Genomic DNA, 113,157 nt, shown 5'->3' on the forward strand with positions numbered 1-113,157 from the left:
TTCCTGCTCGGACTGGAAGAGCCGAAGGCCATCGTCGCCGCCTGAAGGCGCCGGCATTTTTCATCAATTGTTGATGGCCAGCCCTCAAGAGGGCTGGAAATTCCGTTCGTAATCATTTAATCGATTGAAAGCTGGGATTGGGAGGCTTTCTGATGATTGTTTGTTGCGGCGAAGCACTGATTGACATGTTGCCGCGTGTGACGACGCTGGGGGAAAATGCCTACGCTCCCTATGCTGGCGGTGCCATTTTCAACACGGCGATTGCACTTGGTCGGCTCGGTGTGTCGACCGGTTTTTTCACCGGCCTTTCCGATGACATGCTCGGCGACGTGCTGCGTGAGACGCTGAAGGCATCGAACGTCGATGATAGTCTTTGCGCCATTTCGTCGCGCCCGACCACAGTTGCCTTCGTCAAATTGGTCAATGGTTCCGCGACCTATGCCTTCTATGACGTGGGGACGGCTGGCCGAATGATCACGGAAGCCGATCTGCCGGTGCTGTCGGACGATTGCGAAGCGCTGCATTTCGGCGCGATCAGCCTTATTCCCGAGCCCTGCGGCTCGACCTATGAAAGCCTGCTCCATCGCGAGCACGCTTCCCGGGTCATTTCGCTCGATCCCAATATCCGGCCTGGCTTCATCAAGGATCGGCAGGCCCACCACGATCGGATCCTGCGCATGGCGCGGCATTCCGACATTCTCAAATTCTCCGACGAGGATCTTGAATGGTTCGGCATGGAGGGTGATCAGGACGCACTGGCTGCCAAATGGCTGGCGATGGGGCCGAAGCTGGTGGTGATCACCCGCGGTGCGGAAGGGGCCGTTGGATACACGGCGCAGGCGAAGGTCGTCGTGCCGAGCCGTCGCGTCGAAGTCGTCGATACGATTGGTGCCGGCGATACTTTCGATGCCGGTGTGCTCGCCTCCCTCAAGCGCGACGACAAGCTTACCAAGGCGAAGGTTGCCAATCTCGATGAGGCGGCGGTGAGAGCCGCACTTGAGCTGGGAGCCGCCGCTGCGGCGATCACCGTCTCTCGCGCTGGCGCCAATCCGCCCTGGGCGAATGAGATCGATCTCTGACATATGCTCTTTGGCGGTTTGGAATCGCCCGGAATTGACCCATGTCATGGTTTCGACATGGCAAAAGCCTAAAAATTGTCCCGTTGGAACGTGCAACCGGAACTCTTTCCGGATTGCCTTCGATGGGAGATTGTCATGACCAGGGAATTTGAAGGTAAGGTTGTCATCGTCACGGGCGCCGGCTCAGGCATCGGCGAGGCCTGTGCAAAGCAGCTTGCGGAGGCGGGCGCCAAGGTTGTCGCCGCCGATATGAATCTCGACGGAGCGGAGCGTGTCGTCGCGGACATCCAGGCCAAGGGTGGCGAAGCGCTGCCCTACAAGATCGACGTTTCCGATCCGGCCGCTGTCGGCGCCATGGTCGCCTATGCTGTCACCACTTATGGAAAGCTTGACGGCGCCGTCAACAATGCCGGTATCGGCGGCCCGCTGAAGCCGATCGCCGATTACGAGATCGATGAGTGGAAACATGTCATCGATGTCGACCTGCATTCGGTCTTCTACTGCATGAAATATGAAATCCAGGCGATGCTGAAGAATGGCGGTGGATCCATCGTCAACATGTCGTCGATCCTTGGCACCAACGGCTTCGCCGGTGCCCCCGCCTATGTCGCTTCGAAACATGCGCTTGTGGGCATGACGAAGAATGCGGGGATCGAATATTCCGCTCACGGCGTTCGCGTGAATGCCGTTGGCCCGGCCTTCATCAAGACGCCGCTGATCGACAATGCGCTGGATGATGCGACGCAGGAATTCCTTGTCACCAAACATCCGATCGGCCGCCTCGGCAGGCCGGAGGAAGTGGCCAACCTTGTCCTGTTCCTGCTGTCCGACAAGGCCAGCTTCATCACCGGCAGCTATCATCTCGTCGACGGTGCCTACGCGGCGCAGTAAACGACGCATTCAGAAAACGACGCGCCCGGACCGTTGTTCGGGCACGTTGCCTGTTGGACCGGCACTCAGCTCTCCGGCACATATTCGAGGATGTCGCCGGGCTGGCAAGCAAGAGCCTCGCAGATCAGCTCGAGCGTATCGAAGCGCACGCCCTTGACCTTGCCGGACTTCAGCAGCGAAATGTTCTGCTCTGTGATGCCAACCCGCTCGGCCAGTTCCTTTGAGCGCATCTTGCGCCTCGCCAGCATCACATCGAGATTGACGATAATCGGCATCACACAAAGGCCCTGTTTTCGGCTTCGATTGCGGTTGCCAGCACCATGACATGGCCGAGCACCAGCATCATCAGGGCCGCAAGCACAAGAAACGCCTCGCTTGTTCCGATGCCGAGCACCAGCATGCGTCCACCTTCGGCATTGGTGGTTGCGAGTACGACCGACAAGGTCCGCGACACGATCGAGCTCACGGCCCCGACCAGCAGAACAGCGCCAAGCCGCCGAAGCCAGCGACCGCTTTGGCTCAAGAACTGATCCCGGCTTATGCAGAGATTGCCGATATTCCAGACGGCTCGAAGCCCGCAAGCCATGATGACGAGATTGGCAAGCCCCAATAGACCGAGCGCGACCATTGCAAAGGGTGCATATGTGAGCCTCGTCTGGCCGCTCACGAGATAGGAGCTCATTATCTGTTCGAACATCTCCTTGTCGGTGAGGCCGATGAAGGCGGCATAGACATAGGCGCCTGTCGTGATGGTCGCGATTGCGATCGCGACATATTGCATGAGTTTTCCATAGAGCGCGATCCTGTCCATCTCAAGGGCCTCCAAAATATTGTTACTGCCTCTATTGCATAAATTATCGTATAACAGTAATTAATCGACGTCAAACATTGTTTCGGAGCCCCCCATGCGCCTTGTTCGATTTGCGTCTGCCCTGCTATTATCGGTTGCCGGGCTCAATGCCTGTACATCGGTTCCGCCATCGAGCTATGCGCAGCTGGCGGCAATGTCGCCACTCGATGCCAATCCCGCCGACATTCGCATGGCCGTGATCGCGCCGGAACCGCTCGAGATCAAGCCGAGCGGGGCGATCCTGTCGATCGTCTGGCAACCAAAGTCCGGGGAAGCCGTCAAACGGGATTTTACGCTGGAGGTCCTGGCTGGAAATGCGACCGCCCCGAAACTCGCGTCACGTCTTGGGCCGGGGCGCCGGATTTTCGTGCTGAAACTGACAGCCGTGGATGCCGAATCCTTGCTGGATCTTCAGCGGCAGGTCCGGGCCGCCAAGGCTGCGGGCAACGATGGGCGTGGGCAGATCTCCGCCGGGCTGCGTGAAGCCTGCTGGAACGGTCCGTTCCCAACCGGCAATGAGAAGATGCCGCTTGAGGCCCATCTCAGGACCGAGGCCGGCGGCGAATGGATGGCTCTGATCCAGGGGATCGATCTCAAGGATGTGCTCAAATCAGCCAACATCCCGAGCCTGCCCAGCTGCTGATACTCCCTGGCGGGATCAGAACTCGACTTCGAGTTCGATGATTTCATCGGCCTCGCTGCTTGCATCTGCCGCCCATTCCTGGAACAGCGGCCAGGACAGGACAAGATCGCGATAGGCAGCGAGCTTGGGGTCGAGATCAACCGCATAGGTCTGGAAGCGCGAGCAGACCGGCGCATACATTGCATCGGCCAGCGTCGGATGGGCGCCAAAAAGCCAGGGCCCGCCATAGGTGCCGAGGCATTCGCTCCAGATCTCGCGGATCCGCTCGATATCCGGACGCGCGCCGGTAAAGACCTTAAACTTTTCATGCCGTGCCTTGATGTTCATCGGCAGGGCGGAACGGAGATTGTAAAAACCGGAATGCATTTCGCCGCTGACCGCGCGGCAGTGCGCACGCGTGGCCTGATCGGCGGGAAGCAGGCCGGCCTCGGGCGCGATTTCAGCGCAATATTCGGCAATCGCGAGCGTATCCCACACTGTGACACCGTTATGGACGAGACGCGGCACCAGCACCGAAGGCGACAGAAGCAGCAATTCGCGCCGCACGTTCGGATCGTCCAGATTGACCGGAACCTCTTCAAATTCGATGCCCGCCATGCGGCAGAGAAGCCATCCGCGAAGCGACCAGGAAGAATAGTTTTTCGAGGATATCGTCAGGGTCGCGCGCGTCATGGATCGTCTATCCTCCTTGCAAAACCGGCATTTTCAATATTCTCTGGTGTCGAGGGCGAAAATGCACTAGTTTTTCGCGCTGCACAATGGAAATTCAGCGAGAGGCGCAGATGCTCTATCAGGCCTACCAGTTCCAGGACGATCTCATCGCCCCCTTCCGATTTCTGGCCAAGGGGTGGCTGGACCTGTTCAGCGCCACCGGTTGCGATGTCCGCAAGCTCGCAGGCGGAGAATATCTCGCGGCGCTCGAGATGATCACACGCTTCGAATTGTCGCATGAGCGCCCGGATTTCGGTATCCGCACCGTTCGCACCGGCAATATGATTGCCGATGTCGAACAGGAAGTGACGCTGGATCTGCCCTTCGGCAAACTCCTGCATTTCCGCAAGAATGTCGATGTCGTACAGCCGCGCGTTCTCGTGGTGGCGCCGCTGTCGGGCCATTTCGCAACGCTGCTGCGCGGCACCGTGGAAACCCTGCTTCAGGATCACGACGTCTATATCACCGACTGGACCAATGCCCGCGATGTTCCGGTCTCGGCCGGAAAGTTCGGCGTCGAAGACTATGTCGCCTACGTGATCCGCTTTCTGGAAACGATCGGACCGGGCGGACATGTGCTGGCTGTCTGCCAGCCCTGCGTCCAGACGCTGGCGGCCGTAGCCGTCATGTCGCAGGACAACAATCCCGCCACCCCACTCTCGATGACCTTGATGGCGGGCCCGATCGATCCGCGCGAAAGCCCGACCCAGGTCAATGAATTTGCCGTATCCAAGTCACTGGCCTGGTTCGAGCATTCGCTGATCACGTCCGTTCCGCTGCGCTACAAGGGCGGTGGACGCCGCGTCTATCCCGGCTTCCTGCAACTCGTCGCCTTCATGGCGATGAACATGGATCGCCATCGTTCGGCGCACAAGAAGCTCTATGATCATCTGGCCAAGGGCGAAATCGAGCAGGCCGAGAAGATCAAGACCTTCTATGACGAATACTTCGCCGTTCTCGATCTCACCGAAGAATTCTACATCGAAACGATCGACCGGATTTTCCACAAGGCCGAGCTGGCAACCGGCGAATTTACCTATCGGGGCCGCAAGGTCGATTGCAACGCAATCCGCCGCACAGCTCTTCTGACGGTCGAGGGTGGCCGTGACGACATCTGTTCGCTGGGACAGACGGCCGCCGCGCATGAGCTCTGCTCGTCGCTGCGCCCGCACCTCAAGCGCCATCATCTGCAGGCCAATGTCGGCCACTACGGTGTCTTTGCCGGCAAACGCTGGGACAACGAGATCTATCCCGTTGTCCGCAACATGATCCTTGCGGTGGAATAGCCGGCGCCGGCTGACCGGCGCCAATCACCCTTAGCTAATGCGCAGTGCGTCGATCAGCCCGGCTGTCGAGGAATCGAGATCGTCGGTTCCCTTCTTGCCCTGAACCACCGGCAGCAAGCCGGTTGCCAGTTCCTTGCCGAGTTCCACACCCCACTGGTCGAAGGAGTTGATGCCGTAAAGCACGCCTTCGACGAAGACGCGATGTTCGTAAAGCGCTATCAACCGTCCGAGGGCATAGGGCGTCAGCTTGTCATAGACGAAGGTGATCGAAGGCCGGTTGCCGGTGAAGACCCGGTGCGGCGCGATTGCTGCGGCTTTTTCGGCTGCCATGCCCTGGCCGCGAAGCTGGGCGAGCGCCTCCTCCAGCGTCCGGCCCTTGAGCAGCGCCTGCGACTGGGCAAGGCAGTTGGAGATCAGCAATTCATGCTGATGCCGCAGATCGGCCTCGAACCCATGCTTGGCGATCATGAATTCCACCGGAACGATATCGGTTCCCTGATGCAGCAGCTGGAAGAAGGCATGCTGGCCATTGGTGCCGGGCTCACCCCAGACAACTGGACCGGAGGCGCCATCAACGGCTGATCCATCAAGCTTCACGCCCTTGCCGTTCGATTCCATATCGAGCTGCTGCAGATAGGCGGCAAAACGCGACAGCCGCTGATCATACGGAATGACGGCTCGCGATCCGTAGCCAAGGATGGACCGCTGGTAGAAGCCGATCAGGCCAAGCAGCATCGGAATGTTGCCGGAAAGCGGCGCCGAGCGGAAATGATTGTCCATCGCATGGGCGCCGGACAGGAAATCGTGGAAATTGTCGCGGCCGATCGCGATCATCAGCGGCAGGCCGATGGCCGACCAGATCGAATAACGACCGCCGACCCAATCCCAGAAGCCGAAGACGCGCGAGGAATCGATGCCGAACTGCGCCACCTTGTCGAGCGCCGTCGACACCGCAGCGAAATGATGCTTGACGGCCGTCTCGCCAAGTGCCTTGGCAATGAAGCTGCGCGCCGTCATTGCATTGGTCATCGTCTCGATGGTCGTGAAAGTCTTGGAGGCGATGATGAAAAGCGTCGTTTCCGGATTCACGATCTTGAGCGTGTCCGCAATATGGGCGCCGTCGATGTTGGAGACGTAATGCAGCCGCGGTCCGTCATGGAAGGGCGCGAGCGCCAATGTCGTCATGGCTGGGCCGAGATCGGAGCCGCCGATACCGATATTGACCACATCGGTGATAGGCTTGCCTGTCGACCCGGCGATCGCGCCAGTGCGGATGCCCTCCGAGAACCCTCCCATGGCGCGCAGCACCATGTTCACATCCGCCATCACATCCTTGCCATCGACCAGAACCGGCCGGTTGGACCGGTTGCGAAGCGCAGTATGGAGAACAGCGCGGCCTTCCGTGGTGTTTATGATGCCGCCTTCGAACATCGCTTCCCGGCGTGAGGCAACTCCGGCCTTTTCGGCAAGCTCCTCGAGAAGCGCCATGATGGTCGCGTTCACCGGCGTCTTGGAATAATCGAACAGCAGGTCTTCGAACCAGGCATGGTGACTGAGGAAGCGATCGCGATCGGCCAGGAAATGAGCCCGAATATCGGTTGCGGCCGTGTCGTGGGCGGCCTGCTTCAGTCTGGCGACGATGGAATCCATGCAACTTTCCTCGCGGTCATTTTGCGCGAAAATAGCCATTTAAACCGATGTAAATCAAGTGGCGACGGCGCATTTCACTGCATCGTCGCCCTGTCGTGCCTGCAATTGGCTTTTATCAGCTTCTGAGATCCTTGCGCAGAATCTTGCCCACATTCGTCTTGGGCAGGCTGTCGCGGAATTCGACATGCTTGGGGCGTTTGTAATTGGTCAGCTGCTTGGCGCAATGGGCTTTCACATCCTCGGCAGTGAGGGCGGGATCCTTGCGCACGATGAACAGCTTGACCGCTTCGCCGGAATGCTCGTCCGGAACGCCGATCGCTGCGGCTTCAAGTACGCCCGGATGGGAGGCGGCCACTTCCTCGATTTCGTTCGGATAGACGTTGAAGCCTGAGACCAGGATCATATCTTTCTTGCGGTCGACAATCTTGACGTAACCGTTCTCGTCCATGAAGGCCATGTCGCCGGAGCGGAAGAAACCATCGGCGCTCATCACCTTGGCGGTTTCATCGGGACGGTTCCAGTAGCCTGCCATGACCTGCGGACCACGGATGCAGATTTCGCCGATTTCGCCGATCGGCAGCGTATTGCCGTCATCGTCGCGGATTTCCACTTCGGTCGAGGGAATCGGCAGACCGATCGTACCGGAAAACTCCGTCGCATTCGGCGGATTGACCGTCACGATCGGCGATGTTTCGGAAAGGCCGTAGCCTTCGAGAATGACGCTGCCGGTCACGGATTTCCAAAGATCGGCCACCGGTCTCTGGCAGGCCATGCCACCCGCAACCGTCAGGATCAGGCTCGAGAAATCGAGCTTCTTGAATTCCGGATTGTTGGCGAGCGCGTTGAACAGCGTGTTGAGGCCGGGGAAGAAGTTGACCCTGTATTGCGACAGTTCCTTGACGAAGGCGGGAATGTCGCGCGGGTTGGCGATCAGGAGATTGGCAGCCCCATCGGCCATGCCCATCACCATATTCACGGTGAGCGCAAAGATGTGGTAGAGCGGCAGGGCGCAGCAATAGAGAATGTCATCGGGATGACCGCCACGCAGCCTGTAGGCGGTGTTCAGCCAGACGCCGCTCTGTTCGGCATTGGCAACGACATTGCGGTTCGTGAGCGTCGCGCCCTTGGAGACGCCGGTCGTGCCACCGGTATACTGCAGGAAGGCAACATCATCGAGGGTCAGCGTTACCGGTTTGAAGGCGCCGCTGCCTCCCATGATGGACTTGAACGGTGTATGGCCGGCAATCGACCAGGCCGGAACGAGCTTCTTCACCTTGCGAACGACGAGATTGACGATCAGTCCCTTGAAGCCGAGCAGATCGCCCATCGCGGCCACGACCACATGCTTGACGTCGGTCTTGCCAATTGCCTGTGCAACGGTGTTGGCGAAGTTCTCGAGCACGAAAATGGCCTTGGCGCCCGAATCCTTGAGCTGGTGCTCGAGTTCGCGCGGCGTATAGAGCGGATTGACATTCACCACCGTCATGCCGGCGCGCAGGATACCCATGACCGTCACGGGATATTGCAGCACATTCGGGAACATCACGGCGACGCGGTCACCCTTGACCAGCCCCTTGGCTTGCAGCCAGGCGGCGACTTTCGCTGAGGCGGCGTCGATATCGGCATAAGTCATCGTCTTGCCCATGCTGATAAAAGCGGGCTTGGACGCGAATTTCTTGCAGGAATTTTCGAACAGTTCGGCGACCGAATTGACCGTGAGGGCGCCGATCTCGGAGGGCACGCCTTCGGGATAGGATTTCAGCCAGATCCTGTTGCTCGCCTTGCCGTCCAGAGACAGATTATGGACCGTCATTTTTTCCTCCCGCTATGGGTGCCAACCCTCACCCGATATATGTAGCATGTGCAAAGATCCCAACCCCTGCAAGCGAATTCGACAATTAAATGTCTTTTACGTAAGCGTCAAACGGAATCCGATCAGGTGTCGCGTTCGCAATGCGGCACTTGCATGGCATAATCCGAGGACCGGAAGATGAAACTGGCCGTCATCGAAAGCGCCAAAAACAGCAAGTCCTTCCAGATTGCCCAGTATCGGATCGAGAGCGATGGTTCCTTGGCGAAGATGGCGACATTGCCTACTGTTGCCGCAGCATCCTTCGTAGTGTTTGGCGAAAGGAATGCGCGGCTATACATCGCCAGCGAAACGTCCGGTCGTCCCGGCACAGTCACGACCATAGATCCAGAAGCAGGACGTATCGTGGAGCCAGTGTTGGAAACCGCAGGCGAAGCCTCGGTGCATCTGGCACTCGACAGGAGCCAGTCCTTTCTTGCCGTTGCGAACTATCTCGGTGATGGATCCCGTGATCAAAGCGCACTTGCGCTGCTGTCCCTTGGTGCGCAGGGCGCGCTCCAGCGGCGTGAACAGGGACTGGAACATCGTGGTTCAGGGCCGGATCGCAAACGTCAGAGGGGCCCGCATTGCCATGGCGTTGCCTTCAGCCCGGACAATCGCCTGCTTGCGGCAGCCGATCTCGGTATCGATCGCGTCTTGCTCTATCGCTTTGATCGCATGAACGCTCGGCTCGAGGCTGCATCCGAGATCGAAATGCCGCCGGGCTCCGGTCCGCGCCATATCGCCTTCCATCCGACCGGGAACCGCCTCTATGTCACTTGCGAACTGTCGGCCGAACTGGCTGTGATCGACTATGATCCTACGACTGGCGCAGGGCGCCAGGTCGGCCGCATCGAGGCCGAACCGCAGGCGTATGATGGTCGCAATTATCCATCCGGTCTTGTGGTGTCGCCGGATGGTCGCTTCCTCTATGTCGCCAACCGTGGCCCGGACCAGATAGCGCAATTCGCCCTTTCGCCGACCGATGGCTGGCCCCACCCGGTCGGATCGGTTCCGTCCGGTGGTGGCTATCCGCGATCGATCAAGCTCGATCCGTCAGGCCGTCTGCTGGCGGTCGCTCATCAGCGATCCGGCGGCCTACGGCTTTTCAGCCGTGATTTTGCGACCGGTCATCTGACACTGATCGAAAATGCCCGCTTCGAGGGTGCCAAAGCGATGGATATGGCGTTCCTTTGAGCCCTCGGCCTCAATAGCCGGCGCCGCGCTCGACGAGATGTTGTAACGGCTGGCCGCTTTCATAGCGTTCGATCTGGCGTTCGACATGGGCAAAGAGCGCGCTGACATCGGAATCGGCAGCCGTATGCGGCGTCATCATCACCGTGTCCATTTCCCAGAGAGGAGAAGTCGCCGGAAGCGGTTCGGTTTCGAACACATCCAGAGACGCGCCTTTCAGACGGCCGGAATTCAGCGCCGCGATGATATCTGTTTCCACCTGGCTGCCGCCGCGCCCGGCATTGATGAAGACCGGACCGCCAAGCGGGCCTGAGCGCCGGAGCCTCGAGAAGAGGTCGCCATTGAAGATGCCGCGCGTTTCCGGCGTCAAGGGCAGCAGGCCGACCAGCATGTCGGTCTTGGCGAGAAAGGCATCAAGGCTTTCGGCCCCATGCATTTCGACGCCATCGACCGGCTTGCCGCTCTTCGACCAGCCGATGACATTGAAGCCGATCGCCTTCAGCTTGCGGGCCGAATCCGATCCCAGCACGCCCATGCCCATGATGCCGACGGTGATTTCGGAGGCTTCGGGCTGGACCAGCGGGTTCCAGATCTTCTTGCGCCGATTGCGATCGTAGGCCACCTGCTGGCGAAGATGCATCAGGCACTGCATCACCACCCATTCGCTCATGCGGGTGGTAAGCGTCGGATCGACGAAACGCACCAGCGGCAGGTCGGGAAGCCCGGGCAGGGTAAGGACGTGATCGACACCGGCGCCACCTGAAAACAGAACCTTCAACCCGGTCGCGCGCTGAAAGAGATCCGCTTTCGGCTTCCACAACAGCGCATAGGCGGCCTTCGAGAGATCGGCACCATCATTGGCCGGATCGAGCCGGTTGATCACGCCCCGGCCGGAAAAGGCATGCCGCAAGCCCTCGCGGACCTGTTCCGGATGAAAGTTGAGATCGACGATGATGGCGGGTTTTTCGGTCATGATGGTCCTATTGGTGAACGGCGGCCGTCGCGACGGCCTCGATATTGAAAGCGGCGGCGAGCAGCGCCTTCGTGTAATCTTCCTTCGGCGCGGCAAACAGGGCATGGGCCGGGCCTGCTTCCACGACCTTGCCCTGCCGCATGACGATGATGTCATTAGCAAGGGCCCGAACAACCTTGAGATCGTGGCTGATGAACAGATAGGCGAGATCATGCTTGACCTGGAGATCGCGCAGGAGTTCGACGACCTGAGCCTGAACGCTCATGTCGAGCGCCGAGGTCGGCTCGTCCAGCATGACGAATTTCGGCTTCAGCACCATGGCACGGGCAATGGCAATGCGCTGGCGTTGTCCGCCGGAAAACTCATGCGGATAGCGGTGCCGGGTTTCAGGATCGAGTCCGGTCTCGGCAAGCGCATTGGCAACCCGTTCATCCCGTTCGTCGTCGGTCAGAGCCGGCTCGTGGATCAGAAGACCTTCTCCGACGATATCGCCAACCGACATGCGTGGTGAGAGCGACCCATAGGGATCCTGGAAAACGATCTGCATCTGGTGTCGCAGCGGCCGCATCTCGGCAAAGTTGAGGCCCTGGATGTCGCGCCCGATAAAGGCAATCCGCCCGTTCGATGAGATAAGGCGGGTCAAGGCCAACCCAAGCGTCGTCTTGCCGGAGCCGGATTCGCCGACAATGCCCAGCGTGTGGCCAGCCTTGAGCGTGAGATCGACACCATCGACGGCCTTCACATGATCCGTCACCCGCCGGAGGAAGCCGGTCTTGATCGGGAACCAGACCTTGAGATCGCGGGTCTCCATGATGATGGGTTTGGAGGCATCGGCTGCTGGCGGTTCGCCCTTCGGCTCGGCGGCAAGCAGATGGCGCGTATAGTCATGCTGCGGATTGGCAAAAATCTCCGCGGTCGGGCCGCTTTCGACGATCTTGCCCTTGGTCATCACGCAGACCCGATCGGCGAACTTGCGCACGATGCCGAGATCATGGGTGATGAAGAGCATCGACATGCCGTGTTCGGTCTTGAGCTTGGCGAGAAGCTCGAGAATCTGCGCCTGCACAGTCACGTCGAGCGCGGTCGTCGGTTCATCTGCGATCAGCAATTTCGGCCGGTTGGCGAGCGCCATGGCGATCATCACGCGTTGACGCTGGCCACCCGACAGTTCGTGCGGGAAGGCACCGAGCCGTTTTTCAGGATCGCGAATGCCGACCTGGGTCAGCAGTTCGATCACGCGCTTGCGCGCCGCTTCCGCGGTCATGATCTGGTGCAGATGCAGGATTTCTGCGATCTGGCGCTCGATCGAATGGAGCGGATTGAGCGAGGTCATCGGCTCCTGGAAGATCATGGTGATGTCGTTGCCGCGCACCGCGCGCAAGGTGGCAGCATCGGCTGACATCAGGTCCCTGCCGTCAAACAGGATCTGGCCTGACGGGTGGCTGGCAGCCGGATAGGGCAGGAGCTTCAGCACCGAATTGGCGGTCACGGATTTGCCGGAACCGGATTCACCCACCAGGGCCACCACTTCGCCCTTCAGAATGTCGAAACTGACATTGTCAACGGCGAGCGAGGACTTGCCGCCCTGATGGAAGGCAACCGAAAGATCGCGAATGGACAGAAGCGGTTCGGTCATTGGAATGTCTTCCTCGGATCGAAAGCGTCACGCACGGCCTCGCCAACGAAGATCAGCAGCGACAGCATGAAGGAGAGGGTGAAGAAGGCCGTGAAACCCAGCCATGGCGCCTGCAAGTTCTCCTTGGCCTGTCCGACCAGCTCGCCAAGCGAGGGTGAGCCGGGCGGCAGCCCGAAGCCGAGGAAATCGAGCGACGTCAGCGTCGAGATCGAGCCGGACAGGATGAAGGGCAGGAAGGTCAGTGTGGCGACCATGGCGTTGGGCAGCACATGCCGCCACATGATGGTGCCGTTGCCCACCCCGAGCGCGCGTGCGGCCCGCACATATTCGAAATTGCGGGCCCGAAGAAACTCCGCCCGCACGATGCCGACAAAGCCCGTCCAGGAGAAGAGCAAAAGAATGCCGAGAAGCACGAAGAAACCCGAGGGCAGGATCGCCGCCATGATCATCAGGATATAGAGCACCGGCATCGAGGACCAGATTTCGATGAACCGCTGCATCAGAAGATCGATCGTGCCGCCGAAATAGCCTTGCACTGCGCCCGCCGCGACACCGACGACAGCGGAAAGCAGCGTCAGCGACAGGCCGAACAGCACCGAAATCCGGAAGCCGTAGATCACGCGAGCCAGCACATCGCGGGCCTGGTCGTCGGTCCCCAGCCAATTGAGGTTACCGAGCCGGCAAGCCGGGTCGGCCAAGCCTTGGGCATAACCGGCACAGACTTCATCCTCTGCCATCAGCCACCAGGGCGCCGTCGGCGCCGACTTGGGAATGTTCGAGTTCGGTGTCTGGTAGGAATAGCGGATCGGCGGCCAGATCATCCAGCCATTGGCATCGATCTCGCTGACGATTTCTTCCGACCGGTAGTCGGTAACGGCAAGGAAGCCGAGTTCGCCGAGGAATTTCTCTTCCGGATAATCGACGAGCACTGGAACCAGGATCTCGCCCTTGTAGGAAACGATGATCGGCTTGTCGTTGGCGATGAATTCTGCAAACAGGCTGAGGCCGAACAGGATCATGAAAATCCAGAAGGAGAGATAGCCTCTCCGGTTGGCCTTGAAATTCTGCAGGCGGCGCGCGTTGATCGGGGTAAGCGTGGGATGAAGAAATGACATCTCAAACCTCCCTTCTGTCGAAATCGATGCGCGGATCGACCCAGGTGTAGATCAGGTCGGAGACCAGCGACACGACAAGGCCCATCAGCGAAAAGATGTAGAGCGTGCCGAAGACGATCGGGTAGTCGCGCTTGAGGATCGCTTCATAGCCCATGCGTCCCAGCCCATCGAGCGAGAATATCGTCTCGATCAGCAGCGATCCGGAGAAGAAGGCGCTGATGAAGGCGCCGGGGAAACCCGCAATCACGATCAGCATCGCATTGCGGAACACATGGCCATAGAGAACGCTGTTTTCGGTCAGGCCCTTGGCGCGCGCGGTCACCACATATTGCTTGCGGATTTCATCGATGAAGGAGTTCTTGGTCAGAAGCGTGGTCGTGGCAAAGGCCGAAACCAGCATTGCCGTGATCGGCAAGACCATGTGCCAGGCATAATCGAGGATCTTCTCCCACCAGGACAGGCTGCTGAAATTGTCCGAAACGATCCCCCGAAGCGGAAACCAGTCGAAGAACGATCCGCCGGCGAAGAGCACGATGAGCAGGATGCCGAACAGGAAGCCCGGAACCGCATAGCCGATGATGATCAGGCCCGAAGTCCAGATATCGAATGTGGACCCGTCCGAAACCGCCTTCTTGATTCCGAGTGGTATGGAGACGGCATAGGAAATCAGCAGGATCCAGAGACCGAGCGAGATCGAGACCGGCATCTTTTCCTTGATCAGATTGATGACGCTTTCGTTACGGAAGAAGCTCTCGCCGAAATCGAAGCGCGAGTAGTTCCACATCATCTCGCCGAACCGCTGCCAGGCCGGCTTGTCGAAGCCGAACTGCTGCTCGAGCTTCTTGATCAGGGCAGGATCGAGACCCTGCGCGCCCTTGTATTTGCTCGACATGTCGCCCGCATCCATGCCGCCGACGCCGAGTTCGTTTCCTCCGCCGGTCAACCGGTCACCGCCACTGTCCTGACCGGTGATTTCGGCGATGATCTGTTCGACAGGACCGCCTGGGGCGAACTGGATGATGATGAAGGAAAGCAGCATGATGCCGACCAGCGTCGGGATCATCAGCAACAGTCGTCGAAGAATATAGGCGCCCAATCAGGCCTCCCGGTCAAATTCAGTCATGAGGAAGCTAGCCGCGAACACGGCTCTTCCCGGAATTGTTCCTGCGGTCTGGCTGATTCGCCTTTCCGGAACATGGTGTAGTGACACCAAATTCATGCCGGTCATGGGGCTTTCGACCACCAGATCGACGGGAAACCGGTCGAATAGGTCGGATAATCTGCCGGATGCTCGAACTTGTCCCAGTAGGCGAGGCGGCTGTTGCGGAGCGTGTAGCTCGGCACAACGAAGTGGTGGTGGAGTAGCACCCGGTCAAGAGCCTTGACTGCGGCATGCTGGGTCTCGATCGTATCGGCAAAGATGACCTTCTGGATCAGTTGATCGATCGCCGGGTCGGAAATGCCGGCATAGTTCTGCGTCCTAGGCGTGGCTGCCGATTTCGAGCCCCAATATTCGGCCTGTTCGTTGCCGGGATTGAGCGACTGGCCCCAACCGGAATAGAGCACATCGAAATCGCGGTTGAGGGCGCGTTCCTGGAATTGCGACGAATCGACCGAGCGGACGGTGGCGCTGACGCCGATCCGCTTGAGGTTGGCGGCAAAGGGAAGCGCCACCCGCTCGATGATCGGCGTATTGAGCATGATCTCGAAGGCAAACGGCTCGCCGGTCTTGGTGTTGACCATCTTGCCGCCGCGGATCTCGTATCCGGCCTGTTTGAAGAGGTTGACGGCCTGGCGAAGGTTTTCGCGGAACTTCTTCGGATCGCCGCCAACCGGGTTCTTGTATTCCTCGGTGAAGACGGTTTGTGGAACCTTGTCCTTCACTTCGTTGAGGATTTCGAGCTCCTTGCCTTGCGGCAGACCCGACGATGCAAGCTCGGTGCCGTAGAAATAGGAGTTCACGCGCTTATACTGCTGGAAGAAGATCGTACGGTTCAGTTCTTCGAAATCGAAAGCATAGTTGAGCGCCTCGCGAACGCGATCGTCCTTGAACTTCTCCTTCCTCAGGTTGAGAATGAAGCCGACCATGACGCCGGAGTTGCGATAATCGTTGTCGGGCGTCTCCCGCTTGATCCGTCCATCGGTGACGGCAGGGAAATCATACTGGGTTGCCCAGCGCTTTGCTTCGTTTTCATCCCAGAAATCCACAGAACCGCCCCGGAAGGCTTCAAACTCGACATTGCGGTCGGAGAAGTAGGTATAGGTCAGCGTCCGGAAGTTGTTATAGCCGATATTGACGTTGAGATCGCGCCCCCAATAGTCATCGCGCAATTCGTAGCGGAGGGTTGCACCTGCATTAACGGCTGTGATCTTGTAGGGCCCCGACCCCATGACCGGCTCGAGTGTCGTTGCTGCGATGTCGCGCTTCTTGCCTTGCGCATCGGTGCCTTCCCACCAGTGCTTCGGCAGGATCAGCAAGTCACCCATGATGTTGGGCAGTTCGCGATTGCCCTTGAGGTCGAACTTGAAGGTAATCTCACGCTCGCCAGTTTTTTCTGCGCCGGTCACATGCTGATAATAGAAGTACTTGCTCTGGTCATGTTCCTTGGCGGCGTTGAAGGAGAAGATCACATCCTCCGGCGTCACCGGCTTGCCGTCTGCCCAGGTCGCCTTGGGATTGAGACGGAAGGAAACGGAGGAAAAATCCTCCGGATGCGAGACCGCTTCCGCCAGAAGCCCATAGTTGGAGAAAGGCTCGTCGAGCGAGCGTTTCATCAAAGGTTCGAACACAAGGCCGAGGCCAGTCGCGAGGTTGCCCTTGTTGAGCAGCGGATTGAAAGTGTCGAACGTTCCAAGCTCGGAAAGATTGACGCTTCCGCCCTTGGGCGCTTTCGGGTTCACATAGTCGAAATGGACGAAGCCCGGCTTGTATTTGAGTTCGCCGATCGTGGCGATACCGATATCCCAGTCCGCCGCTCTGGCCATGTTTGCCGTGGGTAACAGAACCGAGAGGGCCGCCAATGCGAACATCAGTTGTCTCGGTTTTCTGACCATCTGTGGCTGTCCTTCCATCATTGTGTTCGAATATTCCTCAGACCAAAACAGATTCATGGCAAAATTGCCACAACGCTCCGTCGAATCCGCAAAGATCATGGATTCACCAAATTCGCGAATAAGGGTAAAACTGATTTGCGATGAATGTGCAGCAAGACTGTGGCGTGCCGTCTTGCGCGCACGATGAAGGGATAGACAGCTTGATACGTTCGATTTTCCGGTTTGCCATTATCCTGGCAAGCCTCGTGTCAATCACGGCACAGGATGCCGTCGCAGCAGACCCGACGCCGGCCAAGAAGCTTTTCGGTTCGGTGACCTTGCCCTCGAAGGGAAATGCGCAATCGCTTGGCTTCTATGCCAAGGGCTGCCTCGCCGGCGGCATTGCCATTCCTGTCGATGGTCCAGCCTGGCAGGTGCTGCATCTGTCGCGCAACCGTCGCTGGGGTAATCCCGAGATGATCGCGCTGCTCGAAAGGCTGTCACGCGAAGCCAGCGCCAAGGATGGCTGGCCGGGTCTTCTGGTCGGCGATATTTCCCAGCCTCGCGGTGGGCCGATGCTTTCGGGTCATGCCTCGCACCAGATCGGTCTCGATGCCGATATCTGGCTGACGCCGATGCCGGATCGCAAGCTGAGCTACGATGAACGCGAGTTCTTTCCGGAAAACTCCGTGCTTCGCAAGGGAACGCTCTATGTCGATCCCAACAAGTGGACCAAGGCGCATGCGCGGCTGATCATGCGGGCTGCAAGCTATCCGAATGTCGAGCGCGTCTTCGTTCATCCCGGCATCAAGAAGAAGCTCTGCGATACCTGGCAGGGCGATCGCTCGCTTCTGTCGAAGGTACGGCCCATCTACGGCCACCATTACCATTTCCATATCCGCATGAAATGCCCGGCCGGATCGGTCGGCTGCGAGGATCAGGTGGATCCGCCCAATGATTCCGGCTGCGGCAAGCCCTTGGCCGAATGGTTCGACAAGCTGCGCCCGCGTCCGGTTGCCAAGCCGAAGAAGCCGGTCAAGCCCACAAAGCCCACCTATCTGACGCTCAACAATCTGCCGAAGGCCTGTGCGGTGGTGCTCGATGCCAAATCGGTGCCCTCGGCGCAAATGGCAGAATTTGGTCGCTCCGGGGACGTGGCTGTGAATGCCGCTGCCTTTGCTGGAGATGTGCCAGCAACCAAGTCGGTGGATGCAATCATAGCCGCGACGGAGACGGAGGACATGTCGCTTGTCCCGCAGGGTCGCATTCCGATCCCGCTGCCGCGACCTCTGCAACCCTGACCACGCGAGAATCGATGCCCCGCAGACAGCTGATGCGGGGCATTTTGTTTTTCCCGCGATTTCATCGAAATTTCATCGAAGCACCTGTTCCCTTCGCCAACTGAACATGGTACCAGCCCTCGTCATCTTCCGATCGCTATTTGCCGCGCAGCACCCAGCTGTTGTTGGCCCACATCAAGGAACATGGCATGGCCCGCATCATCGAAACCTTCACCGGTCACGAAGCTCTCACCTTCGATGACGTGCTTCTGCAGCCCGGTCACTCCGAGATCATGCCGGGGCAGACCAACATCACCACCCGCATCGCCCAGGATTTCGAGCTTAATCTGCCGATCCTGTCCGCAGCGATGGATACGGTCACCGAAGCGCGTCTCGCCATCGCCATGGCTCAGGCCGGCGGCATTGGCGTCATTCACCGCAACCTGACACCGGAAGAGCAGGCCGAACAGGTTCGCCAGGTCAAGAAGTTCGAAAGCGGCATGGTCGTCAATCCGGTCACCATCAACCCGGATGCGACGCTCGCCGAAGCGCTGGCGCTGATGAAGGCGCATGGCATTTCTGGCATTCCGGTGGTCGAAAGCCACGGCGGCGGTCGCACCGGCCGCCTCGTCGGCATTCTCACCAACCGCGATGTCCGTTTCGCCTCCAACCCGAACCAGAAGGTGTTCGAGCTGATGACGCGCGAAAACCTCATCACGGTGAAGGAAAATGTCGAGCAGGGCGAAGCCAAGAAACTGCTGCACCATCACCGGATCGAAAAGCTGCTGGTTGTCGATGATGCCGGCCACTGCATCGGCCTCATTACCGTCAAGGATATCGAAAAGAGCCAGCTCAATCCGAATGCGTCCAAGGATGCCCAGGGACGCCTGCGCGCCGCTGCCGCAACCTCGGTGGGTGACGACGGTTTCGAACGCGCCGAACGGCTGATCGATGCCGGCGTCGATCTGCTCGTGATCGATACTGCGCATGGCCATTCCCAGCGCGTTCTCGATGCGGTCACCCGCGCCAAGAAGCTCTCGAACTCCGTTCGCATCATGGCCGGCAATGTCGCCACCCCGGCCGGAACACAGGCGCTGATCGATGCCGGTGCCGATGTGATCAAGGTCGGGATCGGTCCGGGCTCGATCTGCACCACCCGCATCGTTGCCGGCGTCGGCGTGCCGCAGCTTGCAGCCGTTATGGGTGCCGTCGATCAGGCCAACAAGTCCGGCATTCCTGTGATCGCGGATGGCGGCATCAAATTCTCGGGCGACCTTGCCAAGGCAATTGCCGCCGGCGCCTCGGCCGTCATGGTCGGTTCGCTTTTGGCCGGTACGGATGAAAGCCCGGGCGAGACCTATCTCTATCAGGGCCGCTCCTTCAAGGCTTACCGCGGCATGGGTTCCGTCGGCGCCATGGCGCGCGGCTCGGCCGATCGTTATTTCCAGGCCGAAGTGCGCGATACGCTGAAGCTGGTGCCGGAAGGGATCGAAGGTCAGGTTCCCTACAAGGGTCCGGTCTCTGCCGTGCTTCACCAACTCGCCGGCGGTTTGCGTGCCGCCATGGGTTATGTCGGCGGCAAGGATATCGCCGATTTCCAGGAAAAGGCCACCTTCGTCCGCATTTCCGGCGCCGGTTTACGCGAAAGCCACACCCATGGCGTGACGATCACCCGCGAAAGCCCCAACTATCCGGGCGGTGCATGATCGAGAACAGCGTCTGGTTCCGCTCGACACTCTATCTCGTCACCGCATTGATGGTGGCGGTCTGGCTGATCATGCTGGGCGTAACCATGCCGCATCTCGAAGCTTTGACCGGTGGTCTTAAGGTCTTCGACATGCGGCCAACCGGCTATTCCTTTGAGGAGGCGAAAGCCATTCTGGAAGGATTGGGTGAGGCTGGACGTCTCTACTATGCCGATGTCCAGCAAGGGCTCGACCGGGTCTTTCCCGCGCTGATTTTTCTGATGGTGTCCGGTTGGCAGCTGCTCCTCGCGCGGAAATTCGCCATGCGGGGGCTTCGGTTGCCGATCTGGCTGGTCGTGTTGCTACTGGCGATCAATCTTGCCGGCGCCAATTCCGATTATTCCGAAAACAGCGCGGTACGCGCCATGCTGCTTGCCGTTCCGGAGAGTATAACGGAAGGGCAGGTGACGGGAGCCAGCGCGGCGACCATCGCAAAGTCGCTCCTCAATTCCCTGTCCTACCTGTTGCTGCTGGCAATGGCTGGGTTTTACCTTTTTCGTCGCCGCTCGCCCAGGGGCGGCTGAACAGGAGAAGCATGTCGCTTGTAGCCGAGTTGGTAGGCTCCGCAGCCGCCGCAATCGGAACCATCTGCTGGTTGCCGCAAACTGTGAAAACGCTGAGATCGCGCGAAACCACCGGGATCTCGCTCACCACAAATCTTCTGATCGTGGCAACCGTGACGCTCTGGACGATCTATGGTCTGATGATCATGTCCTGGCCGATCATTGCTGCAAATTTCGTCACACTCTGCCTCGTCGGGGCCATCGTCTATGTGAAAGTCAGCGTCGACGGTTGGCGCTTTTAAGTTGAAGGAGAATGCCGATGACTGGATCGACTGCCATCTTCTGGCCCATGATCGCCCATGTCTTTCTGGTTTATTGCATCTATTATCTGTTGAGCAAGAACCGGAGGAAGGCCGTCGAGCAGGGTTCGGCCAGCGAAGAGCAATTTCGCTCCAACCAGGTCGAGCCGGAGCAAAGCCAGTTTGCCCGTAACAATCTTGAAAACCAGTTCGAACTGCCGGTGCTGTTCCATGCCGGCTGCCTTGCGCTTTATGTGACCGGTGCGGCGACAATCGGTCCGGTAATCCTGGCCTGGATCTTCGTCGCAGCACGCTATGCGCATTCCTTCATCCATATCCGGACCAACCATATTCCGCATCGTCGCCCGCTTTTCATCATCAGTTTCGTTGCAAACGGTATTCTTTGGGCCTGGCTCGCGGTTCATCTTGCCGTGAATTAACCTGACGTTACGCGAATTTAATTTGTGCACCGCACAAATCGCTCCCATATAGTCTCCATCAGCCTCGGCGGGATCATTTTCCCGCCGCCTCCGGGAAACCAGGGAGTGTACGATGGAACTGGGCAAAGACAGGAAAATGCTGGTCCTTCAGGGTGGCGGCGCGCTCGGAGCCTATCAGGCCGGCGCCTATGAGGCCCTGCACCAGGCGGGCATTCGCCCCGAATGGGTCGCGGGCATTTCGATCGGCGGCATCAACGCAGCCATCATTGCCGGTAGCCCGCCCGAACGGCGGATCGAAAACCTCCGCCGGTTCTGGGATATGGCCGCATCTGGCCCCTCGCGGCTACCGTTCGATCTCGCGTCGCAAGCGCGCAAATGGATGAACGAACAATCCGCAGCGATGAGTGCATTGACCGGCGTTGCAGGCTTTTACTATCCGCGCGCCTTCATGCCCTGGCAGTTCGTGACCGATCCGATTGCCCGCATCAGCCTTTACGACACGTCGCCGCTGATCGAGACATTGGAAACCCTCGTCGATTTCGATCTCGTCAATCGCCGGGATGTGCGTTTGAGCCTGGGTGCGGTCAATGTCGCAACCGGCAACTTCGCCTATTTCGACAATCACGACAACAAGCCTATCACGGCACATCATGTTGTGGCATCCGGCGCTCTGCCGCCTGGCTTTCCACCAGTCGAAATCGACGGGGAGCTTTACTGGGATGGCGGTCTGGTCTCCAATACGCCGCTGCAGTGGATCCTGGATAAGCGCGACATAGCCGACGATATCTGCGTGTTCCAGATCGATCTGTTTTCGGCGCGCGGAGATCTGCCGCGGGACATGTCCGACGTCCTCGCCCGCGAAAAGGAGATCCGCTATTCGAGCCGGACGCGCCATAACACCGACGAGGCTGCGCGCAAGGCCCGCTACGAAAAAGCGCTGAAACGTCTTCTGGCGCGCCTTCCGAAGGAACTTCACGACGATCCAGACGTTCATTTCCTGCGCAATCACGACCAGCAGGGCGCTGTGACGGTGGTCCACCTTATCTATCGCCGCAAACCCTATGAAACCCACATGATGGACAACGAGTTTTCCCGCCTCACCATGGAAGAACACTGGAAAGCGGGCTTCGACGATGTGCGGGAGACCCTCAATTGCCCGTCCTGGACCAAACGCCGCATCCCTGACGACGGTTTCGTCACCATCGATCACTGGCGGCATCAGTATGGGACGGCCCAGCCCGTTCCCGAACAAGGAGCATGATCATGACACTCAAAGGCAAGATTGCAATCGTTACGGGTGCAGCCGGCGGGATCGGCTACGGGATCGCCAGGAAATATGTTGCTGAGGGCGCCCGCGTCGCCATCGCCGATCTCAAGGCGGATGCGGCAGAAGCCGCGGCAAAGGAACTGACAACGATGGGGCCCGGCGAAGCCATCGGCATTGCCATGGATGTGACGAACGAAGATCAGGTCAATGCTGGTGTCGCGGCCGTCGTTGCCAAATGGGGCGGTGTCGATGTTCTGGTCTCCAACGCCGGTATCCAGATCGTCCACAAGATCGAGGAATTTCCTTTTGCAGACTGGAAGAAGATGCTGGCCATCCATCTGGATGGCGCCTTCCTGACCACCAAGGCCTGCATTCCGCACATGAAGGCCAAGGGCGGCGGCGCGATCATTTACATGGGGTCGGTTCATTCCAAGGAGGCCTCGCCGCTCAAGGCCGCCTATGTAACCGCCAAGCATGGTCTTCTCGGGCTGGCACGCGCGGTTGCCAAGGAGGGCGGCGCTTATGGTGTACGGTCGAATGTCATCTGCCCCGGTTTCGTCCGCACGCCGCTGGTCGAGAAGCAGATTCCCGAACAGGCAAAAACGCTCGGCATTTCCGAAGACGAGGTCGTCAAGCGCGTCATGCTCGGCCAGACGGTGGATGGTGAATTCACCACCATCGAGGATGTCGCCGAAGTCGCAGCCTTCTTTGCCGGTTTCGAGACCAATGCGCTGACGGGCCAGTCGGTCATCGTCAGCCATGGCTGGCACATCGAGTGACCTCCCTTGGTGGGTGGCGGGCTCTGACGGTCCGTCACCCAAGCGCGAACACAATTTGTTGATCGCGCTGTTTCCCATTTGATGATTCTCAAACATCGAAGCGCCACCTTCCGGCGTAAGATCGTTTGGCAACCAAAGGGAGAACAGCCATGGACAAGCCCACAATCACACAGGCGATGATTGATGCCTATGACGAGTACACTCACCTGACACTGGATCGACGCGGTTTCATGGAGAAACTGAAGATGTTGGCAGGTTCCGCAGCCGCTGCCACCGCGATCGCGCCCCTTCTTTCAGCCAATGCGGCCGTTGCCGAGATCATCCCCGAAGGAGACGACCGGCTCGATGCGGCCACGATCACGTTCCCGGGCGCACCAGCCGCCATCACCGCTTATGTCGCAATGCCCAAGGGTGCTGCCAAGCTGCCTGCGGTCATCGTCATTCACGAGAACCGTGGCCTGAACGCCCATATTCGCGATGTCACGCGCCGGTTGGCGCTTGAAGGGTTCCTGGCCATGGCGCCGGATCTTCTGTCGCCGGCAGGCGGTACTCCCTCGGATGAGGACAAGGCCCGCGCGATGATCTCCGAATTGAATGGCGATATTACCGGCGCCAATCTGCGCGCCGCACTGGTTTTCCTCAAGGAACACGCCCATTCGACCGGCAAGGTCGGCGCGATCGGCTTCTGCTGGGGTGGAGGCTGGGTCAACAGACTTGCGACCATCGCGCCGGATCTTGGTGCCGGCGTTGCCTATTATGGTGCCCAGGTGCCGGCTGATCAGGTGCCCGCCATCAAGGCACCGCTGATGCTGCATTATGCCGGGCTCGATGACCGCATCAACAAGGGAATTCCCGATTATGAAGCGGCGCTCAAGGCCAACGGCAAGGACTATCAGCTCTTTCTCTATGACGGCGTCAATCATGCTTTCAACAACGATACGTCTGCTGCGCGCTACGACAAGGCTGCAGCCGATCTCGCCTGGGGACGCACAGTCGAATTCCTGAAAGCGAAGCTCGGCTGACTTGATTTTCTGCCCTCGAAACAGGAGCTTTTGAATCGCGGGGAGGCTTTTGCTCTGCCTCCCCTTCAGGAGATCTGCATGTCCGCACCCGTCATTGTCGAAGTTCCCGTCTTTTCGAGCCTCTGCAACGAAGCCTTCCGCTTGCGCCGCGATATCTTTGTTCGGGAGCAGAAGATCCCGGAGGACGAAGAGTTCGAGGCTGCCGACCTGACGGCCCGCCATTTCGTGGCGATCTTGGGCGGCGAGGTTTGCGGCACGATGCGCATAATCGTAACCGACGAACATGTGCGGATCGGCAGAGTCGCTGTTGGCCAGCCCTGGAGGGGCAGGGGTGTCGCCGCCGCCATAATCGAACATGCGCTATCGGTGTTTGCCGATGTCGCTTCAGGCCGGTTTTACCTGACGGCACAGGCGGACAAGCTTCGGTTCTATGAGAAGTTCGGCTTTACCGCCTATGGCGAGAGCTTCCTCGATGGCGGAATTCCGCATCTGAAAATGAAGACCTACTAAAATCAGCCGCTGATAAAGGCCAATTGGGTGCCCCAGGGATCGCGCGCCTCGATCCGGTCGCCCTTGTCGGTAACATCGCTGCCGGCTTTCGACAGGCGTCCGCGCAAGCCTTCCATGAGATCCGGCGCCATGGTGAATGCCAGTTGCTCGAGGCCTGACATCGTTTCGCTGCGCTGACCCGCGCCCTGGCTTTGCCAGATGTTGGACCCGATATGATGATGATAACGGCCATTGGCAAAGAAGGCTGCGCCGCGTTCAGGCATCAGCCGTGTCACGTCGAGGCCAGCCACGCCACGATAATAGGCTTCGGCGGTCGCGATATCGCCGACCCGAAGATGAACATGGCCGATCCTGAAACCCGATGGCGCCTTGTAGGACAAGAGCAGATCGCGCGACAGACCTGCGACGAGATTGTCGATATCGAGCTCTTCGGTCCCCATGACCACCTGGTTACCTTCCCAGGACCAGCCGACCGGCGACCGGTCGGCATAAACCTCGATGCCGTTGCCTTCCGGGTCGTCGAGATAGAGCGCCTCCGATACAAGATGGTCGGCGAAGCCGGTGAAGGCGACGCCACTCTGGACGGCATAGATCAGCCAGCGGCCGAGATCCTGTCGCGATGGCATCAGGAACGCCGTATGGTAGAGACCGGCCGAGACGCGATCGTCCGGTTCGTCAGCGGGTTTGGCCTGAAGTTCGAGCAGAACGGTACCATCCTTGCCAAGGCTCGTCCGGTCAGTCTCGCGCACAAGAATATCGAGCCCGATCATCCGGTTGTAGAAGTCGGTCATCCGCGCGAGATCGCGGACCCGCAGCGACACGGAGTGAATATGCATGGGCGTTGTGACGGCAAAGGATTGCGGAACCGCTGCCTTGAGTTGCGGCGCATAGCCAACGCCTGCGGCAAAGAGGCCGCTGGCCAGAAAATGATGAAAGGCGCGGCGCGTCATCGCATGCTCAAGCATATGGCTGGATCCCCATGAAACTGGCCAACCTCTATCAGCGCATTTCCACACGCTGAAGCCACGACTGTTCACGATCTGGTGATGATATCCGGTTCAACCCTTGCGGATCAGGAAACGATGTCCGGTTTCTGTCCGTTCCAGCATTTCGAGCCGGTGTCCATCCTCGTGGCAGAAGTGCGGGATATCGATTCCGGCAAGCGGATCGCTGGTCAGAACCTCAACCAGACTGCCGGAGGCAAGGTCCGCCATGCGCCGACGCGACTTGAGCACGGGCAGGGGGCATTTCAGCCCCCGGAGATCCAGTGTCACGGCGCCGGACCCGGTCCCGGAAGTCATTACCAGATCTTCCAGAACGGCTTCTTGGCTGCTGGTTCTTCGGCAGGAGCGATTGGCTGCACGGCTGCGGCCTGATCATTGGTGTCGGCCGGCTTGGCAGCCTGTTCGGGTTCTGTCGTCAGGCCACGGTTCGTCTTCTTGCTGGCCTTGGCTTCATCAGATTTGTGAACCGTCTGGCCGGCGGTCACGGCTGCCGTTTCGGCAGCGACAGGCGGCGAGGCCTGCTTGTTGTCATCGACCTTGCGACCGGCAAACAGCGACCAGATCGGGTTTGCAGGGCTTTCTTCCTTGACCTCGGCAGTGACAGCCGGCTTCAGCGGATTGGCTTCCGGAACCGGAACCCTGGTCTTTGCCAGCTGCTTGGCGAGCTTTTCATCTTCCTTGCGCTTGGCCTCTTCGGCCTTCTTGCGGGCCTCGATTTCCGCAACGGAAATATACTCGACCTGCGGCGGGATACCGGCCTTGCGGGCCTGGATCTTGGCATAGGCAGCGGAGTAGGACGTCACCGTATCCGAAGTCGGCGTGATCTTGGCCTTGGGATCGACGATCACGTAATCGGCATCGTTGGGAATGTTCTTCGTCTTGCCCTTGCGCCGCGCCAGCCGGTCAGCGGCCTTGCGATCGAATTCGGGAATGTCCTTCCAGTCATTCGCGCCCCATTTAGCGGAGGCGGACTGGAAGGCAGTCTCATAGGACTTGGAATAGGTGGCGTAGGCGGAAGCGAGAGCCGGCGGCGTGCTCATCGGCGGGCATTTGCCGGATGCCGACAGCTTGCCGCTGGTGACCTGGTTGAAGACATACTTCTTTTCACAGACATCCACCTCGGGCGGACGTTTGGTGATTTCGAAATGGTCGTAGCCGGTCTTGATGTTCTGCCAGAAATCATAGTGCGGCGAGAACCGGTGCTTTGCCATGTTCTCGGCCGTCATCCGGAACGGATAGGCCTGGATCTGGAAGCTCTTCTGGCCGCCCTTGAAGGCTTCGCGGGCGAAGGCGTAGATCTGCAGCACGGCGGCATCCGACATCGAATAGCAACCGGCTGACGAGCAGGCGCCATGCACCATGAGGTTCGATCCGGTGCGACCATAGGCACGATCGAACTTGTTCGGATAGCCGATGTCGAAGGAAAGATAATAGCTCGAGTTCGGGTTCATTTGCCCGGGCGTGATATTGTAGAAGCCTTCGGGCGCCTGGCGGTCGCCTTCCTTCTTCTTCGGCCCCAGCTGGCCGGACCAGGCGCAGATCGGATAGGTGGCGACGAGCTTGTAGCGGTTGGCGCTGTCGGCCTTCCACACCTCGAGCACTTCCTCTTCCTTGAAGATGCGCATCATGATCGGTGAGGCCATCGACAGGCCGAGCTTGCGCAGCTTTTCCTGCATCTTCGGCGGCAGTGGATGGGCGACACGGTCCTGCACGGACACGATTTCAAGCGTATCCTGAGTGCAGCTTCCCAGAAGCAATGCGGAGGCGACGAGAGCCAGAGCTGGAAGAACGCGCATGCCAGTCAATTCCGAATTTCCCCGTAGATCCGGACCAGCCGGATGACACGAATCTGAGGCGCTTATAGCGCCAAAGATGTTACCGGACTATTCACATCCGGTTAACGATAATGTCACTGGTCCTGCTCGGCTATCAATCTGGTGATTATGGCCGAGTTGGGGCGGTCTCAGAGCGACCGGCCCATGGCCAGGAACTTCTGGCGACGATCGGCCTTGAGGTCGCTCGATTGCGAGAGATCGCTGAGCGCCTTTGCAATCACCTTGCCGGTTTCGGAAATGACTGCCTGCGGATCGCGGTGGGCACCGCCGACCGGTTCGGCAATGATGCCGTCGATGATGCCGAGCGACTTCAAGTCTTCTGCCGTGATCTTCATGTTGGAGGCGGCTTCCTTCGCACGCGTGGAATCGCGCCAGAGGATCGAAGCAGCACCTTCCGGCGAGATCACCGAATAGATCGCATGTTCGAGCATGTAGACCCGGTTGCCCGTCGCAATCGCGATTGCGCCGCCAGATCCACCTTCGCCGATGATCACCGACACAACCGGGACCTTGAGGTTGAGGCACATCTCGGTCGAGCGTGCGATCGCTTCTGCCTGGCCGCGCTCTTCGGCGCCGACGCCGGGATAGGCGCCGGCCGTATCCACAAGCGTCACGACCGGCATGTTGAAGCGATCCGCCAGTTCCATGATGCGGATGGCCTTGCGATAGCCTTCCGGACGGGCCGAGCCAAAGTTGTGCCGAATGCGGCTCTTGGTGTCGTTGCCCTTTTCCTGGCCGATCAGCGCCACCGGCATGCCGTTGAAGCGGGCAAAGCCAGCCTGGATCGCATCGTCGTTGGAGAATTTGCGGTCGCCGGCAAGCGGCGTGAATTCGCTGAACAGCGCCTGCTGGTAATCGATGAAATGCGGGCGCTGCGGATGGCGTGCCACCTGCGTCTTCTGCCACGGCGTCAGCTTGGCATAGATTTCCACCATCGCATCGCGTGCGCGCGCTTCCAGTCGGGAAATCTCTTCCGACGTGTCGATGCTCTGGTCTTCGGATGCAATCGTCTTGAGCTCAAGGATCTTGCCTTCGAGGTCGGAAATCGGTTTTTCGAAGTCGAGATAGTTGTACATGATCACCCATTTCGGCTGCCGGCAAATGAAGGCCAGCGTGAAAGTGGCCTCCTAATCCCCGTTTTTGACGCGTTTTGCAAGGGGGTGGTGCGTTTCCACCAGATCCCGCAGCTTTTCATCCAATATATGGGTATAGATTTGTGTCGTCGATATGTCCGAGTGACCGAGCAGTTCCTGCACCACGCGCAGGTCGGCGCCGCCGGCCAGGAGATGGCTCGCGAAAGCATGCCGAAGCACATGCGGTGACAGCGAGGCAGATGGTATTCCGGCGCGCGCGCCAAGGGATTTGAGATCACGGGCGAAGACCTGCCGCGCCAGATGTCCGGCCTCACCATCGGCCGGAAACAGGTAATCCTCCTCGCGCTCCCCATGTTCGTTCCGAAGCGCATCGGCATAGGCCCTGAGAGCCGCAATAGCGGTTCGGGTAAGCGGCACCAGCCGCTCCTTGTTACCCTTGCCGCGAATGATGAGATAGCGGCCATCCGCACCGAGCACGCTTGCCGGCAGGCTCACGAGCTCGCTCACGCGCATGCCCGTCGAATAACAAAGCTCGATGAGTGCCAGAAGCCGCAGCCGTTCAAGCTGTCGGGGACCAGGTTGTCGAGCCTCTTCCTCGGCAAGGGCAATCAGCCGGCCCGCCTGCTCTTCGGAAAGCGTTTTCGGCAGCGCTCGTCCCTTCTTGGGGGAGTCGAGAATGCCGGTCGGATCATCCTCGCGGATGTTTTCGGCATAGAGGAACTTGTAGAATTGCCGGATCGCCGAGAGCCTGCGGGCCTGCGATGAGGCCTTGTAGCCCTCGGCTGTCATCCAGGACAGAAAGGCTGCGATATCCTGGGATGTGGCTCTTGCAAGGCTGGTGTTGCGTGTCTTGAGAAAGGCCGAAAGCTCGTCGAGGTCTTTCTCGTAGGATGAAAGCGTGTTGGCCGCAGCCCCCCGCTCGGCACTCATCATCTCAAGAAACGCTTCCGCATGCGCTGCTGAGAGATCGCGCATGGCTCAGTTTCCCGTCTCGGGAGGGTTTGTCCGCTGCGAAGGAATTTCGATCGTTGCCTCCCGCTCACGCGGATCCACCAGATAGGCGAGCGAAAAAAGCACAGCATAGACAAGGCCGGCGATGATCGCGCACCAGTAGAGGAAACGAAAGAGTGTCGGCATGGTTCCGGATGGCCCTCAAGGCACGATTCGATTGCAGGATGCGTGATCCTTTATGGGCGGGTGGATCGCACAGCGCAAGCACGGCCTGCGACTTGACGCCATGCGTTCTTTTTCCCATAGGAACGGGAGGGGACAAAAACCTGCGGAATATGCCGGGAAAGGCCAAGATGGAGCATGAGAACATCGATACGCACACGATGGCGGATCGTGCCCGGATGGCTCTCGGCAAGCGGAACCTGGTCCTCGTTGGCCTGATGGGCGCAGGAAAGTCCGCGATCGGCAAGATCGTCGCGGCCGATCTCGGCATCCCCTTCGTCGATTCCGACCACGAGATCGAGCGCGTGTCGCGCATGACCATTCCGGAGCTCTTCCAGGCCTATGGCGAACCGGAGTTCCGCCAGCTCGAAAAGCGGGTGATCGGTCGTCTGCTGGAAAGCGGACCGCGTGTGCTTTCGACCGGTGGCGGGGCCTTCGTCAACGCCGAAACACGGGACGCGATCAAGGCCAACAGCCTGTCGCTCTGGCTGGATGCCGATCTCGACACGCTATGGGAACGGGTGATCAAGCGCGACAATCGTCCGCTGCTGAAAACCGAAAACCCCAAGAAGACACTCGAAGACCTGATGATTGCGCGCTATCCGCTCTATGCAGAGGCAGATTTGCGGGTGAAATCGCGCGATGTGAAAAAGGATGTCATTGCCAGCGAGGTGATTGCGGCTGTGGCGGGAACACTGGTGACAAAAACCGATGAACACTGAAATCGAAAAGAACGTCCGGGTCGAACTGGGCGATCGCGCCTATGATATTCTGATTGGCCCCGGATTGATTGCCCGTGCCGGTCGCGAGATTGCCGCGCGCCTCAAGGGCAAGCGCATGGCGGTCATTACCGATGAGCATGTCGCTCCGTTCTACCTCGCACCGCTGACGGAGAGCCTGGCCGCTGAAGGGATCCAGACCTTTCCGCTCGTGCTTCCCGCCGGCGAGAAGACCAAGAGCTTCGAGCATTTCATGACCGTTTGCGATCATGTGCTCGCAGCCAAAATCGAACGCAATGATGCGGTCATCGCGCTGGGTGGCGGTGTCATCGGCGATCTGACAGGTTTTGCAGCAGGCGTGGTTCGTCGCGGTACCCGCTTCATCCAGATTCCGACATCGCTTCTGGCGCAGGTCGATTCATCGGTCGGCGGCAAAACGGGCATCAACTCGCGCCATGGCAAGAACCTGATTGGCGTGTTCCATCAGCCCGATCTCGTTCTCGCTGACAGCGATGTCCTCGATACCCTGAGCAAGCGCGAATTCCGCGCCGGTTATGCCGAAGTGGCCAAATATGGCCTGATCGACAAGCCGGATTTCTTCGAATGGCTGGAAGGTAACTGGCAGTCCGTGTTTGCCGGTGGCGAAGCCCGCATCAACGCCATTGCCGTTTCCTGTCAGGCCAAGGCCGATGTTGTTGCCAAGGACGAACGCGAAAACGGTCTGCGCGCGCTGCTCAATCTTGGCCACACATTCGGCCATGCCCTCGAAGCTGCCACCCAATATGACAGCGCTCGCCTCGTCCATGGCGAAGGCGTCTCGATCGGCATGGTCCTGGCGCACCAGTTTTCGGCCCGCATGAACCTCGCGAGCCCGGATCTCGCAAGGCGCGTCGAAGCCCATCTGAAAGCGGTCGGGCTGCCGGTGTCCATGGATCAGATCCCGGGGGAGCTGCCGCCGGCCGAGCAATTGCTTGAGGCGATCACCCAGGACAAGAAGGTCAAGGGCGGCAAGCTCACCTTCATCCTGACCCGCGGCCTCGGCGAAAGCTTCGTTGCCGACGATGTTCCGGCATCGGAAGTCCTGTCCTTCCTGAAGGAAAAGCTCGGGAGCTGAGCCGATGAGCCTCGTGGCATTCCTTCGCCGGATCTTCGGCTTTTTGCTTTCCGGTGGGGATGGTGAGGCTGCCCCGGCAGCCCGCGAGGGTAACGGCGAGGGCAATGGGCGCTCGCCGCGCGATCGGGTCAACCCGTTTGAGGATTTCGACGAGCGCGAAATCTCTGATATCATGATCCATCGCACCGCCATGCAGGCCATCAATGCCGATGATCCGCCGGAGGCCAATGTGCGGGCCATCCTCGACAGTCCCTTCACGCGGCTGCCGGTCTGGCGAGGCTCGAACGACAATATCGTCGGCGTCGTCCATGCCAAAGATCTATTGCGGGCCCTGATCGAAACCGATGCCACGCCGTCGACGATCGATATCCTCAAGGTCGCCGACAAGCCCTGGTTCGTGCCCGATACGACCAGCCTCAAGGATCAGCTGGCGGCCTTCCTCAAGCGAAAAACCCATTTCGCCGTGGTGGTCGATGAATATGGCGAGGTCGAAGGCATCGTCACCATGCAGGACATTCTGGAAGAAGTGCTCGGCGACATCGCCGACGAGCACGACCCGCAGCTGGCCGGTGTGCGGCGTGAAGCCGATGGGTCGATCGTCGTCGATGGTTCGGTCAGCATCCGCGACCTCAACCGCGCTTTGGGCTGGTCGCTGCCGGATGAGGACGCGACGACCATTGCAGGGCTTGTCATCTACGAATCCCGCACCATTCCCGAACAGCGGCAGGCCTTTACCTTTCACGGCAAACGTTTTGTGGTGATGAAGCGGGTCAAGAACCGCATCACGCGTCTGCGCATCCGTCCCGCCATCGAAGCGGACAAAGGCTAACTGATCACCCTTTCGGTTGCCGGGCCTCCAGTTCGAGATAGAGGGCGGCATGATCGAGATCCGCCCCCTTCATCCCGTGGACCAGATGGTCGTATCGCGTCTGCTGCAGCGCCGAGATCGGCAGTTCGAGGCCAAGAGAGGTGGCTTCTTCGAGGAGATTGTTGAGATCCTTGAGTTGTAGCGACGAGCGTCCGCCCGGCGCATAATCACCCGCAGCCATGCGGCGTCCATGCTGCTGCAGGATGATCGAATCGGCAAAGCCGCCCTTGAGCGCTTCGCGAAACCGGTCGACATCGGCGCCGCCCTTCGCCATCAGCAACATGGCCTCGGCGACAATGCCGATGGTTGCTGCGACAATGGCCTGATTGGCAAGCTTCGCCCGTTGTCCGGAGCCCGAAGGACCGACTAGAACCGGACGACCGAGCAGGCGCAGGACCGGCTCGGCACGGGCAAAGACCTCCGCCTTCCCGCCGGCCATGATCGCGAGCGTCGCCTCCGTCGCGCCGCGCGTGCCGCCGGAGACCGGTGCATCGAGATGGTCGATGCCATGGCTTTCGAGGAGTGCCGCATGCGCCTCCGCTTCGGACGGTTTGATCGAGCTCATATCCACCACGATCGCCCCTTTGGGTGCCGCGCCTGCAACGCCATGATCTTCGAGCAGCGCACCGACCGCTGCACCATCCGTCACCATGGTGAAGATGAGATCGGCTTTCGAGACGGCGGCAGCTGGCGTCTCGGCAATCCGGGCGCCATGTTCGGCCAGCGGAAGCGCCTTTTCGATGCTGCGGTTCCACACCGTTACGGAATAGCCGGCAGCAAGAAGGTTGCGCACCATCGGCGCTCCCATAAGCCCGGTTCCGAGAAAGGCAATGGTCTGCATGGTCACCCCCGTCGACAAGAGGGACGATCCCTATCATCGGGAGCTGGTCTGCGGCAACCGTTCAGCCGGTTGGCAGGGGTTGCCAATGGTCGATGATTATCCCGCCCGAATAGACTGCAATGGCACCGAACTGTTGCAGAACGGCTTCGCTCTGGGTTGGGCGGAAGAAAACGAAATCGCCAACGTTCACGGGGCTTGAAGAGGGCAGGCCCATGAATTGCTGGTTGGAACTGTGGCCGAAAAGGCTGTTATCGGCGAGACCGTCCGGATGGACGGGCTCGGCCATCCATTTGCCGCCATAGATGAAACAACCCTTATTCGGAAAAAGCCCCAGCTTTTTCAGAACAGTCGTCATCCATTCCGGACCCGGCAATTGGGCGGTCCCCATCTTGAGGATCGGTGTGGCGATGAAGAGTGCCGGCGAAAGTGCGGGTAGGCCTGCATCGAAATCGGTCGGCTTCAAAAGGCCGGATCCGATCGACAGGTCGTTGATATCGGCATGCGAAAGATACCGGGTGATCGTCTGGCTGCCGCCGGTATTGATGATGCTGCGCATGGTGGCTGGCAGCGCGTCAATGAAGCCCTTCAGACGCGCGTCGACGTTTCGCGCCTCGCGGGCCGGTCCGCCGAAAAGGGCGGGAATTGAACCGATATGCGGCTCATAACCCATCAACCCTTCGGCGCCAAGTTCCGGGCAAACGTTAAGCTCTGACACTGCCTCGGCGAGATCGGCTGGCGTCGCGAAACCACCGCGATGCAGGCCGACATCGACTTCGAAAGCGATGCGCAACCGGATACCATAGCGTCGCGCCACCGCCGCATAGGCCTGGAGCCGCTCCTTCGTATCCACAAGTTGGACAACCTGGTCTGAAAACCGGGCGCGTTCGGCAGGTGCCATGGCTTCGAGAAAGCGATCGAGCCCTTCTGTGGGCATCGGTTTGCCAAACAGAAGCTCGGCATCGGGGAAAGCCTCAAGCACTGCGCGCGCGACCGGCAGATGAAAGGTCATGATATGGCGGCTCTGCAACCGGTCCCTGACATGGGTCAGCAGCGGCATGCAGGCGAGCGACTTGTCCACCAGCCTCAGATGTTTCTCCGGCGGCAACCGATCCTTGAGCCAGTCGATATTGCTGTCCAGTCGATCGCGATCGATGACGAGGGTGGGCTGAAAGTGGCCGGCCTCCCTGAGTGCAGCAGTCAGGCCGGCGAAATAGACATCGGTCATCCATCCAGTCCGATCAGGCGGGCAATATAGGGCGAGACGAAACGATTGTCCGGGTCGAGCTCCCGTCGCACATCCATGGCATCCTTCCAGCGCGGATAAAGCCGGGCAAGATCGGCGCCTGTCAGCGTGTGCATCTTGCCCCAGTGCGGGCGTCCACCATGCCGCTTGAAGATCGGCTCGATGGCGGCAAAGTAGGGGTAGGGATCTTCAAGCGCATCATGGTGCACGGCGATCGAGCAGGTCGGGCGCTTGTAGAACGGGCTCAGCCACATCTCATCAGCAGCAACGGTGCGCACTTCGAGCGGGAAATAGACCTCGGGGAAATGTTTCTCGCCGAGCGCGATGATCTCGGCAATCGCTTTCGGACCTTCCTCGATCGGAACGTGATATTCCATCTCGTTGAAGCGCGTCCGGCGGTCGCTGGTATAGACCTTCAGCCATTCCTCGACATAGTCTTCCCGCGGCATTTTCCGCAAGGCGCCGGCGATCAGCTTGCGTCTCGCCCACGGAATGTAACGCAGATAGGTTCTCAGCATTTTCAGCGTCTTCAGGCCATCTTCATCTTCTTCGGGCGGCCGGGATGTTGCCGGTTCATCGGTCAGATCGCTCGAGACGAAAATCGCGGACGATGAAAAGGGCACATAGAAGAATTCGGCAGACCGATGTCCCTGCATCATCGGGAAGAAGTTGGCGAGCATATCGCTGATGGGCAGCACATAACGGCGCTTGTGCAAGCGGTAGGATTGCATGTTTTTCAGCGTCACCTGCGTGAGAATGCCAAAGCAGCCAAGCGCAACCCCGATTGCCTGCAGCATTTCCGCATTGTCGGCCTTCGAGTAGCGACGGATTGCACCCTTGCCATCCACGAATTCCACGTCTTCCACCAGCGTATGGTACGCGCCGAGGGTTGAGCCGGTGCCATGGGTAGCCGTCCCGAGGGCTCCCGCCAAGGTCTGCTGGTCGATATCGCCCATGTTGGCCAGCGCCTGGTCGATGCTATGAAGGATCTGGGTCAGTTCGCCCAGTCGCGTTCCGGCGCCGACGGTTGCGGTGCATGCGCTGCTGTCGTGCCCCTTCAGACCGGAAAGCGCGTTGACCGAAACGATGGTGCCATCGCTCGGAACGAGCTGGGTGAAGGAATGGCCCGATCCCGTCACCCGCACCGGCCCCGGCGCTGTTTGGACCACATCCTGCAGCTGTTCGATCGTTTGGGGTCTGGCCATGAGCTTCGGCTGTGCCGCATGCATGCCCGACCAGTTTTTCCAGTCCGCCATTGATGTTCCCTCTAGTTTTTTCTTTGTATCGCGATCGCCAGAACGAAAAAGAGGAGGCTGCCGATTGCGGCTCCCAGACCGAACCAGGCCGTTCCGCGAAAATCGGTGGCAGTTATGAAGGCCGCTGCGCCGGCGGGGCCAAGAGCGGCGCCGAAGAGTTGCGCAGCGGGAACCAAAAGCGCCGTTTTGCGGCTCTCATCCACCTCGATAGTCATCCCGATCTGCCATGGCACGACGAACAGCCACAGGAAGCCGGTTGCCAGAACCAGAACCCAGAACAGCCAGAGCGGCGGACCGGAGGTAAAGAGGCCCGTAATCACGATCGCGACAATGGCTGCCCCTGCGATGACCAGCCGGAAATCGATCCTGTTCACCAAGAGCGTGGCGATGCCGGCGCCGATCACCTGCGCCGCAAGGCTGGCAGAGACCATGACGCCGACCGTGGTCGCGTCGATGCCGAACTGCGCGCCGAGTGGTTCGAGAAAGGCCCAGATGGCGCCAATGAAAAGATAGAGCGAAAAAATCGACAGCAACGCAGCCCAGGAGGCGAAGTTCGTTTTCCTCTTGGTCTCTTCGGCAGTCGAAGTGCTGTCGGAAAGAGGCTGATAGGCAGCGGGCAGCAATGGTACCAGAACGGCGGTCAGGAGGGTTGCTCCTACCAGAACCGCGAACCCGCCTCCGGACCCATTGGCCGGAATGACCCAGAGAGCCAGAACCAGGGCCAGCGCACTCTGCAGAAGGGTCTGTATCAGCACGAACCAGCCGCCGCTGCGCGACGGCGAGGCCGCGCGGGCAATCATTTCCACGGCGATCGCGACCAATCCCCCTTCTGCGAGGCCCGAAAGGCTGCGGGCCGCAATCAATGTGGCAGTGGAGGGTGCCATGGCCGTTGCCGCATGGCCGGCGGCAACAAGACAAAGAAGAAGCAGTGCCTTGAGGCGAATGTGCGTGCCGGACAGAAAGATCGGAAAGACCACGGAGCCGAGGCCGATGGCGATGATTTCAAGCGTTGCCATGATGGCAAGCGCATCAAAACTGATTCGCCCTTCCGTCAACAGGCTTCCAAGCAGCAAGGGCTGCAACCCGAGGATCAAAAGGCCTACGGACCCCATGAACAGTGCGGATGCGACCGCCCGAAACGGATAATCGCTGCTAAAACTCTCGCCAGTCGGCGTTCCAGCGTCAAATTGCGTCATATCCGTCGCGCACTTACTTGCATTTGCACGTTAGCCCGATCTAAAAGAAAGAGATGGCGAAAATCTGACACTTGATCAGATCTTAGTCAATAGCACCGATAACAGAAGACTGGTTGCATGGCCGAAGCTGCTGATCACCAACTGAGACGCCCTCCGAAACAGGAGCGCAGCAGGGAAAGGGTTGACGAGATCCTTGCCGCAACCAAGAAGCTTATTGGCGAGAAAGGAATCGATGCTGTCAAGATGCGGGAGATTGCCGCATTGGCTGGCGGCCCGATTTCTTCGGTCTATCAGTATTTTCCCAACAAGTCCGCGATCATTGCCCTGCTCTTCAGCCGGTGGGCGAATGAACTGACCGAAATGCTGGGCAAGCGGCTGGAAGACGTTCATTCGGCGGATGACCTGAACCGGGTCGCCAACGATCTGCTCGACTATTATCACATCCGCATCCGGTCCGACCGGTCCATCCTTGATCTTCTTGTCGCCGTACAGGCCGACAAGGCATTGAAAAACGTCGATATTGCCGAAACCCGCATTCAGGCGCGCATGTTCTGCGAGCGCGGCAAGGGTTTTGTTCGTCCCGACATGATGGACGAATTCGAGCGCGTGACATTCCTGATGCTGCAGTTGGCCTTCGGTGCCATCCGGTTGGCGCTGATCGTTCCGGAAGACGAAGCGGACGGCATCCTCAATGCTTACAGGACCATGATTGCGGCGCAACTGGTTGCCTTCAGCACGCCCGAATCCCGTTCGACCTGATCGCCGAAATAAAAAAGCCCGGCCGCTTTGCTGGGAGGCAAGGGACCGGGCAAGAAGGCAGGGTATGCTTGGCGGACACCCTGCGGGGAAAAGGAACGAAGGTCAGAGCCTCTTGAGGCCCCGAAGCGGATCGCGACGCGACCGCACAAGGTGAAGCGTCGGATCGGCACTGAGCGGGGCCGAAAGCGCATGGTTCAGATCGCTGCGGACCAGGCCGATATCGGCAAGCTGCGCATCATCAAAATCGCGCATATCCATCACCAGCGTCCGACCGACCAGCGCACGATAGCGCTTCGCAATCCATCGCAGGACCTTTCCGGGGTGCATCCCGGAAAACAGCAATATGAAGGCGTTCCCGGTTCTCTCCGGGGCATGATCGAATGTGGACATTGGTTTCCTCCGCAGGAAGGCGGGATTGCGTCTGTTGCGGTGGTTGTATGATTGAAAATAAATATTGATCAGTCCAACGAATGTTTCTAATGATTATCATCAAACAACTTTATGGTTACGGGCCATGACCTCGCCTCTTGACAACGACCAGCTTCAGACATTCGTGGCAATTGCCGATGCCGGCAGCTTCACCAAAGCGGCGGACCGGGTGTTCAAGACCCAGTCAGCCGTGTCCATGCAGATGCGCCGGCTTGAAGAGCGCATCGGCAAGCCATTGTTCGTCAAGGATGGACGCGGCAACCGTCTGACACCCGAAGGTGAAAAGCTGCTCAACTATGCGCGGCGCATGCTTCGCCTCAACAATGAGGCGCTGGCCGCTTTCGACGACAATCGGCTTGAGGGCACTCTCCGGATTGGTACGCCCGACGACTATGCGGACCGGTATATGCCCGAAATCATCCAGCGGTTCGCGCGCTCGCATCCCAATGTCGAGCTCTATATCGTTTGCGAACCATCGGTCGATCTGGCGGAGAAGATCGCCCGCGGCGAACTCGATATTGCGCTCGTGACGCACAATCCACTCGAACGCGAATCCGAGGTCGTGCGAACCGAACCGCTCTGCTGGGTCACATCGGCCAACCATCCTCTGCCGGAAAATGCGCCGGTTCCGCTTGCCGTGGGCCGGCGCGATTGCCAGTGGCGGCGGCTTGCCTGTGCCTCGCTCGATGCGGTGGGTCGCGAATATCAGATCCTGTTCACCAGCTGGTCCTCGACGGTCGTCGCCTCGGCAGTGCTGGCAGGAATGGCGGTTTCGGTCCTGCCGGAATCGGCGCTTCGCACGGGGATGAAGGTTCTCGGTCAGCCCGATGGCTTCCCGCCGCTGGCACCGGTCCAGATCGGCATCATGAAGCGGCCGGGCCTCTCGACCTCGCTCACCAATGCCATCACCAGCCATATCAGCGCCTGCCTCGACAATATCACGCCCGCCAATGTCGACGACGATCTCGATCGCGACGTCAAGGTCTGGCCGAAGATGCCGCGCCTCAAGCCGGGTCATATGCTGCCCGGCTGGTGAGCTTCCATCCTGCGCGAAACTGCTCGGGTTGACATTTCCCATATTTGAGATAATTTCTCACATATGGGAAATGACGCTACTGAATTTGATCTCCGGATTGCTGTGCGCCTGAAGAAACTGCGCAACGATGCTGGCCTGTCTCTCGATGAGCTCGCCGAACGTTCCGGCATCAGCCGTGCCACCTTGTCGCGGCTCGAGAATGGTGAAGTGTCGCCGACAGCCCATGTGCTTGGCCGTCTCTGCCCGGTCTATTCGCTTCCAATGTCGCGACTGATCAGCATGGTCGAACAGGATTTCGTCCCGCTTGTCCGGCCCGCCGACCAATGGCTCTGGAGCGATCCGGCCACAGGTTTCCGCCGCCGGTCCATCTCACCACCGTCGAACAGCCTCGCGGGTGAAGTGATCGCATGCGAACTCGATCCCGGCGTGGTGATCGACTATCCGGCACCGGCGCGGCGTGGGCTTGAACATCATCTCCTGATGCAGGCGGGCCGGCTCGAGATGACGGTCGATGGGCAAATCCATGCGCTCGAAGCCGGTGATTGCCTGCGCTACCAGCTCAACGGACCGACCCGGTTCGAGGCAGGCAGGGAATCCGGTGCCTGCTATCTTCTTTTTATCGTTTAGGCGGAGGCCAATCCATGGAGATCAAACGACTGACGGCGGAAGAGCTCGACGCCCGGATCGCCGATTTCGCCGCCCTGCTGCATGCCTGCGTCAGCGAAGGCGCAAGCGTCAATTTCATTGCACCATTTACCATGGCCGATGCGGAATCCTTCTGGCGCCGCAAGGTTCTGCCACGTCTCGGGGAGGGTGGTCTCGTGCTTCTCGCGGTTGTTATGGAGGGCAGGATCGCCGGATCGATCCAGCTCGATTGCGATACGCCGCCGAACCAGCCACATCGCGCCGATGTCAAGAAGGTGCTGGTCCATCCGGATTTCCAGCGCCGGGGAATTGGCCGGGCCATGATGTCGGCCATCGAAGAGGAGGCGCGGCAGCGCGGTCGCTGGCTGCTGACGCTCGATACCCGCAGCGGCGACAAGGGCGAACCGCTCTATATCGGTTCGGGCTATCAGGTCGCGGGGATCGTCCCCTACTATTCGCGCGATGTCCACCGACCGGCCTTCGACGCGGCCACGTTCCTCTATAAACTCATGCCATGGGCGCCGATGGACACTGCCGCAAGCGGTCCAGCCGGTGCCGGAAACAGCATTGCGGGCTGATTGGTAGGCAGATATATCAGAAGGCGCAGTGCCGGGTCGTCCGAACTGCCGCCCTGATCCTGCCGTTACTGGAGACCTCCATGTCCGACCGCGCTTTCACCGTCATCGAAAACCAGTGGATCACGCTGAAGGACGGAACCCGCCTTGCTGCGCGCATCTGGATGCCGGACAACGCCGAAAATGATCCCGTCCCGGCCGTGTTCGAATTCCTGCCCTATCGAAAGCGCGACGGAACGAGCCCGCGCGATGAATCGACCTATCCGGTGTTTGCGGCCGCAGGCATTGCCGGCGTGCGTGTCGATATCCGCGGATCGGGCGAATCCGATGGCGTCATCGATGGCGAATATACGAAACTTGAGCTCGCCAATGCCTGCGAGTTGATCGGCTGGATTGCCGAACAGCCCTGGTCGAACGGCTCTGTCGGCATGATGGGCATCTCCTGGGGTGGCTTCAACTCGCTGCAGGTGGCGGCCCTGCGGCCGCCGGCGCTCAAGGCCGTCATTTCGATCGCTTCGACCGTCGATCGTTTTAATGACGACATTCATTACAAGAACGGCACCCATCTCTCCGCACAGCTGTCCTGGGCTGCGACCATGCTCGCCTATCAGTCTCGCTCGCCGGATCCCGAACTCACGGGTAATCGCTGGAAGGACATGTGGCTGGAGCGGTTGGAGAAAGAACCCTTCTTCATGGAGGAATGGCTCGAGCACCAGCGCCGTGACGATTTCTGGAAACATGGCTCGGTGTCGGAGAATTTTGCCGATATCGAGATCCCGGTTCTGGTGATCGCCGGATGGGCGGACGGTTATCGCAACACGCCGATCAAGGCGATCGAGGGACTGGGGCCCAAGGCCAAGGCGATCATCGGTCCATGGGTGCATAAATATCCGCATTTCGCCTGGCCGAAGCCGCGCGCCGATTTCCATGGCGAAGCCATCCGTTTCTGGAACCGCTGGCTGCGCGGCGAACAGAATGGCGCCGAAACCCTGCCGCAAGTCCGTGCCTATCTGCTGGAAGCCATCCGGCCGGCGCCGCGCCGCGAATTCGACCCCGGTCGCTGGATTGCTAAGGACCTCTGGTCGAAGCCGGAAGGCGCTTATCTGCATGTCGGTGCCACTGGCGCGCTCGGCTTCGGCAAGCCGACAGCCGCCGCCACGCGTGATGTTTTCCTGCGGTCGCCGCTCGACACCGGAACCGCTGCCGGTGAATATTTCACTCTCAAGCCGGATGTCGAAATGGCGATCGACCAGCGCAGCGACGATGCAGGCTCGCTCTGCTTCGAAACCGCGCCGCTCGCCAGCGATCTTGATTGCCTCGGCATGCCGGTTCTGACCCTCAAGGTGAAGTCCGAGGGGGAATTGGCCAATCTCTGCGCCCGCATCGTCGATGTCCATCCGGATGGAACCGCTTACCGCGTGGCCTTCGGAGTGCTCAATCTCGCGCATCGCAAGTCCAACGAGTTTCCCGAAAAGCTGGTGCCGGGCGAAGAGACGGAAATCCGCATGGAACTCGATGCTTGCGGCTACCGCTTCAAGCCCGGTCATCGCATTCGCCTGTCGCTTTCGACCGCCTATTGGCCGATGATCCTGCCGCCGCCTTCAGATCCGGGCCTGACCATCGATACGGCGTCGATCGAACTTTCCCTTCCCAAACTTGGCGAAGCGCAGGATGTGGTGGTCAAGGAACCGGACAATCCATCGCCGCTGCCAGATTACATCGAGCATGAGCCGGGCGCGACGCGGCGTTCCGTGACGCGGGATCTCTCGGGCAACCGCACCGAATACCGTATCTTCGAGGATACGGGCCTGCACGAACATCCGACCACGGGCCTTTCGACGCGCCAGATCCGCGACGAGCGCTGGACGATTTCACCCGAGGATCCGCTTTCGATGACGGGCCAGTCGGTCTGGACTTGCGACATGCAGCGGCCGGGCTGGTTCGTGCGCACAATTTCGACGGCGCGCATGATCTGCGATGCCGACAACTGGATCATCGCAGGTGAGGTGCTGGCCTTCGATGGCGAAGATCAGGTCTTCGCCAAGACCTTTGAAAAGGTCGTGCCGCGCGATTTGATGTAAGATGTTCAGCGGCTGCGGCGCGCGAGATTTTCGAGAATCTCCCGCGCCCGTTCGCCATCCTTGGCACCGACGAAGACATGGTCGTGGTAATAGGCCGCGACCACATTGGCGCTGATACCGTGCACGGTCAGAGCGCTGGCGATGGCCGCCGTCAGTCCCACCGCTTCCAGCGACGAATGGACATTGAGGGTGATCGCCCGCATCGGTTTGCTGGCGGCAAGCTTGGCCTGATTGGCGACCTCCTTTTCGACGATCAGCGTCAAGCCTTCCTTCTCGCGGAATGTGCCGAGCGGTTCGATGCCGGCGGGGATCGGCGTTCCTGGCGGCAGCGTTACAAACACGTAGGATTCGTCATGCAGTTCCGGCTGCATGTTGGCGAGGATATCTCCAAGATCGGTCTTGCTCGACATACGCTATCTTTCTTTCAGGCCAGCAACAGCAAAATGCCGACCACAATGAGGGAGCAGCCGGCAATTTCAAGGCGGTTGATACGCTCTCGAAAGATAAAGACGCTGGAAGCGAAGGTGAAGAGCATTTCCACCTGTGCCAGCGCCTTGACGATCGATGCCTGTTGCAGGGTCATGGCCATGAACCAGCCGAAGGATGCCGTTGCGCCGACAAAGCCGGTCGCAAGCGAGGGCTTCCAGGCTTCAATGATCTTCGCGAACTGTTCCCGCTCGCGCCAGCCCATGTAAAGCGCCATCGCGACGGTCTGGAGCAGGATCACGACGGCGAGTGTGACACCTGCCTGCATCACATAATCAGGGGCGGGCAGGGACGGCGCCAGCGACAGCGAGGCCGAGCGATAGGAGACGGCGGACAGACCGAAGAAGGTGCCGGATAGCAGTCCGATCCCGGCTGTCGGCGTGAGGACCGACGTGATGAGGCTGGCTGGTGTCAGCGTGCTGCGGGCCACCGAAATCAGCATTACTCCGGTCACGGAAATCGCAATCGCGAGGATGACGGGCAGGGAAATGCCTTCGCCGAAGAAGACGAGCGCAAAGAGTGCGGCCTGTGCCGGTTCCGTCCGTGAATAGGCCGTCCCGACCGCAAAATTGCGAAACGAGAACAGGTGGACGAGCAGAAAGGTGCCGCCGATCTGTGTTCCGCCGCCGATGATGGCCCAGGCCAGAAAATCCCAACCGGGTACGGGAAGAGGATGTCCCGATCCCAGGATCCAGATCAGGAGATAGAGAAAGGCGAACGGCAAGCCGAAGCCGAACCGCACGAAAGTGGCGCCGGTGGTGCTCAATCGACCCTTCAGATGCTTTTGCAGCACCGAACGCATGTTCTGAAGAAAGGCGGAGACAAAGGTGAGAAGGATCCAGGTAGGCATGCTGCCTGCCTAGCACCGGGACATGACGCGTGAAAGTCGTTTCGGGCGCAATCCGTTCTCTCTTTGGCAAAATTCCGCGCCACCGGCTTGCCAAAAATGAGGGCCGTGTCATAACGCGGGCATGACAGACAAAACGCTCCCGCCATCCCGCGACGACTTTGCCCATGTGACCGAATGGGTGTTCGATCTTGACAATACGCTTTATCCGCATCGGGTCGATCTGTTCGCGCAGATTGATCGCAACATGACGACCTACGTCGCCGATCTTCTGAACCTGGCGCCGGAAGAGGCCCGCAAGCTGCAGAAGCAGTATTATTTCGATCACGGCACCACGCTTGCCGGATTGATGATGAACCACGGCGTTGATCCGCACCATTTTCTCGATGCCGCTCACCAGATCGATTACTCGCCAATCCATGCCGATGCCAATCTGAGCGAAGCGATCAAGGCCTTGCCGGGACGCAAGTTCATCTTCACCAACGGAACCGTCCGCCATGCGGAAGCCGCCGCCCGCGCGCTCGGCATTCTCGAGCATTTCGAGGATATCTTCGACATCGTTGCGGCAGACTTCGTGCCCAAGCCGGCGGGGGCCACCTACGACAAGTTTGCCAGCCTGAACCGGGTCGAGACGAAGAAGGCCGCCATGTTCGAGGATCTGCCGCGCAACCTCGTCGTTCCCAAGGCTCTCGGAATGAAAACGGTGCTGATCGTACCGGAAAACGATGGTGCCACGCTCGAACGCTGGGAAGTGATGACGGAGGACGATGATCACGTCGACTATGTCACCGACTCCTTGTCGAATTTCCTGCGCGCCTTGCTTTGATCGGGCGTGGAATCCCGCACATTTCGTGAGATGAACCGACCATTCAGCCGCCATTCAGCCGGTCTCGCTATAAAGGGATCAACTTTGGCGGACCGAGAAACGGCCTGAGGCTTAGCCGGACCGCCCAGAGGACAAAGAGCAGCGCCCTTGGGCGCGCTCTCGTCATTCCCCAGGTCAGAAGGTCATCCCATGAACACCAGGATTGTTCTGCTTTCTTCGCTCGCTGCAGTCTTTGCAGTCACTTCGCTTGCGCCGGCTTTCGCGGCCGGTCCCGAAAAAAACGAAATGCGCATTCAGCGTAAAATCAAGCGCATGGATCTTGATGGCGACAAGCGTGTCTCCCGGCAGGAGATGGCCACCGCCATGCAACTCTCCTTCGAGACGGTCGACACCAACAAAGATGGCGGCCTGAGCCTCGCCGAACTCTCGGCCCAGAAGGCAGCCCTCAAGGCACAGCGCGAAAAACTGCGGGCCATCAAGGTCTCAACGGAAGTCAAGCCTGCTGTCCAGTTGCCGAAGGCGCTCACGAAGCGTTTTGCCAAGCTCGATGCCAATCATGATGGCGTCCTGACGAAGTCGGAATTCGCCAAAGTATCCGATCGCTTTTTCACCCGCCGCGACAAGAACAAGGACGGCTATATCTCGATGGACGATTACAAGTCCTGATCCGATTCTGACATGGATGCAGAAGGCCCGGGAAACGAACCGGGCCTTTTGTGCTACCTGTCAGGGGGCAGGCTTGGCATCGCCCGCGCCATTGCCGTTGGCATAGAAGGCCGCAAGGATCGAAAGCGCATCCTCTGCGGTTTCGACAAACTGGATCAGCTCCAGATCTTCGGGCGCGATTGTCCCGAAATCTGCCAGATGCTGGAAATTGATGATCGTTTTCCAGAAATCTTCCGCAAACAGAATGAGCGGTATCTTTGCCATTCGGCCGGTCTGCATCAGCGTGATCGCTTCGAACAGTTCATCGAGCGTACCGAAGCCGCCCGGAAACACCACAATCGCCCGCGCGCGCATGAGAAAATGCATCTTGCGGATGGCGAAATAGTGGAAATTGAAGCTGAGATCCGGCGTCACATAGGGGTTGGGCGCCTGTTCGTGCGGCAGGACGATGTTGAGGCCGATCGTCGGGGCACCGATTTCAGCGGCTCCGCGGTTGCCTGCCTCCATCACACCGGGGCCGCCGCCGGTCGTCACCACATATTCCTCGAAATTGTAACGTGCCGACCATTCCGCCACGCCGCGCGCGAATTTCCGCGCCTCTTCGTAATATCTCGAAGCCGCCTCGAGGTTGGCCTTCTGGACCGGTGTGCGTGCGGCTGTCGCTTCCGCCCCGGGAGCGGGAATGCGTGCACCACCGAACATGACGATCGTGGAGCGGATGTTGCGCTCCGCCAGGATCATCTCCGGTTTCAGAAGTTCCAGTTGCAGCCGCACCGGCCTGAGCTCGTCGCGCAGCAGGAAATCGGTATCCGCGTAAGCCAGCTTGTAAGTGGGAGAGAGCGATTGCGGCGTGCCTGGAATTCGCTGCGCCCGCAGCCGGTCGGATTTGCTCGAACGCAACACGTCGAAGACGCCGTCCTTGCGCCGCAAGCTGTCGGTTTTCCCCTTTGCCATCGTCATTCCCATCCGCTATAGACCCCCGGACCAGTCCGGGCACTTTCCCGGATAGACTAGCCCGCGAAGTTTAAGGAATTCCCATGAACGCTCACGATGCCGCCTCGCTTGAAAAGATCATTGAAGCCGCCTGGGAGAACCGCGATGCCGTTTCCACCGGCACGCGCGGAGAGATCCGCGATGCGGTGGAGCATTCTCTGAACCTTCTCGACAGCGGCAAGGCCCGCGTCGCCTCGCGTGGCGATGATGGCGTCTGGACCGTGCACCAGTGGCTCAAGAAAGCGGTTCTGCTCTCCTTCCGTCTCAACCCGATGGAAGTGATCAAGGGTGGTCCGGGCGATGCCGTCTGGTGGGACAAGGTTGCCTCCAAGTTCGATGGCTGGAGCGCCAACGAGTTCGAAAAGGCCGGCTTCCGTGCCGTGCCGAATGCCGTCGTCCGCCGTTCGGCCTTCATCGCCCGCAACGTCGTGCTGATGCCGTCCTTCGTCAATCTGGGTGCCTTCGTCGATGAAGGCACGATGGTCGATACCTGGGCAACGGTCGGCTCCTGCGCCCAGATCGGCAAGAACGTTCACCTGTCGGGTGGCGTCGGCATCGGCGGCGTGCTCGAACCGATGCAGGCTGGTCCCACCATCATCGAAGACAATTGCTTCATCGGCGCCCGCTCGGAAGTCGTCGAAGGCTGCATCATCCGCGAAGGTTCCGTTCTCGGCATGGGCGTCTATATCGGCAAGTCGACCAAGATCGTCGATCGTGCGACCGGCGAAGTGACCTATGGCGAAGTGCCGCCCTATTCGGTCGTGGTCGCCGGCTCCATGCCGTCCGACAAGACCATGCCGAACGGCCTTCCAGCACCAGGCCTCTACTGCGCCGTCATCGTCAAGCGCGTTGATGAAAAGACCCGGTCCAAGACCGGCATCAACGAGTTGCTGCGCGATTGATCGCTGACAGTTGCCGGGCCCCGGTTCTTTCGGATTGGGGGCTCGGATTGCACTTGCGGACGGGCCATCCGGCGCTATAGTTCACCCCGGTTACACAGCCTGGGTCGAAAATCATGAAAAGAATCATCAAGTTCGTCTATGCCGTCGGTCTATCACTGGCCGCATTCGGCCAGGCGCATGCTGATTCGGTAACGGTGGGTTTCCGCAATCCGGTGACGCCGGATGCCGAGTTGCAGACATTTCTCGCGGACCTGCGATCGGTTCTTTCGAAGCCGGGCGAAGATAGCTATGCCCAGCTTCAGGCGATGCTCGCACCGGAAGTCCGCACGTTTCAGCGCTCGCTCGATCCGTTGCAGGCCTGGAAGGAAAGCGATCCGATCGAGGATGGCGGCGAGGCAGCCTTGTCCGGCATGATCGATGTCCTGGTGGAGCAGGGAGAATTGCCCGAAGGTGTCGCCCAGCCGGACTATCGCCCGGATCTCCTGCGCCAGCTCGAGAGCATGGTGGTACCCGGCACTGTTATGGGCACCATCAAGGGTCTCCCGAAGACCATCTGTTCGCCGGCTGCCTACAGCTTCGATTACAAGCAGGTGATAGAATTCGCCAAGGCAATGGATGACAGTCCGGGCTCGCTGCGCTTCTTTACCCATGATGTCGATCTTCGTCAGGGCCCCGCACCGAAAGCCCAGATAGCCGGTCGCGTGCCGGCCAATACGCTGATGAGCTTCATCTACGATGCGAATGCGCCCGAGGGCTGGTCGCTGAACCAGGCATCGAATGGCGTCAAGGGCTACCTCGAGGATGGCGACGACATGCAGTCGCTCTCGCAAAATCATGTCTGTTTCGGCAAGGTCGGCGGCGAGTACCGGATCGTGGCGATCTTCGGTTACGGTCTCTGACAATGCAGCAACGGTTGCGCAACCCCGACATGATCTGGCTGTTGTTCAGCCCGTCCGGTCGGCTGTCGCGCCGCACCTATGGACTGGCGCTCTGCCTCTGGTTCGCCTTGCAGGGTATCGTTATCAGCCAGATGTTCGCCAACGAGGGTGAACAGACAGCCCTGGCTCTCTGGACGCTGGCGCTGGTCGGGATCATTCTCGGCTGGATCCTGTCGAGCCTGATGCTGACGGTCAAGCGCATGCATGATCTCGGGCTTCCGGGCTACTGGGCGTTGCTCCTCGCCCTGCCGGTGATCGGCCTTGTTACCATGATCGCGCTGATCTTCATGCCGTCCGATGGCCCCAACCACTATGGACTTTTCCCCGATGCACCCGGCCGCGATTGGTAAGTCAATGAACCGCTGCCGAACTTCAACTCCGCAACAGGCCATGTCATGAGCAAAGACCCGATCGAAAACCTCCGCCAACTCATTCGCTGCCCGTCGGTCACGCCGGCAGAAGGTGGAGCGCTGACGGCCTTGTCGGCACAGCTTTCGCCCTTGGGCTTCCATGTCGAACGGATGGTGGCTGAGGACGAGGATACGCCCGATATCGAAAACCTCTACGCGCGCCTTGGCAGCGAGGGGCCGCATCTGATGTTTGCGGGTCACACCGATGTCGTGCCGGTGGGGGACGAAGAGGCTTGGAGCCACCCGCCTTTCGCTGCAGATATTGCCGGCGGCGAGATGTATGGCCGCGGCGCTGTGGATATGAAGGGTGGTGTTGCCTGTTTCACAGCCGCCGTTGCGCGCTACATTGAAAAGCATGGTGCTCCAAAGGGGTCGATCTCGTTCCTGATCACCGGCGATGAAGAAGGCCCTGCGGTCAATGGAACCATCAAACTTCTGCAATGGGCGCATGAGAAGGGCGAGCGCTGGGATGCCTGCCTGGTCGGCGAACCGACCAATCCCGATGAGTTGGGAGACATGATCAAGATCGGTCGCCGCGGCTCGGTTTCCGGTACGGTTACCGTTTTCGGGGTGCAAGGCCACGTTGCCTATCCGCATCTCGCAGATAATCCCGTTCGTACGGCGCTTGCCATGGCTGGCGCGCTGATGGACCCGCCCTTCGATCACGGCACGGATGATTTCCAGCCATCGAACCTCGAAGTCACGAGCCTCGATACGGGCAACCGTGCGACCAATGTCATCCCGGCCAAAGTCAGCTTCGCCTTCAATATCCGTTTCAACGATGCCTGGACAGCAGAGAGTGTCATGGCCGAGATCGTGCGCCGCCTCGATGCCCAGACGATCGGCAGTCATCGCGGTGGCCGTGGTCCGGCCCGCTATGAGATCGTCTGGGCGGAGCGTCCGAGCCATGTATTCCTCACCCGTGACGATCGGCTGCTTGCCTCGCTGGCGTCCGCCATTCGTGACAAGACCGGCAAGGAGCCGAAGCTTTCCACCACGGGTGGCACGTCTGATGCGCGCTTCATCAAGGATTACTGCCCGGTGGTCGAGTTCGGTCTCGTCGGTCAGACCATGCATATGGTCGATGAGAGGGTTCCGATTGCCGATCTCGAGGCGCTGACCCGCATCTATCTCGCCTTCATCGAGCGTTGGTTCGCTGATGCCGCGGCTTGAGGAGGTCGAACATTACCTGCGCGGAATCGTTATGCTTCTGCGCGGTAATCCCGAAGGCATGCTTTGGCTGGATATTTCCATGCGTGGGTTCTGGCGATCCTGGTGGGCGGTGCTGTTTGTGCTGCCCCCGGTTTTGCTTAACTGGGTCGCTTTCCGCATTGTCTATCTCGATCAGCTGCCGGCTGGTGCCCGGCTGCCGGACTATTTCTATCTCAAGCTGCTTCTCGTTGAGGCCAGCGCCTGGATCGTACCGGTCGTCGCCATTGTGCTGCTTGCCAAGGCATTGCGCCTGCAGGAATGGACGATCATCGCCCTGCTGGTCGCAAGCAACTGGCTGTCAGTGCCGATCCAGTGGCTCTATTCGATCGAAAATCTGGTGCAGTTCCTGTTCCCGACCGCCTATGATGCGGCAGGAATCTTCTTCCTGGCCTTTCTGACCCTGTCCCTGATCGCGCATTATCGGGTTTTTGCCGTCATCAGCGCACCGGACCGGTTATCGCCCTTCGCCATCGTGCTGGTGCTGTTCTTCGTTTCTTTCTACACCCAGTACCACGTCATGTTGCTGACGGGCCTGTGGTCGCCGTCATGACGGGTCGTCTTCGAACCGAAGCAGTTCGGAAAGATCACCATAATCGACCCTGAGAAAGAACAGGCCCCAGGGTGGCGCCACCGGACCGCAGCGCGTGCGGTCCTTCGCTTCGAGCGCATCGCGAACGTCTTCCGGCGTCCAGCGCCCTTCGCCGACCATCTTCAACGTGCCGGCAAAGGAGCGGATCTGGTTGTGCAGGAAGCTCTGTGCCGAGGCGCGGATTTCCACCACCTCTCCGACCCGGCTCACATCGATCCGTTCCATCGTGCGGTTCGGGTTCTTCGCCTGGCAGTGGGAGGAGCGGAAGGTCGTGAAGTCGTGATGCCCGACCAGCATCTGGGCTGCGGCATGCATCGCCTCATGATCGAGCGGCTTTTTCACATGCCAGGCACGTTCGGCTTCCAGAGCCGTCGGCGCCAACCGGTTGACGATGCGATAGAGGTAGTGACGCTTGGTGGCGGAAAAGCGGGCATCGAACGTCTCGTCGACCTTCTCGGCCTCGAGAATGGCAACGCGCTCATTCTCCATCGCGAGATGGGCGTTGACCCCATTCGCCAGCGTCTGCGCTTTCCAGTCGCGCGAGAGATCGGCATGACAGACCTGCCCGCAGGCATGGACACCCGTATCGGTGCGGCCGGCTGCCTTGAGAGAGACCCGGTCGCCGGTCATGGCAAAGATTGCCTTTTCGATCGCACCCTGAACCGAATGACCGTTATCCTGCCGCTGCCAGCCGACATAGGGCGTGCCGTCATATTCGACCAGCATGCGGAAACGAAACATCAGCCGACCCTCGAACCAACCGGCAGCGTCGTCCCGCGGCAGAATTCCGCCGTCTCGAGTGCCTTGCCGCCAGCGCGTTGCAGGCGCATCAGCCGGATTGCACCCTCGCTGCAGGCAATCGCAAGCCCTTCATCGAGAACGGTGCCGGGCACAGCTTCGCCCGTGGCCAACTGGCTGCGCAGAACCTTGATCCGCTCCGCCTTGCCGCCGATCTCGGCCTCGAACCAGGCGCCGGGAAACGGCGACAATCCGCGAATACGGTTATGCAATTCGATTGCAGGCTGGTTGAAATCCAGTCGAGCCTCTTCCTTGCTGATCTTGGCGGCGTAGAGCACGCCTTCATCCACTTGTTCGGAAAGCGGCAGGTCATTCTGCTCCAGACGATGCATGGCCTCGACCATCAGCATGGCGCCAACCTCGGACAGGAGATCATGCAATTCGCCAGCCGTCATATCGATCGGGATCTCGACCTCCTCGGACAGCGCGACCGGGCCAGTGTCGAGCCCCTTGTCCATCTTCATGATCATCATGCCGGTCCTGGCATCACCGGCCATGATGGCGCGCTGGATGGGGGCCGCGCCGCGCCAGCGCGGCAGAAGCGAGGCATGGCCATTGTAACAGCCGAGCCGGGTTCCATTGAGAACGGCTTCCGGCAACAGAAGCCCGTAGGCGACGACCACTGCAACATCCGCATCAAAGGCCTTGAACCGCTCGACATCGTCCGGATTGCGGAAGTTGAGCGGATTGAGGACCGGAATACAGAGTTCTTCGGCGAAGCGATGGACGGGGGAGGGCGTGAGTTCGAGACCGCGCCGGCCCGCCGGCCGCGGCGGTTGCGAATAGACGGCCGCGATCTCGTGTCCTGCATGGCTGAGCGCCCGCAAGGTCGGCACCGAAAAATCCGGCGTTCCCATGAAAATGATGCGTAGGCTCATATACCGGGCTCCCTCGAATGCATCCAGCATACGTACCAGCCGACCTCTGGCCGTACGAGCCGCAGTCAGGCAGGTCTGATCAGATCTTGGCCTTTGCAGCCTTAGTGAAGCGCTTGATCACCATCTCGCGCTTCAGCCGCGAAATATGGTCAATGAACAGAACGCCGTTCAGGTGGTCGATCTCATGCTGAAGGCAGGTTGCAAGCAATCCGTCAGCTTCGACAAGATGCTCCTTGCCATCCAGCCCAACATGCTTGACGGTGATCCGGGCCGGCCGCTCGACTTCTGCATAATAGGCGGGGATCGAAAGACAGCCTTCCTCATAGGTCGAGCGATCATCCGAAAAGGCGAGGATCTCGGGGTTGATGAAAACCTGCGGCGCCTTGTCTTCACCCTCACGGGAAAGATCGATGACGAGCATGCGCTTCGGTATGCCGACTTGAATGGCAGCAAGCCCGATTCCGGGCGCGTCATACATTGTCTCGAGCATATCGTCGGCGAGCGTTTTCAGCTCGTCGTTGACGGTCTCAATGGGGGCCGATACCTGGCGAAGCACCGGATCAGGCAGGATGATAAGCGGCTTGATGGTCATGCCGCCTCCATATTACAGCTCCGGGCGGCATGCAATATTTGTGAGCGCCAATTCCCGCCCGGTATTCCGATCAACGATCCCCTCAGGCGGCGTGGCTGCTGTTGTACGCGCGGCTGTCTTGCCGGCGCTCCTGCCCCCTGGGAAGGGTTTGCGCCGGGCGAGAGGGGTCACGCGTTCTGAAACCGCGCAACGCCATCGTCAGTCGCTCAACCTCGTCCGTCAACTCCTTGATCTGTGTCGAGGTCCGGTCAACCATGCTCGCATTCTGCTGCGTAATCGTGTCCATCTGTCCGATGGCGCTCGATACTTCGCCGAGACCGGATGATTGCTCGCCCGTTGCAGCGGCAATGCCGGAGATGATCTGTTCCAGTTCCTGGATACGTCTGATGATGTCATTGAGCGATTCACCGGATCGATTGACGAGTGTGACGCCGGTTTGCACCTGACTGACGCTCTCGGCTATGATGGTCTTGATCTTCCGGGCCGCCGCCGCCGATCTTTGCGCGAGTTCGCGCACTTCCTGTGCGACCACCGCAAACCCTCGCCCTGCTTCGCCGGCGCGCGCGGCTTCGACGCCGGCATTCAACGCCAGAAGGTTGGTCTGGAAGGCGATTTCATCAATAACGCCGATAATCGTGGAAATTTCGGTCGAAGAGCGTTCGATCGCACCCATGGCTTCCACGGCATCCGATACGATTGCTCCGGACGACTGTGCGACGGTCAGGGTCTCGCTCGTCACATCGGATGCCTTCCGAGCGCCACTGGCCGTAGCCGTCACGCTTTCGGACAGTTCGTGCAACGCCGCCGAACTTTCTTCCACACCCGCAGCCTGTTGCTCGGTTCGGCCGGCAAGCTCGCGCGTCGATTGGGAAATATCACGCGAGGTGCTCAGAATTTCCTCCGCGGATTGACGCACCGTCGATATCGACATCCGCAAGGCTTCGATCGCGCTGTTGTAGTTTTCAACCATGCCGCTGTAGTTCTCCGGCAGATCGTCTGGCAGCCGCATCTCAAGGTCACCGCCTGAAAGGGCCGATAGAATGGTACTGAGGCGGTCGAGTGCCTCCTTTTGCTCCTCTTCGCCCTTGCGTCGGGCCCTTTCGGACTCCTCGCGTCTTTGGGCCAGTTCATCAAGGTAGACGCTGATCGCATAATCCATATCCAGGAGAGCTGCCTTGACGATCACCGAGACCTCACCGGCCAGCTCGTGTGCCTTGCCCTTTCCGAACATTCCCGGCCAGTGCTTCTCCATGGTGCTGTGGATCAGCTGTTCAAGCACGAGGGCGTATCCTGCGATGTACCAGCGAGGCTCGAGGCCAATGCGCGCATGTGCCTTGCCGATTGCGGTCACGCCCTGAACATAGTCCTTGTTCAAGGAGCCGCTGGTAATGAGTCCCCAATGTTTCGACTGCAGGTTTTTCGCGCCTGAGATGTGGCTGTCGTCTCGGAAAAATCTGGCCGTATCGGGCGTTGCGCGGACTTTTTTATAGAATGTGTCGAGTGCCGGCCCGATGCTCTCTTGCACCAAACCCTGCATACTGCGCAGCTTCCCGACGGCTTCTTCGTTCAATCCGAGAAAGTCCAGGCGTTGTTTCAGGGTTTCAAGATCTGCCGATTCTGAGTGCATGGCGAAACTCTCTTGGGTTGCGGCGCGGCGAATGCCACTGTGCGATGTTTCGATAATGTTCAATTAGAGGTAAATTATGTATTTAAAATTCACTACGTTATCTTAGTAAAAACTGAAAATCGTCAGTTCAAGGAAAATTAGGTAATAAAAACAACTCAGAAAAAGTCGGCGGCTTACGCAGCCTCGAAAAAATCACTCTCATAAAGAGAGTGAGGCACTTCTAAATCGCTAAATAATAAGTGTCACGCGTTTGCAGGGAGCTTCTTGAGAGGAACCTGTTTCGGGTATGATTGTCTTTGTGACGACGATTGTTCACGGTTTGATCTATCCTTGCCGCTGCGGTATGCTAGACGTATTGACCTTCTCTTTTCGGGCGACCCAATGGAACTGATCGGATCATTGACCAAGACAGTATCGCCAGTCGGTTTGGCCGTGGTGGGTGGAGCCCTGACGCTCCTCGTCCTGATCGTCGTTGTTCTTGTTGTTAGGGGGAGGCGGCAGGACCGGCGGGCGGAAGAAGCTGAAACACAACTGGCCAGCATCCTGCATGCGCAGATGGAGATGCAGGGCCGTATCGCTGCCATGACCCAGGTATTCTCGGCGCGGCAGGCGGAACTTAACCAGGGGATCAACAACCGCATCGATGGCATGACCCAGCGGATTGGTCAGACCATGTCGGAACAGGCCCGCGCCACGCATGAAAACCTTCGCGCATTGCAGGAACGCCTTGCGGTCATCGATAGTGCGCAGAGCAACATTCGCTCCCTTGCCAGCGATATTGTCGGCCTTCAGGCCATTCTTTCCAACAAGCAGACGCGCGGCGCCTTTGGTCAGGCGCGCATGGAGGCCATCATAGCAGATGGCCTGCCGTTGGGCGCCTACGAATTCCAGTCGACCCTCTCCAACGGCAGCAGGCCCGACTGCCTGATCCGCATGCCAAACGGTCAGCCGTCGCTGGTGATCGACGCCAAGTTTCCGCTCGAGGCCTGGAATGCGATCCGGGATGCGGATGCTGATGCGAGTGCGGCGCGCCAGCAGTTTCGGCGCGATCTGGAGTTTCACGTCAAGGCGATTGCGGAAAAGTATCTGCTCAAGGGCGAGACCCAGGACACGGCCCTGATGTTCGTTCCATCGGAGTCGATTTTTGCTGACATTCATGAGAATTGCGAGGCGCTGGTGCAAAAGGCGCATCGTCTGCATGTCGTGATCGTCTCGCCTTCGCTGCTGATGCTTTCGGTTCAGGTAATCCAGTCCGTATTGCGGGATCAGCGCATGCGCGAGCAGGCCCATGTCATTCAGGGCGAAGTGCTGCACCTGATGCAGGATCTTGGCCGGCTTGATGAGCGGGTGCAGAAACTCCAGAGCCATTTCTCCTCTGCCCAGCGCGATGTGGAGCAGATTGCCATCTCCACCTCCAGGATCGTCAAGCGAGGCCAGCGTATCGAAAGCCTCGATTTCACGACCCCGGCGGAGGAACAGTCGGCCCCGCTTTCCGAGGCGAAGGCTGCTTCCGTTCGCAACGAAGGGCATGTTGGCCAATTGCGTTTCCGCATCGTCGATGAGGAATGATCGCGCCTGTCTTCCATATTCAAGGGTTGTTGCGTCCGGCGCGTGATTGGCTCTAGAAGCAGGATGGGAAACATCGAGGAATCCACAAAATGATCACCGTGCTCGGCTCCATCAATATGGATCTCATTGCCAACGTGCCGCGTCTGCCGCGACCGGGCGAAACGGTCACCGGCCATGCTTTTGCAACAGCGCCCGGTGGCAAAGGTGCCAACCAGGCGCTTGCGGCGCGCCGCGCCGGCTCGGTGGTGAAAATGGTGGGCGCTTGCGGTCAGGACGCCTTCGCCGAAGAGGCGCTGTCGCATCTGAAACGTGCCGGTGCCGATCTCACGCTGGTCCGCTCCGTTCCGGGTCCGACCGGTGTGGCGCTGATCTTCGTGGGCGATGATGGCGAAAATGTCATCTCGGTCATTGCTGGCGCTAACGGCACCGTCAGTGTCGATGAGGCATCGAGCGCAATCGCCGCGATGAAAGCGGGCGATAGTCTGATGCTGCAGATGGAAATTCCGCGCGAAACCATTAAAGCCGCGCTGGTCCAAGCCCGGGCGGCAGGCATCCGGACGATCCTGAACACCGCACCGATGACTGATGATGCCATCGAACTGGCTGCTCTGGCCGATATCGTGATTGCAAACGAAACCGAATTCGAGCTGCTCTGCGGCAAGTCCGGCCTCGATGCGATCGCGCGCGAGGCTGAAATGCTTTCGCTGGCTGCCCAGCGCAACCAGATCCTCATTGTGACGCTGGGCGCGGATGGTGTCGTGGCGACCGCAGAGGGCAAAATCGTGCGCGCCAGGGGCCTGGTGATCGAACCGGTCGATACGGTCGGGGCCGGCGATACGTTCTGCGGTTATCTTGCGGCGAGCCTCGAAAGCGGCATGAGTCTGGAACGGGCGCTGCGCCGGGCAGCCGTCGCGGGTTCGCTTGCCTGTACGCGACACGGTGCCCAGCCATCGATACCGGAAGCGGGCGAGGTAGATGTGGCTATCGGCTGAGGGGCGAGTGGGCAAATATCTTGCCGGGCCGGTGGTTAGCCGGCCCTTACGCGGCCTTGACGTAAAAAATTTGTATATAATTTTCGCCTAAATTTAACGAATGCAAAATTAAAACCTCAGATAAGCCGTTCAGTTCGCTGCCGGCAAACTCAACCTGTCGTGTCGAAAGAACGCGGCAACGCTGAAGTCTTCTGAGGTCAAAATGAAACGCAATAGCTCCAAATCGCTTGCGACCAAGCTTCTTCTGGTTACCGGAGCAACCATTGGTTCGCTGCTCCTCGTCTCCAACTTCCTTGTGATTTCGCAGACGCGGGATCGGGTTGGCAGTCTCATTTCCTCCCAGGCGGAAACGGAAGCCAAATCGATTGCAGCGGGCATTGCGGCTGAAACCGGAGAACTTGCTTCTGCAGCTCGTACCATGATGGGTGTGGTTGGACGAATGCATGCCGAGAAATCCACTGATCGCGTCGGCATCATCAACATGCTCAAGGCCAATCTCGAACAGCACCCGATGGCGTTCGGGAGCTGGTTCGCCGAAGCGCCGAAAGCCTTCGATGGGCAGCAGGAAGAGCTGAAGAACCGCAAGGATCTCGGAGCCAACGAGGACGGCGCTTTTTCGCCCTACTGGTCGAAGGACAAGGCGGGCGAAGCCATGTTCAGCACCTTCAAGGTCGATTACAAGGCAGAATGGTATGCGCTTGCTGCGCAATCCATGAAGGGGGCGATTACCAAGCCCTATATCGCCGAGGGCACCGACGTGCCGACGGCGATGTCGTCGCTCGCCTATCCCGTCATCTCCGGCGGCAAGCTGATCGGCGTTGGCGGTGTCGATATCTCGCTGGCGACGCTCTCCCAGCGCCTGTCAGCAATGAAGCCGTTCGGCAGCGGCCGCGTGATGCTGGTATCGCAGGACATGAGCTGGCTCGTGGCTCCGAATGCCGACCTGATGATGAAGCCGTATGAAGCGGAGGGGGCTGACAAGCTGAAGGCAGCCCTAGCCAGCGGCACGTCCGCATCCATTCCTGATCTTGTCGGTGCCGATGAGGAAACCTTCACCCGCTTCGTCTATCCGTTTGCACTCCCCGGCGTGAATGCCAACTGGGTTCTTCTTGTCGATGTTCCGAACTCTGTCCTTGTCGGTCCGGTTCGCGAACAGACGATCATGATGATGATCGGTGGCGTCTTGCTCCTGGCTGCTGTGCTCTGCGGCCTCTATCTGGCGGTGCGCAGCTTCGTCAGCCGTCCGCTGAAGAGCCTTGTCCGCGACGTCGAACGTCTGAATGCCGGTGCATTCGACCAGCCGGTGGCCGGCCAGGATCGCGGTGATGAAACCGGCGCTGTTGCGCGCGCGCTCGAAGGCTTCCGCCATCAACTCGCCGACAACAAGCGACTGGAAGCAGAAGCATCCGATGCCCGCGACCGTTCCGAGCAGGAGCGGAATCGCACCGAGTTCGAACGTGGCGAGAATGCCCGTGTCCAGCGCTTTGTCGTCGAGGAAGTCGGCCGTGCGCTCGAGCATCTGTCGGCCGGTCAGCTGGATTTCCGCATTTCGGCAGAGTTCAGCGGCGAATATGCCGCACTGAAGCAGCATTACAACAGCGCGCTCGATAGTCTTGAAGAGACCATCCGCATGGTCAATCAGGCGGTGGAGAATATCGGCCTTGGTACCGGTGAGATCTCCTCGAGCGCCAATGATCTTTCGCGTCGCACCGAGCAGCAGGCGGCACAGCTCGAAGAAACGGCTGCCGCTCTCAACGAACTGACAGAGCAGGTCAATTCAAGCGCCGAGAACGCCAGGTCTGCCGCCGGTGCAGTCGAGGCCGCGACCCGCGATGCCGAGAAATCCGGAACCGTGGTCGAGACCGCCATCTCCGCCATGCATGCAATTGAAACCTCGTCTGGTCAGATCACCAACATTATCAGCGTCATCGACGAGATCGCCTTCCAGACCAACCTCCTGGCGCTGAATGCCGGCGTCGAAGCGGCTCGTGCCGGCGATGCAGGCAAGGGCTTTGCGGTGGTTGCGCAGGAAGTTCGAGAACTGGCCCAGCGTTCGGCCAATGCCGCCAAGGAAATCAAGGCGCTGATCAGCGCCTCCGAGCAGCAGGTGCAGGAAGGCGTGACCCTCGTTGGCCAGACCGGCACCACCCTGCAAGCTATCGCCAGCCAGGTCACCTCGATCAACAGCCTGATCCGCATGATCTCGACATCGGCCAGTGAACAGGCCGTGGGCTTGAAGGAAATGAACGTCGCCATGCACCAGATGGATCAGGTGACCCAGCAGAATGCCGCGATGGTCGAAGAAACCACGGCGGCCTCCATGGCACTGAACGAACAGGCCGAACAGCTTCGTTCGCTGGTGTCGCGCTTCCGCGTTTCGGGCGCCGGCGCCCAGAACCTGCGTGGCATGGCCCAGCGCATGCGGGCTTAGGCCTGTATCACCGATCAAGATGCGATGCCCCGGCCAATCGCCGGGGCATTTTCGTCAGAGGCGCGCCAGGCGCTCGGTCAGAAGCGCGAAGAAAGCGACATCGTCGATTTCACGCATCACCATCGCATTCGGCTTGCGATCGGTGACCTTCCACCAGTCGACCACCGTCATGCCGAGTGTCAGCGGTGACATGACCTCGATTTCGACGTTGCAGAAACGACCCTTGAAGATCTCCGGCTTCAGGAGATAGGCAATCACCGTCGGATCATGCAGCGGGCCGCCATCGGCGCCGTATTTCTCGATATCGAACCGTTCGAAGAATTCCAGCATCTCTGCCATGGCCACCGCGGGACGGCTGCCGATGGCACGAATGGCCGCGACGCGTTCGCCGAATGTCAGCACCTTGTGGGTCAGGTCGAGCGGCATCATCACAATCGGCACACCCGATTTGAAGACGATTTCGGCCGCTTCCGGATCGACATAGATGTTGAACTCGGCCGCAGGCGTTATGTTGCCGACTTCGAAATAGGCGCCGCCCATCATCACGATCTCGCCGATCAGCGGGACGATATCAGGTGCCTTCTGCATGGCTGCAGCGACATTGGTGAGCGGGCCGAGGGTGCAGAGTGTTACGCTGCTCTTGGGCTCCTGGCGCAGGGTGTCGATGATGAAATCCACTGCATGCTGCGGCTGCAAGGCCATTTCTGGTTCGAACAGGTCCGGTCCGTCGAGACCCGTCTTGCCATGCACATGTTCGGCAGTAACGAGGTCGCGTTTGAGCGGGCGCTCGCAGCCGGCAAAAACCTTGATATCCTTGCGACCGGCGAATTCGCAGACGATGCGGGCGTTCTTCTGCGTCAGCGTAAGCGGCACGTTGCCTGCCACAGTGGTGATGCCGAGAATATCGAGTTCATCCGGAGAACCGAGCGCCAGCATGATGGCGGCTGCATCGTCCTGCCCGGGATCGGTATCGATGATGATCTTTCTTTGGCTGCTGGCCATATTTGATCCTTCTTCCTTATAAGCCGGGCGACTATGGTCCGGGCGCGCAGGCGGTGCAAGCATCTTGCACTCGTTTCACACAGCCACCATATAGGGATCAACGGGCGCTCGAAGAGGTCCGGGAATTGTCGCTTGCCTTCAAGGACATGGAAGAGATGACGCGTATGACCCCTTTCGCCAGCCCGCTTCTGCTTGGCTTTGACGCCATGGAAAAGACGCTGGAACGTCTTGCCAAGACCAACGACGGTTACCCGCCCTACAATATCGAACGCCTGCGCGCAGACCCCAAAAACGGTTTGCCGGATCGACTGCGAATCACCCTTGCGGTTGCCGGCTTCTCAGAGGACGATCTCGAAGTCCTGACGGAGGAAAACCAGTTGCTCATCCGCGGTCGCCAGACCGATCAGGAAGAGCGGGAATATCTGCATCGCGGTATTGCAGCCCGGCAATTCCAGCGCAGTTTCATGCTGGCTGACGGGATGCAGGTGATTGGCGCGGTGCTGAAAAATGGTCTTCTCGCCATCGATCTTGTTCGACCGGAACCGGACCGTCTGGTGAGAAAAATTAACATCTCTGTCTCAGAATGAGTGACTGCAACACTGCATCGCCTTTCGAGTATGAAGGAGGCAAGACATGATTTCCAAGCAGAACAACGGTCGCTTGAGCCGCAACGAATTCGCTCATCTCGGTGCCGGCAAGGTCGGCTATATCCGCAAGATGCGGTCCGAGGATGTGGCGCGCGTTTTCCCAGAAGCGCCCGATCTCAATCCGGGTCTCGATCTCTGGGCTCTGTTCGGCGCCGACGGTACGCCGATCCTTCTGACGGACAACCGCTCTTCGACCTTCTTCAAGGCCGCAGAAGACGATCTGACCACAGTCAGCCTGCATTGATTGCACCATCCGCCGAGGGTAGCGGTTCTCCGGGACCCTCGGCCGAGATCGGTTCAGTTCTTTCGCCAGGACGCTGACTGCTGGCGTGAATGGTTGCTTCGATCCGTGTCAACGAAATACTCTTCCTGAAGGTCGGATAGGCTGCCGTGAGTCCTTCGCGCCTTGGATGGGCTTCATCCGCTCAGAACAGGAACATATCTTTGGCCAGATCGGCGATCGCGAAATTGCGAATGATGAGGACAGAGCCGTCGTCGGCATCGATACTCACATGGCCGCCGATGTCGCTCACATGGTGCTTGAGCAGATCCTTGTAATTGCTGATGCCGATCGCCCCTGAGAGATCAATCATATCGCCCTCGCCGGGATGGAAATCAGTAACGACATCGCGGCCATATTTCTCATCGAGCACGAAAATGTCGGCGCCGGCGCGACCGGTGAGACGGTCATTGCCTCCATAACCGTCCATGACGTTGGCTCTGGAATCGCCAACGATGATGTCGTTCTTGCGGGTGCCGGTCGTGTCGGGTTGATTTGTCGGTTCCCTGACATCGGTGACCCTTATCGCCAACTCCCGAGTAACCTTGAGATTGCCGCTGTCGATCGCCGTGATCCGCACGGTTACGGAAGCTTCCGCCTCATGATCAAGCGACACGCCGTTCTTCAGCTTGAGCTGGCTGTTGACCACCGTGAAGCGGGCATCGTCGACCCTGTAGGTGAAAACCGTGTCATCGCGGTCGCGGGCCGCAAGCGTGGCGACGACAGCGCCAGCGACATTTTCGGTGATGCGGAAGCTCTTGCCGCCGACGGGCGTTGCATTGATCCTGGTTGGCGCATCGTTGACGGCAGTGATGTCCATGTCGAATGACTGGCCGGTAATCGTATTGCCCTGTCCATCCGACACCGAAAAGGAAAATCCATCACTCGATGTTTCGCTGCCATCGTGGCGAAATTTGATGCGTCCGTTGTCGATGTCGTCCTGCGTGAAGGTGTCGCCGAGGCCAAGCTGGGCAGAGTCTTTCAGCAGCTTGCCGTGGTTGGCCGCACTGGTAATCGTATAAACCAGGTTTCCGGCGGTCTGGTCGCTGTCGCTGAAACTGAGTTGAGCGCTGGTGATGGCGCGGCTCCTGCCTTCGGCGATTGTCAGGCCGGTATTGGCCGACTGGGCCGGTGCCGGTGAGGCCAGATCACCGACACTGAGCACGACATCGTTGCTATCGACACCGCCTTCGTAGGTGATCGTGAAACGCTTGCCGCCCATGATGAAGGTCGCCCCTTCGGCAAGATTGTCGAAAGTTCCGGAAACGGCGTTGCCGCCCATATTGTCGATGATGGTGAAGCTGTCACCCGTGGATGGTGTATAGTTCCTGAGCAGGCTGAGGTCGAGCTCGCCTGCGAGCGCGATATCGCCGTCGACCTTGACCTGGTCATAGCTGCCGCTCGCCGTGCCGGCTATCTCGATTTCAAGCACACCGTCCGCACCGAAGCCGAGATTGCCGGTGGTCAGTGCGCCGCGGCCGATGCCAGGCCCGAGAATGCCTTCTACAGTCACCGCGCCAACGATTCCTGTGCCGCCCAGTGTGGCGTCTGTCTCGACAGAGACCGCTGTGTTGGCCAATGTTCCGTTGACCAGGAGCTGGCCGGAACTGGCCGTCCAGGTCTGCACGGAACTGTTCGTACCGGTCAGCGTCCAGGTTGCAGTGCCTTCCGAGCCCAGTGTCTCGAAATTGAAGATCTTCGACATGTCGAAGGAGCCGCTCGTATTTCCGCTCAGTCGAAGTGTATCCGTGCCGCCGCCAAAGATCTCACCATGGACGGTACCACCCTGGATATCGAGAAGGTTGGTGCCGGCTTCGAAATAGACTGCGTTGGCGCGGATTCCCGAAGCACTGAAACCGCCGGCAATCGAACCGCCCGCGGCAAGCGTCACCGAGATGTTCTGACCGAAAATTCCTTCTCCACCAAGGCCGTTGGTGCCGCTCGCGCTCGCTCCTGTTCCTCCCTTGCCGCCGTTACCACCGGCCACGGTTCCGGAAACGGTAAAAGAGACGGCGGCACTGCCGACGACATAGAGCCCTATGCCGCCACGTCCACCGCCTCCGCCATACCAAAGCTCCGATGTCCCGCCAGCCCCGCCATCGCCGCCCAGGACGCTCGACGAAAGGGTGCCGAGATTGCCCGTGCCCTCCAGAATGGCGCCATAGCCGCCGCCACCACCACCACCCCCGTCCCCGCTGTCAACAGACTGCGACGGGTTCGTGATGCCGGCTCCACCGGCCCCGCCGTTAGACCCCTGCGTCAGACCCGCCGGCAAGGCAGTGCCCTTGTAGCCGTGAACGCCACCGGTGCCGCCATCGCCGCCATACAGAGATGTCGCCGTTCCCCCGGCACCGCCGACCAGCCAGCCCGCGCCGCCACCGCCGCCTGAATAGTAGACGCTTGCGCCAGCACCACCGTTGCCGAAGGGATTGTTGGTGCCGCCTGTCCCGGGGTAGAGGGCAAAAGGACTCCCAGTGCCGCCGCCTATGATATCTGCCATGGAAACGCACTCCTCCCAATGTTGCCAACGTGGCGCGCCATAAAGGATTGGTCGCCGCGAGACCCTGCGTAGAGTGTCAACAAATTATGCGAAAATTGACGAAATGCAACCTGTCGATGCGTTCGGGCAGGTCGGCGAACCAGTCTGCCGGACCCGGAGAGGTTCAAGTAAAATTATGTCTTGAAGAAGCGGTGCCCGCCTGCCGGTCGAGCGCGCTATCCAGAGCGGCTCGATACCATTGGAAGGTCATTTTTTCCGGAAGGTCAGGTAGGCCGAGCTTCGCCCCTCGCGCTTTGCCTTGGCCTCATAGCGCGTGCTCGGCCAGCCCTATAGGGTGTCAGCCAGTCAGACGCGTTGCGGGCGAGCCATTCGAAACCACCGTGACGCTCCACGTGCTGAAGCGTCCAGTTGACATAGGTGTCGATGTCGGAAGCAAAGCAGAACAGGCCGCCCGGCTTCAGGACGCGATGAAAGCGCGAAAGATTGACGTCGGAAACAAACCGACGCTTCCAGTGTTTCCGCTTCGGCCATGGATCGGGGTAAAGCAGGTCGATCTGGTCCGGAATGTAAGCGATGGCAAGGTCTACCGGGCCGTCTTGCTTGCTGGACAAATCCCTGCCTGCATCCTATAAGGGAGACAATGAGAAAAACAATTTCTACAAACAGCGACGTTACCACCTACCAGATTCGCGCGGTTTATGACAACGAGACCATTCGCGTCTATCAGGCCTATTCCCACGAGATTGCCAATACAGCGATCGCCAATGGCACCTTCGTCAGTCCCCCTTTCAGCCTGACGCGGATGACATGGGTCAAGCCTTCCTTCCTCTGGATGATGTATAGATGCGGATGGGCGCAGAAAGACAGCGGCCAGGCGCGCGTACTTGCGATCGATATGTCACGAACCGGGTTCGACTGGGCGCTCGAGCATGCCTGCCTGAGCGCATGTCCTGCCCATGTCGCTCCAGAGGACTGGCGCCGCCGCAAGGATGCGTCGCCGGTTGTAGTGCAATGGGATCCGGAAAAGGATATTTTCCTGAAGCCGCTTGCCTATCGCTCCGTTCAGATCGGGATCGGCGCAAGCGCGGTCAAATCATATGTTCAGGATTGGATCAGGACGATCACCGACATCACGCCTCTGGCTAAGGAGATGGACCAACTCGTGAAAGCCGGACGCGTCGATGATGCGCTTGAGATGCTGCCGGACGAAAGGCCTTATCCGGCAAAACTCGATCATATCCTGCCGGTCGCTCCCCGTATCGACTAGGGGAGCGGTCAACCAGTTCAGACTTTTCTGAACGTCAGGTAGGCCGAGCTTCGCCCCTCGCGCTTTGCCTTGGCCTCATAGCGCGTGCTCGGCCAGCCCTTATAGGGTGTCAGCCAGTCAGACGCGTTGCGGGCGAGCCATTCGAAACCACCGTGACGCTCCACATGCTGAAGCGTCCAGTTGACATAGGTGTCGATGTCGGAAGCAAAGCAGAACAGGCCGCCCGGCTTCAGGACGCGATGAAAGCGCGAAAGATTGACGTCGGAAACAAACCGACGCTTCCAGTGTTTCCGCTTCGGCCATGGATCGGGGTAAAGCAGGTCGATCTGGTCGATCGAAGCAGCGGGGAGCCAGTCGAGAACTTCGGTCGCATCGTCATCATGGACACGGACATTCTGCAGCCCAGTCTCCTGCACCTTCGCAAGCAGCTTCGCCATCGAATTGACGAAAGGCTCGACGCCGATGAACCCGGTTCCTGTCTGTTCGGTCGCCCGATGGATCAGATGTTCACCGCCGCCGAAGCCGATTTCGAGCCGCATGGCTGTTGCGGGCACCGGGTAAAGGGAGGTGAGATCCGCCGGGGCAGGCTGCGCCAGGTCGAGACGGAGCGTTTCTAGCCCATCCTGCATCAACCGAGATTGCTGCTCGCGCAGGGGCTTGCCCTTGCGGCGGCCAAAAAAGGCTTCGGTGGAACGCGACTTGCGCGCTCCATCGGTCTTGCTGTCATTATCGTCCGTCACGCTGAGGCTTTCAGCGCCTCTTTGAGCGCCTTGACGAGATCGATCTTTTCCCAGGAGAAGGAGCCGTCGCGGCCCGGCTTACGGCCGAAATGGCCGTAGGACGAGGTCTTGGCGTAGATCGGCTTGTTGAGATTGAGGTGGCGACGAATGCCGGTCGGCGACAGGTCGATGACCTTGCGGATGGCGTCCTCGACCTGATCCTCGGTTACCTTCTTGCCGGTTCCATGCAGGTCGACATAGATCGACAACGGCTGCGCCACGCCGATGGCATAGGACAGCTGGATGGTGCAGCGATCGGCCAGTCCGGCTGCGACAACGTTCTTGGCGAGATAGCGGGCCACATAGGCGGCTGACCGATCAACCTTGGTTGTATCCTTGCCGGAAAAGGCGCCGCCGCCATGCGGAGCTGCGCCACCATAGGTGTCGACAATGATCTTGCGGCCTGTCAGGCCGGCATCGCCATCCGGGCCGCCGATCACGAACTTGCCGGTCGGGTTGATGTACCATTTGCAATCCGGTGCGATCGGCAGGTCGCCGAGCGCTTCGCGGATATAGGGCTCGACCACGGACCGAACTTTGGCAGAATCCCAGCTTGCATCGAGGTGCTGCGTCGAAAGAACGATCGAGGTTACGGCTGAGGGCTTACCATTGACATAATGGACAGTTACCTGGCTCTTGGCGTCGGGGCCAAGCTTGCCGGCATCGCCTTCGCCCTTGCGGCGCGCTTCCGACAGAAGCTGCAGGATCTTGTGGGCATAGTAGATCGGCGCCGGCATCAGGTCCGGCGTTTCGTTGCATGCATAACCGAACATGATGCCCTGGTCGCCGGCACCTTCTTCGCCCTGCTGGTCGGCGGCACTATCGACCCCCTGGGCGATATCGGCCGATTGCGAATGTAGGAGCACATCGATCCGCGCCGTCTTCCAGTGGAAGCCGTCCTGCTCATAGCCTATGTCGCGGATCGCCTTGCGGGCGGCAGCCTTGAACTTTGAGGGGTTGATATGTTCGACGCCATTCTTGTCGGTCTTCATCAGGCTGTGTGGTACCCGCACTTCGCCGGCAATGACAACACGGTTGGTGGTAGCCAGTGTTTCACATGCGATGCGCACGCTCCACGGATCTATGCCGGTCTTCAGAGCTTCCCGATAGACGAGATCGACAATCTCGTCGGATATACGATCGCAAACCTTGTCAGGATGTCCTTCGGAAACGGATTCACTGGTGAACTGGTAAGATGCACGCATGCGGGAATTCCCCTCAAAGAAATGGCTGCAAATTCTCTATTCATTTCGTGCGGGAAATACAAGGTAAGAAAGACATTCGCATATCTTTATATGATGCCGGGGTTTTCCCGTCAAACATCCCGAGCCCGCGGCCAAATTGAGGCGTCCGCGGGCTTGAAATCTTTGAGAGTTTTAGAGGGACTTGCGAATTCGACCGAAGGCCTCGGAGATTTCGTTGCCGAGAATTTTCAGCGCATCACCAACATCGGCAGCGCTTTTCTGCAGCTCGGCCTGACTCTGGAAATGCTGCCATTTCTGCTGCAGACCTTCCCATTCGTCCTGGGCATCCTTCGATCCGAGATGCGCCTTCAGCTTGATTTCGTCATAGGTCTGCTTGAGGTCATCGACCAGTTTGCTTACGTCCGCCATCGTCAATCTCCTTTTTCGACGAGATAAATGAGATGTAGGATCGCTGGCGCTTCGACAACAGTGTCGGCGGATAAAATTTCGACTGGTGATCGTATTTTTACGAAAAAAAACATCGGGCCGAATGGCCCGATGTTGTGATCACGGAGGACTGTGATTTGGTTATTCGGCTTCGGCGTCTGCCGCCAGTGCCTTGACCAGATCAACGATCTTGCGACGGACCTTCTGGTCGGAAATCTTGACGAACGCGCGATTGAGCTGCAGTCCTTCGGAGGACGACAGAAAGTCGACCACGTAGTTGGAGCTCGATGCTTCCGCCATGCCGGCCGGCGTATTGGCCGGATTGCCGTCAGGCGCATCTTCGAAGAAGAAGGAGACCGGAACATTCAGGATGCCGGAGATTGCCTGCAAGCGGCTGGCGCCAACACGATTGGTGCCCTTCTCATACTTCTGGATCTGCTGGAAGGTGATGCCAAGGCTTTCTCCGAGCTTTTCCTGGCTCATGCCGAGCATGGTACGGCGCAGCCTGATCCGACTTCCGACGTGGATGTCAATCGGGTTCGGCTTTTTCTTATTCTCTATCATAACGCTTTCCTGTCGATTGCACATGTCCGGGTGTGGAAGCGCCAGTTAGCGTCACCCAAACGCTGCGTTGTACACTCATTTCCGGCGGACTTCACTTTAGCGCGTGTTCGCCTGTGCTTTCTACTATGCATTTTTAGGGGTTTTTGGTCAATTGCGATTGAAAATAAAACTAACGCGGGAGAAAAGCAGTGTCGCAAAAATGAGCAGCTCGATCAACCCGAAGTTAAGAAAGCGAGTTCTTTCATGCAGAATCGGTAAAATTTTGTGCGGGATTGGACCATCCACGAACCCCTTGACCTGATAATCGAGCCCCTTCAGTAACTCGCCATAAGGATTTATGATCGCGGAAATTCCGCTGTTGGAGTTCCGAATCAGTCCAACTCCGAATTCGACGGCTCGAATCCGGGCCTGCTGGAAATGTTGGTAGGGTCCAGATGAGTTGCCGAACCAGCCGTCGTTGGTCACATTGACGATCGCATCCGCCCTCTCGTTCACATCGCTTGACAGTTCCGGAAAAACGACTTCGTAGCAGATCAGCGGCCAGAGCTTGAGTCCCGCGGGCGTTGTCAGCAGCTGGCGGTTCGTCGCCGCCGAGTAGCCGCCGGGCATATCGGCTGCGATCGCCGTTAACCCTATCTTGGACCAGAGTGTTTCAAGCGGCAGATACTCGCCAAAGGGAACCAGGTGCACTTTGTCGGCGGCACCGATGATCTGTCCCTGGGAGTCGATCATGTAGATAGAGTTGTAGAAGCGCGGATTGTCGATCGCATTGTCGCTTTCCACCCGAACGGCACCGGCAATCAGGATCTGGCCGTCCGACAGCGTATCGGCGATCTTTGAAAGCGCGTCGGGATTGCGGGTCAGAATGAAAGGGATCGATGTTTCGGGCCACAGGATAATATCAGGGACCTTGCCTCCTGCCGGCGGGGGCTCGCGCGTAAGCGCAAGATGCTCTTCGAAAATCCGGCCTCGCTCGGAATCATTTATCTTTGCGGCCTGGTCGATCATCGGCTGCACGATCCGCACCACCGGTGCCGCGGCAAGCTGGGTGCTTTCCGGTTCGCGGAAGTTGAGGCGATAGGCCCCGTAGCCGAGATGCGCCCCCAACAGCAGCATGGCGACAATAAACGCCCAGGAACTGCGACGACCGCCGACGAGCAATCCCGGCGAGGCGAAGATGAAAACCGCGATGACATTCATCAGCAGACTGCCGGTCAGGAACACCGATTGCATCATCAGCGGAAACGGCATCAGGGCCTGACCGATCGCATTCCACGGAAAACCCGTTAGGACGAAGCCGCGCAGCCACTCCATGAGGCCGAAAGCCGCTGCCAGCGAAAACAGGCGCAATCCGCCATCGGTCCAGAACAGGCGTGCCAGCATGGTGGCCAGCCCATAGAAAATCGCGAGATAGGCAGGAAGTCCGAAGATTGCGAGCGGCAGCGCCCAGGCATATTCATCCGCCTCCACCAGAAGCGCGTTAGCCGTCCACCAGAGGCCTGCAACGAAATAGCCGAGACCGAATGCCCAGCCGACAAGGAAAGCCGGCATGTTGCGGCCGATGATGCCGGAGGAGGGATTGCCCACCGCACCTTCCAGCAACCAGAGCAGGACGGAAAAGGAAACGAATGCCGCTATGAAGAGATTGACGGGTGCGAGGGCCAGGGCAGCAAAGGCGCCGAAGACGAAAGCCAGCCCGAACCTGTACAGGCCCGAACTCAATGTCATATGGGCCGCAATTCGCTCCATAAAACCGCCTCACAATACCGCGAATCATCAATTCGCCAGTTTTGCAGGATTTTAGCGATTTTGTCGCGACTGCAGCGCATGTGGCGGCTCATTGAGTGACAATTAACGCTAGCGCGAGATTTCCTGCTGCTGGTCCGGCAATTTAGCTGCGGATTAACGACCAGCAAGGCAGGTGTGGTGTAATGGACCTGGCATTGGAATGTGCCAGAATGGGGAATAGCCGCACGATCGGTCTGTCCCGAATTGAGGAGCATATGATGACAAGCAACCTGATCGTTCCTGTGATCCTGGCCGGAGGCAAGGGAACACGACTTTGGCCGATGTCGAGGTCGCAACGCCCCAAGCAGTTCCTGGCGCTCACCGGCGATCTCAGCCTGTTTCAGATGACCTTGAAGAGGCTCTCTGACCCCAGCCGTTATGCCAAGCCCATCGTGGTCACCAACTCCGACTATCGCTTCCTCGTCGCCGAACAGGCGCAGGAAGCCGGCGTCGAACTGGCCGATGTGGTTCTGGAACCGGTGGCCCGCAACACGGCTGCTGCAATAGCAGCAGCAACGATCATTGCGGCCAAGGACGGCCCGGCGCTCGTTCACATCCTGGCATCGGATCACAATATCGTGGTCGATGAGGCCTATATCACCGCCATCGATACAGCAGCTGCCGCTGCGCGTGCAGGCCGGCTCGTTACCTTCGGCATCACGCCGACGTCTCCAGCCACCGGCTTCGGCTATGTCGAGGCGGGTGCGCGCGAGGAAACCGGTGCCCATCAGGTCAAGCGCTTTGTGGAAAAGCCGGATGAAGATCGCGCCAAGGCGATGATCGAAAGCGGCAATTTCTACTGGAACTCGGGCATGTTCCTGTTCGATTCCACCGTCTTTCTCGACGAGTGCAAGGCGCTGGCGCCGGATGTGCTGGCTGCAGCCGAAGCGGCCGTGAAGGCAGCCCGTGAGGATCTCGATTTCATTCGTCTGGGCGAAAAGGAATTCGCGGCCTCGCCGAACATTTCGGTCGATTATGCGATCTTCGAAAAGACCTCGCTGGCCTCGGTGGTTCCGTCGCCGATCCGCTGGTCCGATCTCGGTGCCTGGGACGCTGTCTGGAAGGAAAGTGCTGCCGATGAGGCCGGAAACGTCACGCGCGGTCCGGTCGATCTCTTCAACACCACCAAATCCATGGTCGTGTCGGAAAGCATGCATGTCGCCGTCAACGGTCTCGACGATGCGGTCGTGATCGCCACCGAAGATGCGATCTATGTCGGCAAGCTATCGGACGCGCAGGATGTCGGTCGTGTGGTCAAGGAGATGATGCGCAACCCGGCCACCATGAAGCTCACGGAAGAACATCGCACGAGCTACCGGCCCTGGGGTGGATACTCGTCTGTTCTGGTCGGCGAGCGTTTCCAGGTCAAACGGCTGTTCGTCAAGCCGGGCAAGCGCCTGTCGCTGCAGAAACATCACCACCGGTCGGAACACTGGATCGTCGTGCGCGGTACCGCCGAAGTCCAGATCGGCGACAAGACCCAGATGCTGCGGGAAAATGAATCGGTCTATATCCCGCAGGGCGAGGTGCATCGCCTGTCCAATCCTGGCAAAATCCTGCTCGAACTCGTGGAAGTGCAGACCGGCTCCTATCTCGGCGAAGACGATATCATTCGCCTTGAAGATACGTTCGGCCGTACCTGACCGGGCGACAACCGAAAAAGAGTCCGGCGGAGTGCTTGCTCCGCCGGCCTTTTTGTTTCAGCGCCCGACGCGGCGGCTGCCCGGATGCATCGTCTTGCCGAGAATGGCGTCGTCACGACCGATCACATGCAGCGAGGACCCGACGATCAGCGGATCGGGCTGTTCCACCGCACCGGTCTCGCCATCCTTCTCGTAGGGCAGGGCGTTGAGGAAATGCCGCATGCAGTTGACGCGGGCCCGCTTCTTGTCGTCGGATTTCACGATCGTCCAGGGCGAATCCGCCGTATCGGTAAAGAAGAACATCGCCTCCTTTGCCTCGGTATAGTCGTCCCACTTGTTGAGCGATGCCTTGTCGATCGGCGACAGTTTCCATTGCTTGAGCGGATCGGTTTCGCGGGCCTGGAAGCGCCTGGCCTGCTCTTCCCTTGTCACGGAGAACCAGTACTTGAAGAGACGGATGCCGGACCGCACCATCATCCGTTCCAGATCAGGAGCAGACCGCATGAATTCGAGATAGTCGTTGGGTGAACAGAAGCCCATGACCCGTTCGACGCCGGCGCGATTATACCAGGAGCGGTCGAAGAACACGATCTCGCCTGCCGACGGCAGATGTTCGATGTAGCGCTGGAAATACCACTGTGTCCGCTCGCGTTCCGACGGCTTCTCGAGAGCCACCACGCGGGCACCGCGCGGATTGAGATGTTCCATGAAGCGCTTGATCGTACCGCCCTTGCCGGCAGCATCGCGTCCTTCGAACAGGATGACGATCTTCTGGCCGGTTTCCTTGACCCAGTATTGCGCCTTGAGCAGTTCCACCTGCAGGCGGCTCATCTGATCCATGTAGATCTTGTTGGAGAGCCGGTTCTTGTAAGGGTATTCGCCAGTTTCGAATGTATGGCGAATGGCCTCGGGATTTTTGCGCAGCGATCTGAGATCCATGATCCGCTGCTCGGCAAGCTCTTCGGTCGCCGCCTGTTCCACCGGAATGGGTTCCGACGGGACGGGTTCAACCATGGGCGCCGCAATCAAATCGCTGACCGGCGCGGTATCCGAAGTCTCAGTCGCACCAATGCTTGCTGCAACCGGCTGGTTTTCGTCATTGGAAATGGTCGTCGTATCGATCTTCTGGTCCACGCTTGCCTCCGTTCCGTTACCCTGAAAGGAGGTTAGCGCGGAACGCCGCGTCCGCCTTGATCGACGTCAAGAACATCCGAAAATTCTAAACGAGGTCAGGCCTTTCAGCCCGCTGTTCCATTCCGCACATAGTCGCGCGGGGAACTGCCCAGCATGCGCCGGAACATGGTGGTGAAAGCGGCGATATTCTCGTAGCCGGCATCCATGGCGACGGTTGTGACAGCCTCTCCTGCGGTCAGGCGGGGCAGGGAGGCGAAGATGCAGGCCTGCTGGCGCCAGGTCACGAAACTCACGCCCGTCTCGCTGCGGAAGAGCCGGGTGAAGGTGCGGCGGCTCACACTCATGCGATCGGCCCATTCGTTTATTTCCGACCGTGCCGCCGGGGTCCGGAGAAAATCCCGACAGAGGGCGGCAAGACGCGCATCGCCCGGAAAGGGCAGCCCCAGCGGTCGGTCCGGCAGGTGAAGGATCTCGTCGAGCAGGAGTTGGCGGATGAGATGCTTCCGACGATCGGTCGATGGTCTGGCGTCCTCGTCGACCAGTTCGGCAATCAGGCTCGAGGCAAGTGCGGTGACCTCCACCACTCTTGGCACCGGGGCGGCAAGCGCATCCGCCGCCACATAGATCGAGTGCATTTCAACCGGCCCCATCGTCTCGGAGGAATGTTCAAGCCCGGCTGGAATGATCAGCCCGTGGCCCGGCGGTATCATCCAGCGACCCTCGGCGGTGCTCACCACCACCACGCCGGCGCGCGCGCACCAGATCTGGATCCGGGAATGGCTGTGGAGCGGCACCCTGTGGCCACCGGCATAAAGGCGCCGCAGCGCCAGAACCGGGTCATTGGCACCTTCGATCAGCACGAGGCTGTGTTCATGGTCGGCTTGCGGCTGAATGTTGCCGCGTGTCAGGTCCACCGATCGCATTTGGCCCACTCTCGAAAAAAGAAGACCAAATCACAAAAGCAGGCCAGCGGCAATCGGTGTAGGACAGCTAAAAACACCGCCAATGCGCGGTGATGGAGAGGAAATGCCATGGCCAACGTAGCCGCAGCGGATTTCAACCCGCATCGTACGACCTTTGCGATCATCGCAGCCGCCAGCTTCTGCCACATGCTCAATGACATCATGCAGTCGCTGCTGACGTCGCTCTATCCGCTGCTCAAGCAGAACTATGCGCTCGATTTCATGCAGATCGGACTGCTGACCTTCGCCTTCCAGGTCACGGCCTCGCTCCTGCAGCCAGCTGTCGGATATGTAACGGATCGCTGGCCGATGCCCTATTCGCTGCCGACCGCGATGCTCTCCACCTGCGCCGGCCTGATCACCCTTGCCTTCGCGCACAGTTACCCGGTTCTGGTCATCGGAGCGTGCCTGATCGGCATCGGCTCGGCCATCTTTCATCCGGAAGCCTCGCGCGTTTCGCGTCTCGCCTCGGGCGGTCGGCATGGAATGGCGCAATCCTTCTTCCAGGTGGGCGGCAATACCGGCACGGCCATCGGTCCGTTGCTTGCGGCCTTCATCGTCATTCCGCGCGGGCAGGAAAGCCTGAGCTGGTTCTCGATGATCGCGCTCCTGGGCTTTGCCGTCCTGTCCTGGGTCAGCCTCTGGTACAGCCGTCATCGCCGCAGCAATGCCGGGCGCGCACCGGCCAGCCGGACCCTGCCATTCTCGCGCAACAAGGTGCTTGCGACCCTCATCGTGCTCGTGATCCTGACGGCGACCAAGAACGCCTATATTGCCAGCCTGTCGAGCTATTTTACCTTCTACTCGATGGACAAATTCGGCATCGACCTGCAGCATGCCCAGGTTCTCCTGTTCCTGTTTCTTGGTGCCTCGGCTGCCGGCGTCGTGCTCGGTGGACCGATCGGGGACCGCTTCGGCTCGATCGTCGTCATCTGGCTTTCGATCCTCGGCGTCATCCCGTTCGCGCTCCTGCTCCCCTATGCCAACCTGTTCTGGACATCGGTCCTGGTGGTGGTCATCGGCTTTGTCTTTTCTTCGGCTTTTTCGGCAATCGTCGTCTTCGCGCAGGAACTGGCGCCCGGCCGTGTTGGGCTGATTGCCGGTCTCTTCTTTGGCTTCGCCTTCGGCTTCGGCGGGATCGGAGCTGCGGTTCTCGGCGTCTTTGCCGATCGCGAGGGCATCGAGTTCGTCTACAAGGTCTGCTCCTACATGCCGTTGCTCGGGCTTCTCACCATCTTCCTGCCAAGAATTCCCCGCCACGGTTGATACCGTTGCGATTTGCCCGGGCTGGCCTCTGTCGGTCCGGGCTTTTTTCTTGTGGGGATCCGAAAAAAAACGTTCGGAGCCAGGAACAAAACAGTCTGATCTGCGTTTCAGATCCCAGCAGCCTAGATCCGGCTGGGGCGCCTCGGCCATTGGCCAATCAGGGATGCGACGTGGAACGCTATCGCTACAACGATCTTCCGACGAGCCAAAGGCTCGCCTATGTGCTGTTCTGCCTGTTGGCGATCGGCGCCATCCTCTATGTCGGCCAGTCTGTCCTCATTCCCATCGCCGTGGCCGCCTATCTTGGCATGCTGCTCTCGATCCCGGTCTTCCGGCTTCAGACTTACGGCGTGCCCAAACGGCTCGCGATCCCCGTCGTCGTTACTTTGGCGGCGGTCGTCTTGTCGGGCGCGGTTCTGGCCTTTCTGGCCGGCGCCAACAGTCTTGCGAGCGATCTGCCGATCTATGAACAGAAGATCCGCGCCAAGTTTCAGGCTTTGAAGGATGGGCTCGATCCGTCAGGTCCGGTCTATCGGCTGTCGGAACTGGTCGCGAAGGCGGGTTCGGATGCCGCCAGTCGCGGTGGGTCGGAAAAGGAAGCCTTCTTCGGTAGCGGTCTGCTCGATGCCATGTTGGCGATCGTACCGACCATGGCTCATCTCATCGCCCAGTTCGGCATTGTGATGCTGCTGGTGCTGTTCTTCCTTTCCTACCGGGAAGACCTGCGCAATCGCCTTATTTCGGTTCTGTCGCCTCTCGAGATCGGACGTGCGACAGCCGCGATCGCCGAAGCCATGCAGCGTCTGGTCCGGCTCTTTGCCACCCAGGTCGTCATCAATCTCTCAGCGGGTGCGGCCATCGGCCTCGGTCTTTATGTGATGGGCATTCCGCAGGCGGCATTCTGGGGCGTGCTGACAGCGATTCTTCGCTTCATGCCCTATCTTGGCTCGATCCTCGCGGCAGTCTTTCCGGTGCTCGTGGCCGCCGCAATGGGTGACGGATGGATGCTGGCCCTTGGCGTTCTCGCCATGATCCTGGCGATCGAAATGCTGTTTGGCCACATGATCGAACCTTTGTTCTTCGGATCGATGACAGGCCTGTCACCGCTTGCGATCGTGATCGCGGCAATCTTCTGGACGTCGATGTGGGGGGCGGTCGGGCTGGTACTGGCCGTTCCGCTGACGATCGCCTTTTCGATTCTGGGTCGCTACATTCCCGGCTTTGAATTTGCTGAGAAACTGCTCGGCCAATCACGCCCGCTGGGACCGGATCTCAGGCTCTACCAGCGTTTGCTCGCCGAGGATTTTCTTGAAGCCTCCCTGATCGTCGAGGGCGAAGTTGAGCGGCTTGGCGCCGAGACGTTTCTGGAAGAGGTTGCGGCACCGGCACTGGCCCGTTGCTGCGAGACCTGGCGCGAGGGCGGGCTGGATCGCGCGCAACTCGAAAACATCCTGATGCATTTCCATGGTCTTTGTCAGGCGGTTTTCGGTTCGGCCAAACCCGATGGAGCGGTGTTGCTTCTTCATTCGGGGCAACCGGAAGACCGCGCCGCATCGATCATCCTTTCTGCCCTTCTGTCTGCTTCCGGAATTAGCCATGCACTGACCTCTATCGGCTACGGCGGATCGTTACAGACGGTGGAAGACGTGGTCGAGGCGCACGTTCTTTGCCTCTGTTTCATGAACGCTCCGTCGGCGGCCAAATCCGCCTATTTTGCTCGCCGCCTGGCTAGCGTGCCGAAGCAGGTTGACCGGCTCTCCATGGCATTGGAGACTGGCCACAACGAGGCTGGTGTTCTGACTGCCGAGAATGCCTGCCGGCGGATCAAGGCCCGACTTGCAATTCTTGCCGAAGTGGAACCGGCCGGCGATGCCGGAGCGCTATCGCTTGTCGCAAGCAACAAGAAGAATGGAGAGAGTGCCTGACCATGCTGAATTCGAGCCGGCGCACATTCGTGCGCAGCACTGTGACTGCTCTCGTCCTGGGATCGACCTTTCTTTTGGCAATGACAAGCGCCAACCTTTATCTCGTCTTCAAGAGCCAGGAGGTGGCGAACCATGCCATTCTGGCGCGTGATGTACGCCGTGCCGCCGCCGATCTTCTCGATGCCGTGCAGGCGGCCGAAAGCGGCCAGCGCGGCTATGTCATCACAAGGGATCCTCAATTCCTGACACCTTACAGGGAATCGATCGGCCGCATGCCGGGCCGGCTGCAGACACTCGAAGATGCAATCAAGGCCGCGGCTGACGTGCTTCCCGAGGTCAAGATGGACCGCGTCCATCTTCTTATCGAGAAGAAGGTCGCCGAACTTGATCGGACGATCGATTGGGTCGAAGCCGGAAATCTGTCCGAGGCGATCAAGGTCATCAATGATGCAAGCGGCTTGCGTCTGATGAACGAGATCCGGACCGATCTCGAATTTTCCATCCGTATGGCGGACGATCGCACCCAGGAAAATCTCGACTGGCAGACATCCCTGGCAGACATCCTGAAATTCGTCACCGCCGTGGGCTTCGCGACGCTGGTTGCGCTGATCGGCGCATCCGCTCATATCATCAGTCGCTTTGTCCGCGAGATGTTCAATGCCTGGCAGGTTGCAGATCAGGTCAATCAGTCGCTCGAGATCCGCGTGCGGGAACGGACCCAGGATCTCATGGCTGCCAATGAAGAGATCCGCAGTTTCGCCCATATTGTCACCCACGACCTCCGGGCGCCGCTCGTCAATATCATGGGGTTCACTTCCGAAATGGCGAAGGATTCCGACTTTCTCGCCGACAAGGTCGAGCAGTTCGAAGGCACCGATGAGGAGAAACAGCGGGTTCGTGAAATCCTGACCGAGGATCTGCCGGAATCGATCGGGTTCATTCGCGCCTCGAGCACCAAGATGGATGGACTGATCAATGCCATCCTGAGAATCTCTCGTGATGGCCAACGGTTGCTGAAGATGGAAACAATCGACCTCGGCGCGCTGATCGAGCGCTCGGTCGAAACGGTCCGGCATCAGATCGATGCTGCCGATGGCGAAATCTCCGTGGATAGCGGCAATCTGAAGATCACCAGCGACCGGATGTCGCTCGAGCAGGTGCTCGGCAACCTTTTGGACAATGCGGTCAAGTATCGCGACAAGACGCGACCACTGCGGATCAACGTTCGCGCGCGTGCCGTGTCATTCTCCCATGTGGAGATTTCGGTCTCTGACAATGGGCGTGGCATCGCCCCGAAAGATCATGAGCGGGTCTTCGAACTGTTCCGTCGCTCCGGCAAGCAGAACGAACCCGGGGAAGGGATCGGGCTTGCTCATCTCAGAACCCTGGTGCGTAATCTTGGCGGCAATGTGCGGCTTGAATCAGCGCTGGGACAAGGTGCAACTTTCGTGATACGCCTTCCTAAAAAGGGGCAGGCTAATCAACACCATATGGAAAGCAGGCAGGTATGAAGGCCAACCAGAAGCAGGTGACCATCGTCATGGTCGAAGATGACGAAGGCCATGCGCGCCTCATCGAAAAGAACATTCGTCGTGCGGGCGTTTCCAACGAAATCATGGCGTTCGACAATGGAACCGATGCGCTTAGCTATATTTTCGGTCGTGCCGAAGAACGGGAGGAGGGGGCGAACGAACGTTATCTCCTGATCCTTCTCGACCTCAATCTGCCGGACATGTCAGGAATTTCGATCCTCGAACAGCTCAAGTCCGATCCGGCCACCAGACGCCAGCCCGTGATCATCCTGACCACCACCGACGATGAGCGCGAGATCCAGAAATGTTATGATCTCGGTGCGAATGTCTATATCACCAAGCCGGTCGATTATGACGGATTCGCCTCGGCAATCCGGCAACTGGGCCTCTTCTTTGCTGTCATGCAGATTCCGTAAGGCCGGCGCGCATGGCCAGAACATTGCTCTATATCGATGACGATGCCGCTCTTGCTGTTCTCGCTGCGCGCAAACTCAAGGCTTCCGATTTCATCATTACCCATGCGGCGGATCCGGAGGAGGCGATTAGTCTTCTCAAGGCCGGCACATTCGACGCGATCACGCTTGATCACTATATGGATGGTGTGACCGGGCTCGATTTCCTGTCGCAAGCGCGAGATATGGAATTGCCGCCGGTGGTCTATGTTACCGGCTCAGACGATGCGAGTATTGCGGTTGAGGCTTTGAAAAATGGTGCGACCGACTATTTCATCAAGTCGACGGGCGATGAGTTCTGGCCGCTTCTTGCCAATGTCGTGGAACAGGCCATTGAAAGCGCGGCTCTCAAGCGGGCGAAGGCGCAGGCGGATCGCGAAATCGTGCTCGCCAAGGAGCGGGCCGAAATCCTTCTGGCCGAAGTCAATCACCGCGTCGCCAACAGTCTTGCCCTGGTTGCCTCCCTCATCCGCCTACAGATTTCGTCAGAACCGGATCAGGCCGTGAAGGCGGCCCTGATGGAAACCCAGGCCCGTATCAATGCGGTCGCCGGGATGCATCGAAGCCTTTACACCTCCGATGACGTCCGCGTCGTCGACCTCGACATCTATCTCGAGCGGCTGGTCAACGAATTGCGCGGTTCGATGGGCGAAAGCGAGAGCGACCGGCCGATCGATATCGAACTCGATGCGGTCCAACTCCCCTCGGACAGGGCGGTCTCGGCCGGCATGATCGTTACCGAACTGATCACCAATGCCATCAAATATGCCTACCCCGATGGCAGCCATGGCCGCATCGCCATCGGTCTGAAAGTCGTCGATGCCGAAAACGCGCTTATCGTGGTCGAGGATGATGGCGCGGGTATGCCGGAAGACGGCAAGCCGAAGGGAACCGGGCTTGGCACCCGGATCACGCGTTCCATGGCTGCGACGATCGGCAACGGTATCGACTATATTCGCAAGGAGCGTGGAACCAGGGTCGAGGTTCACCTGACCCTGGTCTGATATCAGGCGACTGGAAACGAGCGCCGTGTCACCGCGGCAATCGTGCCGCTCGGGGCAAAATCCCCCTCATCCTCGACGCCGAGAAGTTCAGCCAGCCGTTGGCGAGCGCGGTTGACGCGGCTCTTGATCGTGCCGATCGCGCAGCCGCAGATCTCGGCCGCTTCCTCATAGGAAAATCCAGAGGCACCCACCAGAATGATCGCTTCGCGCTGGTCCGCCGGCAACTGGTCGAGCGCGTTCTTGAGATCTTTCAGATCAGCAACACCATCCTGCTCGGGTATGACTGCGGCCTGCCCTGTGAAGAAGCCGTCAGAATCCTGCACCTCGCGTCCGGCCTTGCGCATCTGGGAGAAAAACTCGTTGCGCAGGATGGTAAAGAGCCAGGCCTTTATGTTGCTGCCCGGATCGAATGAGCCCTTTGCAGCCCATGCCTTGAGAACGCAATCCTGAACCAGATCGTCGGCGCGATCGGCTCTGCCTGTCAAGCTCACGGCAAAGGCTCTGAGGTTGGGGAGGCAGGCGATCATCGCGCGCTTGAAATCGAACGGCGTGTCGGTCGTCGTCACCGGCGCGTTCATTCGGCACCTTTTCCAGTAGCAGCCGCCTTGGCCTCGGCTGCATCGAGCTTCTCGAGCAGATCGAGGAAGGCTTCAGGAATTTGCTGATCCTCGATCGATGCATAATAGGCTTTGAGCAAATCGGGTATCTGTCGGCTTTGGGCTGTCGATTGAGCCTCTGCTTGAGATGAGTTCTTTTCCTTTGCCATCCGGCGCTCCGCTTCCCTGACTTCATACATGCAAGTGGTCGATCATCAACGCATGACGACGCCCATAGTTCCATCCAAATGAAGAAAAAAATCTTTCGCGAAAATGCGAGAAAAACCCGTCGTTCTGGAACCATATCCCAAAACAATGCGTTGTTGAGGCAGACGTTTCGAAAAACAGGAGAATATCATGCTTTACTATGCTCTCGCATTCCTGGTCGTCGCCATCATTGCAGGCGTTCTGGGCCTTTCGGGCATTGCCGGTGCATCGGCCGGTATCGCCAAGATCCTGTTCCTGATCTTCATTGTGATGTTCCTCGTCAGCCTTGTGGTTGGCGGCTTGCGTCGAATGTAAGCGGAACTTTTTTCGGCGTGACGCGTTATCAATGAGCAGGCTGGCCGGTTCCCCTTGTGGCCACCTGCAACAGGGACGACCCGCCATCGTCCCGAAAGGGAATCCCGGTTCCGCCCCCGGGATTCCCTTTTCTCCCCGGAGCTGCCTGTCAGCGCGGGGTCAGGGGTAAAGATCAGAAACACACTTCCCTGAAGGAAGCCGGTGCAATCGGCTGCCGCAGGAAAACTATCGAAAGGCATGACCATGAGAACGATTTTGCTTTGGTTGATCGGTGTTCCGATCCCCGTGATTATCCTGCTCTATTTCATGGGTTGGTACTGATTGTTGCCAGCCTCCTAAACGACAGTCAAAAGGAAGGAAGTGCCATGAGCCTCTCCAAACCCACCGATGCCATCAAGAAGATCAACAGTCATCTCTCCGCTGGCCAGGAAGATATTGCCGCCAGCATCGAGAAACTGCGCCAGGATCTCGCCGAACTCGCAAGCTCGATCCAGAAATCGGGCAGCGACAAGACGAGCGAGTATCGCGAAAGCCTCGAAGGACTGATCGACGGCCTGTCGGAGACGACGCGTTCTTTCGCTGCTTCGTCGCGCAAGCAGGCTGTCCGGATTGAAGGTGACCTTCTCAAGAAGGTCTCGGATCATCCCTATCACGCGCTTGCTATCGCCGCCGGCGCCGGTGCCTTGCTGGCACTGCTGACAAACCGGGGTGGCCGATGAGCCTCGTTCTGGCGGCCATAGGCAATCTGTTCCGTCAGCGCATCGTCGGGGCGGGATGGGTGATCGGAGTGGTGGCGCTCGCTGCTTTCTCCGGGCTCATCGCGCTCGGCTGGGTGGCGGCCGCTCTCATGGTTCTGCTTGCAGAAAGCTATGGAACGGTGGTCGCCAGTCTGATCATGGCCGGGGGCTTTGCTCTCCTGGCTCTCATACTGCTCATCGTTGGCGCTGTCCTGCGCGCACGTGCCAGACAGCGGGCGCGCCAGCTCGCGATGATCCAGGGGGCCGCAGCCCTTGCGCCGGCGCTTCTCAGGGCCAATCCGGTCGCGACCCTCGCGCTCGTTGCCGCCGCTGCCCATATCCTCGCTCGGCGGATCTGAACGTCTCTATGCGGCAAGCCAGCCGAGGCAGGTTGATGCCAAACCAAGGAGAATGACCATGATGCGCACTTACCAGAACCAGGACATCCACAAGCTTGTCCATTCGCGGACGCTCGGCCAGCGGACCGTCGTCAAGAAACTGCTCGCGATGCGGGATCTTGCCGAAGCCGAGCAGCGGGCAGCAAGCGAGGCACCAATGATTCCCGATGACGGACAGAATGCCGATCTCCGCGAGATCGAACTGGCCCTTCAGGATGTTGGTTACAAGCCCGCATAATGCCCGGCCCGGAGATGTTCCCCACCCATCTCCGGGCAAACTTTTTTTAACTGTTGATGGAACCAGACCCGAGTTGCAGCGTTTATAGTCCGGTACAGGCAACAGCGCCTGTTATAGATCGGGGAATTTCATGCCGCTGACCACTCGTATTGCACCGCATCTTCCGATGCTCCGCCGTTTCGCCCGCGCTTTTACCGGTTCGCAGACATCAGGGGATGCCTATGTCGTGGCCACGCTCGAGGCCCTGATTGCCGATGTCGGCATCTTCCCGCAGGCTTCGTCGGATCGCGTGGCGCTTTTCAAACTTTTCCATTCGATCGTCCGCACCGTTCCGATCGAGATCGATGCCGATCCCGATGCCGAGGGATGGGAGCGTCTTGCTGCCCGCAATCTTGCGAATCTGCCGACCAACGCCCGCATGGCCTATCTGCTGCGCCATGTCGAGGAATTCCGGCCGAAAGAGATCGCCGAAATCCTCGATATCGAAGGCGAGGGCATTGAACTTCTTCTCGCCGAAGCCGCCGAAGATATTGCCGGCCAGATTGCTACGAAGATCATGATCATCGAGGATGAGCCGTTGATCGCGCTCGACATCGAACAGACGGTCAGCGAGCTCGGGCATGAAGTGACCGGCATTGCCCGCACCCGGTCGGAAGCGGTGTCCCTGTTCGGTCGCACCAGCCCGGGTGCCATTCTCGCCGATATCCAGCTTGCCGATGGCAGCTCGGGCATCGATGCTGTCAACGATATCGTCAAGGATACGCCGGTTCCGGTCATCTTCATCACCGCGTTCCCGGAACGTCTCCTGACCGGCGAGAAAGCCGAACCAACCTTCCTTCTGACCAAGCCCTACCAGCCCGACATGCTCAAAGCTTTGTTGAGCCAGGCATTGTTCTTTGATCTGGTTGCGCGCAGGCATGGAGCCTGAGGAAGGTCATTCGCCGTGGTCAACCGTTTTGCCTGGCATCGCCCCGGCCTCGATGAAGTGCAGCTCAGCGCCTACCTGATCAATGCACTGCTGGACATGGGTGCATGCCTCATTCTGCAGGATGATGCGCTCGATTATCTATGCGTGACCAACCTGCCGCCCGTGTTCAGGGTGCCGGCAGATGCGCCTCCCACCGATCTTGGCATCTTTGGCCAGGTGATCGCCGATCGCCTGGCCTCCGCGCGCAAGACGCTCGGAGAGGGTCTCGGGCCGCATAGTGTCGAGATCGACCATGAAAGCGGCCAGGTTTTCGAAGTGCGCCTGTTCTGCAACAGGTCGAGCGAGGGCAGGGCGCAATATATCACCATCGTTCGTGACAGGACGGCGGAGCATCGCGCGAACCATGCGATGAACAACCTGCTGCTGGAAATCAATCATCGCTCGAAAAACATGCTGGCGGTGATCCAGAGCATCGCAAACCAGACCGAAAGGCATGTCACCGATATCGCCCTGTTCTCTCGCAGGCTGCGCGGACGCATCCAGTCGATTGCACGCACGCAGGATCTTGTGACCAATTCCGGTTGGCGCGGCGCCCGGCTGGCCGATGTTGTTGCAGGCGAGCTCAGGAGTGGCCGCATGCAGCGCTTTGCCACAGCCAAACTCGAGGGCGCCGACATCGTGCTCTCGGCCGAAGCCGCCATGCATGTGGGGCTGGCCCTGCATGAGCTTGTGGTATTGGCCGAAGAGGCGGGTGGTGCTGACGGCAAGCCGCCAAAAATCCACTCCCGGCTTGAAGATGGTGGCCGCCAGGTTGAGTTCCGCTGGGAGGATTGCGGGTCTGGCGGCGTCTCGCTTGGCCGCGAAGATTTCCAGCTCGTGCGGCTGCTTCTGCAGCGGATCGTCCCGCAGGCGCTCTCCGGCAGCGGTGTGCTCGACGAAACGTCGGATGGACGCTTCGTCTATCAGTTGTCTTTCCCCCTTGCCTGAAAAATACGCCCGGTCACACGGGCGTTAATTTTTTTGGAACCTTTTTGCCGGCCGGCGCGTTTTACAGACAGGAAAACCGGCAAGAAAGGGAGCCGATCATGTCGATTGCTCTGGGCTTTATGGTTCTGATTTCCTGCTCCGATGATCTCGGCCGCTGCCAGGCCGAACCGTTGACGAGCCCCTATTTCGCCTCCAAGCAGGAATGCGACGAGGCACTGGAAGACAATATGCTGAATGTAGGCGCACCGCAGATTTTTGGTGCCTGCCTCAAGGTCGCAGACCGGTCGGTGACGATGTCGGATCTGACCTGGCGGATCGATAGCCAGGGCGATTTGGTGGTGGTTCCGAACCATACACGCGGATCGATGCTGGTCGCTTCGCGCTAAACAAGTCTATTCGGGCAATCCCGCCCTTCCAATCCATAGGTTCACCATGAACAAGATCCTCGTCATCGGGGCGATGTCGCTCGCCCTCGCAAGCTGCACCACTACCGAACGCAATGCCGTCGTCGGCGGCGTGACAGGCGCAACCGTGGGCGCCGTTGTCAGCGGCAAACCGGGCGGCGTGCTCGCCGGTGCAGCCATCGGTGCCACCGCTGGCGTGCTGCTCGGAAAGGCGTCCAAGCCGGATCATTGTCGTTATCGCGATCGCCGCGGCCGCGTCTATATCGCCCGCTGCCCGTAACAGGCAGGCCAACGGTTTCATCCCGCCGCTCCAGTCGGACCGGTGGTCCCATCGGCCGGTCCTCAACCATGGACCTGCCATCACCGCTGTCGCCCCTCCAGGAAGGCAGCAACTCGCCGGTCAAGGCCGGCTCATCAGCAAGGAGAAATGCCATGTCCTCGACCACCGACAAGATCAAGGGTTACGCCAACGAAGCCGCCGGCAAGGCCAAGCAGGTTGCCGGCGATGTGATGGACAAGCCGAGCCTCGTCATCGAAGGCAAGATCCAGGAACGCAAGGGCGAAGCCCAGCAGGCGATCGGCGAAGGCAAGGATGCGCTGAAGAAGGCGATCGACCGCGCCGGCTAACCGCCCATCCTGCTCTTGGAACCCGCGCTTCGGCGCGGGTTTTGCCGTTTCGGCGGGAGATTTGGCGGAGGCAACGCCTCGTCCATCCGGTTGAGGCCAGATTGATCTGCAATGGATTTGTCTCTCGACAGACGATGTTTTCAGCGCGGCAGGACTTCGCGGTCATTTGTGGTCCGGGCGGTCACTGGACCGCAAAAATACGACCGCAAAATCATCCGTGATATCGATTGAGCCCAATATCCATTTCTGTCGACCGACGATGGATTTCCGCCATGGTCGGCTCGAAGGCCTTGTTGCGGCGTTCGAGTTCCGCATGTTCGGCGAGATAGGCGGGCATCAGTTCCGCCAGCTCATCGAAGATGGCCTCTTCATCGACCGTCGTGAGTCGGCCGTCCTGCATGACGACGCGACCGGCCACCATCACCATTTCCACTGACGAGCCATTTTCGGCATAGACCAGATGCTTGGCCACATCGTTCAGTGGCAGAAAAGGATAGGTGCGCAGGTTGAGGATCAGCAGATCCGCCGCCTTACCGACTTCGAGCGAGCCGGTAACATGTTCCAGCATCGCGGTTCGGGCGCCGCCGATTGTGGCCATTGTCAGCACTTCCTCGGCGCGCAGCCACTGGTCATAATCGGGGCCAGCCGCGCTATGGACTAGGCCTGCCACGCGCATGACATCGAAGATGCGGGACGTGTCGTTGGATGAGACGCCATCGGTACCGAGCCCGATCGTAACGCCTGCATCGAGCAGACGACGGACCGGGGCGATACCCGCGCCCAGCTTGAGGTTGGAGATGGCATTGTGCGCCACCGAGACGCCCGCTTCCCCCATCATCCGCATGTCGTCATCGCTGACCCAGACAGAATGGGCGATGGTCGTGTTGCGCCGGAGCAAACCGAGATCGTGCATATAGGCGATCAGCGTCTTGCCATAGAGAAGCGGACCGGTGACGGCCTGCGTTTTGGTCTCAAGAATATGGGTGTGGAAGGGCACGCCCTTTTCTACCGCCAGGTCCATGCAGGCCAGCATGAGATCGGGCGCGCAGCGCTGTGGTGCTGAAGGCGCGATCATGAAATTCAGCCGGCTCGATTTGCCATGCAGGCTGGCAAAGGCAGAGCGGCAATAATCCATATAGGCATTCGCCGTGATTGGCGGGCCGAAATCCAGCAGGGCCTTGAGATCATCGGGCATGACCTCGCGCGCGAAGGGCAGCGCATCGAGCGTGTGAATGTTCATCACCGCGCTGGAGACATTGGCGCGGATACCCGCATCGTCATAGGCCCGGAACACGGTCGAAAGCCGGTCGAGATCGTGGCGAGGCGGATCGAAGAAGTCGTCGCAGAAGGTGGTGACACCGTTCCGCAGCGATTCCATCGCCAATAACAGGCTGCGCAGATAGAGCAGCCGCTCACCGACGGGATCGTTCATCAGCAGCGGATAGGCGTAGAGCAGCCAGATTTCGAGCGGCATGCGCTCGTAGCGCCCGCGATAGAAGGTCTCGCTCGAATGGGTGTGGGAGTTGACCAGACCCGGCATGACCAGTTTGCCACGACCATCGATGATCTTCGTATCCGGTTCGGCCGTCAGTGCAGCTCCGATGGCCTTGATGCTGGCGCCGTCGATCAGGATATCGCCGGTGAAGGGGCGGGCGCCATGGACCTTGTCCATGGCAACGATCGTCGCATTGCGGATCAATGTCTGGCTCATGGCAGGTTCCCCAGTGATCGGATGAGCAGGTCGTAGTAGGCGACCGGATCGCCGTCCCTGACATAGAAGACGTTTTTCGGCCGGTCGGTGATCTGCCACCAGTCGGCCACCGTCATGCCGGCGGTCAGCGTGCCAGCCAGTTCCACCGATACATTGATCTGGCGGCCGTGAAAGATCTCGGGTGCCAGCATGAAGGCGGGCACGCAGGGGCCATGCAGCGGAGCGCCGTCCCAGCCATATTTCTTGAGGTCGAAGGCTTCGGAAAATTCGAGCATCTCGGCGGTAGCGATACCGCAGCGATTGCCGAGCGCCCGCATGGCGCCCAGCCGTTCGGGCGTCGAGCGCATCTGGTGCGTCACATCGAGCGGCAGAAGCGTCGTGTGGATGCCGGCCTTGAGCACGATATCGGCGGCTTCGGGATCAACATAGCAGTTGAACTCGGCGGTGGGCGTAATGTTGCCGACCTCGAAATAGGCGCCTAGCATGGCCACCACTTCATGGATCTTGCCGGCAATGTCGGGCGCCTTGCGCAGCGCCATGGCGAGATTGGTGACCGGCGACAGCGAGCAGATGGTAACTTCGCCGGGATGGGCGCGGACCGTATCGATGATGAAATCGACGCCATGCTGTTCCTGCACTTGGATGGACGGCGCCGGCAGGTCGGGTCCATCGAGGCCGGTCGGGCCATGCACATGTTCGGCCATGACCAGCGGGCGGATGATGGGATGCGAGCAGCCGGCAAAGACCGGAATATCAGGCCTGCCGGCCAGTTCCATCAGTTTCAGGCAATTGGCAATCGTATGATCGAGATGGATATTGCCGGCGGTGGCGACAAGGCCGAGCACCTCGAAGGCATCGGGATTGCCGAGGATCATCAGGATCGCGGCGGCCTGATCCTGCCCGGGATCGGTGAGAATGATCAGCTTGCGGCTCATGCCGAACCCTCCAGCTTACCCGGGGCGCCGCCATCCTGCCAGGCATAGAGTTCCCATGTTTCGCCATCGGGGCCATAGAAATAGGCGCAATAGGCGTTCCACGGATAGGTCGCGGGCGGGCTGACGAAGCTGACGCCGGCAGCCGTGAGTTCCGCATAGGCTTCATCGAGGATGGCGGTGCTGTCGAGCTTGACGGCGATCAGCACGGCCGAGGAGGAGCCCGGCCTGACCTGCACATTGGCATGTTTGGCGATATGATCGCGCTCCCAGAGCGCCAGCGTCAGGCCCGCGCCGGTGAAGTCTGCAAATCCCGGTGCGCGGTGTTTGAGCTTGAAGCCGAGCTTGTCGGTATAGAAGCGGATCGAGGCCTCGATATCGGTCACGAGGACGCAGACATCCTGGATCGGATGGACTTGGGCGAATGCCATTGTAGGCCTTTCCTATTGATCCTTGAGTTCGGCGAATGTGCCCGCAGCCTTGGTGCCGCCGCGCAGCTTGCCGGAAAGCCAGACGCCGAAGATGGTGGCGAGATAGGGCAGGGCCTGCAGCAGATCGTGCGGAACCTTGTCGCCGAACATCAGCTGGGCCCGGATGCCGAGCGCGCCGACCACGGCAAAGAAAAGCGCCGCAAAGGTGGAGCCGATCGGATGCGCTGCCCCGAAGATGACGGCGGCGAAAGCCATGAAACCGCGACCGGCCGTCATGCCCTGGGCAAAGAACTGCAGGCTGCCGCCGGCCAGTTCCGCGCCGCCGATGGCGCAGAGCACGCCGCCGATCATCAGCGCAATCAGCCGCATGCGGGTGGGATTGGCGCCGACGCTGCGCGCAGCGAAGGGATGTTCGCCGGAGGCCGCCAGTTGCAATCCGAAGCGGGTACGGCGCAACAGCAGCCACATGCCGAAGACCACGAAGGGCATGGCGACGACGAAGATCGACAGCACGCCGTAGGAGCCGAAGGCGGGCCCAAGCTTCGGCACGCCAAAGGGGGCGCTGACGGTGGCCTGGCTCCCGAAGATCGCCTCGACCGCGAGTGCCGTGCCGCCAATGCCGAGGCCGGTCAGGCCCAGACCGGCAATGATCGGGTTTGCCTTCAGCTTTTCGATGACGAACCAGAGCAGGATCGAGGCGAGCACGCACATGACCATCGCAATCAGGATCGCAAGCGTGAAGGAATTGGTCACCATGATGCCGAGGATGGTGGCGCAGGCGCCGATGATCATCAACCCTTCGAGGCCGAGGTTCCACACCCCGGCGCGCTGGGCAATTACGCCTGCAAGTGTCACATAGATCAGCGGCGTGCCGGACCGGAGAATGGCAATGATGATCTCATTCATGGCGAACGCCTCCCGAACCGCAGGAACTTGTCGACGAAGCTGGAGCGCGCGGTGATGAACAGCGCGATCGCGGCATTGATGATGTCGATAGCCGCCGCCGGCAGGCCGGCCATGATCGGCAGGTAAAGCGCAGCCGATGCCAGCCCGCCGAAGAACAGGGCCGCAACCGCCGTGCCGACAACGGAAAGGTTGGCGACCAGCGCAATCAGGATGGCGGTGAAGCCGTGGGTGGGCAGGAAGCCTGAGGCGATGCGGCCATTCGGTCCCATCAGTTCGATGGTGCCGGCAAGACCGGCGAGCGCTCCGGAAATGATGAAGCTCGACAGGCCAAGCTGCCAGAGCCTCGCACCCTGCCATTGCACCATCGTGCCGTTGCGGCCGGCAAGGCTCGCAAGAACGCCGAAGGCCGTACGATTGACAAGCAGCCACATCAGAATGCCGACCACGATGGCGATGGCAATGATGGTGGGTGACAGGCCGAGCGAATTGGAAATCCGGTAGGCGGCATCCAGTGGCCGGCTCGACGCCTGCTGGCCGGAGCCGGACGGGTCCTTGAGCGGGCCGGAAGTGACATAGACAAGCAACAGACCGGCAAGGAAATTGCCCATCAGGGTAGTGATGACTTCATCGGTGCCGGACTTGAGCTTGAGCAGACCTGGCCACAGTGCCCAGAGCGCGCCACCCAACATGCCTGCGGCAAGGCAGGCGGGCACGACCAGAAGGGCAGGGCTACCCTTCAACCATTCGGCCGCAAAGGCCGCAAAGATCGCGCCGACATAGAACTGGCCCTGCGCGCCGATATTGAAGAAGCCGGCGCGGAACGAAATGCCAACGCCCACAGCGGTGATGAAGAGCGGCAGCGCCCAGCGCAGGCTCTGTTCGATAGCGCCGGGGCGCAGGAAGGCGCCATCAGCAACCGAACCAAGCATCAGCGGCGCATTGTAACCGGCCAACTGGAAAACCAGGGCACAGAGCACGAGCGCGAAGACAACGAAGACCAGGCTGCGGGCTATGGAAACGATCCGGTCTCTCATGGCCGTGCCTCTGGCTGTTTTTGTTCTGCGCTGGTGACGCGGATGCCCGTCATGGCAGAGCCGACCTCCGAGATGTAATAGGGTGGCTTGAATTCGCCGGCGATGCGGCCTGACAGCATCACGACGACCCGATCGGATATGTCGAAGATTTCATCAAGATCAGAGGAGATCAGCAGAATGGCCGCACCCCGGTCCCGCGCCGCGCGCAGCGACTGCCAGACAAAGGCCGTGGCGCCGATATCGAGCCCGCGCGTGGGTTGGGCCGCGATGATGAGTTTTGCGTCGCTGTCGACCTCGCGGGCCAGAATGACCTTCTGCGCATTGCCGCCGGAAAGCGAACCGGCCTTCTGGACCGAGGAGTGATAATGCACGCTCCAGTTCTTGAGCGACGCATCGCATTCCGACCGGATGGACGACGGGCTGACAAGCTTGAGCAGCGGCCCTTGCAGCAGGGAACGCGCACTCCAGTTTTCCCAGAGCGAACTGGTCAGGCTGAGGCCCTCGACATTGCGCTCGAAGGGGATGATGCGCAGACCCAGCGCCCGGCGCGCGGCCAGCGGCAGGGCGGTGACATCCTGCCCTGCAAAGCGCACCGAGCCGTCGGATAGCTCTGCCAGATCGGCAATCGCGCGGACCAAAGTCTTCTGCCCATTGCCCTCGACGCCGGCCACGCCGACAATTTCGCCGGGACGTATGAGGAGATCGATAGCATCAAGTGCCGCACCCTCGCTGTCGGCCTTGGTGGAGACATTGGCGAGCGCCAGTACGGGTTCGGCAGCAACGGTCGTCTTGGCGTGGTCTTCCGCATGGACGGAACCTGCACCCAGCAGCGCGTCGCGATCGTCGCGGCTCAAGCTCCTGGCGCTTTCGCCGACGATCAGCGATGCCAGCCGGTCGGCTGAAATGTCGGCACAGGCCAGCGGACCTTCGATGAGCCGGCCGCCGCGCAGAACGGTGACGGTGTCGGCAATGCCGAGCACTTCGCGGATCTTGTGCAGAATGAGAATGACAGTGACGCCGCGCTCCTTGAGCCGGCGGACGCGGGCAAACAGCATGTCGATGCCCGAGGGCGAAAGGACGGCCGTGGGTTCGTCCAGGATCAACACCCGCGCATCGGTCACCAGCGCGCGGGCAATTTCTATGCCCTGCTGGGTTTCGATCGGCAGGTCGCGGATTGCCTTGTTGAGATCGACCTCGACATCGAGGCTCTTCAGATGGCTGGCCCACTTTTCGACCAGGCCACGGCGCGAGAAGATGCCGCCCTTGCCGGTGGCGCCGAATTCCATGGCTTCGGCCACGGTAAAGGATGGTGGCAGGGCAAAGCTCTGATGTACGAGTTCGACACCCGCGGCGCGGCTGTCATTGACATGGCCGGTGCGGATGGCACGGCCGGAAATCTCGACAGCGCCCTGGCTTGGCTGGACGAGGCCGGAGGCGACACGCGCAAACGTGGTCTTGCCCGCGCCATTCTGGCCGACGACGGCGTGAATGAGCCCCGGCGCAAAGGATACGGAAACATCGGCGAGCGCCACGACCTCGCCATAACGAACCGTCACGTCGCGGCAGGCGAGTGCGGCCTGTGTTTGACTGGACATCAATTCTTCCCCAGCATCAATGAGGTGGGCTCGCGGCCTTGAACAGGGCTAGTGACAGGGCCGCGAACCGCCGACAATCCCCCCGGAAGGGCGGATTGAAGCCGTTAGAGTTGGGTATTGAAGGGAACCTTGATCGAACCGTCAAGAATACCCTTCTTGGCTGCTTCGATATCGGCCCAGACTTCCTTGGTCTTGGCGGAAAGCTCGGCCGGACCCTTCTCCGCGAAGACCGGCGAGGCGACGAAATCAATGACGCCGGTGCCGAGGCCGGTATTGAAGTGACCGCCCTTCCAGTCGGCAGCAAGCGCCTTGCTGACTTCGTTATAGAGCGATTGGCCGAAATCGAGTGCCACGATCGCGATCACCGAGCCGGGGCCGAGCTTGTACTGGGCTGGCGAGATGGCAGAGACCATGCGGCCTTCCTTCTCGTTGGCTGCAGCGATGATGCCGCCATCGGTGGCTGCCGAGTCGGTCTGGATATAATCGATGCCGTCATTATACATCTGGGTGGCGATTTCCTGGCCCTTTGCCGGGTCCTGGAACGAGCCTGCGAAGGCGGCGGTGACGGTGGCATTCGGATTGACCGACTGCGCGCCGGCTTTCAGCGCGTTGAAATCAGCATTGAGCGGGGGCAGCGAAACGCCGCCGATATAGCCGATCTTGCCGGACTTCGAGACCTTGGCCGCGAAGATACCCGACAGATAGCAGCCGAGATAGTAATCGTAAGAAACGGTGACGACATTGGGGAGCGAGGGTTCGATCGGATCGCCGAACAGCTGGATCCACTTGGTGTTCGGGTAGGAGGGGGCAAGCGCCTTGAAGGGCTCCGCCACTTCATTGAAGGTCGAAACGATAATCGCGGCACCCGCATCGCCCAGCGTCCGGAACACGGTCTCATAGGTGGCCGGATCCTGCGCATAGACGGTGCGGTATTCGAAGCCCTGTTCGCCGGCGAGTTGCTTGAGCTTTTCGATCATTGAATCGACGGGGCCATTGTCGCCCGCGGCCTGCGTATGCACCAGCGCCACCAGCCCGCCAGCAGCCATTGCGAGGCTCGGCATGAGGTTGGCGGTTAGGCCGAGGGCGGCGGCACCTGCACTGATCTGCAGGAAGGAGCGGCGGTCCATAGCCTGGATGGAAGTCTTCCCAGTCTTGTTCTTAGTCATGTCAGTTCCCTTTTTTGTGGTTGAGTCTGGTATGCTTGCGTCAGTCCCGCGATGGCTGGCCATCGCGTTCTGTAGGCGCCTCACAGCGGTGGCGATGAGGAAGTCGGGTTCATGATCATCACTTCCTGCTTCTGGATCGCATCGAGCGCCCAGACTTCGGAAATGAATTTCTGCCAGTCGGGATCGGCATACATGGCGTTGCGCCGGGCCTCGCGGTCAGCGAGATTGTCATAGGCCCACATCAGCACGGTCGTGTGCAGAGTGCCGAGTTCGGCAACGTAGAGGCCGACAAAGGTGTTGAGGTGGCGCTTCTGCACCGGCAGGCCGTCGGTCTGGTATTTCGTTACCCATTTGTCGACCGTGCCGGGCTTGAAGGTGTAGGTGCGGTGTTCAAGGATCATGGCTTCGCCTCCTCAGGCGCTCAGGATGAATTCGGCGCATTTCTCGCCGATCATGATGGCAGGTGCATTGGTGTTGCCGCTGGAAATGATCGGCATGATCGAGGCATCGGCGATACGCAGACCTTCGATGCCGTGCACCTTCAGCTTCGCATCCACCACCGCCATTGGATCGGTGCCCATCTTGGCGGTGCCGACGGGATGGAAGGTGGTCATGGCCGTGGCGCGCAGCCACTTGGTCAGATCCTCATCGCTGACCGAGGCCGGGCCGGGCGCCAGTTCCTTGCCACGATAGCGCTCGAACGCCTTCTGGCCGATGATGTCGCGGGTCAGGCGAATGCCCGAAATCATGGTGCGGATGTCAAAATCCGATTGCAGATAGTTGGCCTGGATCTTCGGCTTGTCGGTCGGGTTCTTCGACCGAAGCGTGATTTCGCCCCGGCTGGCCGGATTGACCGGGCCGACGCGCAGGGTAAAGCCGTGGTTGGCCTCCACCGCCTCCTTCTTGAACGGATTGGGGAAATGCAGATTGGCGGTCTTTTCCAGCGCCGGCATGAAATGCAGCTGGATATCGGGGGCCACCAGCCCGTCATGAGAGCGAATGAAGGCGCCGGCTTCATAGGGGAAAGTGGTGGTGATGCCTTCGCCGAACAGCATGCCCTGGGCCACGGCCGGAATGAGCTTGTCAGCGCGCAGCTCGCCATAGAGCGTGATCGGCTCGCGGCATTCCCAGCTCATGACGCAATCGACATGGTCCTGAAGGTTCTTGCCGACACCGGGCAGGTCGTGGATCGGGTTGATGCCGATGGCCCTGAGTTCGTCGGCCGGGCCGATGCCGGACAGAAGCAGCGCCTTGGGCGAATTGACGACACCCGCCGACAGAATGATATCGCGGCCGGCACGCGCGACGGCGAGTGTGCCGTTGCGAAGATATTCGACGCCAACCGCCCTGTTGCCTTCGAGGATCAGCCGTGTCGTTTCGGCGCCGGTGATGATGGTCAGGTTGGGCCGGTCCATGGCCGGGCGAAGAAATGCCCATGAGGTCGACCAGCGCTTGCCCTTGCGGATGGTGAAATCGTAGCGGCCGAAGCCTTCCTGCGAGGCGCCGTTGAAATCGTCGTTCATGGGATAGCCTGCCTGCTGGCCGGCCTCGACGAAAACATCCATCAGCGGATTGTGGCCGCGCGCGCGGCAGACGGTGAGTTCGCCCTCGGCATTGTGGAAGTCGTCCTTGCGCTGGATATGGGCTTCCGAGCGGCGGAAGGCCGGCAGCACTTCGTCATAGGACCAGCCCGGCAGGCCGAGTTGCGACCAGCGGTCATAATCATGGCGGTTGCCGCGCACATAAATCATGCCGTTGATGGTCGAGGTCCCGCCCAGCACCTTGCCGCGGGGCCAGTAAAGCGAACGGCCGTTGAGGTAGGGCTCCGGCTCGGTGTGATAGTGCCAGTTATAGATGCCCGAGTGAAACAGCTTGCCCATCAGCATCGGCAGGCGAAAGAGCGGGTTGCGATCCTTGCCGCCGGCTTCGAGCAGCAGCACCCTGTTGGCGGGATTCTTGCTGAGCCGGTTGGCCAGCACACAGCCGGCAGACCCCGCGCCGACGATGATGAAATCAAATTCCGGTGTTGCGCTCATGGCTTACCATGCGATGGGCCGAGCGCCCATCGCCTCCAGATAGGAATTGCAAACTGTGAAGGGATTGGGCTGGCCCAGCACCCTGTCGGCGAAGGCCGGATGATCGCGCTGCACGCGCGCCACATGGCCGTGATGGCCCTCGGCAATGCCGGCCGCAGTGAAAAGCGCATCGGCGGCACCGCCGAAGCCCAGAAAAACGATCGGCGTGCCGCGTGCGGCGAGCCTTTCGATCACGCGCAACATCAGGGGGCGCCAGAAGGGCAGGTGCCCGCGCGACTGGTGCGGGTCGATGTCAACTCTGAAGCGGGACAGCGTCAGCGATGCGTTAAGCAGCAGTACGCCTTCGCCAGCCCAGCGGTCTCCGATGTCGGAAGGCGCTTCGAAACCGCCGGACGGGTCTGTCAGCATCGCGCGCACGTCCGGCCATCTGTCGAAACTCGAAGCGAGCGCCTCGTTGCCGGTGCGTGCGGCGGCAATCAGCTGCATATAGGCGCGCACGCTTCTGGAGAACATTTTGTCGAGTTCGGACCATGAGGCGAGGTTGCCCGCTTCAAAGGCGCGGCCGGTGGCGAAACCGGGTTCGGGATAGGGATCCTGGCCGAGGATCATGCAGCGGACGCCCTCGGGCATGATGCCGTCGAAGGCCGCAAGCGCATGCGCACCCTTTGGCTGGCCGGGAAAATGCCTGCCGCGGCGAACCGGAAAGATCGGCTCCCAGGCTTCGAAATCAAGCGAGGGATCGATGCTGTCGAAATGGTCGCCGATGGGGCCGAGTGCGGTCCGCCAGGCTTCCGGGAGGTCCATCTCCCAGCCTGCAAGCGTCTCCGCCATGGCCTCTCGCAACGTCGTCGGCATTTGCCACCCCTCTTTCGCTTGATGGTGAGACTAGACAAAAGTTGACCAAAGTGTCAACTTTACAAAAAGCAAAAAATGACGGATTCGTCAAAAATAATTGACCAATCCGTCAGCTTTCTGCGAGATGTGTCGGCGCTTGCATTTTCGCTGAAAAAGCGGCAACTGCAGGGATAGGCGCGTCACCACGCAGGATTGCGAAAAGACAAAAGCGGCGACAGGGAGCGATACCGCATGGCAAAGGCAAGAGATCAGGAAGAGCGCATCAGCGAGCGCAACAGACGGATCATCCTCAAGGCCGGGATCGAGATTTTCGCCCGCAAGGGTTTCGACGGCACGCGCATTGCTGAGATCGCCGAAGCTTCGGGCCTGCCCAAGGCCAATGTCTATTATTACTTCTCCTCCAAGGAGGAGATCTACCGCGCCATTATCGAGCATCTGATAACCGGCTGGGACAATGCGCTGAAATTCATTTCACCCGAGCGCGAACCGGCAGAAGCCTTCCGCCTCTATATCAAGGCCAAGCTCGACTATGCCCGCAAGAATGGTGCGGAATCACGTCTCTTCGCCAGCGAGATCATTCAAGGTGCTCGGTTCTTGACTAAAAAGGACCGTGACCACATGCGTCGGGTGACCGATCGCCATGTCACTGTCGTCGATGGCTGGATCGCTTCAGGCAAGTTATTGCCCGTTGATGCACGGCATCTCTTCATCATGCTTTGGGCATCGACGCAGTTTTATGCGGAATTCGAGCCTGTTGCCGCCGATGGATTGGGCAAGTCACGCCTCAAGGTTGACGATTATGAGGCGGCGGCGACCGCAATCAGCGAGACCATTTTGCGTGGAATTCTGCCAGCAGCTGGATGATGCCAAAGGGCCTGTCGGCTTTTTTGCCATAGTGAGGCGCTTGTTGAGATGGGGCTGACCGATGACTGGCAGCACATGATTGACCGCATCGCGGTTCGGGGCGACTTCCTGCGCGATGAACTGCTAACCCACTGGACCAAACCTGTCACCCCGCTAAAGGTGATCGTGTCCCGGTGCGTGGTGTAGCAGGGGATCGACGGTCACCAGCGTATTTCCGGTAGGGTCGGGTTGTTGAAGACCAACCTGATGGAAAGACCAACGATGGCCGACCATACGCCGGAAGCGCCCGATTTCTCTAGGATCTATTTTAGGGAACGCTGAAAACCCTTCACTTCGGTGCGATAGAGCCAGGCCTCGTCATAGCTGATATGGCCCGGCGTTTCATGTTCCGCAGCCGTTGTTTCTGTGGCGCGGAAGCGGAGGCGATATTGGTTAGGGGTGATACCGAGCCGGCTCATGAATACTTTGCGCAGATTGGTCTCGGTTCCCAATCCCGAAAGGGTTGCGACCTCTTTCTGCTCGCGATCGGTGTCTTCGAGCAAGCTGCAGGCGTGGCGAAGCCGCGTTTCTGCGACGAACTTCCCGAGCGTCATGCCGGTCTGTTCCTTGAAGACGCGCAGCAGACTGCGCGAACTCATTGCAGCCCTTGCTGCCATTGTCTCCACGCGAAGATCGGCCTGGGGATTGTCGATGATCCACTGTTGCAGTCGGCCAATGGCTGGCAGATCTGAAAACTGCGCCTTCAGATGCATGCTGAACTGCGACTGGCCGCCAGACCGCCTGAGATAAAGAACCATATGTCGGGCGACCTCCATGGCGAGAGTGCGACCGCAATCTTCTTCGATCAGGGCCAGGGCCAGATCCATGCCCGACGTCATGCCACCCGATGACCAGACCTTACCGCTGCGCACATAGATCGCATCATGATCGACATCAACATCGGGATGCAGCCGCGCCAGTTGATCGGTGAACAGCCAATGGGTGGCGAGCTTGCCCTGGTCAGCAGCACCGAGCGCTGCCAGAACAAAGGCGCCGTTACAGATCGAGCCAATTCGCGCTACACGGTCTGCGCGGCTGCGCAACCATGCGATCACGTTGCTATCCTTCGAAAGGGAGAAGGCTGCCGGCCCTCCCGGAATCAGTAAGGTATCGACGTCATCGGGCAAAGTATCGAAACTGTGGTTCGGCTGCAGCGTCAGCCAGGAACCCGCGGCTGCCACCGGCGCGCCATCGGAGGTAAACGTGTTCAACGCGTAGACCACATTGCCCGAAACATAATTGGCAAGTCCGAAGCACTCCATCGGTCCCGCGACATCGCTTGCCGACACCCCCGGATAGAGCAACATGGCGACGGAATGCTGAATAGGTGTCTTCATGACATCTCCTGGCTGCTTGTCGATCCGGTTAAATACGATTTGCGTACCCTGCGATAGATACTAGGAGCTTTCGCGCCGATCCTGCCAATCTTCGCAACAATCCCGCCAAACTGCCTGGCCATGACGGCGCACGGCTTTCAGCCAGGACCGCTTGGGCCTAGGATTCTCCCGAACATAAATCAGGTCAGCAGCAGAAGGACGCTAGGCGGCAAGCTCGACTTGGGTGCCGCACGTGCGCTGACAGACCATGGGGACGTCATGAAGAAATACGCACTCAACAGCAATTTTGCCAACCAGTTCAATATTGGCGAATCCGGCGCCCAATGGACACTCGCCAAAGGGGTGACGTTTTCGGCCGGCAGCGGATTTTACGGCATTTACGAATCAAGCGGTTTTCAGAACAACATCTTTGTGATCAAAGGCCTGGTGACGAGCGCCACGCAAACGGGCGGCGGCATTTATCTCGGCGGCACGGGCGATGTTGTGAGCATTGCCAGCAGCGGCACCGTCAAGGGCTCGGTCAGCATTTCGCTGCAGGGAGATGACCAGACAATCAACAATGCCGGCCTGTTGAACGGCCAGATTTCGCTGGGCTCCGGCCATTACGAGATCCACAATACCGGTACGATCAAATCAAGCTTCGCAGGGGTGATCTGGAGCGGCAACAATGTCGACTTCCACAATGACGGCGTCATCAAGGCCGCATCGACCGCGGTTTTGCTGACCAATGTCACGACCGAGATCTCTCTCGGCGACAACAGCATCATCGCCGGCAAATACGGAATCAGCCGGCAAAACGACGTCGGTCTGGATTCCACGACCATCAACAACGGCTCCCTGACCGGCACGACATTTTCCTTCAGCGGCGACGCCGGGGATGAGAAGCTGATCAATCACGGCAAGATATCGGGAAACATCAGTCTCTATGACGGTGATGATGTGTTCGACAACCGTGGAGGCGTTTTTGCTGGCGAGGTGCGGGGCGGGGACGGCGACGACACATTCTATGTGAACAGCCAGAAAATCACTATCGCCGAATACATAAACGCCGGCGACGATATCGACAAGGTCTACGCAAACGTCAGCTACGCGCTCACCACATCCTATGGCGTGGAGAAACTCTTTCTGCTGGGGAGCAACAATATCAACGGCACGGGCGACAACACCGACAATGCTATCGTTGGAAACAGCGGTAAAAACCGCCTGTCCGGCCTTCATGGCGACGATGTGTTGACCGGCAAAGGCGGGGCGGACGAATTTGTGTTCGCCGATAACTTTGGCGATGACACTGTCACCGATTTCAGGAACGGCGTCGACAAGATCGACCTGTCAGATTGTTCCGACTTCAGCACCTTCAAAGCCCTCAAGGCCGGCCATCTGACATTCGAGAGTGGCGGCGCCCTGATTTCCAATGGCGATGACACGCTGTTTGTTGCGCATCTCACCAAAGCGCAGCTCGATGCGTCCGACTTTATCTTTTAAGACCCCGCGGCGGCTACTTTTTCTTGCCCGAATGTAGCCGCCCAAACGGCAGGCGCACACGCGCCTGCCGTGCCCCTCAATGAAAATGCCGCCCTGACGGCTGGACTTGCCCGAGCGCAGGGCAATGCCGAGGGCTCGGGGAGGAGAAGGCGAAAGGGGAGGCTTTTACAGGCGTGCATTCGGTTAAGCGAAGAAATTTGCGCCAGGACGCTGCATGTCAAAGGCGCATAGTTTATGGCTTGCCCGTTCTTTCGCGCCGATTATGCCAATATCCGCAACGATCGCGCCAATTGTAACTCGGTCGTCTTCCGCCCCCTAGCCGAAGCACCCCCCAGCCGCTAGACCCTGTGAAGCGCGCTCGGCCTTTTCGGTTCGACGGCGCCACAACCGCACAACGAACACCAACCTGGATCCGGCGCACGGGCGATCTTGTCGCCCGAAGAAGCTCCCGTGCCATTTTTCCGGATCGCGTGGCAGGAACAGAAATATGACCATCTACTCCGCCGGCAGCGAATCTCGCGTCAACACCTACACGACGTCCTATCAGGACGGTTCCGTCACGACCGCCTTGAGCGGCGGCGGCTACGTCGTGGCCTGGCGCTCCTGGAACCAGGATACGGACAGTGACGGCGTCTTCCTGCAGGTCTATGGCGCCGATGGCACCGCCAGCGGCGGCGAAAGCCAGGTCAATACCTTTTTCACGAGCGAACAGGTACTGCCAGTGGTCGCGGCACTCGATACCGGCGGCTTTGTCGTCGCCTGGACATCCAGTTTGCAGGATGGCGATTCGACAGGCATCTACCAGCGACGCTACGATGCCGACGGCGTGGCGCTGGGCGGCGAGGTTCTTGTCAACCAGATCACGACGGGCAGCCAAGGCACGCCAGAGATCACCACACTGGCCAATGGCGACTATGTGATCGCCTGGCAAAGTGACAATGATGACATCGGCTTGCGACTCTTTTCGGCCGACGGCACCGCTATCACTGGTGAACTGGCCGCCAACACCGACACCACAAACACCAAGATCTATCACGATCTGCTGGCGCTGGAGGGTGGCGGCTTCGTCGTCTCCTGGGCCTCGCAAGGCACGCAGGACGGCGACAACCTTGGCATCTACCGGCAACTCTATGATTCTGAAGGAAACAGGATTGGCGGCGAGACCCTGGTCAACACGACAACCACCTCGGCCCAGTACATTCCCAAAATGGCGGCGCTTGCCGATGGCGGCCATGTGGTGACCTGGATCGACTATTCCTCTGGCTCCGCCGACGTGGTCCTGCAGCGCTATGATGCAACCGGCGCCGCACAGGGCGGTGAGGTTCTAGTCAACAGCTTCACCACCGGCAACCAGGAGAGGACAGCGATCACTGCACTGCGCGACGGCGGCTATGTCCTGGCCTGGAGTTCGGACGGTCAGGACGGCGATTCTGCCGGTGTTTATCTGCAGCAATTCGCTGCCAATGGCAGCCGGGTCGGCAGCGAAAAGCAGGTCAACACCGAGACCGCCGATTTTCAGAGCCTTCCCCGGGTCCTCGGCCTTGCGGATGGCGGCTATGCGGTTGCCTGGACATCTGAAGGCCAGGATGGCGACCTCAGCGGCACCTATCTGCAGATCTATGCCGCCAATGGCAGCACGGTCGGCGGCGAGACCCAGGTCAACGACACCGGCAGTGGCGGACAGACGATCGAAACGCTTGAACTGCTCGACGATGGCCGTTTCCTCGTCACATGGCAGCAGACCACCGTGGTCGACAACGTCTATGTCACCGATGTCATGCAGAAGATCTTCACCCCCGACAACATCGCCCCCGTCGCAGTCGATGACAGCGGCACCCTCACCGAGGGCAAATCCCGGACCTTCGACGTGTTGGCCAATGACGACGACACTGATGGCGACATCCTGACCATTACCGGCACCCAGGTGACGACGGGCCATGCCTCGGTGCAGATCCTCGATAGCGACCAGCTCAGGGTCACCTATACCGGCGCCGATCTCGATCCCGGCGAAACCGCCAACATCGTCGTCCGATACGTCGTCTCTGACGGTCAGGATTTTGCCGAAGCCAAACTTCGCCTCACCGTTACCGGCGTCCAGGAGGATATCATCGGCACCCCGAAAGCGGACCGCTTGAATGGCACGAGCTGGGGCGAGAATATCTATGGCCTGGCCGACGACGATATCATCCATGGACGTGGTGGCAACGACCGTATCAGCGGCGCCAACGGCGATGACTTGATATACGGCGGCAACGGGGCGGATATCATCCGAGGTAACAAGGGGCAGGATAGTATTTCGGGCGACGCAGGCGATGACCGCTTGTATGCTGGTGAAGGCAACGACCTGGTGCATGGTGGCGCTGGAAATGATGTGATGCACGGATGGGCTGGCAATGATCGCCTACGCGGTGGCACAGGACGTGACATCCTGATTGGATGGACCGGAAATGACTCCCTGGAAGGGGGATCCGGAGCCGATATCTTCGTCTTCAATGATGTTTCGGGCAAGGATCACACGACTCGGGCGCTTGGCCATGACACGATAATCGACTTCGAGATCACCAGCGGCGACCGATTGAAAATATCGCGGGACTGGGGTTTCCAGACGGTGGAAGCGATCTTGGACAATACGGTTCAGGATGGACACGATACAGTGATCACCCTGTCCCGATTCACCAGCATTACTCTGGAGAATGTTGCCAAGAGCGACCTTTCGGCCGGGGATTTCATATTGATCTGAGATTCAGATTCGAACGCTCCGCCAATCCTGCGATTCCCGACGACGATCATAATGACGAAACCACCGTCATCACCGTGACGGTAACAATGAAGCACCAGCGATCACCGAAGCGATCCTGACCGGCCGGCAGCCGGCTGATCTCACAGCAAGGACTTTGTCGCGCCTGATGGATGTTCCGCCGCTGTGGACCGAGCAGGCGAAAATGCTCGGAATCTGACACGGGCGGCACTCGATCTCTCCCCGAACAATATCAGTTCATTCAGAGCGAGCTGGCGCTATCGCCAGCCGGTGTCTTCTTTGCGGAAAAGTTAGTGGACACGGAAAAGGGCGCGTGGAGACGCGCGCCCCGAATGGCGGGAGAATCTCGCAAAGACGCGCACAACGGTCCACTTGTTCACCGAGCATGTCCGCTAACCCACGCAAATGTCGCGTCTCTTTGGTGTGCTCTATTCTCGAAGATTCGTCGCTGGAAAATTTGGTGGTGGACGTAGTCTTGTCAGTATCGGTCTTGGAACAGGGAATTTGGGGCAGTCGCGAATTTTTGATTATTTTCTCGGAAAAACAATTGGTTAGAAAGTATGGAAGAGTGCTCGTGGCAAAGGGTGGCATACATTAACAGCGAATAGGATTGCCGTCATCTGGGATCGCATTGTTATGAAACGGGAGGCGGCAACGGTTATGCGGGTAAGAACTCCATTTTGGTGATTGCCCAATGCCGTCCTTCGCATATGGGATGATCTCTTCCGGATGCTCATATCGCCGAAGCGAATGGGGATTGCGCCTTTATGGCATCGGATGCCGATAACCGAACTCGATCGTCATCTAAAACGGCGGGGCGCTTGTTTAGCCTGAGGAACAGATCTGCCCGATGCGATCAACTGTCATGGTCTGGCATCGATGATGTCGGGATCTCATATTCGAAGAACGCCCGATCCTCAGGCGAATTCTGTTTCCGGCGAAAGCGTCGATAGAATTCCCTTAATCGGGCGTCGTCAAAGTAGATCACCGTCCAATCGGGCAAAGCTGCTTTAACCGCTTTGGCAATTTCCAGCCCCTCTTTGCTGAAGGCTGGGAGATCAAGCCTGTTCTCCGGAAGATAATCTGTGCTGTCCCGATCAAACCATTCCTGCCAGGCGCCAATGCGGTCAACGAGATCTTGCGGAATTGCCAGGTCTTCAGGGTATCCAGGCAGACCTTCATCGTCCCAGACGCCGTGTGCAGCGTGATCCGCCATGATGCGGACCCATTTCCTTGTCTCGAAACTCATGATGGCCTCGCAGGGATGTCGACTTGACCAATAGCTCTTCAATTGAAAAATACAACTAAAGATAACTGTGATTGGCGCAACGCAATATAGCCGGTGCTCGGCCATGGCTTCTTTGCTTACACATGTCGTCGTCATGCGGAAAAACCGGCATAAATCGCAATCGATTTTCCGCGCCGCGCACTGGTGTCTTCGCGAGCGGGCAAGTTCGGTTTCTTCTCAATATCTTCTGCTGTAGGCGCTTGTGAGAAAAGTACGAGATAAATCAGAGGTATAACAGGATCAAGGCTTATCCACAGCATTATTTTTGACGGTTCAATTTGTCGAAATCTACTTAAAATTGCACACCGACTTTTGAAGGTGTTTTGAAAGGCCTCTTAAAGGGTGTTTGAAGCCGTTTTAAAGGCGTCGGAATTCCGGAGCGATTCCAGCGTCCTCAGGTTGAATGGGTGCCCTTGGGGCCGGTTGAACGCGCTCGAAAAGCTGCGATCATGGTCTGATCGATTTCTTTTCGAGGAACGCCGTCATGTCCCTGCAAACGCCTGCAATCGAAATGCTGCCGATAAACACGTTGCGTCCCTATCCTGGCAATGCACGCACACATTCGAAGAAGCAGATCAACCAGATTGCTGACAGCATTCAAAGGTTCGGCTTTACCAATCCGGTTCTTGTCAGTGATGATTGCGAAATCATCGCCGGCCACGGCCGTGTGTTGGCGGCCAGACAATTGGGCAAAGCAGTCGTGCCATGTGTTCGACTATCGCATCTGTCGGCTGTGGACCGCCGCGCCTATGTGCTGGCGGACAACAAGCTTGCCCTCAATGCGGGTTGGGATCGCGAGATCCTGGCAATCGAGCTGCAAGGCTTGATCGATCTCGATTTCGAGGTTTCTCTGACGGGCTTCACGCTGGCCGAAGTCGATCTGGTCCTCGATCAGGCACGCGATGCATCGCCCAACGCAATAGGCGCAGCGGAAGATCGTGTTCCTTTGCTATCGGACGCCCCACCAATCAGTCGGCCGGGTGATTTATGGGTGCTTGGAAGACATAAACTGCTTTGCGGAGATTCTCGGGATCGATTGACGGTACAAAATCTCGTTGGTCATGACCCAGTCGATCTGATCTTCACCGATCCGCCCTATAACGTTCCGATCGACGGACATGTTGGTGGCCTGGGCGCAATCCGACATCGGGAATTCGCTTTTGCTTCCGGAGAAATGAGCCAGGCACAATTCACCGAGTTCCTCGCAACCACCCTCAGTAATGCCGCCTCTGTCGCCAAGGACGGTGCGATCGCCTTTATCTGCATGGACTGGCGGCATATAGGGGAACTTCTGAACGCTGCGAAAGATGTGTTCTCAGAACTCAAAAACCTCTGCGTCTGGAACAAGACCAATGGCGGCATGGGTAGCTTCTATCGCTCCAAGCATGAATTGGTCTTTGCCTTCAAGAATGGAACAGCACCCCATACCAACAGTTTCGGGCTCGGCGACACCGGGCGATGTCGGACGAATGTCTGGGACTATGCCGGGATCAGCAGTGTGGGCGCCAATCGTATAGAGGAGCTCTCTATGCACCCCACCGTCAAGCCCGTCGCTTTGGTCGCAGATGCAATTCGGGACTGCTCGCGACGCGGCGAAACGGTCCTCGACATATTTGGCGGCTCGGGCACCACGCTGATCGCCGCAGAACAATGCGGCCGTCAGGCGAGGCTTGTCGAATTCGATCCGATCTATTGCGACACGATCATCAGGCGCTGGCAGCAATATACGGGAAAGAATGCCCTGCTGGCCGAAAACGATCTCGATTTTGAGACGATTGCCGATCTACGGCTTCAGACGTCTTCTGTGGCTGCAACAAAAAGCGCAGATACGCGCCGACGATCGGCCGAAAAGCTGTATGGCGAGGCGGAGACGAGCAATGGACGATGACGAATTGAACCGTGGCGCTCTAACAGGCAACGGAATAGGCTACGCGAAGCCACCACAACAAAACCAGTTCAAAAAAGGTCAGTCCGGCAATCCGCGCGGCAGACCCAAGAAAAACAGTTCGGATCTGGCTTACAGTAATCAGCCGGTGCTTCTCGCCGTAAGGTCGCTCGCGTCGCGCAAGGTAACGGTGCGCCAAAACGGCGAGATGAACGAAATCAACATGTCCGATGCCGTGCTCGAAGCAACATTTACCAATGCTGCGAAGGGAAACCCGCGCTCGCAATCCATAGCGATCAATCTGATGCGTGAGGCGGATCAGGCAAGAAACCGTGAGATTCAGGAAAACAACGAATTCTGGCGGGACTACAAGTCCATCATGTCGAAGCGAATGAAAGCGTCCCTAGCGCGCAGGGAGCCTGTTGAGAAAATGCTGCCACATCCCGATGACATTGAAATCCTGCACGGCCAGGAACCACGCTTCCATGGACCGATGTATGAAGGGCAACAGAAACAGCTCGAAGACACGATCGCCTATCGTGATGTGTTGATCCTGCAGGATGCGCTTGACCAGCGGAGCTCGCATCGGCTGGATGGAACGCCATTGACCGAGCCTGGTTCGGCGCTTGTGCTTGCTATGGTGCTCGACAGATGCATTCCGCCACGATTGCGGCTTTCGGATCACGACTGGATTCGTCGCTCCATGAAATATGAAATCATACCCAAGCGCGAGTTGCTCAAGCAGTTGTATGATGCCTGGCGCAGGCTGGGCCGCCCCAAAGCCAGGGGATATGTCTCCGTCAACCTCAACCGAACGGAAACATATTTGTTCGCGATCCAGGAACTCATGTCCGAGCTTTCCTCCGGAGCGTTGGATCCTGCCCGCATGCCCGTAAATGCGCTGGCTGAACGGATTTATGACCTGTTTCATAAGAGGGGACTTGCGAAGTAGGGAATTCCCACGATGCCGCGCCACGCGAAGGAGGATGCATATTAGAGGGTGCGAAAACACAAATCTCAACTAAAGATGAAATTTAGGATGCTTCCATCTTGTTAAAATTGGAAATGCGTGCAACCGATAAGATCAAAGCGCATTTTTAACGGGAAAGATTCGGGGGCTCTGTGTTTCATAAACTTCTGATATGTCTTTTGTTCCTAACAGCAGCTCCAAACCTGGCGTTCGCTGAATCGATCGAAGGTGAACTGTCGTCAATCGATGCCGAAGGCAGAACGGTTTCGCTGATTTCGGGTGAGATATTCGCGGTCGGAGAAGAGATTTCCATCGATTCACTGGTGGTTGGCCAGGTCATCCGGATCAATTGCGAAGATGGCACCACGCATGTCACGTCTATCGATATCGTCGCAGCGGCGGTCGATGAAACACCTCCGACGAACGTGGATGTGGTTGAGCCGGAGGGTGAGGACACATCTGTTGTCGACACGACAGCGACAGATAACACAAGCAGTGATGTTGTTCCGGATACAAATGCGACCGACTCTCAAGACATATCATCCGGCGAGTAGTGCGCGCTCTGATGGATAAGGTCTGATCACTCCACTGCCAGGAAAGCCGGGTTCTAAAATCTGACGCCGGCTCATCTTCAATGTTTCTTCTGAACACAATTTCCAGTTCCAGGATGACGAATATGCGGACTATTGCGAAAAATGCATTCGCTCTCGGCCTGATTACTTCTACGATTGCATCGGTTTTAGCGTTGCCTGTGCAGGCCAAAACAAGCGTGCTTGATGTCGAGCCAGCCGGTAAGGCTGGTTTGTCGGTTCTGGGCAATGCTGATGGTGGGCGATTGCTCGACGATCTCCGCCAAATATCGGCGCGGCCAAAAATTTCTGCTGAATTTGTGCAGGTTGCCGAAAATGAAGACATTCCGGCCTCCACGCAGGAGCCGGCTGGGCCAACCTTGAAACAGCCGAATATCGGGGGGACGGGGACGCTCGACTACAGTTACGATATCGATGTTCCGGAGTTCCGCGGGCTGGAGCCGAAGATTTCACTCAATTATTCCTCGAACCGCAAGGCGAAATTGAGCGGCCTTTATCAAGGATGGCTTGGTTATGCCTGGGGCTTGAAAGGTTTCGACGTTATTGAACGCGTCCGCCAGAACGGAAACATTCCGGCATTTGATGCGGATGATGTATATGCCCTTAACGGAGAGGAGATGCTGCTCTGCAATGAAAATGCGGCGACTCCTGATGTCCCGGTCGCTTCTGGAACAAGCGCTTCCTGCAGCGCTGGCGGGACCCATGTTTCCGAAAATGAAAACTATCTCCGGATCGTGCGGAACTCGGCTGCGAACACCTGGGAGATCACCAATCGAGAAGGCACAAAGATGGTGCTGAAGTCGGTGGGCGATTTTGCGGGTTCGAATGCCTCCGAGGGGACAGATGCCTATGATCTCGCGTTTCGGTCGCGGTGGCTTGTCGCATCGATCACCGATACGAACGGCAACACGGTTCTCTACGACTATGCGTGCGAAGGCTTGCCGGTCTGCTATCCGTCAACTGTGACCTACAACAACACGACCGTCCGGTTTATCCTGGAAGATCGCCCTGACTTTCTGACAATGGCGAACGGTCATACGATTTCGACCATCACCAAGCGGATCAAGACAATCAAGGTTAGTACCAGCGGGATCACAGTCGGCGCATGGCGCCTGTTCTATGAAGCCGCTCCTGAATCTGGGTTGACACGCCTCGCCAAAATCCGGCGCCACGGTATTGGTGCAACCGTCGTTTCCGGTAGTGATGATACGGCTGGCAATGTGACGGGTGGCAACCCGAAACCGGACACCGAGTTCACCTACGCGGACTATCAGGGATTTGAGCAAACACCCACCGATCTCAACAATCTCAAGGGACCAATCCACGATCTTTATACCCTCGACTTGAATGGGGACGGGATCACTGAAATCCTGGAAGAAGATCGCACTTCCGATTTCGATGACACTGCACTGAACTGCGAATACAATCTGTTTCACAGCTTGAATGCGAATAGTGTTCTATCCAAACAATCGCTGCCAAATTTGCCCTGTTTTGGTCGGGTTGGAAGGTATTTGGACGATGAAGTCAAGTTTCCATTGGCCAAATTCAGCCAAGGCCATTTTGGCAGCAATCTGGCTGAAACACAGCTTCTTTTCCGTGACGGTGACAACGTCAATCCCGAGAACACCCAAAGTGGTGCCCAAATTGATTCGGAAGTCAAAAGGTGGGCGATCTTCGCAAAGAACGGTTCGGCGTTTGATGTGACGATCAAAAACTGCTCGGGAACCAATTTGGATCCGAAGACGGTACTTCAGTGCTATAAAGATTATCCGGGGACCCAGGTTGTCGATTATGCCGCTGATGGCCGTGATAATCTTCAAACGTCGCTTTACAATGACGACAATGCGGGGATGTTGGGCGTCGTCAATCTTTATGGTGATGGTCGGCAACAGCAGGTGTTTCAGAGAAGCGCGGGTCTTCGTCTCATCCGCAAACAACTTGGCGACGAGGATGTCGCTCATCCCCAGATGGCCTCAGGCAACTTTTGTTCGCCGCCAGATACGCTATGTCAGTTTGGCGATGTTAACGGAGACGGTGCAGACGATCTAGTTATCATAAGCAAGGAAGTGCAAGGCGTCCAATCGAATGGTCTTTGCAACGAGGATCTCTTACCGCAACCCTGCCCCGTTCATCTTAAGGTTAGCGTTTATTTAAGCCGGGCATCTGCGACTGGTGATAATCTTGCTCAGATTATCGATGAGTATGAAGTGTTCACCGATGAAGCATCATCTTTCGTTCTGGAGAATGCGGCAATTCGCGATTTTGACGGAGACGGGATCTCCGAGATCCTTTTGCAAAAGCCGCGTCTTAAAGACGACACGCAAATTGACGCCAAGAACGCGGAATGGGATTCAAAGAACACAGATAGGCCTTTTGCACTATTGCGCGTGAAGAAGAATTCGAATGGTTATTCCATCTCAAAAACCAATCTTTCAACGACTGCGAGAACATTCGAAGTTGGTGACTTCGACGGCGACGGTCTTCAGGATCTTATATTCAGAAAGGCGTTCCGAGATAACGATGTCGTCATAAAAACGGCGAACTATACCCAAGGGGCAAATGACAATGTAGGGTTCAATCGGACAGGGTATATCAATGCCATCGAAGAAGCTGAAGGCGTTACGCAATACCAACTCCGCGCGGGCAAATCGTCAGTTGCGAACACGCTTCCGGGATTGCTGACCTCTATTCGCTCTGACATGGGCTCGACAACCACCTTCACCTATACGCCATCGACCCAGTTCACCAACAGCTATCTCCCGTTCTCGTTGCCGACGGTGACCATGGTTAAGGTCACGGACGGACGGGGTACGTTTGCCTCGACCAAGTACGAGTATTCCGGTGGCCTTTATGGCATCAGCAGCAAGAAGTTCCTTGGCTACCGAACGGTCACCAAGGTTCTTCCAATGATCGGTGAGGAAGACGCCAATCCCAAGATTAAAACGACCTATAGCCAGGAAGTGCAAAACTATGGGATGCCTGAGGTCACTGCGTATCTAAATGCCGCAGGTGCGAAAAAGCGTGAGGTCACGGAAACCTGGGAACTGAAACTCAGCAAACCCTATCGTACACGGAACACGGCTACAGTCACCGAACTGTTTGACGATGGTATCGCGCGCAAGACGAGGATAGCGCGCGAATTCGACACCTATGGCAATGCAACGGTTGAGAGAAATTTTGGCCTTGTTGCAGATGATGGAAGCAATATCGCAGGTGATGGCTCAAGAACCGAGCGGTTGTTCGCCCCTAACCTGACGAAGTATATCGTCTCTCTTCCTTACAAGGAGACCGTGTTTGACAATCCAAGCAGTGATGGTGAAATAATCGCTGAAACTAAAAATTGGTATAGCGGTCAAAATGATGACCCTCTGACAACACCGCCGAACAATACGAGACTGACAAAAGTCGCCCGCCCGAGAAATGCTTACAACACATCCGTTTGGACCTATACCTACGATTCCTTCGGGAATCGGATCACTGAAACGGATCCTGTCGGAAATCTGAAAGAATGGAGTTACAGCTCCAGTTTCACCAATCTTCCTATCGAGGAGAGGGTGAAAGTTCGTAATGGGTTCTGGTTGACGACGGCTTATTCCTACGGAACCGATGTAGCCAAGGCTTGCCTTTCGCCGGCAACCAAGACCCAACCGAACACATCGACAATAAGTTACACCTATGACGAATATTGCCGGACCACTCTGGAACGAAACGATGTTACCGGTGCTTCGACCAGCATCAGCTATGAGGGCGAGGGCAATTTCGATGCATTGCTGAATGCCGGCTTCAGCAATGCTCCTAGGGTGATCACAAAGACGCCATTGCCGCCGGCGGCGAACGGCGATGCTCGGACCACTGAAAAGACCGAGTTCGTTGATGGCTTCGGGCGCATCTATCGATCTGTGACGACGGGCAGCAGCAACTCGCCGACCGCCATTGTGGAGACCGAATATGATCGACGTGGCAATGTGTCACAAACTTCCCTGCCACATGAGCCCAATGCCACGACAATCTATTGGACCGTCAACGCCTATGATTGGGACAATCGTCTGACGAAAACGACCCATCCTGGTGGCAATAACAGTCGAACGCTGACCTATTCTTTGCCTTCGAGTTATACGCTCGCAAACACGGACAATGTTGTGCTCAGCAGGATCGTTACCGAAGATGAAGTTGGAGATAAGACAGAAACAAACATTTCCACGGATGGTGATGTTGTCGTCGTGAGGAGGAAAGGCGCGACTGAATCGGCATTTAACCTGATACATGGCGCGACCTATGATCGCCTTCGCCGCCTGGTTGGCGTCAAGGATCCCGGTGGGGCTCAATGGAGCTATGCCTATGATCTTCTTGGCAACCGCAAATCGGCGAACGATCCCGATATGGGGACGTGGACCTATCAGTATGACGACGCCAGCAGGCTGGTGTCTCAAACCGATGCTCGTGGCAAAATCACGACAATCGACTACGACGGCGCTGGTCGTGTTTTGACCAAAGTCGCCGACGGCGCAACGATTACGAAGAACATCTATGACGATACGACCACAAGCGCCTACAATATGGGGCAGCTGACTTCGACGGCGAATGGGCTGAATGTCAATGCACTGAACTATGCCTTGAGCGAGTTCACCTACAACGCCAACGGTGATGTGACGAAAAAGGTTGCCAGTATTTCCTATGCCGCCGGTAGCTATATCAAACATGCGGAGAATACCTTCTACCATGCGGCATCCAAACTCATCATGCGCAAGTCTTATTCGGCGCAGAGAATCGAGAATGGAAACACCTATAATACTGGATCGGCTCTCGATGTCGGGACGGCGGAGGATCCCTGGACCTACAATCTCAAGGGCCAATTGCTCACAATTCCGAGCTACGTTAAGGAAACCACCTACGCGATCGATGGTCAAACCGCTTTCATCAAATATGGCAACAACGTCACGACCGATTTCAGCTATTCTGACACGCGGCGTTGGCTGACGCGTCTGACAACCCAGAAGGCAGACGCAACCAAACTGATCGACAACGTCTATACGCGTGACGCAGTGGGTCGGATTACGGCAATTGCCGGCAATACGCCGCGAGAATCCTGGACCTACACCTATGATGGGCGTTCGCGGCTGGCGACTGCAACCAATCAGAACGTCGCTAGTCTGACAGAAACGTTCACCTATACCGACAACAACAATATGACTAAGCGTAGCCGCGGTCTGAACCCCAATAGCCCGGTTCCTGATCCGTTAAACTTGACATATGGAACGACGACGCGCCCGCATGCGGTTGTCGAGATAGAGGGTAGGGAAATTGTCTATGACGACAACGGCAACACCACAGACGATAAAGAGCGCACCTATACGTGGGATGGTGCAAATCGCCTGAAGACTGTTGTCAAAGATGGCGTAACCACCACTTTCGCCTATGGAGGCGATGGCGCGCGCGTCAAGCAGTATAACAGCAACGGCAAGATTACTCTTTATCCGGACGCGAATGTTGAGGTCGCCTATGATCCCGGCGCCAACTCCTGGACGTTTACCCGCTATCCCCATCTCGACGTAAAAATCGAGGGCACGCGCCCGGTCTACCTGCATCGCGATCATCTTGCCTCCGTGCGGATGACAACGACGACCGGTGCGGCAACAGAGGATAATGTGATCTTTGCTGCTTTTGGCGAACCGACGAAGGGTTCGGCCGGCAACGCGGGAACGCCCGTTTCCGCAAGCGATCTCCTGACCCAGAAATCCTATATCGGCGAACGTTATGACGTCGATACCGGGCTCATGTATCTCAACGCCCGCTACATGAACCCGGTCACGGGACGGTATATTCCGCCAGACACGGATAATCCGCGCCATTGATGGCCGATGCCAGGGTCGCATGCGTGCGACCCTGTGCCCTCCAGCATTCCCTTCGAAAAGAGCGCGCCAGCTGCAAGCGGCGCACCCAATCGTAACGACTTTGATCTGCGAGATAGATTGATATGAGAAATTTGGGACAGTCGATTATATCGAAGCTAGCCTGCCTTTTGATCGCCGCCTGCATGATGGCCGTGACATTCGGCACGTCTGCCAATGCGCGATTTATTTCGCCCG

109 protein-coding genes and 2 pseudogenes (2 of these 111 running past the window's edge) are annotated in these 113,157 nt (G+C 58.9%); 59 read left to right on the forward strand and 52 right to left on the reverse strand.

Going from position 1 to position 113,157, the window contains the following annotated elements:
- The 3 genes from rirA to Q4481_RS14250 all read left to right on the forward strand — a co-directional run.
- On the forward strand, positions 1-45 hold the 3' end of the coding sequence (gene rirA, locus Q4481_RS14240; protein ID WP_304377059.1) for an iron-responsive transcriptional regulator RirA. The gene continues 414 nt to the left of window position 1, outside the view; 45 of the gene's 459 nt are visible here — the last part of the coding sequence; the start codon falls outside the window, past its left edge; its stop codon occupies positions 43-45.
- A 107-nt stretch (positions 46-152) separates the two neighbouring features.
- The gene (locus tag Q4481_RS14245) at positions 153-1,079 is read left to right on the forward strand and encodes a carbohydrate kinase family protein (RefSeq protein WP_304377060.1); all 927 of its coding nucleotides are present in this window, start codon (positions 153-155) and stop codon (positions 1,077-1,079) included.
- A gap of 135 nt (positions 1,080-1,214) precedes the next feature.
- A complete protein-coding gene (locus Q4481_RS14250) occupies positions 1,215-1,970 on the forward strand; it encodes an SDR family NAD(P)-dependent oxidoreductase (protein ID WP_304377061.1) in 756 nt (251 codons plus the stop codon).
- Between the two features lie 65 nt (positions 1,971-2,035).
- Here Q4481_RS14250 and Q4481_RS14255 read toward each other — a convergent pair whose 3' ends face one another.
- Together Q4481_RS14255 and Q4481_RS14260 are read right to left on the reverse strand one after the other, a co-directional pair.
- Entirely contained in the window at positions 2,036-2,245 is a 210-nt protein-coding gene (locus tag Q4481_RS14255; RefSeq protein ID WP_304377062.1) for a helix-turn-helix domain-containing protein, read from the reverse strand.
- Positions 2,245-2,781, reverse strand: a complete 537-nt coding sequence (locus Q4481_RS14260) for a DUF2975 domain-containing protein (RefSeq protein WP_304377063.1) — start codon at positions 2,779-2,781, stop codon at positions 2,245-2,247. Before Q4481_RS14260 ends, Q4481_RS14255 begins: the two co-directional genes overlap by 1 nt.
- Before the next feature lie 94 nt (positions 2,782-2,875).
- Here Q4481_RS14260 and Q4481_RS14265 point away from each other — a divergent pair, with 94 nt between their 5' ends.
- The gene (locus tag Q4481_RS14265; protein ID WP_304377064.1) at positions 2,876-3,463 is read left to right on the forward strand and encodes a hypothetical protein; all 588 of its coding nucleotides are present in this window, start codon (positions 2,876-2,878) and stop codon (positions 3,461-3,463) included.
- A 15-nt stretch (positions 3,464-3,478) separates the two neighbouring features.
- Here Q4481_RS14265 and Q4481_RS14270 read toward each other — a convergent pair whose 3' ends face one another.
- The gene (locus Q4481_RS14270; RefSeq protein WP_304377065.1) at positions 3,479-4,135 is read right to left on the reverse strand and encodes a glutathione S-transferase; all 657 of its coding nucleotides are present in this window, start codon (positions 4,133-4,135) and stop codon (positions 3,479-3,481) included.
- 110 nt (positions 4,136-4,245) lie between these two features.
- Between Q4481_RS14270 and Q4481_RS14275 the strand changes: the two genes are divergently transcribed.
- On the forward strand, positions 4,246-5,460 hold the full coding sequence (locus tag Q4481_RS14275) for a polyhydroxyalkanoate depolymerase (protein WP_304377182.1): 1,215 nt from the start codon (positions 4,246-4,248) through the stop codon (positions 5,458-5,460).
- Between the two features lie 30 nt (positions 5,461-5,490).
- Here Q4481_RS14275 and pgi read toward each other — a convergent pair whose 3' ends face one another.
- Together pgi and Q4481_RS14285 are read right to left on the reverse strand one after the other, a co-directional pair.
- Complete coding sequence (gene pgi, locus Q4481_RS14280; RefSeq protein ID WP_304377066.1) at positions 5,491-7,110, reverse strand: glucose-6-phosphate isomerase; 1,620 nt, start codon at positions 7,108-7,110, stop codon at positions 5,491-5,493.
- A 115-nt stretch (positions 7,111-7,225) separates the two neighbouring features.
- Positions 7,226-8,923, reverse strand: coding sequence for a long-chain-fatty-acid--CoA ligase (locus tag Q4481_RS14285; protein ID WP_304377067.1), 1,698 nt, complete (start codon positions 8,921-8,923; stop codon positions 7,226-7,228).
- A 177-nt stretch (positions 8,924-9,100) separates the two neighbouring features.
- Here Q4481_RS14285 and Q4481_RS14290 point away from each other — a divergent pair, with 177 nt between their 5' ends.
- The gene (locus Q4481_RS14290; RefSeq protein WP_304377068.1) at positions 9,101-10,156 is read left to right on the forward strand and encodes a lactonase family protein; all 1,056 of its coding nucleotides are present in this window, start codon (positions 9,101-9,103) and stop codon (positions 10,154-10,156) included.
- A gap of 10 nt (positions 10,157-10,166) precedes the next feature.
- Here Q4481_RS14290 and Q4481_RS14295 read toward each other — a convergent pair whose 3' ends face one another.
- From Q4481_RS14295 to Q4481_RS14315, 5 genes are all read right to left on the reverse strand, one after another.
- Positions 10,167-11,126 carry a 2-hydroxyacid dehydrogenase gene (locus Q4481_RS14295; RefSeq protein ID WP_304377069.1) on the reverse strand — a complete coding sequence of 320 codons (960 nt, stop codon included), beginning with the start codon at positions 11,124-11,126 and terminating at the stop codon, positions 10,167-10,169.
- Positions 11,127-11,133: 7 nt separating this feature from the next.
- Positions 11,134-12,762, reverse strand: coding sequence for an ABC transporter ATP-binding protein (locus tag Q4481_RS14300; RefSeq protein ID WP_304377070.1), 1,629 nt, complete (start codon positions 12,760-12,762; stop codon positions 11,134-11,136).
- Positions 12,759-13,877, reverse strand: a complete 1,119-nt coding sequence (locus Q4481_RS14305; protein ID WP_304377071.1) for an ABC transporter permease — start codon at positions 13,875-13,877, stop codon at positions 12,759-12,761. The genes Q4481_RS14300 and Q4481_RS14305 overlap by 4 nt, the downstream gene beginning before the upstream one ends.
- A gap of 1 nt (position 13,878) precedes the next feature.
- Positions 13,879-14,973: a microcin C ABC transporter permease YejB gene (locus tag Q4481_RS14310; RefSeq protein WP_304377072.1), complete on the reverse strand. Its 1,095-nt coding sequence runs from the start codon at positions 14,971-14,973 to the stop codon at positions 13,879-13,881.
- 128 nt (positions 14,974-15,101) lie between these two features.
- On the reverse strand, positions 15,102-16,931 hold the full coding sequence (locus Q4481_RS14315) for an extracellular solute-binding protein (protein WP_304377073.1): 1,830 nt from the start codon (positions 16,929-16,931) through the stop codon (positions 15,102-15,104).
- A gap of 203 nt (positions 16,932-17,134) precedes the next feature.
- On the opposite strand from Q4481_RS14315, the gene mepA reads away from it, so the two are divergent.
- From mepA to Q4481_RS14360, 9 genes are all read left to right on the forward strand, one after another.
- Positions 17,135-18,211: a penicillin-insensitive murein endopeptidase gene (gene mepA / locus Q4481_RS14320; RefSeq protein WP_304377183.1), complete on the forward strand. Its 1,077-nt coding sequence runs from the start codon at positions 17,135-17,137 to the stop codon at positions 18,209-18,211.
- A gap of 188 nt (positions 18,212-18,399) precedes the next feature.
- A complete protein-coding gene (gene guaB / locus Q4481_RS14325) occupies positions 18,400-19,896 on the forward strand; it encodes an IMP dehydrogenase (RefSeq protein ID WP_304377074.1) in 1,497 nt (498 codons plus the stop codon).
- Positions 19,893-20,459 (forward strand): hypothetical protein, encoded by a 567-nt coding sequence (locus Q4481_RS14330; protein ID WP_304377075.1) that lies wholly within the window; start codon positions 19,893-19,895, stop codon positions 20,457-20,459. Before guaB ends, Q4481_RS14330 begins: the two co-directional genes overlap by 4 nt.
- 11 nt (positions 20,460-20,470) lie before the next feature.
- Complete coding sequence (locus tag Q4481_RS14335) at positions 20,471-20,740, forward strand: SemiSWEET family sugar transporter (protein ID WP_304377076.1); 270 nt, start codon at positions 20,471-20,473, stop codon at positions 20,738-20,740.
- A 17-nt stretch (positions 20,741-20,757) separates the two neighbouring features.
- On the forward strand, positions 20,758-21,177 hold the full coding sequence (locus tag Q4481_RS14340) for an MAPEG family protein (protein ID WP_304377077.1): 420 nt from the start codon (positions 20,758-20,760) through the stop codon (positions 21,175-21,177).
- 112 nt (positions 21,178-21,289) lie between these two features.
- Positions 21,290-22,438 carry a DUF3734 domain-containing protein gene (locus Q4481_RS14345; protein WP_304377078.1) on the forward strand — a complete coding sequence of 383 codons (1,149 nt, stop codon included), beginning with the start codon at positions 21,290-21,292 and terminating at the stop codon, positions 22,436-22,438.
- Between the two features lie 2 nt (positions 22,439-22,440).
- Positions 22,441-23,223: a 3-hydroxybutyrate dehydrogenase gene (locus Q4481_RS14350; RefSeq protein WP_304377079.1), complete on the forward strand. Its 783-nt coding sequence runs from the start codon at positions 22,441-22,443 to the stop codon at positions 23,221-23,223.
- Positions 23,224-23,372: 149 nt separating this feature from the next.
- Entirely contained in the window at positions 23,373-24,245 is an 873-nt protein-coding gene (locus Q4481_RS14355) for a dienelactone hydrolase family protein (protein ID WP_304377080.1), read from the forward strand.
- Positions 24,246-24,323: 78 nt separating this feature from the next.
- Complete coding sequence (locus Q4481_RS14360; RefSeq protein WP_304377081.1) at positions 24,324-24,755, forward strand: GNAT family N-acetyltransferase; 432 nt, start codon at positions 24,324-24,326, stop codon at positions 24,753-24,755.
- A 2-nt stretch (positions 24,756-24,757) separates the two neighbouring features.
- Here the strand turns inward: Q4481_RS14360 and Q4481_RS14365 are convergent, their stop codons facing one another.
- The 6 genes from Q4481_RS14365 to Q4481_RS14390 form a co-directional block, all read right to left on the reverse strand.
- Positions 24,758-25,720 carry a VOC family protein gene (locus Q4481_RS14365; RefSeq protein WP_304377082.1) on the reverse strand — a complete coding sequence of 321 codons (963 nt, stop codon included), beginning with the start codon at positions 25,718-25,720 and terminating at the stop codon, positions 24,758-24,760.
- A 93-nt stretch (positions 25,721-25,813) separates the two neighbouring features.
- Positions 25,814-26,056 (reverse strand): sulfurtransferase TusA family protein, encoded by a 243-nt coding sequence (locus Q4481_RS14370; protein ID WP_304377083.1) that lies wholly within the window; start codon positions 26,054-26,056, stop codon positions 25,814-25,816.
- A complete protein-coding gene (locus Q4481_RS14375) occupies positions 26,056-27,555 on the reverse strand; it encodes a L,D-transpeptidase family protein (protein WP_304377084.1) in 1,500 nt (499 codons plus the stop codon). The genes Q4481_RS14370 and Q4481_RS14375 overlap by 1 nt, the downstream gene beginning before the upstream one ends.
- Positions 27,556-27,722: 167 nt before the next feature.
- Positions 27,723-28,670, reverse strand: a complete 948-nt coding sequence (locus tag Q4481_RS14380) for an acetyl-CoA carboxylase carboxyltransferase subunit alpha (protein WP_304377085.1) — start codon at positions 28,668-28,670, stop codon at positions 27,723-27,725.
- Positions 28,671-28,721: 51 nt separating this feature from the next.
- On the reverse strand, positions 28,722-29,663 hold the full coding sequence (xerD, locus tag Q4481_RS14385; RefSeq protein WP_304377086.1) for a site-specific tyrosine recombinase XerD: 942 nt from the start codon (positions 29,661-29,663) through the stop codon (positions 28,722-28,724).
- 3 nt (positions 29,664-29,666) lie between these two features.
- On the reverse strand, positions 29,667-29,825 hold the full coding sequence (locus Q4481_RS14390; RefSeq protein ID WP_304377087.1) for a hypothetical protein: 159 nt from the start codon (positions 29,823-29,825) through the stop codon (positions 29,667-29,669).
- Positions 29,826-29,992: 167 nt separating this feature from the next.
- Between Q4481_RS14390 and Q4481_RS14395 the strand changes: the two genes are divergently transcribed.
- The 3 genes and pseudogenes from Q4481_RS14395 to Q4481_RS14405 all read left to right on the forward strand — a co-directional run.
- Positions 29,993-30,583, forward strand: a complete 591-nt coding sequence (locus tag Q4481_RS14395; RefSeq protein WP_304377088.1) for a shikimate kinase — start codon at positions 29,993-29,995, stop codon at positions 30,581-30,583.
- Entirely contained in the window at positions 30,573-31,694 is a 1,122-nt protein-coding gene (gene aroB, locus Q4481_RS14400) for a 3-dehydroquinate synthase (RefSeq protein ID WP_304377089.1), read from the forward strand. The genes Q4481_RS14395 and aroB overlap by 11 nt, the downstream gene beginning before the upstream one ends.
- A 109-nt stretch (positions 31,695-31,803) precedes the next feature.
- Positions 31,804-32,523: pseudogene (locus tag Q4481_RS14405) on the forward strand (transporter associated domain-containing protein); the annotation flags it as partial.
- A 4-nt stretch (positions 32,524-32,527) separates the two neighbouring features.
- Here Q4481_RS14405 and Q4481_RS14410 read toward each other — a convergent pair.
- The 4 genes from Q4481_RS14410 to Q4481_RS14425 all read right to left on the reverse strand — a co-directional run bounded on the left by Q4481_RS14410 (position 32,528) and on the right by Q4481_RS14425 (position 36,957).
- Positions 32,528-33,403, reverse strand: coding sequence for an NAD(P)-dependent oxidoreductase (locus Q4481_RS14410; protein WP_304377090.1), 876 nt, complete (start codon positions 33,401-33,403; stop codon positions 32,528-32,530).
- A gap of 61 nt (positions 33,404-33,464) precedes the next feature.
- On the reverse strand, positions 33,465-34,628 hold the full coding sequence (locus Q4481_RS14415; RefSeq protein WP_304377091.1) for an alanine racemase: 1,164 nt from the start codon (positions 34,626-34,628) through the stop codon (positions 33,465-33,467).
- On the reverse strand, positions 34,625-35,902 hold the full coding sequence (locus Q4481_RS14420) for a D-arabinono-1,4-lactone oxidase (RefSeq protein ID WP_304377092.1): 1,278 nt from the start codon (positions 35,900-35,902) through the stop codon (positions 34,625-34,627). Before Q4481_RS14420 ends, Q4481_RS14415 begins: the two co-directional genes overlap by 4 nt.
- A gap of 11 nt (positions 35,903-35,913) precedes the next feature.
- The gene (locus Q4481_RS14425; RefSeq protein WP_368400210.1) at positions 35,914-36,957 is read right to left on the reverse strand and encodes an MFS transporter; all 1,044 of its coding nucleotides are present in this window, start codon (positions 36,955-36,957) and stop codon (positions 35,914-35,916) included.
- A 258-nt stretch (positions 36,958-37,215) separates the two neighbouring features.
- Here Q4481_RS14425 and Q4481_RS14430 point away from each other — a divergent pair, with 258 nt between their 5' ends.
- Positions 37,216-37,857 carry a TetR/AcrR family transcriptional regulator gene (locus Q4481_RS14430; RefSeq protein ID WP_304377093.1) on the forward strand — a complete coding sequence of 214 codons (642 nt, stop codon included), beginning with the start codon at positions 37,216-37,218 and terminating at the stop codon, positions 37,855-37,857.
- 102 nt (positions 37,858-37,959) lie between these two features.
- Here Q4481_RS14430 and Q4481_RS14435 read toward each other — a convergent pair whose 3' ends face one another.
- On the reverse strand, positions 37,960-38,247 hold the full coding sequence (locus tag Q4481_RS14435; RefSeq protein WP_304377094.1) for a hypothetical protein: 288 nt from the start codon (positions 38,245-38,247) through the stop codon (positions 37,960-37,962).
- 124 nt (positions 38,248-38,371) lie between these two features.
- Here Q4481_RS14435 and Q4481_RS14440 point away from each other — a divergent pair, with 124 nt between their 5' ends.
- From Q4481_RS14440 to Q4481_RS14455, 4 genes are all read left to right on the forward strand, one after another.
- The gene (locus Q4481_RS14440) at positions 38,372-39,322 is read left to right on the forward strand and encodes a LysR substrate-binding domain-containing protein (RefSeq protein ID WP_304377095.1); all 951 of its coding nucleotides are present in this window, start codon (positions 38,372-38,374) and stop codon (positions 39,320-39,322) included.
- A gap of 63 nt (positions 39,323-39,385) precedes the next feature.
- Positions 39,386-39,949, forward strand: a complete 564-nt coding sequence (locus tag Q4481_RS14445; RefSeq protein WP_304377096.1) for a helix-turn-helix domain-containing protein — start codon at positions 39,386-39,388, stop codon at positions 39,947-39,949.
- A gap of 14 nt (positions 39,950-39,963) precedes the next feature.
- Entirely contained in the window at positions 39,964-40,545 is a 582-nt protein-coding gene (locus tag Q4481_RS14450; RefSeq protein ID WP_304377097.1) for a GNAT family N-acetyltransferase, read from the forward strand.
- A gap of 80 nt (positions 40,546-40,625) precedes the next feature.
- Complete coding sequence (locus tag Q4481_RS14455) at positions 40,626-42,623, forward strand: CocE/NonD family hydrolase (protein ID WP_304377098.1); 1,998 nt, start codon at positions 40,626-40,628, stop codon at positions 42,621-42,623.
- Positions 42,624-42,628: 5 nt separating this feature from the next.
- Here the strand turns inward: Q4481_RS14455 and Q4481_RS14460 are convergent, their stop codons facing one another.
- Both Q4481_RS14460 and Q4481_RS14465 read right to left on the reverse strand, forming a co-directional pair.
- Complete coding sequence (locus Q4481_RS14460) at positions 42,629-43,033, reverse strand: ACT domain-containing protein (RefSeq protein ID WP_304377099.1); 405 nt, start codon at positions 43,031-43,033, stop codon at positions 42,629-42,631.
- A gap of 14 nt (positions 43,034-43,047) precedes the next feature.
- Positions 43,048-43,959: an EamA family transporter gene (locus Q4481_RS14465; protein WP_304377100.1), complete on the reverse strand. Its 912-nt coding sequence runs from the start codon at positions 43,957-43,959 to the stop codon at positions 43,048-43,050.
- A gap of 121 nt (positions 43,960-44,080) precedes the next feature.
- On the opposite strand from Q4481_RS14465, the gene Q4481_RS14470 reads away from it, so the two are divergent.
- A complete protein-coding gene (locus Q4481_RS14470) occupies positions 44,081-44,782 on the forward strand; it encodes a pyrimidine 5'-nucleotidase (protein ID WP_304377101.1) in 702 nt (233 codons plus the stop codon).
- 189 nt (positions 44,783-44,971) lie between these two features.
- A complete protein-coding gene (locus tag Q4481_RS14475) occupies positions 44,972-45,448 on the forward strand; it encodes a CREC-EF hand family protein (RefSeq protein WP_304377102.1) in 477 nt (158 codons plus the stop codon).
- Positions 45,449-45,508: 60 nt separating this feature from the next.
- Here Q4481_RS14475 and Q4481_RS14480 read toward each other — a convergent pair whose 3' ends face one another.
- Positions 45,509-46,402: an LOG family protein gene (locus tag Q4481_RS14480; RefSeq protein WP_304377103.1), complete on the reverse strand. Its 894-nt coding sequence runs from the start codon at positions 46,400-46,402 to the stop codon at positions 45,509-45,511.
- Between the two features lie 83 nt (positions 46,403-46,485).
- Between Q4481_RS14480 and dapD the strand changes: the two genes are divergently transcribed.
- From dapD to Q4481_RS14505, 5 genes are all read left to right on the forward strand, one after another.
- Positions 46,486-47,343, forward strand: a complete 858-nt coding sequence (gene dapD, locus Q4481_RS14485) for a 2,3,4,5-tetrahydropyridine-2,6-dicarboxylate N-succinyltransferase (protein WP_304377104.1) — start codon at positions 46,486-46,488, stop codon at positions 47,341-47,343.
- Positions 47,344-47,456: 113 nt separating this feature from the next.
- The gene (locus tag Q4481_RS14490; RefSeq protein WP_304377105.1) at positions 47,457-48,242 is read left to right on the forward strand and encodes a hypothetical protein; all 786 of its coding nucleotides are present in this window, start codon (positions 47,457-47,459) and stop codon (positions 48,240-48,242) included.
- 2 nt (positions 48,243-48,244) lie between these two features.
- On the forward strand, positions 48,245-48,631 hold the full coding sequence (locus Q4481_RS14495) for a DUF805 domain-containing protein (RefSeq protein WP_304377106.1): 387 nt from the start codon (positions 48,245-48,247) through the stop codon (positions 48,629-48,631).
- A 45-nt stretch (positions 48,632-48,676) separates the two neighbouring features.
- Positions 48,677-49,864 carry a succinyl-diaminopimelate desuccinylase gene (gene dapE, locus Q4481_RS14500; RefSeq protein ID WP_304377107.1) on the forward strand — a complete coding sequence of 396 codons (1,188 nt, stop codon included), beginning with the start codon at positions 48,677-48,679 and terminating at the stop codon, positions 49,862-49,864.
- Positions 49,851-50,453 (forward strand): hypothetical protein, encoded by a 603-nt coding sequence (locus Q4481_RS14505; protein ID WP_304377108.1) that lies wholly within the window; start codon positions 49,851-49,853, stop codon positions 50,451-50,453. Before dapE ends, Q4481_RS14505 begins: the two co-directional genes overlap by 14 nt.
- Here Q4481_RS14505 and truA read toward each other — a convergent pair.
- The 4 genes from truA to Q4481_RS14525 form a co-directional block, all read right to left on the reverse strand.
- Positions 50,448-51,233, reverse strand: a complete 786-nt coding sequence (truA, locus tag Q4481_RS14510; protein ID WP_304377109.1) for a tRNA pseudouridine(38-40) synthase TruA — start codon at positions 51,231-51,233, stop codon at positions 50,448-50,450. The two genes, Q4481_RS14505 and truA, sit on opposite strands and share 6 nt — an antisense overlap.
- Entirely contained in the window at positions 51,233-52,168 is a 936-nt protein-coding gene (gene fmt, locus Q4481_RS14515) for a methionyl-tRNA formyltransferase (RefSeq protein WP_304377110.1), read from the reverse strand. The genes truA and fmt overlap by 1 nt, the downstream gene beginning before the upstream one ends.
- Before the next feature lie 79 nt (positions 52,169-52,247).
- Positions 52,248-52,760, reverse strand: a complete 513-nt coding sequence (gene def / locus Q4481_RS14520) for a peptide deformylase (protein WP_304377111.1) — start codon at positions 52,758-52,760, stop codon at positions 52,248-52,250.
- An 82-nt stretch (positions 52,761-52,842) separates the two neighbouring features.
- Positions 52,843-54,387: a globin-coupled sensor protein gene (locus Q4481_RS14525; RefSeq protein ID WP_304377112.1), complete on the reverse strand. Its 1,545-nt coding sequence runs from the start codon at positions 54,385-54,387 to the stop codon at positions 52,843-52,845.
- A gap of 381 nt (positions 54,388-54,768) precedes the next feature.
- On the opposite strand from Q4481_RS14525, the gene Q4481_RS14530 reads away from it, so the two are divergent.
- The 3 genes from Q4481_RS14530 (at position 54,769) to Q4481_RS14540 (ending at position 59,379) form a co-directional block, all read left to right on the forward strand.
- Positions 54,769-55,956 carry a DNA recombination protein RmuC gene (locus Q4481_RS14530; RefSeq protein ID WP_304377113.1) on the forward strand — a complete coding sequence of 396 codons (1,188 nt, stop codon included), beginning with the start codon at positions 54,769-54,771 and terminating at the stop codon, positions 55,954-55,956.
- Positions 55,957-56,045: 89 nt separating this feature from the next.
- Positions 56,046-56,948 carry a ribokinase gene (locus Q4481_RS14535; RefSeq protein WP_304377114.1) on the forward strand — a complete coding sequence of 301 codons (903 nt, stop codon included), beginning with the start codon at positions 56,046-56,048 and terminating at the stop codon, positions 56,946-56,948.
- 202 nt (positions 56,949-57,150) lie between these two features.
- Positions 57,151-59,379 carry a methyl-accepting chemotaxis protein gene (locus tag Q4481_RS14540; RefSeq protein ID WP_304377115.1) on the forward strand — a complete coding sequence of 743 codons (2,229 nt, stop codon included), beginning with the start codon at positions 57,151-57,153 and terminating at the stop codon, positions 59,377-59,379.
- A 54-nt stretch (positions 59,380-59,433) separates the two neighbouring features.
- On the opposite strand, the gene Q4481_RS14545 is transcribed toward Q4481_RS14540, so the two are convergent.
- A complete protein-coding gene (locus Q4481_RS14545; RefSeq protein ID WP_304377116.1) occupies positions 59,434-60,381 on the reverse strand; it encodes a nucleoside hydrolase in 948 nt (315 codons plus the stop codon).
- Positions 60,382-60,536: 155 nt separating this feature from the next.
- Here Q4481_RS14545 and Q4481_RS14550 point away from each other — a divergent pair, with 155 nt between their 5' ends.
- On the forward strand, positions 60,537-60,968 hold the full coding sequence (locus Q4481_RS14550; protein WP_304377117.1) for an Hsp20 family protein: 432 nt from the start codon (positions 60,537-60,539) through the stop codon (positions 60,966-60,968).
- Between the two features lie 46 nt (positions 60,969-61,014).
- The gene (locus Q4481_RS14555; RefSeq protein ID WP_304377118.1) at positions 61,015-61,272 is read left to right on the forward strand and encodes a BQ00720 family protein; all 258 of its coding nucleotides are present in this window, start codon (positions 61,015-61,017) and stop codon (positions 61,270-61,272) included.
- Positions 61,273-61,453: 181 nt separating this feature from the next.
- On the opposite strand, the gene Q4481_RS14560 is transcribed toward Q4481_RS14555, so the two are convergent.
- Together Q4481_RS14560 and trmB (Q4481_RS14565) are read right to left on the reverse strand one after the other, a co-directional pair.
- On the reverse strand, positions 61,454-63,808 hold the full coding sequence (locus Q4481_RS14560) for a cadherin-like domain-containing protein (protein ID WP_304377119.1): 2,355 nt from the start codon (positions 63,806-63,808) through the stop codon (positions 61,454-61,456).
- Positions 63,809-64,054: 246 nt separating this feature from the next.
- A pseudogene (gene trmB, locus Q4481_RS14565) lies at positions 64,055-64,368 on the reverse strand (tRNA (guanine(46)-N(7))-methyltransferase TrmB); the annotation flags it as partial.
- 80 nt (positions 64,369-64,448) lie between these two features.
- Here trmB (Q4481_RS14565) and Q4481_RS14570 point away from each other — a divergent pair.
- Positions 64,449-65,075, forward strand: a complete 627-nt coding sequence (locus Q4481_RS14570; RefSeq protein WP_304377120.1) for a DUF4291 domain-containing protein — start codon at positions 64,449-64,451, stop codon at positions 65,073-65,075.
- 17 nt (positions 65,076-65,092) lie between these two features.
- Here the strand turns inward: Q4481_RS14570 and trmB (Q4481_RS14575) are convergent, their stop codons facing one another.
- The 5 genes from trmB (Q4481_RS14575) to lnt all read right to left on the reverse strand — a co-directional run bounded on the left by trmB (Q4481_RS14575) (position 65,093) and on the right by lnt (position 69,798).
- Positions 65,093-65,815, reverse strand: coding sequence for a tRNA (guanosine(46)-N7)-methyltransferase TrmB (gene trmB / locus Q4481_RS14575; protein ID WP_304377121.1), 723 nt, complete (start codon positions 65,813-65,815; stop codon positions 65,093-65,095).
- Positions 65,812-67,059, reverse strand: coding sequence for a methionine adenosyltransferase (gene metK / locus Q4481_RS14580; RefSeq protein ID WP_304377122.1), 1,248 nt, complete (start codon positions 67,057-67,059; stop codon positions 65,812-65,814). Before metK ends, trmB (Q4481_RS14575) begins: the two co-directional genes overlap by 4 nt.
- Before the next feature lie 171 nt (positions 67,060-67,230).
- Positions 67,231-67,467 (reverse strand): hypothetical protein, encoded by a 237-nt coding sequence (locus tag Q4481_RS14585; RefSeq protein ID WP_304377123.1) that lies wholly within the window; start codon positions 67,465-67,467, stop codon positions 67,231-67,233.
- A gap of 159 nt (positions 67,468-67,626) precedes the next feature.
- Positions 67,627-68,049: a helix-turn-helix domain-containing protein gene (locus tag Q4481_RS14590; RefSeq protein ID WP_304377124.1), complete on the reverse strand. Its 423-nt coding sequence runs from the start codon at positions 68,047-68,049 to the stop codon at positions 67,627-67,629.
- Between the two features lie 147 nt (positions 68,050-68,196).
- Positions 68,197-69,798, reverse strand: a complete 1,602-nt coding sequence (lnt, locus tag Q4481_RS14595) for an apolipoprotein N-acyltransferase (RefSeq protein WP_304377125.1) — start codon at positions 69,796-69,798, stop codon at positions 68,197-68,199.
- Positions 69,799-70,055: 257 nt separating this feature from the next.
- Here lnt and Q4481_RS14600 point away from each other — a divergent pair, with 257 nt between their 5' ends.
- Positions 70,056-71,480 (forward strand): mannose-1-phosphate guanylyltransferase/mannose-6-phosphate isomerase, encoded by a 1,425-nt coding sequence (locus Q4481_RS14600; protein WP_304377126.1) that lies wholly within the window; start codon positions 70,056-70,058, stop codon positions 71,478-71,480.
- Between the two features lie 57 nt (positions 71,481-71,537).
- On the opposite strand, the gene ppk2 is transcribed toward Q4481_RS14600, so the two are convergent.
- Both ppk2 and Q4481_RS14610 read right to left on the reverse strand, forming a co-directional pair.
- The gene (ppk2, locus tag Q4481_RS14605; protein WP_377352876.1) at positions 71,538-72,494 is read right to left on the reverse strand and encodes a polyphosphate kinase 2; all 957 of its coding nucleotides are present in this window, start codon (positions 72,492-72,494) and stop codon (positions 71,538-71,540) included.
- Between the two features lie 224 nt (positions 72,495-72,718).
- Positions 72,719-73,537, reverse strand: coding sequence for an AraC family transcriptional regulator (locus tag Q4481_RS14610; protein WP_304377128.1), 819 nt, complete (start codon positions 73,535-73,537; stop codon positions 72,719-72,721).
- A gap of 108 nt (positions 73,538-73,645) precedes the next feature.
- Here Q4481_RS14610 and Q4481_RS14615 point away from each other — a divergent pair, with 108 nt between their 5' ends.
- From Q4481_RS14615 to Q4481_RS14635, 5 genes are all read left to right on the forward strand, one after another.
- Entirely contained in the window at positions 73,646-74,842 is a 1,197-nt protein-coding gene (locus Q4481_RS14615) for an MFS transporter (protein ID WP_304377129.1), read from the forward strand.
- 170 nt (positions 74,843-75,012) lie between these two features.
- Entirely contained in the window at positions 75,013-76,767 is a 1,755-nt protein-coding gene (locus Q4481_RS14620; RefSeq protein WP_304377130.1) for an AI-2E family transporter, read from the forward strand.
- Positions 76,768-76,769: 2 nt separating this feature from the next.
- On the forward strand, positions 76,770-78,278 hold the full coding sequence (locus Q4481_RS14625; protein ID WP_304377131.1) for a sensor histidine kinase: 1,509 nt from the start codon (positions 76,770-76,772) through the stop codon (positions 78,276-78,278).
- Positions 78,275-78,715: a response regulator gene (locus Q4481_RS14630; RefSeq protein WP_304377132.1), complete on the forward strand. Its 441-nt coding sequence runs from the start codon at positions 78,275-78,277 to the stop codon at positions 78,713-78,715. Before Q4481_RS14625 ends, Q4481_RS14630 begins: the two co-directional genes overlap by 4 nt.
- Positions 78,716-78,726: 11 nt before the next feature.
- The gene (locus Q4481_RS14635) at positions 78,727-79,755 is read left to right on the forward strand and encodes a sensor histidine kinase (RefSeq protein WP_304377133.1); all 1,029 of its coding nucleotides are present in this window, start codon (positions 78,727-78,729) and stop codon (positions 79,753-79,755) included.
- 2 nt (positions 79,756-79,757) lie between these two features.
- On the opposite strand, the gene Q4481_RS14640 is transcribed toward Q4481_RS14635, so the two are convergent.
- Together Q4481_RS14640 and Q4481_RS14645 are read right to left on the reverse strand one after the other, a co-directional pair.
- The gene (locus Q4481_RS14640) at positions 79,758-80,333 is read right to left on the reverse strand and encodes a sigma-70 family RNA polymerase sigma factor (RefSeq protein ID WP_304377134.1); all 576 of its coding nucleotides are present in this window, start codon (positions 80,331-80,333) and stop codon (positions 79,758-79,760) included.
- Entirely contained in the window at positions 80,330-80,521 is a 192-nt protein-coding gene (locus tag Q4481_RS14645) for a NepR family anti-sigma factor (protein ID WP_304377135.1), read from the reverse strand. The genes Q4481_RS14640 and Q4481_RS14645 overlap by 4 nt, the downstream gene beginning before the upstream one ends.
- Before the next feature lie 187 nt (positions 80,522-80,708).
- Between Q4481_RS14645 and Q4481_RS14650 the strand changes: the two genes are divergently transcribed.
- The 9 genes from Q4481_RS14650 to Q4481_RS14690 all read left to right on the forward strand — a co-directional run bounded on the left by Q4481_RS14650 (position 80,709) and on the right by Q4481_RS14690 (position 85,192).
- Positions 80,709-80,873, forward strand: coding sequence for a DUF1328 domain-containing protein (locus Q4481_RS14650; protein WP_304377136.1), 165 nt, complete (start codon positions 80,709-80,711; stop codon positions 80,871-80,873).
- Positions 80,874-81,238: 365 nt separating this feature from the next.
- A complete protein-coding gene (locus tag Q4481_RS14655) occupies positions 81,239-81,592 on the forward strand; it encodes a glycine zipper domain-containing protein (RefSeq protein WP_304377137.1) in 354 nt (117 codons plus the stop codon).
- A complete protein-coding gene (locus Q4481_RS14660) occupies positions 81,589-81,969 on the forward strand; it encodes a hypothetical protein (RefSeq protein WP_304377138.1) in 381 nt (126 codons plus the stop codon). The genes Q4481_RS14655 and Q4481_RS14660 overlap by 4 nt, the downstream gene beginning before the upstream one ends.
- Positions 81,970-82,027: 58 nt before the next feature.
- Entirely contained in the window at positions 82,028-82,246 is a 219-nt protein-coding gene (locus Q4481_RS14665) for a hypothetical protein (RefSeq protein ID WP_304377139.1), read from the forward strand.
- A 130-nt stretch (positions 82,247-82,376) separates the two neighbouring features.
- Positions 82,377-83,174, forward strand: coding sequence for a response regulator (locus Q4481_RS14670; RefSeq protein ID WP_304377140.1), 798 nt, complete (start codon positions 82,377-82,379; stop codon positions 83,172-83,174).
- A gap of 15 nt (positions 83,175-83,189) precedes the next feature.
- Positions 83,190-84,161 carry a sensor histidine kinase gene (locus tag Q4481_RS14675; RefSeq protein ID WP_304377141.1) on the forward strand — a complete coding sequence of 324 codons (972 nt, stop codon included), beginning with the start codon at positions 83,190-83,192 and terminating at the stop codon, positions 84,159-84,161.
- A 98-nt stretch (positions 84,162-84,259) separates the two neighbouring features.
- On the forward strand, positions 84,260-84,547 hold the full coding sequence (locus Q4481_RS14680) for a hypothetical protein (RefSeq protein ID WP_304377142.1): 288 nt from the start codon (positions 84,260-84,262) through the stop codon (positions 84,545-84,547).
- A 46-nt stretch (positions 84,548-84,593) separates the two neighbouring features.
- The gene (locus tag Q4481_RS14685) at positions 84,594-84,845 is read left to right on the forward strand and encodes a YMGG-like glycine zipper-containing protein (RefSeq protein ID WP_304377143.1); all 252 of its coding nucleotides are present in this window, start codon (positions 84,594-84,596) and stop codon (positions 84,843-84,845) included.
- 152 nt (positions 84,846-84,997) lie between these two features.
- A complete protein-coding gene (locus Q4481_RS14690; protein WP_304377144.1) occupies positions 84,998-85,192 on the forward strand; it encodes a CsbD family protein in 195 nt (64 codons plus the stop codon).
- 211 nt (positions 85,193-85,403) lie between these two features.
- On the opposite strand, the gene Q4481_RS14695 is transcribed toward Q4481_RS14690, so the two are convergent.
- The 10 genes from Q4481_RS14695 to Q4481_RS14740 all read right to left on the reverse strand — a co-directional run bounded on the left by Q4481_RS14695 (position 85,404) and on the right by Q4481_RS14740 (position 95,834).
- Entirely contained in the window at positions 85,404-86,903 is a 1,500-nt protein-coding gene (locus Q4481_RS14695; protein ID WP_304377145.1) for an amidohydrolase family protein, read from the reverse strand.
- Positions 86,900-87,838 (reverse strand): nucleoside hydrolase, encoded by a 939-nt coding sequence (locus tag Q4481_RS14700; protein ID WP_304377146.1) that lies wholly within the window; start codon positions 87,836-87,838, stop codon positions 86,900-86,902. The genes Q4481_RS14695 and Q4481_RS14700 overlap by 4 nt, the downstream gene beginning before the upstream one ends.
- Positions 87,835-88,266, reverse strand: a complete 432-nt coding sequence (locus tag Q4481_RS14705; RefSeq protein ID WP_304377147.1) for a VOC family protein — start codon at positions 88,264-88,266, stop codon at positions 87,835-87,837. Before Q4481_RS14705 ends, Q4481_RS14700 begins: the two co-directional genes overlap by 4 nt.
- A 12-nt stretch (positions 88,267-88,278) precedes the next feature.
- Positions 88,279-89,172, reverse strand: a complete 894-nt coding sequence (locus Q4481_RS14710; protein WP_304377148.1) for an ABC transporter permease — start codon at positions 89,170-89,172, stop codon at positions 88,279-88,281.
- On the reverse strand, positions 89,169-90,206 hold the full coding sequence (locus Q4481_RS14715) for an ABC transporter permease (RefSeq protein ID WP_304377149.1): 1,038 nt from the start codon (positions 90,204-90,206) through the stop codon (positions 89,169-89,171). The genes Q4481_RS14710 and Q4481_RS14715 overlap by 4 nt, the downstream gene beginning before the upstream one ends.
- The gene (locus tag Q4481_RS14720) at positions 90,203-91,801 is read right to left on the reverse strand and encodes an ABC transporter ATP-binding protein (protein ID WP_304377150.1); all 1,599 of its coding nucleotides are present in this window, start codon (positions 91,799-91,801) and stop codon (positions 90,203-90,205) included. The genes Q4481_RS14715 and Q4481_RS14720 overlap by 4 nt, the downstream gene beginning before the upstream one ends.
- A 104-nt stretch (positions 91,802-91,905) precedes the next feature.
- Positions 91,906-92,928, reverse strand: a complete 1,023-nt coding sequence (locus tag Q4481_RS14725) for a BMP family ABC transporter substrate-binding protein (RefSeq protein WP_354542258.1) — start codon at positions 92,926-92,928, stop codon at positions 91,906-91,908.
- 119 nt (positions 92,929-93,047) lie between these two features.
- Entirely contained in the window at positions 93,048-93,368 is a 321-nt protein-coding gene (locus Q4481_RS14730) for an NIPSNAP family protein (protein WP_304377152.1), read from the reverse strand.
- 12 nt (positions 93,369-93,380) lie between these two features.
- Positions 93,381-95,003, reverse strand: coding sequence for a GMC family oxidoreductase (locus Q4481_RS14735; RefSeq protein WP_304377153.1), 1,623 nt, complete (start codon positions 95,001-95,003; stop codon positions 93,381-93,383).
- A 3-nt stretch (positions 95,004-95,006) separates the two neighbouring features.
- Positions 95,007-95,834 (reverse strand): uracil-DNA glycosylase family protein, encoded by an 828-nt coding sequence (locus Q4481_RS14740; protein WP_354542259.1) that lies wholly within the window; start codon positions 95,832-95,834, stop codon positions 95,007-95,009.
- 255 nt (positions 95,835-96,089) lie between these two features.
- Here Q4481_RS14740 and Q4481_RS14745 point away from each other — a divergent pair, with 255 nt between their 5' ends.
- Complete coding sequence (locus Q4481_RS14745; RefSeq protein WP_304377155.1) at positions 96,090-96,722, forward strand: TetR family transcriptional regulator C-terminal domain-containing protein; 633 nt, start codon at positions 96,090-96,092, stop codon at positions 96,720-96,722.
- Between the two features lie 302 nt (positions 96,723-97,024).
- Here Q4481_RS14745 and Q4481_RS14750 read toward each other — a convergent pair whose 3' ends face one another.
- Complete coding sequence (locus Q4481_RS14750) at positions 97,025-98,098, reverse strand: GlxA family transcriptional regulator (RefSeq protein WP_304377156.1); 1,074 nt, start codon at positions 98,096-98,098, stop codon at positions 97,025-97,027.
- A 120-nt stretch (positions 98,099-98,218) separates the two neighbouring features.
- On the opposite strand from Q4481_RS14750, the gene Q4481_RS14755 reads away from it, so the two are divergent.
- On the forward strand, positions 98,219-99,580 hold the full coding sequence (locus Q4481_RS14755; RefSeq protein ID WP_304377157.1) for a calcium-binding protein: 1,362 nt from the start codon (positions 98,219-98,221) through the stop codon (positions 99,578-99,580).
- Between the two features lie 487 nt (positions 99,581-100,067).
- Positions 100,068-102,320: a calcium-binding protein gene (locus Q4481_RS14760; protein WP_304377158.1), complete on the forward strand. Its 2,253-nt coding sequence runs from the start codon at positions 100,068-100,070 to the stop codon at positions 102,318-102,320.
- Positions 102,321-103,194: 874 nt separating this feature from the next.
- Here the strand turns inward: Q4481_RS14760 and Q4481_RS14765 are convergent.
- Positions 103,195-103,587 (reverse strand): immunity protein CdiI family protein, encoded by a 393-nt coding sequence (locus Q4481_RS14765; protein WP_304377159.1) that lies wholly within the window; start codon positions 103,585-103,587, stop codon positions 103,195-103,197.
- A gap of 529 nt (positions 103,588-104,116) precedes the next feature.
- Between Q4481_RS14765 and Q4481_RS14770 the strand changes: the two genes are divergently transcribed.
- The 5 genes from Q4481_RS14770 to Q4481_RS14790 all read left to right on the forward strand — a co-directional run.
- Positions 104,117-105,514, forward strand: a complete 1,398-nt coding sequence (locus Q4481_RS14770) for a site-specific DNA-methyltransferase (protein WP_377352874.1) — start codon at positions 104,117-104,119, stop codon at positions 105,512-105,514.
- A complete protein-coding gene (locus tag Q4481_RS14775) occupies positions 105,504-106,463 on the forward strand; it encodes a DUF5681 domain-containing protein (protein ID WP_304377161.1) in 960 nt (319 codons plus the stop codon). The genes Q4481_RS14770 and Q4481_RS14775 overlap by 11 nt, the downstream gene beginning before the upstream one ends.
- A 170-nt stretch (positions 106,464-106,633) precedes the next feature.
- Positions 106,634-107,035, forward strand: coding sequence for a DUF1344 domain-containing protein (locus Q4481_RS14780; RefSeq protein ID WP_304377162.1), 402 nt, complete (start codon positions 106,634-106,636; stop codon positions 107,033-107,035).
- 122 nt (positions 107,036-107,157) lie between these two features.
- On the forward strand, positions 107,158-112,923 hold the full coding sequence (locus tag Q4481_RS14785; protein WP_304377163.1) for a toxin TcdB middle/N-terminal domain-containing protein: 5,766 nt from the start codon (positions 107,158-107,160) through the stop codon (positions 112,921-112,923).
- Positions 112,924-113,105: 182 nt separating this feature from the next.
- Positions 113,106-113,157, forward strand: partial view of an alpha/beta fold hydrolase gene (locus tag Q4481_RS14790; protein ID WP_304377164.1) — the 5' end (the start) only. 683 nt of this gene lie beyond the right edge of the window; only the first 52 of its 735 coding nucleotides appear in the window; its start codon is at positions 113,106-113,108; the stop codon falls past the right edge of the window.

Source organism: Fluviirhizobium alvei (assembly GCF_030551875.1).
Classification (GTDB): Bacteria; Pseudomonadota; Alphaproteobacteria; order Rhizobiales; family Rhizobiaceae; genus Rhizobium_E; species Rhizobium_E alvei.

Excerpts from the sequence above, each read along its gene's own strand:
- Q4481_RS14560 (WP_304377119.1), bottom strand. The coding sequence starts at position 63,808 with ATGGCAGATATCATAGGCGGCGGCACTGGGAGTCCTTTTGCCCTCTAC.
- Q4481_RS14265 (WP_304377064.1), top strand. The coding sequence starts at position 2,876 with ATGCGCCTTGTTCGATTTGCGTCTGCCCTGCTATTATCGGTTGCCGGG.
- Q4481_RS14355 (WP_304377080.1), top strand. The coding sequence starts at position 23,373 with ATGGACAAGCCCACAATCACACAGGCGATGATTGATGCCTATGACGAG.
- Q4481_RS14430 (WP_304377093.1), top strand. The coding sequence starts at position 37,216 with ATGGCCGAAGCTGCTGATCACCAACTGAGACGCCCTCCGAAACAGGAG.
- Q4481_RS14745 (WP_304377155.1), top strand. The coding sequence starts at position 96,090 with ATGGCAAAGGCAAGAGATCAGGAAGAGCGCATCAGCGAGCGCAACAGA.
- Q4481_RS14670 (WP_304377140.1), top strand. The coding sequence starts at position 82,377 with ATGCCGCTGACCACTCGTATTGCACCGCATCTTCCGATGCTCCGCCGT.
- dapD (WP_304377104.1), top strand. The coding sequence starts at position 46,486 with ATGAACGCTCACGATGCCGCCTCGCTTGAAAAGATCATTGAAGCCGCC.
- Q4481_RS14710 (WP_304377148.1), bottom strand. The coding sequence starts at position 89,172 with ATGAATGAGATCATCATTGCCATTCTCCGGTCCGGCACGCCGCTGATC.
- Q4481_RS14720 (WP_304377150.1), bottom strand. The coding sequence starts at position 91,801 with ATGTCCAGTCAAACACAGGCCGCACTCGCCTGCCGCGACGTGACGGTT.
- ppk2 (WP_377352876.1), bottom strand. The coding sequence starts at position 72,494 with ATGGTTGAACCCGTCCCGTCGGAACCCATTCCGGTGGAACAGGCGGCG.
- Q4481_RS14250 (WP_304377061.1), top strand. The coding sequence starts at position 1,215 with ATGACCAGGGAATTTGAAGGTAAGGTTGTCATCGTCACGGGCGCCGGC.
- Q4481_RS14590 (WP_304377124.1), bottom strand. The coding sequence starts at position 68,049 with ATGATAGAGAATAAGAAAAAGCCGAACCCGATTGACATCCACGTCGGA.
- Q4481_RS14380 (WP_304377085.1), bottom strand. The coding sequence starts at position 28,670 with ATGTACAACTATCTCGACTTCGAAAAACCGATTTCCGACCTCGAAGGC.
- Q4481_RS14695 (WP_304377145.1), bottom strand. The coding sequence starts at position 86,903 with ATGAGCCAGACATTGATCCGCAATGCGACGATCGTTGCCATGGACAAG.
- lnt (WP_304377125.1), bottom strand. The coding sequence starts at position 69,798 with ATGGAGCGAATTGCGGCCCATATGACATTGAGTTCGGGCCTGTACAGG.
- Q4481_RS14725 (WP_354542258.1), bottom strand. The coding sequence starts at position 92,928 with ATGGACCGCCGCTCCTTCCTGCAGATCAGTGCAGGTGCCGCCGCCCTC.
- Q4481_RS14680 (WP_304377142.1), top strand. The coding sequence starts at position 84,260 with ATGTCGATTGCTCTGGGCTTTATGGTTCTGATTTCCTGCTCCGATGAT.
- Q4481_RS14535 (WP_304377114.1), top strand. The coding sequence starts at position 56,046 with ATGATCACCGTGCTCGGCTCCATCAATATGGATCTCATTGCCAACGTG.
- Q4481_RS14480 (WP_304377103.1), bottom strand. The coding sequence starts at position 46,402 with ATGGCAAAGGGGAAAACCGACAGCTTGCGGCGCAAGGACGGCGTCTTC.
- Q4481_RS14370 (WP_304377083.1), bottom strand. The coding sequence starts at position 26,056 with ATGACTTCCGGGACCGGGTCCGGCGCCGTGACACTGGATCTCCGGGGG.
- Q4481_RS14245 (WP_304377060.1), top strand. The coding sequence starts at position 153 with ATGATTGTTTGTTGCGGCGAAGCACTGATTGACATGTTGCCGCGTGTG.
- Q4481_RS14330 (WP_304377075.1), top strand. The coding sequence starts at position 19,893 with ATGATCGAGAACAGCGTCTGGTTCCGCTCGACACTCTATCTCGTCACC.
- Q4481_RS14255 (WP_304377062.1), bottom strand. The coding sequence starts at position 2,245 with ATGCCGATTATCGTCAATCTCGATGTGATGCTGGCGAGGCGCAAGATG.
- Q4481_RS14630 (WP_304377132.1), top strand. The coding sequence starts at position 78,275 with ATGAAGGCCAACCAGAAGCAGGTGACCATCGTCATGGTCGAAGATGAC.
- Q4481_RS14655 (WP_304377137.1), top strand. The coding sequence starts at position 81,239 with ATGAGCCTCTCCAAACCCACCGATGCCATCAAGAAGATCAACAGTCAT.
- Q4481_RS14755 (WP_304377157.1), top strand. The coding sequence starts at position 98,219 with ATGACGGCGCACGGCTTTCAGCCAGGACCGCTTGGGCCTAGGATTCTC.
- Q4481_RS14270 (WP_304377065.1), bottom strand. The coding sequence starts at position 4,135 with ATGACGCGCGCGACCCTGACGATATCCTCGAAAAACTATTCTTCCTGG.
- Q4481_RS14495 (WP_304377106.1), top strand. The coding sequence starts at position 48,245 with ATGCAGCAACGGTTGCGCAACCCCGACATGATCTGGCTGTTGTTCAGC.
- Q4481_RS14690 (WP_304377144.1), top strand. The coding sequence starts at position 84,998 with ATGTCCTCGACCACCGACAAGATCAAGGGTTACGCCAACGAAGCCGCC.
- Q4481_RS14490 (WP_304377105.1), top strand. The coding sequence starts at position 47,457 with ATGAAAAGAATCATCAAGTTCGTCTATGCCGTCGGTCTATCACTGGCC.
- Q4481_RS14505 (WP_304377108.1), top strand. The coding sequence starts at position 49,851 with ATGCCGCGGCTTGAGGAGGTCGAACATTACCTGCGCGGAATCGTTATG.
- truA (WP_304377109.1), bottom strand. The coding sequence starts at position 51,233 with ATGTTTCGTTTCCGCATGCTGGTCGAATATGACGGCACGCCCTATGTC.
- Q4481_RS14570 (WP_304377120.1), top strand. The coding sequence starts at position 64,449 with ATGAGAAAAACAATTTCTACAAACAGCGACGTTACCACCTACCAGATT.
- Q4481_RS14650 (WP_304377136.1), top strand. The coding sequence starts at position 80,709 with ATGCTTTACTATGCTCTCGCATTCCTGGTCGTCGCCATCATTGCAGGC.
- aroB (WP_304377089.1), top strand. The coding sequence starts at position 30,573 with ATGAACACTGAAATCGAAAAGAACGTCCGGGTCGAACTGGGCGATCGC.
- Q4481_RS14610 (WP_304377128.1), bottom strand. The coding sequence starts at position 73,537 with ATGCGATCGGTGGACCTGACACGCGGCAACATTCAGCCGCAAGCCGAC.
- dapE (WP_304377107.1), top strand. The coding sequence starts at position 48,677 with ATGAGCAAAGACCCGATCGAAAACCTCCGCCAACTCATTCGCTGCCCG.
- Q4481_RS14715 (WP_304377149.1), bottom strand. The coding sequence starts at position 90,206 with ATGAGAGACCGGATCGTTTCCATAGCCCGCAGCCTGGTCTTCGTTGTC.
- Q4481_RS14465 (WP_304377100.1), bottom strand. The coding sequence starts at position 43,959 with ATGCCTACCTGGATCCTTCTCACCTTTGTCTCCGCCTTTCTTCAGAAC.
- Q4481_RS14285 (WP_304377067.1), bottom strand. The coding sequence starts at position 8,923 with ATGACGGTCCATAATCTGTCTCTGGACGGCAAGGCGAGCAACAGGATC.
- Q4481_RS14555 (WP_304377118.1), top strand. The coding sequence starts at position 61,015 with ATGATTTCCAAGCAGAACAACGGTCGCTTGAGCCGCAACGAATTCGCT.
- xerD (WP_304377086.1), bottom strand. The coding sequence starts at position 29,663 with ATGCGCGATCTCTCAGCAGCGCATGCGGAAGCGTTTCTTGAGATGATG.
- Q4481_RS14705 (WP_304377147.1), bottom strand. The coding sequence starts at position 88,266 with ATGGCATTCGCCCAAGTCCATCCGATCCAGGATGTCTGCGTCCTCGTG.
- Q4481_RS14375 (WP_304377084.1), bottom strand. The coding sequence starts at position 27,555 with ATGCGCGTTCTTCCAGCTCTGGCTCTCGTCGCCTCCGCATTGCTTCTG.
- Q4481_RS14735 (WP_304377153.1), bottom strand. The coding sequence starts at position 95,003 with ATGAGCGCAACACCGGAATTTGATTTCATCATCGTCGGCGCGGGGTCT.
- Q4481_RS14290 (WP_304377068.1), top strand. The coding sequence starts at position 9,101 with ATGAAACTGGCCGTCATCGAAAGCGCCAAAAACAGCAAGTCCTTCCAG.
- Q4481_RS14340 (WP_304377077.1), top strand. The coding sequence starts at position 20,758 with ATGACTGGATCGACTGCCATCTTCTGGCCCATGATCGCCCATGTCTTT.
- Q4481_RS14415 (WP_304377091.1), bottom strand. The coding sequence starts at position 34,628 with ATGACCGATGTCTATTTCGCCGGCCTGACTGCTGCACTCAGGGAGGCC.
- Q4481_RS14740 (WP_354542259.1), bottom strand. The coding sequence starts at position 95,834 with ATGGCGGAGACGCTTGCAGGCTGGGAGATGGACCTCCCGGAAGCCTGG.
- Q4481_RS14455 (WP_304377098.1), top strand. The coding sequence starts at position 40,626 with ATGTCCGACCGCGCTTTCACCGTCATCGAAAACCAGTGGATCACGCTG.
- Q4481_RS14700 (WP_304377146.1), bottom strand. The coding sequence starts at position 87,838 with ATGAGCCGCAAGCTGATCATTCTCACCGATCCCGGGCAGGATCAGGCC.
- Q4481_RS14785 (WP_304377163.1), top strand. The coding sequence starts at position 107,158 with ATGCGGACTATTGCGAAAAATGCATTCGCTCTCGGCCTGATTACTTCT.
- Q4481_RS14525 (WP_304377112.1), bottom strand. The coding sequence starts at position 54,387 with ATGCACTCAGAATCGGCAGATCTTGAAACCCTGAAACAACGCCTGGAC.
- def (WP_304377111.1), bottom strand. The coding sequence starts at position 52,760 with ATGACCATCAAGCCGCTTATCATCCTGCCTGATCCGGTGCTTCGCCAG.
- Q4481_RS14440 (WP_304377095.1), top strand. The coding sequence starts at position 38,372 with ATGACCTCGCCTCTTGACAACGACCAGCTTCAGACATTCGTGGCAATT.
- Q4481_RS14360 (WP_304377081.1), top strand. The coding sequence starts at position 24,324 with ATGTCCGCACCCGTCATTGTCGAAGTTCCCGTCTTTTCGAGCCTCTGC.
- Q4481_RS14435 (WP_304377094.1), bottom strand. The coding sequence starts at position 38,247 with ATGTCCACATTCGATCATGCCCCGGAGAGAACCGGGAACGCCTTCATA.
- guaB (WP_304377074.1), top strand. The coding sequence starts at position 18,400 with ATGGCCCGCATCATCGAAACCTTCACCGGTCACGAAGCTCTCACCTTC.
- Q4481_RS14470 (WP_304377101.1), top strand. The coding sequence starts at position 44,081 with ATGACAGACAAAACGCTCCCGCCATCCCGCGACGACTTTGCCCATGTG.
- Q4481_RS14540 (WP_304377115.1), top strand. The coding sequence starts at position 57,151 with ATGAAACGCAATAGCTCCAAATCGCTTGCGACCAAGCTTCTTCTGGTT.
- Q4481_RS14550 (WP_304377117.1), top strand. The coding sequence starts at position 60,537 with ATGACGCGTATGACCCCTTTCGCCAGCCCGCTTCTGCTTGGCTTTGAC.
- Q4481_RS14345 (WP_304377078.1), top strand. The coding sequence starts at position 21,290 with ATGGAACTGGGCAAAGACAGGAAAATGCTGGTCCTTCAGGGTGGCGGC.
- Q4481_RS14760 (WP_304377158.1), top strand. The coding sequence starts at position 100,068 with ATGACCATCTACTCCGCCGGCAGCGAATCTCGCGTCAACACCTACACG.
- Q4481_RS14350 (WP_304377079.1), top strand. The coding sequence starts at position 22,441 with ATGACACTCAAAGGCAAGATTGCAATCGTTACGGGTGCAGCCGGCGGG.
- Q4481_RS14365 (WP_304377082.1), bottom strand. The coding sequence starts at position 25,720 with ATGCTTGAGCATGCGATGACGCGCCGCGCCTTTCATCATTTTCTGGCC.
- Q4481_RS14305 (WP_304377071.1), bottom strand. The coding sequence starts at position 13,877 with ATGTCATTTCTTCATCCCACGCTTACCCCGATCAACGCGCGCCGCCTG.
- Q4481_RS14775 (WP_304377161.1), top strand. The coding sequence starts at position 105,504 with ATGGACGATGACGAATTGAACCGTGGCGCTCTAACAGGCAACGGAATA.
- Q4481_RS14410 (WP_304377090.1), bottom strand. The coding sequence starts at position 33,403 with ATGCAGACCATTGCCTTTCTCGGAACCGGGCTTATGGGAGCGCCGATG.
- Q4481_RS14460 (WP_304377099.1), bottom strand. The coding sequence starts at position 43,033 with ATGTCGAGCAAGACCGATCTTGGAGATATCCTCGCCAACATGCAGCCG.
- Q4481_RS14295 (WP_304377069.1), bottom strand. The coding sequence starts at position 11,126 with ATGACCGAAAAACCCGCCATCATCGTCGATCTCAACTTTCATCCGGAA.
- Q4481_RS14475 (WP_304377102.1), top strand. The coding sequence starts at position 44,972 with ATGAACACCAGGATTGTTCTGCTTTCTTCGCTCGCTGCAGTCTTTGCA.
- Q4481_RS14545 (WP_304377116.1), bottom strand. The coding sequence starts at position 60,381 with ATGGCCAGCAGCCAAAGAAAGATCATCATCGATACCGATCCCGGGCAG.
- Q4481_RS14335 (WP_304377076.1), top strand. The coding sequence starts at position 20,471 with ATGTCGCTTGTAGCCGAGTTGGTAGGCTCCGCAGCCGCCGCAATCGGA.
- Q4481_RS14750 (WP_304377156.1), bottom strand. The coding sequence starts at position 98,098 with ATGAAGACACCTATTCAGCATTCCGTCGCCATGTTGCTCTATCCGGGG.
- fmt (WP_304377110.1), bottom strand. The coding sequence starts at position 52,168 with ATGAGCCTACGCATCATTTTCATGGGAACGCCGGATTTTTCGGTGCCG.
- Q4481_RS14395 (WP_304377088.1), top strand. The coding sequence starts at position 29,993 with ATGGAGCATGAGAACATCGATACGCACACGATGGCGGATCGTGCCCGG.
- Q4481_RS14685 (WP_304377143.1), top strand. The coding sequence starts at position 84,594 with ATGAACAAGATCCTCGTCATCGGGGCGATGTCGCTCGCCCTCGCAAGC.
- Q4481_RS14600 (WP_304377126.1), top strand. The coding sequence starts at position 70,056 with ATGACAAGCAACCTGATCGTTCCTGTGATCCTGGCCGGAGGCAAGGGA.
- Q4481_RS14730 (WP_304377152.1), bottom strand. The coding sequence starts at position 93,368 with ATGATCCTTGAACACCGCACCTACACCTTCAAGCCCGGCACGGTCGAC.
- Q4481_RS14640 (WP_304377134.1), bottom strand. The coding sequence starts at position 80,333 with ATGAACGCGCCGGTGACGACGACCGACACGCCGTTCGATTTCAAGCGC.
- Q4481_RS14390 (WP_304377087.1), bottom strand. The coding sequence starts at position 29,825 with ATGCCGACACTCTTTCGTTTCCTCTACTGGTGCGCGATCATCGCCGGC.
- Q4481_RS14445 (WP_304377096.1), top strand. The coding sequence starts at position 39,386 with ATGGGAAATGACGCTACTGAATTTGATCTCCGGATTGCTGTGCGCCTG.
- pgi (WP_304377066.1), bottom strand. The coding sequence starts at position 7,110 with ATGGATTCCATCGTCGCCAGACTGAAGCAGGCCGCCCACGACACGGCC.
- Q4481_RS14275 (WP_304377182.1), top strand. The coding sequence starts at position 4,246 with ATGCTCTATCAGGCCTACCAGTTCCAGGACGATCTCATCGCCCCCTTC.
- Q4481_RS14315 (WP_304377073.1), bottom strand. The coding sequence starts at position 16,931 with ATGGTCAGAAAACCGAGACAACTGATGTTCGCATTGGCGGCCCTCTCG.
- Q4481_RS14660 (WP_304377138.1), top strand. The coding sequence starts at position 81,589 with ATGAGCCTCGTTCTGGCGGCCATAGGCAATCTGTTCCGTCAGCGCATC.
- Q4481_RS14585 (WP_304377123.1), bottom strand. The coding sequence starts at position 67,467 with ATGGCGGACGTAAGCAAACTGGTCGATGACCTCAAGCAGACCTATGAC.
- Q4481_RS14260 (WP_304377063.1), bottom strand. The coding sequence starts at position 2,781 with ATGGACAGGATCGCGCTCTATGGAAAACTCATGCAATATGTCGCGATC.
- Q4481_RS14530 (WP_304377113.1), top strand. The coding sequence starts at position 54,769 with ATGGAACTGATCGGATCATTGACCAAGACAGTATCGCCAGTCGGTTTG.
- Q4481_RS14665 (WP_304377139.1), top strand. The coding sequence starts at position 82,028 with ATGATGCGCACTTACCAGAACCAGGACATCCACAAGCTTGTCCATTCG.
- Q4481_RS14645 (WP_304377135.1), bottom strand. The coding sequence starts at position 80,521 with ATGGCAAAGGAAAAGAACTCATCTCAAGCAGAGGCTCAATCGACAGCC.
- Q4481_RS14450 (WP_304377097.1), top strand. The coding sequence starts at position 39,964 with ATGGAGATCAAACGACTGACGGCGGAAGAGCTCGACGCCCGGATCGCC.
- Q4481_RS14635 (WP_304377133.1), top strand. The coding sequence starts at position 78,727 with ATGGCCAGAACATTGCTCTATATCGATGACGATGCCGCTCTTGCTGTT.
- Q4481_RS14625 (WP_304377131.1), top strand. The coding sequence starts at position 76,770 with ATGCTGAATTCGAGCCGGCGCACATTCGTGCGCAGCACTGTGACTGCT.
- Q4481_RS14420 (WP_304377092.1), bottom strand. The coding sequence starts at position 35,902 with ATGGCGGACTGGAAAAACTGGTCGGGCATGCATGCGGCACAGCCGAAG.
- metK (WP_304377122.1), bottom strand. The coding sequence starts at position 67,059 with ATGCGTGCATCTTACCAGTTCACCAGTGAATCCGTTTCCGAAGGACAT.
- Q4481_RS14765 (WP_304377159.1), bottom strand. The coding sequence starts at position 103,587 with ATGAGTTTCGAGACAAGGAAATGGGTCCGCATCATGGCGGATCACGCT.
- Q4481_RS14615 (WP_304377129.1), top strand. The coding sequence starts at position 73,646 with ATGGCCAACGTAGCCGCAGCGGATTTCAACCCGCATCGTACGACCTTT.
- Q4481_RS14300 (WP_304377070.1), bottom strand. The coding sequence starts at position 12,762 with ATGACCGAACCGCTTCTGTCCATTCGCGATCTTTCGGTTGCCTTCCAT.